113 protein-coding genes and 2 other RNA genes (1 of these 115 only partly in view) are annotated in these 112,026 nt (G+C 65.0%); 46 read left to right on the top strand and 69 right to left on the bottom strand.

Translation table 11 applies throughout. From position 1 onward, the window contains the following. The 8 genes from addA to FFS35_RS05180 all read right to left on the bottom strand — a co-directional run. Positions 1 to 3,316, bottom strand: the 5' portion of a protein-coding gene (addA, locus tag FFS35_RS05215; protein WP_249341464.1) for a double-strand break repair helicase AddA. The gene continues 110 nt to the left of window position 1, outside the view; only the first 3,316 of its 3,426 coding nucleotides appear in the window; its start codon is at positions 3,314 to 3,316; its stop codon lies off the left edge, out of view. Continuing rightward, positions 3,306 to 6,218 carry a double-strand break repair protein AddB gene (gene addB, locus FFS35_RS05210; protein ID WP_137786074.1) on the bottom strand — a complete coding sequence of 971 codons (2,913 nt, stop codon included), beginning with the start codon at positions 6,216 to 6,218 and terminating at the stop codon, positions 3,306 to 3,308. Before addB ends, addA begins: the two co-directional genes overlap by 11 nt. Beyond that, positions 6,211 to 6,966 carry a nucleotidyltransferase family protein gene (locus FFS35_RS05205; RefSeq protein ID WP_137786073.1) on the bottom strand — a complete coding sequence of 252 codons (756 nt, stop codon included), beginning with the start codon at positions 6,964 to 6,966 and terminating at the stop codon, positions 6,211 to 6,213. The genes addB and FFS35_RS05205 overlap by 8 nt, the downstream gene beginning before the upstream one ends. Next, positions 6,963 to 7,931: a phosphotransferase gene (locus tag FFS35_RS05200; RefSeq protein WP_171007531.1), complete on the bottom strand. Its 969-nt coding sequence runs from the start codon at positions 7,929 to 7,931 to the stop codon at positions 6,963 to 6,965. The genes FFS35_RS05205 and FFS35_RS05200 overlap by 4 nt, the downstream gene beginning before the upstream one ends. Next, a complete protein-coding gene (gene tsaE / locus FFS35_RS05195; protein WP_171007517.1) occupies positions 7,928 to 8,374 on the bottom strand; it encodes a tRNA (adenosine(37)-N6)-threonylcarbamoyltransferase complex ATPase subunit type 1 TsaE in 447 nt (148 codons plus the stop codon). Before tsaE ends, FFS35_RS05200 begins: the two co-directional genes overlap by 4 nt. Next, complete coding sequence (locus FFS35_RS05190; protein WP_137786071.1) at positions 8,371 to 10,710, bottom strand: PAS domain-containing sensor histidine kinase; 2,340 nt, start codon at positions 10,708 to 10,710, stop codon at positions 8,371 to 8,373. The genes tsaE and FFS35_RS05190 overlap by 4 nt, the downstream gene beginning before the upstream one ends. A 112-nt stretch (positions 10,711 to 10,822) precedes the next feature. Next, on the bottom strand, positions 10,823 to 12,244 hold the full coding sequence (gene ahcY / locus FFS35_RS05185; protein ID WP_137786070.1) for an adenosylhomocysteinase: 1,422 nt from the start codon (positions 12,242 to 12,244) through the stop codon (positions 10,823 to 10,825). 131 nt (positions 12,245 to 12,375) lie between these two features. Beyond that, entirely contained in the window at positions 12,376 to 12,939 is a 564-nt protein-coding gene (locus FFS35_RS05180; RefSeq protein ID WP_137786069.1) for a YqgE/AlgH family protein, read from the bottom strand. A 107-nt stretch (positions 12,940 to 13,046) separates the two neighbouring features. On the opposite strand from FFS35_RS05180, the gene FFS35_RS05175 reads away from it, so the two are divergent. Further along, complete coding sequence (locus FFS35_RS05175) at positions 13,047 to 13,526, top strand: peroxiredoxin (RefSeq protein WP_137786068.1); 480 nt, start codon at positions 13,047 to 13,049, stop codon at positions 13,524 to 13,526. A 22-nt stretch (positions 13,527 to 13,548) separates the two neighbouring features. Here the strand turns inward: FFS35_RS05175 and FFS35_RS05170 are convergent, their stop codons facing one another. The 4 genes from FFS35_RS05170 to FFS35_RS05155 form a co-directional block, all read right to left on the bottom strand. Further along, positions 13,549 to 14,841: a HAMP domain-containing sensor histidine kinase gene (locus FFS35_RS05170; protein WP_249341463.1), complete on the bottom strand. Its 1,293-nt coding sequence runs from the start codon at positions 14,839 to 14,841 to the stop codon at positions 13,549 to 13,551. A gap of 53 nt (positions 14,842 to 14,894) precedes the next feature. Beyond that, complete coding sequence (locus FFS35_RS05165; protein ID WP_137786066.1) at positions 14,895 to 15,584, bottom strand: response regulator transcription factor; 690 nt, start codon at positions 15,582 to 15,584, stop codon at positions 14,895 to 14,897. Then, positions 15,578 to 15,952 (bottom strand): hypothetical protein, encoded by a 375-nt coding sequence (locus FFS35_RS05160; RefSeq protein ID WP_137786065.1) that lies wholly within the window; start codon positions 15,950 to 15,952, stop codon positions 15,578 to 15,580. The genes FFS35_RS05165 and FFS35_RS05160 overlap by 7 nt, the downstream gene beginning before the upstream one ends. Before the next feature lie 172 nt (positions 15,953 to 16,124). Further along, positions 16,125 to 16,841, bottom strand: coding sequence for a UTRA domain-containing protein (locus FFS35_RS05155; RefSeq protein WP_249341462.1), 717 nt, complete (start codon positions 16,839 to 16,841; stop codon positions 16,125 to 16,127). 247 nt (positions 16,842 to 17,088) lie between these two features. Here FFS35_RS05155 and hutI point away from each other — a divergent pair, with 247 nt between their 5' ends. The 4 genes from hutI to hutU are packed head-to-tail and all read left to right on the top strand — an operon-like array spanning position 17,089 to position 22,295. After that, the gene (gene hutI, locus FFS35_RS05150; RefSeq protein ID WP_137786063.1) at positions 17,089 to 18,300 is read left to right on the top strand and encodes an imidazolonepropionase; all 1,212 of its coding nucleotides are present in this window, start codon (positions 17,089 to 17,091) and stop codon (positions 18,298 to 18,300) included. After that, a complete protein-coding gene (gene hutH, locus FFS35_RS05145; protein WP_137786062.1) occupies positions 18,297 to 19,829 on the top strand; it encodes a histidine ammonia-lyase in 1,533 nt (510 codons plus the stop codon). The genes hutI and hutH overlap by 4 nt, the downstream gene beginning before the upstream one ends. A 25-nt stretch (positions 19,830 to 19,854) precedes the next feature. Next, a complete protein-coding gene (hutG, locus tag FFS35_RS05140; RefSeq protein ID WP_137786061.1) occupies positions 19,855 to 20,640 on the top strand; it encodes an N-formylglutamate deformylase in 786 nt (261 codons plus the stop codon). Further along, complete coding sequence (gene hutU / locus FFS35_RS05135) at positions 20,637 to 22,295, top strand: urocanate hydratase (protein WP_137786060.1); 1,659 nt, start codon at positions 20,637 to 20,639, stop codon at positions 22,293 to 22,295. The genes hutG and hutU overlap by 4 nt, the downstream gene beginning before the upstream one ends. 104 nt (positions 22,296 to 22,399) lie before the next feature. Here hutU and FFS35_RS05130 read toward each other — a convergent pair whose 3' ends face one another. Continuing rightward, complete coding sequence (locus FFS35_RS05130; protein WP_137786233.1) at positions 22,400 to 22,849, bottom strand: DUF2721 domain-containing protein; 450 nt, start codon at positions 22,847 to 22,849, stop codon at positions 22,400 to 22,402. 83 nt (positions 22,850 to 22,932) lie between these two features. Here FFS35_RS05130 and FFS35_RS05125 point away from each other — a divergent pair, with 83 nt between their 5' ends. Further along, positions 22,933 to 24,012 carry a GNAT family N-acetyltransferase gene (locus FFS35_RS05125; RefSeq protein ID WP_137786059.1) on the top strand — a complete coding sequence of 360 codons (1,080 nt, stop codon included), beginning with the start codon at positions 22,933 to 22,935 and terminating at the stop codon, positions 24,010 to 24,012. Here FFS35_RS05125 and FFS35_RS05120 read toward each other — a convergent pair. Next, entirely contained in the window at positions 23,987 to 24,646 is a 660-nt protein-coding gene (locus tag FFS35_RS05120) for a TetR/AcrR family transcriptional regulator (protein WP_212742172.1), read from the bottom strand. The genes FFS35_RS05125 and FFS35_RS05120 overlap by 26 nt on opposite strands. A gap of 107 nt (positions 24,647 to 24,753) precedes the next feature. Here FFS35_RS05120 and FFS35_RS05115 point away from each other — a divergent pair, with 107 nt between their 5' ends. From FFS35_RS05115 to uvrB, 3 genes are all read left to right on the top strand, one after another. After that, positions 24,754 to 25,821, top strand: coding sequence for a phosphotransferase family protein (locus tag FFS35_RS05115; protein ID WP_249341461.1), 1,068 nt, complete (start codon positions 24,754 to 24,756; stop codon positions 25,819 to 25,821). Between the two features lie 29 nt (positions 25,822 to 25,850). Next, the gene (locus FFS35_RS05110) at positions 25,851 to 26,669 is read left to right on the top strand and encodes an arylamine N-acetyltransferase (protein WP_137786231.1); all 819 of its coding nucleotides are present in this window, start codon (positions 25,851 to 25,853) and stop codon (positions 26,667 to 26,669) included. 78 nt (positions 26,670 to 26,747) lie between these two features. After that, positions 26,748 to 28,940, top strand: coding sequence for an excinuclease ABC subunit UvrB (gene uvrB, locus FFS35_RS05105; protein ID WP_137786057.1), 2,193 nt, complete (start codon positions 26,748 to 26,750; stop codon positions 28,938 to 28,940). Positions 28,941 to 28,989: 49 nt separating this feature from the next. On the opposite strand, the gene FFS35_RS19905 is transcribed toward uvrB, so the two are convergent. Both FFS35_RS19905 and FFS35_RS05100 read right to left on the bottom strand, forming a co-directional pair. Then, complete coding sequence (locus FFS35_RS19905) at positions 28,990 to 29,127, bottom strand: hypothetical protein (protein ID WP_171007516.1); 138 nt, start codon at positions 29,125 to 29,127, stop codon at positions 28,990 to 28,992. Between the two features lie 4 nt (positions 29,128 to 29,131). Beyond that, positions 29,132 to 29,518 carry a PRC-barrel domain-containing protein gene (locus FFS35_RS05100; protein WP_137786056.1) on the bottom strand — a complete coding sequence of 129 codons (387 nt, stop codon included), beginning with the start codon at positions 29,516 to 29,518 and terminating at the stop codon, positions 29,132 to 29,134. A 91-nt stretch (positions 29,519 to 29,609) separates the two neighbouring features. Here FFS35_RS05100 and FFS35_RS05095 point away from each other — a divergent pair, with 91 nt between their 5' ends. The 7 genes from FFS35_RS05095 (at position 29,610) to FFS35_RS05065 (ending at position 39,387) form a co-directional block, all read left to right on the top strand. Further along, on the top strand, positions 29,610 to 30,140 hold the full coding sequence (locus tag FFS35_RS05095) for a hypothetical protein (protein WP_137786055.1): 531 nt from the start codon (positions 29,610 to 29,612) through the stop codon (positions 30,138 to 30,140). A gap of 448 nt (positions 30,141 to 30,588) precedes the next feature. Next, positions 30,589 to 31,977 carry a M20/M25/M40 family metallo-hydrolase gene (locus tag FFS35_RS05090; protein ID WP_137786054.1) on the top strand — a complete coding sequence of 463 codons (1,389 nt, stop codon included), beginning with the start codon at positions 30,589 to 30,591 and terminating at the stop codon, positions 31,975 to 31,977. 79 nt (positions 31,978 to 32,056) lie between these two features. Further along, positions 32,057 to 32,545, top strand: coding sequence for an asparaginase domain-containing protein (locus FFS35_RS05085; protein WP_137786053.1), 489 nt, complete (start codon positions 32,057 to 32,059; stop codon positions 32,543 to 32,545). An 89-nt stretch (positions 32,546 to 32,634) separates the two neighbouring features. After that, a complete protein-coding gene (locus FFS35_RS05080; protein ID WP_249341460.1) occupies positions 32,635 to 33,993 on the top strand; it encodes a glycosyltransferase family 39 protein in 1,359 nt (452 codons plus the stop codon). An 86-nt stretch (positions 33,994 to 34,079) separates the two neighbouring features. Next, positions 34,080 to 37,397, top strand: coding sequence for a glycosyltransferase (locus FFS35_RS05075; protein WP_137786052.1), 3,318 nt, complete (start codon positions 34,080 to 34,082; stop codon positions 37,395 to 37,397). A gap of 58 nt (positions 37,398 to 37,455) precedes the next feature. Beyond that, the gene (locus FFS35_RS05070) at positions 37,456 to 38,886 is read left to right on the top strand and encodes an AMP nucleosidase (RefSeq protein ID WP_171007515.1); all 1,431 of its coding nucleotides are present in this window, start codon (positions 37,456 to 37,458) and stop codon (positions 38,884 to 38,886) included. Between the two features lie 24 nt (positions 38,887 to 38,910). Further along, positions 38,911 to 39,387, top strand: a complete 477-nt coding sequence (locus tag FFS35_RS05065; RefSeq protein ID WP_171007514.1) for a hypothetical protein — start codon at positions 38,911 to 38,913, stop codon at positions 39,385 to 39,387. An 84-nt stretch (positions 39,388 to 39,471) separates the two neighbouring features. Here FFS35_RS05065 and FFS35_RS05060 read toward each other — a convergent pair whose 3' ends face one another. Continuing rightward, positions 39,472 to 40,233: an alpha/beta hydrolase gene (locus tag FFS35_RS05060; protein WP_137786049.1), complete on the bottom strand. Its 762-nt coding sequence runs from the start codon at positions 40,231 to 40,233 to the stop codon at positions 39,472 to 39,474. Between the two features lie 142 nt (positions 40,234 to 40,375). Here FFS35_RS05060 and FFS35_RS05055 point away from each other — a divergent pair, with 142 nt between their 5' ends. Genes FFS35_RS05055 through FFS35_RS05045 form a run of 3 tightly spaced genes read left to right on the top strand, consistent with a single transcriptional unit; the run spans position 40,376 to position 43,462 of the window. Continuing rightward, positions 40,376 to 40,825: a MarR family transcriptional regulator gene (locus FFS35_RS05055; protein WP_171007513.1), complete on the top strand. Its 450-nt coding sequence runs from the start codon at positions 40,376 to 40,378 to the stop codon at positions 40,823 to 40,825. Then, entirely contained in the window at positions 40,818 to 41,894 is a 1,077-nt protein-coding gene (locus FFS35_RS05050; protein ID WP_137786047.1) for an HlyD family secretion protein, read from the top strand. The genes FFS35_RS05055 and FFS35_RS05050 overlap by 8 nt, the downstream gene beginning before the upstream one ends. Further along, positions 41,894 to 43,462, top strand: coding sequence for a DHA2 family efflux MFS transporter permease subunit (locus FFS35_RS05045; RefSeq protein ID WP_137786046.1), 1,569 nt, complete (start codon positions 41,894 to 41,896; stop codon positions 43,460 to 43,462). The genes FFS35_RS05050 and FFS35_RS05045 overlap by 1 nt, the downstream gene beginning before the upstream one ends. A gap of 9 nt (positions 43,463 to 43,471) precedes the next feature. On the opposite strand, the gene FFS35_RS05040 is transcribed toward FFS35_RS05045, so the two are convergent. The 9 genes from FFS35_RS05040 to ffh form a co-directional block, all read right to left on the bottom strand. Then, entirely contained in the window at positions 43,472 to 43,906 is a 435-nt protein-coding gene (locus FFS35_RS05040) for a GFA family protein (protein ID WP_137786045.1), read from the bottom strand. Beyond that, positions 43,903 to 44,931: an aspartate-semialdehyde dehydrogenase gene (locus FFS35_RS05035; protein ID WP_137786044.1), complete on the bottom strand. Its 1,029-nt coding sequence runs from the start codon at positions 44,929 to 44,931 to the stop codon at positions 43,903 to 43,905. Before FFS35_RS05035 ends, FFS35_RS05040 begins: the two co-directional genes overlap by 4 nt. A gap of 165 nt (positions 44,932 to 45,096) precedes the next feature. Next, on the bottom strand, positions 45,097 to 47,322 hold the full coding sequence (locus FFS35_RS05025) for a S9 family peptidase (protein WP_137786043.1): 2,226 nt from the start codon (positions 47,320 to 47,322) through the stop codon (positions 45,097 to 45,099). A 122-nt stretch (positions 47,323 to 47,444) separates the two neighbouring features. Next, entirely contained in the window at positions 47,445 to 47,828 is a 384-nt protein-coding gene (gene rplS, locus FFS35_RS05020; protein ID WP_137786042.1) for a 50S ribosomal protein L19, read from the bottom strand. Between the two features lie 11 nt (positions 47,829 to 47,839). Further along, entirely contained in the window at positions 47,840 to 48,559 is a 720-nt protein-coding gene (gene trmD / locus FFS35_RS05015) for a tRNA (guanosine(37)-N1)-methyltransferase TrmD (protein ID WP_137786041.1), read from the bottom strand. Next, complete coding sequence (locus FFS35_RS05010; RefSeq protein WP_171007512.1) at positions 48,556 to 50,091, bottom strand: serine hydrolase domain-containing protein; 1,536 nt, start codon at positions 50,089 to 50,091, stop codon at positions 48,556 to 48,558. Before FFS35_RS05010 ends, trmD begins: the two co-directional genes overlap by 4 nt. Before the next feature lie 60 nt (positions 50,092 to 50,151). Continuing rightward, a complete protein-coding gene (gene rimM, locus FFS35_RS05005; RefSeq protein WP_137786039.1) occupies positions 50,152 to 50,649 on the bottom strand; it encodes a ribosome maturation factor RimM in 498 nt (165 codons plus the stop codon). A 50-nt stretch (positions 50,650 to 50,699) separates the two neighbouring features. After that, on the bottom strand, positions 50,700 to 51,191 hold the full coding sequence (gene rpsP / locus FFS35_RS05000) for a 30S ribosomal protein S16 (RefSeq protein ID WP_137786038.1): 492 nt from the start codon (positions 51,189 to 51,191) through the stop codon (positions 50,700 to 50,702). 34 nt (positions 51,192 to 51,225) lie between these two features. Next, positions 51,226 to 52,707, bottom strand: a complete 1,482-nt coding sequence (gene ffh, locus FFS35_RS04995; RefSeq protein WP_137786037.1) for a signal recognition particle protein — start codon at positions 52,705 to 52,707, stop codon at positions 51,226 to 51,228. A gap of 437 nt (positions 52,708 to 53,144) precedes the next feature. On the opposite strand from ffh, the gene FFS35_RS04990 reads away from it, so the two are divergent. The 4 genes from FFS35_RS04990 to FFS35_RS04975 all read left to right on the top strand — a co-directional run bounded on the left by FFS35_RS04990 (position 53,145) and on the right by FFS35_RS04975 (position 57,112). Next, a complete protein-coding gene (locus FFS35_RS04990) occupies positions 53,145 to 54,311 on the top strand; it encodes an EAL domain-containing protein (RefSeq protein ID WP_171007511.1) in 1,167 nt (388 codons plus the stop codon). A gap of 70 nt (positions 54,312 to 54,381) precedes the next feature. Beyond that, complete coding sequence (locus tag FFS35_RS04985) at positions 54,382 to 55,569, top strand: MiaB/RimO family radical SAM methylthiotransferase (RefSeq protein ID WP_137786035.1); 1,188 nt, start codon at positions 54,382 to 54,384, stop codon at positions 55,567 to 55,569. After that, positions 55,566 to 56,504: a signal recognition particle-docking protein FtsY gene (gene ftsY, locus FFS35_RS04980; RefSeq protein ID WP_137786034.1), complete on the top strand. Its 939-nt coding sequence runs from the start codon at positions 55,566 to 55,568 to the stop codon at positions 56,502 to 56,504. The genes FFS35_RS04985 and ftsY overlap by 4 nt, the downstream gene beginning before the upstream one ends. Next, entirely contained in the window at positions 56,501 to 57,112 is a 612-nt protein-coding gene (locus tag FFS35_RS04975) for a septation protein A (RefSeq protein ID WP_137786033.1), read from the top strand. The genes ftsY and FFS35_RS04975 overlap by 4 nt, the downstream gene beginning before the upstream one ends. A gap of 60 nt (positions 57,113 to 57,172) precedes the next feature. Here the strand turns inward: FFS35_RS04975 and FFS35_RS04970 are convergent, their stop codons facing one another. Together FFS35_RS04970 and pspF are read right to left on the bottom strand one after the other, a co-directional pair. Next, positions 57,173 to 57,784, bottom strand: a complete 612-nt coding sequence (locus FFS35_RS04970) for a superoxide dismutase (protein ID WP_137786032.1) — start codon at positions 57,782 to 57,784, stop codon at positions 57,173 to 57,175. 63 nt (positions 57,785 to 57,847) lie between these two features. Continuing rightward, positions 57,848 to 58,885, bottom strand: coding sequence for a phage shock protein operon transcriptional activator (gene pspF, locus FFS35_RS04965; RefSeq protein ID WP_137786031.1), 1,038 nt, complete (start codon positions 58,883 to 58,885; stop codon positions 57,848 to 57,850). Between pspF and FFS35_RS04960 the strand changes: the two genes are divergently transcribed. From FFS35_RS04960 to FFS35_RS04920, 9 genes are all read left to right on the top strand, one after another. Then, entirely contained in the window at positions 58,872 to 59,204 is a 333-nt protein-coding gene (locus FFS35_RS04960) for a hypothetical protein (RefSeq protein WP_137786030.1), read from the top strand. The genes pspF and FFS35_RS04960 overlap by 14 nt on opposite strands. Positions 59,205 to 59,290: 86 nt before the next feature. Continuing rightward, positions 59,291 to 59,959, top strand: coding sequence for a phage shock protein PspA (gene pspA, locus FFS35_RS04955; RefSeq protein WP_137786029.1), 669 nt, complete (start codon positions 59,291 to 59,293; stop codon positions 59,957 to 59,959). Position 59,960: 1 nt separating this feature from the next. Next, positions 59,961 to 60,248, top strand: a complete 288-nt coding sequence (gene pspB / locus FFS35_RS04950; protein WP_137786028.1) for an envelope stress response membrane protein PspB — start codon at positions 59,961 to 59,963, stop codon at positions 60,246 to 60,248. Beyond that, complete coding sequence (gene pspC, locus FFS35_RS04945) at positions 60,248 to 60,631, top strand: envelope stress response membrane protein PspC (RefSeq protein WP_137786027.1); 384 nt, start codon at positions 60,248 to 60,250, stop codon at positions 60,629 to 60,631. Before pspB ends, pspC begins: the two co-directional genes overlap by 1 nt. A 30-nt stretch (positions 60,632 to 60,661) precedes the next feature. Next, positions 60,662 to 60,964: a hypothetical protein gene (locus FFS35_RS04940; protein ID WP_137786026.1), complete on the top strand. Its 303-nt coding sequence runs from the start codon at positions 60,662 to 60,664 to the stop codon at positions 60,962 to 60,964. A 12-nt stretch (positions 60,965 to 60,976) separates the two neighbouring features. Beyond that, complete coding sequence (locus FFS35_RS04935; protein WP_137786025.1) at positions 60,977 to 61,252, top strand: hypothetical protein; 276 nt, start codon at positions 60,977 to 60,979, stop codon at positions 61,250 to 61,252. 50 nt (positions 61,253 to 61,302) lie between these two features. Beyond that, positions 61,303 to 61,551, top strand: a complete 249-nt coding sequence (locus tag FFS35_RS04930) for a hypothetical protein (RefSeq protein ID WP_137786024.1) — start codon at positions 61,303 to 61,305, stop codon at positions 61,549 to 61,551. Between the two features lie 15 nt (positions 61,552 to 61,566). Continuing rightward, a complete protein-coding gene (locus FFS35_RS04925; protein ID WP_137786023.1) occupies positions 61,567 to 61,806 on the top strand; it encodes a hypothetical protein in 240 nt (79 codons plus the stop codon). 73 nt (positions 61,807 to 61,879) lie between these two features. Beyond that, positions 61,880 to 62,293 carry a SufE family protein gene (locus tag FFS35_RS04920; protein WP_137786022.1) on the top strand — a complete coding sequence of 138 codons (414 nt, stop codon included), beginning with the start codon at positions 61,880 to 61,882 and terminating at the stop codon, positions 62,291 to 62,293. Positions 62,294 to 62,298: 5 nt separating this feature from the next. On the opposite strand, the gene FFS35_RS04915 is transcribed toward FFS35_RS04920, so the two are convergent. From FFS35_RS04915 to FFS35_RS04865, 11 genes are all read right to left on the bottom strand, one after another. Further along, positions 62,299 to 62,598, bottom strand: a complete 300-nt coding sequence (locus FFS35_RS04915; protein WP_171007510.1) for a (2Fe-2S) ferredoxin domain-containing protein — start codon at positions 62,596 to 62,598, stop codon at positions 62,299 to 62,301. Continuing rightward, positions 62,595 to 63,131: a J domain-containing protein gene (locus tag FFS35_RS04910; protein ID WP_137786020.1), complete on the bottom strand. Its 537-nt coding sequence runs from the start codon at positions 63,129 to 63,131 to the stop codon at positions 62,595 to 62,597. Before FFS35_RS04910 ends, FFS35_RS04915 begins: the two co-directional genes overlap by 4 nt. A gap of 89 nt (positions 63,132 to 63,220) precedes the next feature. Beyond that, positions 63,221 to 63,600: RNase P RNA component class A (rnpB, locus tag FFS35_RS04905), an RNA gene on the bottom strand. A gap of 10 nt (positions 63,601 to 63,610) precedes the next feature. Then, the gene (locus FFS35_RS04900; protein WP_137786019.1) at positions 63,611 to 64,300 is read right to left on the bottom strand and encodes an N-acetylmuramoyl-L-alanine amidase; all 690 of its coding nucleotides are present in this window, start codon (positions 64,298 to 64,300) and stop codon (positions 63,611 to 63,613) included. A gap of 48 nt (positions 64,301 to 64,348) precedes the next feature. Next, positions 64,349 to 65,212 carry a protein-glutamate O-methyltransferase CheR gene (locus FFS35_RS04895; protein ID WP_249341459.1) on the bottom strand — a complete coding sequence of 288 codons (864 nt, stop codon included), beginning with the start codon at positions 65,210 to 65,212 and terminating at the stop codon, positions 64,349 to 64,351. Beyond that, on the bottom strand, positions 65,209 to 66,267 hold the full coding sequence (locus tag FFS35_RS04890) for a chemotaxis protein CheB (RefSeq protein WP_137786018.1): 1,059 nt from the start codon (positions 66,265 to 66,267) through the stop codon (positions 65,209 to 65,211). Before FFS35_RS04890 ends, FFS35_RS04895 begins: the two co-directional genes overlap by 4 nt. A gap of 13 nt (positions 66,268 to 66,280) precedes the next feature. Beyond that, complete coding sequence (locus tag FFS35_RS04885; protein WP_137786017.1) at positions 66,281 to 66,646, bottom strand: response regulator; 366 nt, start codon at positions 66,644 to 66,646, stop codon at positions 66,281 to 66,283. Positions 66,647 to 66,710: 64 nt separating this feature from the next. Further along, the gene (locus FFS35_RS04880) at positions 66,711 to 67,136 is read right to left on the bottom strand and encodes a chemotaxis protein CheW (protein ID WP_137786016.1); all 426 of its coding nucleotides are present in this window, start codon (positions 67,134 to 67,136) and stop codon (positions 66,711 to 66,713) included. Continuing rightward, a complete protein-coding gene (locus tag FFS35_RS04875; RefSeq protein WP_137786015.1) occupies positions 67,133 to 69,433 on the bottom strand; it encodes a chemotaxis protein CheW in 2,301 nt (766 codons plus the stop codon). The genes FFS35_RS04880 and FFS35_RS04875 overlap by 4 nt, the downstream gene beginning before the upstream one ends. 39 nt (positions 69,434 to 69,472) lie before the next feature. Beyond that, positions 69,473 to 70,117, bottom strand: coding sequence for a histidine phosphotransferase family protein (locus tag FFS35_RS04870; protein WP_137786014.1), 645 nt, complete (start codon positions 70,115 to 70,117; stop codon positions 69,473 to 69,475). A gap of 70 nt (positions 70,118 to 70,187) precedes the next feature. Further along, positions 70,188 to 70,598 (bottom strand): M67 family metallopeptidase, encoded by a 411-nt coding sequence (locus FFS35_RS04865; protein WP_137786013.1) that lies wholly within the window; start codon positions 70,596 to 70,598, stop codon positions 70,188 to 70,190. A gap of 10 nt (positions 70,599 to 70,608) precedes the next feature. Here FFS35_RS04865 and FFS35_RS04860 point away from each other — a divergent pair, with 10 nt between their 5' ends. From FFS35_RS04860 to FFS35_RS04845, 4 genes are all read left to right on the top strand, one after another. Continuing rightward, positions 70,609 to 71,559, top strand: coding sequence for an RluA family pseudouridine synthase (locus FFS35_RS04860; RefSeq protein ID WP_137786012.1), 951 nt, complete (start codon positions 70,609 to 70,611; stop codon positions 71,557 to 71,559). Between the two features lie 65 nt (positions 71,560 to 71,624). Beyond that, positions 71,625 to 72,527 carry an RNA polymerase sigma factor RpoH gene (gene rpoH / locus FFS35_RS04855; protein ID WP_137786011.1) on the top strand — a complete coding sequence of 301 codons (903 nt, stop codon included), beginning with the start codon at positions 71,625 to 71,627 and terminating at the stop codon, positions 72,525 to 72,527. A gap of 57 nt (positions 72,528 to 72,584) precedes the next feature. Beyond that, entirely contained in the window at positions 72,585 to 73,262 is a 678-nt protein-coding gene (gene mtgA, locus FFS35_RS04850) for a monofunctional biosynthetic peptidoglycan transglycosylase (protein ID WP_137786010.1), read from the top strand. A gap of 97 nt (positions 73,263 to 73,359) precedes the next feature. Further along, positions 73,360 to 73,911, top strand: a complete 552-nt coding sequence (locus FFS35_RS04845; protein WP_171007509.1) for a DUF3617 domain-containing protein — start codon at positions 73,360 to 73,362, stop codon at positions 73,909 to 73,911. A gap of 53 nt (positions 73,912 to 73,964) precedes the next feature. On the opposite strand, the gene FFS35_RS04840 is transcribed toward FFS35_RS04845, so the two are convergent. From FFS35_RS04840 to FFS35_RS04810, 7 genes are all read right to left on the bottom strand, one after another. Continuing rightward, positions 73,965 to 74,288 (bottom strand): YbaB/EbfC family nucleoid-associated protein, encoded by a 324-nt coding sequence (locus tag FFS35_RS04840; RefSeq protein ID WP_137786008.1) that lies wholly within the window; start codon positions 74,286 to 74,288, stop codon positions 73,965 to 73,967. Next, the gene (locus tag FFS35_RS04835; protein ID WP_137786007.1) at positions 74,285 to 75,910 is read right to left on the bottom strand and encodes a DNA polymerase III subunit gamma/tau; all 1,626 of its coding nucleotides are present in this window, start codon (positions 75,908 to 75,910) and stop codon (positions 74,285 to 74,287) included. The genes FFS35_RS04840 and FFS35_RS04835 overlap by 4 nt, the downstream gene beginning before the upstream one ends. 85 nt (positions 75,911 to 75,995) lie before the next feature. Continuing rightward, an RNA gene (gene ffs / locus FFS35_RS04830) (signal recognition particle sRNA small type) lies at positions 75,996 to 76,093 on the bottom strand. 38 nt (positions 76,094 to 76,131) lie between these two features. After that, positions 76,132 to 76,377, bottom strand: coding sequence for a hypothetical protein (locus tag FFS35_RS04825; protein WP_137786006.1), 246 nt, complete (start codon positions 76,375 to 76,377; stop codon positions 76,132 to 76,134). Between the two features lie 33 nt (positions 76,378 to 76,410). Beyond that, a complete protein-coding gene (locus tag FFS35_RS04820) occupies positions 76,411 to 76,746 on the bottom strand; it encodes a 2Fe-2S iron-sulfur cluster-binding protein (RefSeq protein ID WP_137786005.1) in 336 nt (111 codons plus the stop codon). Continuing rightward, entirely contained in the window at positions 76,743 to 77,813 is a 1,071-nt protein-coding gene (locus FFS35_RS04815) for a cysteine desulfurase family protein (RefSeq protein WP_137786228.1), read from the bottom strand. The genes FFS35_RS04820 and FFS35_RS04815 overlap by 4 nt, the downstream gene beginning before the upstream one ends. Continuing rightward, positions 77,810 to 78,910, bottom strand: coding sequence for an aminotransferase class V-fold PLP-dependent enzyme (locus tag FFS35_RS04810; protein ID WP_137786004.1), 1,101 nt, complete (start codon positions 78,908 to 78,910; stop codon positions 77,810 to 77,812). Before FFS35_RS04810 ends, FFS35_RS04815 begins: the two co-directional genes overlap by 4 nt. 58 nt (positions 78,911 to 78,968) lie before the next feature. On the opposite strand from FFS35_RS04810, the gene FFS35_RS04805 reads away from it, so the two are divergent. Continuing rightward, positions 78,969 to 79,625, top strand: a complete 657-nt coding sequence (locus tag FFS35_RS04805; RefSeq protein WP_137786003.1) for an alpha/beta hydrolase — start codon at positions 78,969 to 78,971, stop codon at positions 79,623 to 79,625. Between the two features lie 33 nt (positions 79,626 to 79,658). Here the strand turns inward: FFS35_RS04805 and FFS35_RS04800 are convergent, their stop codons facing one another. From FFS35_RS04800 to FFS35_RS19900, 5 genes are read right to left on the bottom strand one after another with little or no spacing between them, the layout of a single operon-like run. Further along, entirely contained in the window at positions 79,659 to 79,838 is a 180-nt protein-coding gene (locus FFS35_RS04800; protein ID WP_137786002.1) for a hypothetical protein, read from the bottom strand. A gap of 5 nt (positions 79,839 to 79,843) precedes the next feature. Then, on the bottom strand, positions 79,844 to 80,791 hold the full coding sequence (locus FFS35_RS04795) for an acetyl-CoA carboxylase carboxyltransferase subunit alpha (RefSeq protein ID WP_137786001.1): 948 nt from the start codon (positions 80,789 to 80,791) through the stop codon (positions 79,844 to 79,846). Between the two features lie 9 nt (positions 80,792 to 80,800). Further along, positions 80,801 to 81,700 (bottom strand): tyrosine recombinase, encoded by a 900-nt coding sequence (locus tag FFS35_RS04790; protein WP_137786000.1) that lies wholly within the window; start codon positions 81,698 to 81,700, stop codon positions 80,801 to 80,803. Positions 81,701 to 81,711: 11 nt separating this feature from the next. Further along, on the bottom strand, positions 81,712 to 83,484 hold the full coding sequence (locus FFS35_RS04785) for a hypothetical protein (RefSeq protein ID WP_137785999.1): 1,773 nt from the start codon (positions 83,482 to 83,484) through the stop codon (positions 81,712 to 81,714). Next, the gene (locus FFS35_RS19900; RefSeq protein ID WP_171007508.1) at positions 83,465 to 83,602 is read right to left on the bottom strand and encodes a hypothetical protein; all 138 of its coding nucleotides are present in this window, start codon (positions 83,600 to 83,602) and stop codon (positions 83,465 to 83,467) included. Before FFS35_RS19900 ends, FFS35_RS04785 begins: the two co-directional genes overlap by 20 nt. An 80-nt stretch (positions 83,603 to 83,682) precedes the next feature. On the opposite strand from FFS35_RS19900, the gene FFS35_RS04780 reads away from it, so the two are divergent. Then, complete coding sequence (locus tag FFS35_RS04780) at positions 83,683 to 84,225, top strand: shikimate kinase (protein ID WP_137785998.1); 543 nt, start codon at positions 83,683 to 83,685, stop codon at positions 84,223 to 84,225. Continuing rightward, positions 84,222 to 85,319, top strand: a complete 1,098-nt coding sequence (gene aroB, locus FFS35_RS04775) for a 3-dehydroquinate synthase (protein WP_137785997.1) — start codon at positions 84,222 to 84,224, stop codon at positions 85,317 to 85,319. Before FFS35_RS04780 ends, aroB begins: the two co-directional genes overlap by 4 nt. A gap of 11 nt (positions 85,320 to 85,330) precedes the next feature. Here aroB and FFS35_RS04770 read toward each other — a convergent pair whose 3' ends face one another. The 5 genes from FFS35_RS04770 to radA are packed head-to-tail and all read right to left on the bottom strand — an operon-like array spanning position 85,331 to position 89,820. Beyond that, positions 85,331 to 85,663, bottom strand: a complete 333-nt coding sequence (locus tag FFS35_RS04770; protein ID WP_137785996.1) for a DUF423 domain-containing protein — start codon at positions 85,661 to 85,663, stop codon at positions 85,331 to 85,333. Then, positions 85,660 to 87,423 carry a cation:proton antiporter gene (locus FFS35_RS04765; protein WP_137785995.1) on the bottom strand — a complete coding sequence of 588 codons (1,764 nt, stop codon included), beginning with the start codon at positions 87,421 to 87,423 and terminating at the stop codon, positions 85,660 to 85,662. The genes FFS35_RS04770 and FFS35_RS04765 overlap by 4 nt, the downstream gene beginning before the upstream one ends. Then, positions 87,423 to 87,848, bottom strand: coding sequence for an iron-sulfur cluster assembly scaffold protein (locus FFS35_RS04760; RefSeq protein WP_137785994.1), 426 nt, complete (start codon positions 87,846 to 87,848; stop codon positions 87,423 to 87,425). Before FFS35_RS04760 ends, FFS35_RS04765 begins: the two co-directional genes overlap by 1 nt. Beyond that, positions 87,845 to 88,408 (bottom strand): CvpA family protein, encoded by a 564-nt coding sequence (locus FFS35_RS04755; protein ID WP_137785993.1) that lies wholly within the window; start codon positions 88,406 to 88,408, stop codon positions 87,845 to 87,847. The genes FFS35_RS04760 and FFS35_RS04755 overlap by 4 nt, the downstream gene beginning before the upstream one ends. A gap of 38 nt (positions 88,409 to 88,446) precedes the next feature. Next, a complete protein-coding gene (gene radA, locus FFS35_RS04750) occupies positions 88,447 to 89,820 on the bottom strand; it encodes a DNA repair protein RadA (protein ID WP_137785992.1) in 1,374 nt (457 codons plus the stop codon). Positions 89,821 to 89,901: 81 nt separating this feature from the next. Between radA and FFS35_RS04745 the strand changes: the two genes are divergently transcribed. Then, on the top strand, positions 89,902 to 90,309 hold the full coding sequence (locus FFS35_RS04745) for a hypothetical protein (protein WP_137785991.1): 408 nt from the start codon (positions 89,902 to 89,904) through the stop codon (positions 90,307 to 90,309). Between the two features lie 30 nt (positions 90,310 to 90,339). Here the strand turns inward: FFS35_RS04745 and FFS35_RS04740 are convergent, their stop codons facing one another. After that, positions 90,340 to 91,044 (bottom strand): glutathione S-transferase N-terminal domain-containing protein, encoded by a 705-nt coding sequence (locus tag FFS35_RS04740; protein WP_137785990.1) that lies wholly within the window; start codon positions 91,042 to 91,044, stop codon positions 90,340 to 90,342. Positions 91,045 to 91,213: 169 nt separating this feature from the next. Here FFS35_RS04740 and FFS35_RS04735 point away from each other — a divergent pair, with 169 nt between their 5' ends. Next, complete coding sequence (locus tag FFS35_RS04735) at positions 91,214 to 91,762, top strand: hypothetical protein (protein WP_137785989.1); 549 nt, start codon at positions 91,214 to 91,216, stop codon at positions 91,760 to 91,762. Between the two features lie 43 nt (positions 91,763 to 91,805). Here the strand turns inward: FFS35_RS04735 and alaS are convergent, their stop codons facing one another. The 3 genes from alaS to recR are packed head-to-tail and all read right to left on the bottom strand — an operon-like array spanning position 91,806 to position 95,672. After that, positions 91,806 to 94,466, bottom strand: coding sequence for an alanine--tRNA ligase (gene alaS / locus FFS35_RS04730; protein ID WP_137785988.1), 2,661 nt, complete (start codon positions 94,464 to 94,466; stop codon positions 91,806 to 91,808). A gap of 38 nt (positions 94,467 to 94,504) precedes the next feature. Continuing rightward, positions 94,505 to 95,044, bottom strand: a complete 540-nt coding sequence (gene def, locus FFS35_RS04725) for a peptide deformylase (protein ID WP_137785987.1) — start codon at positions 95,042 to 95,044, stop codon at positions 94,505 to 94,507. Positions 95,045 to 95,075: 31 nt separating this feature from the next. Further along, positions 95,076 to 95,672 carry a recombination mediator RecR gene (gene recR / locus FFS35_RS04720; RefSeq protein WP_137786227.1) on the bottom strand — a complete coding sequence of 199 codons (597 nt, stop codon included), beginning with the start codon at positions 95,670 to 95,672 and terminating at the stop codon, positions 95,076 to 95,078. Between the two features lie 55 nt (positions 95,673 to 95,727). Between recR and fmt the strand changes: the two genes are divergently transcribed. Next, entirely contained in the window at positions 95,728 to 96,633 is a 906-nt protein-coding gene (fmt, locus tag FFS35_RS04715) for a methionyl-tRNA formyltransferase (RefSeq protein ID WP_137785986.1), read from the top strand. Beyond that, positions 96,630 to 97,376: a tRNA pseudouridine(38-40) synthase TruA gene (truA, locus tag FFS35_RS04710; RefSeq protein WP_137785985.1), complete on the top strand. Its 747-nt coding sequence runs from the start codon at positions 96,630 to 96,632 to the stop codon at positions 97,374 to 97,376. The genes fmt and truA overlap by 4 nt, the downstream gene beginning before the upstream one ends. On the opposite strand, the gene FFS35_RS04705 is transcribed toward truA, so the two are convergent. The 9 genes from FFS35_RS04705 to dapA form a co-directional block, all read right to left on the bottom strand. Continuing rightward, positions 97,348 to 98,541 carry a class I SAM-dependent RNA methyltransferase gene (locus tag FFS35_RS04705; RefSeq protein WP_137785984.1) on the bottom strand — a complete coding sequence of 398 codons (1,194 nt, stop codon included), beginning with the start codon at positions 98,539 to 98,541 and terminating at the stop codon, positions 97,348 to 97,350. The two genes, truA and FFS35_RS04705, sit on opposite strands and share 29 nt — an antisense overlap. Then, positions 98,532 to 99,908, bottom strand: a complete 1,377-nt coding sequence (locus FFS35_RS04700; protein WP_349290317.1) for an NAD(P)H-hydrate dehydratase — start codon at positions 99,906 to 99,908, stop codon at positions 98,532 to 98,534. Before FFS35_RS04700 ends, FFS35_RS04705 begins: the two co-directional genes overlap by 10 nt. A gap of 396 nt (positions 99,909 to 100,304) precedes the next feature. Then, positions 100,305 to 102,026 (bottom strand): dihydroxy-acid dehydratase, encoded by a 1,722-nt coding sequence (gene ilvD, locus FFS35_RS04690; RefSeq protein WP_137785982.1) that lies wholly within the window; start codon positions 102,024 to 102,026, stop codon positions 100,305 to 100,307. Positions 102,027 to 102,071: 45 nt separating this feature from the next. Then, on the bottom strand, positions 102,072 to 102,422 hold the full coding sequence (locus FFS35_RS04685; RefSeq protein WP_137785981.1) for a response regulator: 351 nt from the start codon (positions 102,420 to 102,422) through the stop codon (positions 102,072 to 102,074). 39 nt (positions 102,423 to 102,461) lie between these two features. After that, positions 102,462 to 104,843 (bottom strand): response regulator, encoded by a 2,382-nt coding sequence (locus FFS35_RS04680; RefSeq protein WP_137785980.1) that lies wholly within the window; start codon positions 104,841 to 104,843, stop codon positions 102,462 to 102,464. Positions 104,844 to 104,903: 60 nt separating this feature from the next. Next, positions 104,904 to 106,937, bottom strand: coding sequence for a M13 family metallopeptidase (locus FFS35_RS04675; RefSeq protein ID WP_137785979.1), 2,034 nt, complete (start codon positions 106,935 to 106,937; stop codon positions 104,904 to 104,906). A gap of 68 nt (positions 106,938 to 107,005) precedes the next feature. Then, entirely contained in the window at positions 107,006 to 107,560 is a 555-nt protein-coding gene (locus FFS35_RS04670) for a DUF2062 domain-containing protein (protein ID WP_137785978.1), read from the bottom strand. After that, entirely contained in the window at positions 107,560 to 108,042 is a 483-nt protein-coding gene (smpB, locus tag FFS35_RS04665; RefSeq protein WP_137785977.1) for an SsrA-binding protein SmpB, read from the bottom strand. The genes FFS35_RS04670 and smpB overlap by 1 nt, the downstream gene beginning before the upstream one ends. Positions 108,043 to 108,060: 18 nt before the next feature. Then, the gene (gene dapA / locus FFS35_RS04660) at positions 108,061 to 108,942 is read right to left on the bottom strand and encodes a 4-hydroxy-tetrahydrodipicolinate synthase (RefSeq protein WP_137785976.1); all 882 of its coding nucleotides are present in this window, start codon (positions 108,940 to 108,942) and stop codon (positions 108,061 to 108,063) included. A gap of 100 nt (positions 108,943 to 109,042) precedes the next feature. On the opposite strand from dapA, the gene FFS35_RS04655 reads away from it, so the two are divergent. From FFS35_RS04655 to FFS35_RS04645, 3 genes are all read left to right on the top strand, one after another. After that, entirely contained in the window at positions 109,043 to 111,052 is a 2,010-nt protein-coding gene (locus tag FFS35_RS04655) for a lytic transglycosylase domain-containing protein (RefSeq protein ID WP_249341458.1), read from the top strand. A 3-nt stretch (positions 111,053 to 111,055) separates the two neighbouring features. Next, the gene (gene greB / locus FFS35_RS04650) at positions 111,056 to 111,538 is read left to right on the top strand and encodes a transcription elongation factor GreB (RefSeq protein ID WP_137785974.1); all 483 of its coding nucleotides are present in this window, start codon (positions 111,056 to 111,058) and stop codon (positions 111,536 to 111,538) included. A gap of 30 nt (positions 111,539 to 111,568) precedes the next feature. Next, on the top strand, positions 111,569 to 112,026 hold a 458-nt coding region (locus tag FFS35_RS04645), incomplete at its 3' end, for an NYN domain-containing protein (protein ID WP_137785973.1).

The raw sequence follows: 112,026 nt of genomic DNA, 5'->3' as shown, positions 1-112,026 counted from the left end.
GAAAGATCACGGCCAGGGCGGCGGCATAGGCCCCCATCTGCCGCAGGTGATACGTCGGCACATCGCCCAGATCGCGGGGAATCTGGCGGCCGGCCTTGAAATCGACGATGCGGACAAGATGGTCGTTGATTAGCAGCCGATCGACCGTTCCCGCCACCACGATCCCGTCCTCGAGCACTGCGCTGATCGGCGCTTCGGCCAAAGAATCCGGGCCGAACATCGCTGCATTGACCGGGTTCTCGATCACGCGCCGGGCCGCCTCGATGATCGATGCGCGTTCGTTGGCATCGGCCACCTGGCCTATTTGCTCAAGCCAGCGGCTCGCGGCGGCGGTGCGTTCGGCGGGCGCCACCGCTGGCAACCGCTCGAACAGCGCATGCATCAGCCGCCCGCGTTCCGCTGCCAGTCGCATCGCCGGTGTGGGCGGCGGATCGGCAACCTCGTCCTCGCCAAGCGATGAAGGCGCGAGCGGGCGCGGCGGCCGCTGCTCCTGCGGGGCGGGCTGGCGAGCCCAATCGGGCAATGCCGCAGGCTCTGGCTTTTCCGCCCGCGCGCCGACCCTGGGCCTGGCCACTGTTGGCGGGGTCGTGCCGGAGAAGCTGCGATAATCGCCTGTGGGCACACCCAGCGCGTCGAAGGTGCCGGCGGCAACGCCATACCAGCTCTCGGGCGGCGGCACGCCCTGCCATTTGGCGCTGAGCGAACCAGCGATCACCAACCGCTCTTCCGCGCGCGTCGCCGCGACATAGAACAGCCGCCAATGCTCCTGCCGTTCGCGTTCATCGGCGGCGATGACTTCGTGATCGATCGTGCCGGCGCGTTCCTCCTTGCGCGGACGGAATACTGGAAGCGGCTCCGCCAGCCCGGGCGGCTTCCACATCAGCGCCGATCGCAGCGCCGCGTCCGGGTCGGCGGTGGCATCCGCGAGGATCACTAGCGGCGCCTGAAGCCCCTTTGCGCCATGGGCCGTCATCACGCGGACGGCGTCACGCGGTTGAGCGGCATCGCGAACGATCTCCACCTCGCCGCGATCGAACCAGTCGAGAAAGCGTTGCAGCGAGGGCGTTGAACTGGTTTCGAAATCGAGCGCTGCCGAAAGCAGTTCCTCGATCGGGTCGCGCGCTTCCTCGCCGAGCCGCTCGAGCAGCCGGCGGCGCCCGTCGAGCGGGCCGGATAGGATTTCCTCGAGAAATTGATAGGGCGTGGTGAAATCCGCGCGCGCCAGCATCGCATCGAGCGGCGCCAGCCGATCTCGGTGATGCGCGGAAAGGTGCCGCCACAAGCTGCCCTTGCGCGGGATGGCGCGTTCGAGCAACTCCTCCTGGGTCCAGCCGATCAGCGGCGAGACCAGCAGGCTAGCCAGGCTCAGGTCGTCCTCCGGTTGCAGCACGAAGCGGATGGTGGCGAGCAGATCCTGGACAGCAAGCGGCGCGTTCAGCCGTAGCCGATCGACGCCGGCAACGGGCACTCCCTCGGTGTAAAGGCGCGCAACGAGCAGTTGCGCAAGTTCTCCCCGCCTTTTCACGAGGATCATGATATCCTCCGGCCGGATCGGGCGGCCCTTGCTCTCCAGCATCAGGCCGTCGTCGAGCCACGCCTTGACCTGACGGGCGATGCGCGCGGCATTTTCGCGCACGGCATCGTCGATCCATTGCTCTTCACCGTCGTCATTCTCGCCCGGCCCGGAGCAGATCGGCGGCCACAATTCGACGAAGCCCGGCCCGGGCACCTCACTTGAATGGGAAGGTATCTCCCCCGCCATGCCGAGCGCGCCGTGTCCGAGGAGCCCGATCGCCGCATCCACGAATTCCAGCACCGGCCGGGTCGAACGGAAAGACGCCACCAGCGACAGCTTCTCGAACGGCAACCCGCGCTCGTCAGCCGGCATGAAAGCATCGCCAGTCACCTCCGATGCGCGCTGGGCGAAATACTGTTCCGCGGCCATGAAGTTGATCGGATCGGTGCCCTGAAAGCCAAAGATCGCCTGTTTGTGATCCCCCACCGTGAAGAGCGTGCGCGTCGAGGGCGCATGCACCCCGCGCCCAACGAAATATTCGTCCACCAGCGCGCGCACGATCCGCCATTGGCTGGCGTTGGTATCCTGCGCCTCGTCGATCAGGACGTGCTCGGTGATCTGGTCCAGCTTGAACCGTACCCAATCGCCGATCCCTGGCTGATCGAGCAGATCGACCGTTGCTGCGATCAGATCATCAAAATCGACTGCTCCGGCCCGACGCTTCGCGGACGCATAGGCACGTGCATATTCGCGCCCCACCGCCAGTGCGTCCGCAAGAAGATCCGAAAAGGCCCCGCGCACGCGCAGCGAGAGCAACCCGGCGACATGCTCGTACAGCCCGATGGCGAGATCGGGATAGGCCGCCTGTTGTGGAGCCTGGCCTTTCCCGAATGAGCGTGGGTCGCCGTCCGACTTCGCCCAGACCGCGTGCAGGGTTTCAAGAGTAATGGCGCGATGCCCGGCGTCCGCCGCCAACCAGTTCGCGATCGCATCGGCCCGCGCGATGCCGTTCTTCGTCCCCCACTCCCGATTGAGCGTCGCAATCTCGGTGAGCGCGGGGCGATCGACGATGTGATCTGCACAGGCCTCGCGAATGGTTGCTTCGATATCGCCCTCGGGCAAATCCAGCGCCCGCCTTACATATGCGCCAATCCCGCTTGGCAGCGCTTCCAGCACGCGCCCGGCGCGCGCGCAATCGCGCAGGAACGCCTCGGCTTTCTCCTCGCCCAGTCGAACCGAAAGTGCGCCGATCACAGTCGCCGGCTTATTTCGCCCCTCACGTTCCGCATCGACCAGCAAATCGCCGAGCGCCTGCCGCATCAATAACGTTTCCTCGCGCGGCTCGATCGGGCGAAAACCCGGAATCAACCCGGCCTCCGCCGGAAAGGCTGCGAGCAGGCCCTGGCAGAAACCGTGGATGGTCTGGATTCGCAGGCCACCACCCGGCGCATCGAGCACCTTGGCAAACAAGGTGCGGGCGAGCGCGATGCGCTCCGGTGTCGGATCCTCGCCGAGCGCGATCAGATCCTTGGCTAGCGCGGTATCCGGCGCGCGCACCCAGGCGGCGAGCCGCTGGCTGACACGACCCGACATCTCCGCCGCTCCGGCTTTCGTGAAGGTCAGGCACAGGATTGCGCCCGGCGATACGCCCCGCAGCAGCAGACGAAATACCCGCGCGGCGAGCACCTGGGTCTTGCCGGTGCCGGCGGAGGCTGAGAGCCACACGTGGCTATCCGGGCGGCTCGCGGTGCGCTGCTCGCCCCGCAACGGGGGCAGCGGCGTAAGCACCTCAGCGGTCACGACCATACCATTCGTCGCGGCGCATCAACTGATCGTAATCTGCATAGGGCGCGTATTCGGGGTGCAGTTTGGCAATAAACGGCTCGTCCCCGGTCAGCCAGCGCGCCGCGGCTTCTGCAAAGGCCGCGCGGGCCTCCGCGACGAACTCGCCCGTCACGATCCGATTGTTCTTGCCCGCGGGATCGGCCGGTGAAGTGACCTGGCCGAATTCATCGCGATATTTGGCGAGCGACCAATATTCGAAGCCGCCCGCAGTCCCTGTGATGCCCGCGAACCCGTCCGCTTCCGCAATGGCGCCGAGCAGGCCTAGCTGCATCGAGAAGCCGGCCTTGACCGCCGCGGGCGACGGCGCTTTGCCGGTTTTGTAGTCGACGATCACCAGGCTGCCGTCGGCCGCACGATCGATCCGGTCGAATTTGCCCGACAGGGTCACGCCCGCGATCTCGGTTGCTCCCTTTTCCTCGACACGCAGCACCATGCGGCCCTCCGCCCGCTGCTGATTCAGGCGGTTTGCGATCCAGTCGATCGCAGCGATCAACCTGGGTTGCCACAAGGCGCGGAGCAGCGGATGCGCCGCCGGACTATCGAGCATCGCCAGCGCGCGCGGGCGCAGTTTCTCGATCGCACAATCATCCTCGCGCGCCCATTTCTCGAGAACGTCGTGCACGGCGGTGCCGCGCCACGCGGCGGTGGGATCGGCATCGACCGGATCGAGCGACGAGAGCCGCAGAATGCGCTGCGCGTAGAACGCGAAGGGATCGGCTTTCAGGCGATCGACCTGGGTGACCGATATCTGGCGCGGCCGCATGGCCTTTGCCGGCGAAGGCGCGGGACGGATCACCGGTCGATAGGCGGTCGGCCGATCCAGCGCCTCCGCCCAATGTTCGAGATCATGCGCGCGTGCAAAATCCTTGCCTGCCATCGCCTCAAGCCGGAGCCAGAAGCGCGAGGCGAGCGTCGGCGAGCGACTGTCCCGCCGCGCGCGCGTCAGCAACACCTCGGGTGCTCCCAGGCCCTGGCCGAAGTCATGCGCGGCAACGCCGATCCGCCGCTCCAGCCCCGGCAGGCCAAGCATCGCACGGATGCGCGGTGCAAGCCATGGATCGGGCGCGGGAATGCCTGGCCAGACGCCCTCGTTCAAACCGCCGAGGATCATCAGGTCGGCCGTCTGGAGCCGGGCCTCGATCAGGCCGTAGATCGCGACACGCGGGTGGCCGCCCTGAGCGGGACGCACGGCCACCTCGTCCATGAGCAGGCGGATGAGCGGCACAAAATCATCCCGTGAGACGCTGCGCGGTCCTGTATCCGCTTCCGTCTCCAGTGCTGCGAGCAAATCCGCCGCCGCCCGACCAGCCGGCCCGCGCCATGCCTCATCTCCCGCCAGCGCATTAGCCGCATCGCGAAGCCCTGCGACGCGCTGCGCCAGCGATTGCCCATCGTGCCCAAGCGCCGCCGCAATCGGCTCCAGCAGCCGCCGAGCGTTGCTCCACCATTGATCGTCGCTAATCTGCGCATCGATCCCGGCTAGCCCAGGTGCTGGCCTTGGGCCTCGCAGCGCGCGATCCAGCCTCCGCACTCCCTCAAGCCATTCGATCCGCTCCGCGCCCGCCCGTACCAGCGGATGCTTGAGCAGGGTCAGCAAGGCCAGCGGCGCGAAATCCTGCGCCGCCGCCTCGGCAATCGCACTCAGCAGGGTACCGGGCGGCAGAACCGACAGCGGCTGGCCGGCGGTGTCGAAAATATCGATTTTCCAGCGCCGGCAATGCGCTGCGACCCGCCGCGCCAGCGCGCGATCGGGGGTGACGAGAGCAGCCGTGCGCCCCGGCGTTTCCAATGCCCCCCGCAGCGCCAGAGCGATGGCCTGCGCCTCTCCCGATGGCGTCGCGAATTCGGCCGCGCGCACACCCGTCAACCGCCGCTCGGCCAACGTCAATTGCGTCCATTTCCCCGTAAAATCTGCCGGCGCCAGCGCATTCGCAATCGCTCGCGAGCGTGAGGAGGCGGCATCATATTCGCTGCCTTCACGCCAGATCGAAACCTCGGCACGGCCCACGCCGATCCGCTCGAGCAACAGCTTCAGATGGTATTGCGGATGAACCTCGATCGCGCGCCGCCCATCATCATCGCCATGCGGGCCGATCGCGTCCCACTCCTCATCGGGCATGGCGGTATCGACATTCGCAAGCACCACCATTCCGCGCGGCAAATCCGCGATATGACGCAGCAGTTGCGCGACGGAGGGAGCGGAATCGTTTACGCCGGCCGCACAGACGAAGCCGGGCGGCGGCACGGACCGCCACCGTGCCCCGAGACGATCCAGCAACCGCGCCCGTCGCTCCGCAAGATCGATGCGCCCCAGCTTTGCCAGCTCGCCCGGCCACCGATCCAGCACCACCCGGAACGCCGCCAACGCCCGTTGCCAATGCGCCGAAAGCTCCGGTCCAAGATCCAGTTCCGCAAGTCGGGAAGGCGGCACTTCTTCTATGATGAGTTGATCCAGCGTGCGCGCCAGATCCCCTGACAGCCGCACAGCTTCGGCCGCGCCGAGATCTGGTCGCTCCTCCTGCACCAGCCGCGCCAGTATCATGCGTCGTGCAAGCGGAGTGATCGCCGGCGGAACCGGCGCGGCATCGTCGCCCGGATCGAGCGCCGCGCCGATCGCTTCACCCAGATCGTCCGCCCCGATCGCCACAAGCCGGGGCAGCACAAGTCCGCCGCCCGCGGCCCGCACGAATGCCTCCGTAACCGCGACCTTCGCACGGTTGTTGGGCACCAGCACCAGCCCACGCGCCAGATCGAGCGGCTCTCGGCCGTGTCGACGCATCAGCCCGGCAACGAGCGCGTCCGAAAAGGCCCGGTGCGCCGGAATTGTATAGAGCGACGGCCTCCGCCCCTCAGCCATCCGCAAGCAATGCCTCGGTCCGCCCGATCGCGGTTGGCGTACCGACATCGAACCACATGCCCTGATGCACCATGCCATAGGCACGGCCCGCCGCAATCGCGCGATCCCAGAACAGGTTGGTCGAGAACGGCCCTTCCGGCCAATCGGCGATAAGGCGGGGATGCATGATCTGGACCCCGGTCCATACGAATGGCGCAACCGGCGCGCGCCCGCGCCGTCCGGTGATCCGGCCATCGGCGGCAAGGCGGAAATCCCCCTGCCCGCGATGATTGTGTGCGTTGGCATAGGGGATCATCAGCAACAGCGCATCCATCGCCGCATCGTCCCATCGCGCCGCGAGCAGGCGGATCGCATCGCTCGGCCCATCGACCCACAGATTATCGCTATTGACGTAAAGGAAGGGCTCGTCTCCCAGCAACGCACGCGCCTTCACCAGCCCGCCGCCGGTTTCCATGAGTTGATCCCGCTCGTCGGAAATGACGATCTCGATTCCCGACACGCGGTTGCGCAAATGCGCTTCCAGCGCGTCGGCGAGATAATGGGCATTGACGACTGCGCGCTCCACGCCAGCCGCCTTCAGACGATCGAAGACATGGTCGATGAGCGCCTTGCCCGCGACTTCGACCAGAGGCTTCGGGCGTGTCGCTGTCAGCGGGCGCATGCGCTTGCCGAGCCCGGCAGCCATTACCATCGCGGTCTTCGGCACGTTGCCGCCCGGGTCAGGCCGGATCGCTTTGGGTCGTGTCATCGCGCTGACAGCACCATCGGATCACCGCGCAGTTCCGGCGGTATGTTGGCATCGAACCACGCCGCGACAGGCGCGAGCGCAGGGTAGGAAAGGTCGCGCTCGAGATAGGCCCAGACGCGCGGACATAGCGAGGGATACCGGGGCTTCCCGTCTCGCTTCCATAGCCGAGTGAAAATGCCGATGATCTTGGCATTCCGCTGTGCACCGAGCACGTGATACGCATCCAGGAAAGCATCGCCCTCGCCCGCCGCCGTCCGATATCGCGCGAGCATGGCTTCTTCTATTGACGGCTCCACGTCGCGCCGAGCATCCTGAAGCAGGGAGACGAGATCGTAAGCCGGGTGCCCCGCCAGCGCGTCCTGAAAGTCGAGCAGCCCCAATCCTTCGGAGATCAGCATCAGATTCTCCACGTGGTAGTCACGCAATACCGTCACCGGGCGCTGCGCAAGCGCAAGTGGCAGCACCTCGTACCATGCTGCGCGATACGCGTCCTCATCGACGTCTAGCCCTATGGCGGGACAATACCATTCGACCAGCAGGGCAGCTTCGCGTTGCAGTTCGGCAAGGTCATATGGCCGCAGCCCTGCCATCGCCTCATGCCGTCTCAATGCGACGAGCACGTCGATTGCCGCGCTGTAAAGGCGCACCGCCGAACCCGGATCTGTCTCGATGGCCTCGCGCATCCGATCGTCGCCAAAATCCTCGATCAACACCAGCCCGGCGGCCTCGTCGGCTGCATGGATGGCAGGCGCGGCAAAGCCACGGTCCGCCAGCCATCTCGCGATCGAGATAAACGGGCGCGGATCTTCGTGCGGCGGCGGAGCATCCATCAACACCCCGCATCGATCGGCATTGCGCACCCGGAAATAGCGGCGAAAGGACGCGTCTCCCGCCAGCGGCGTGATTTCCGCCCCCGCCCAGCCGTTCGCGGCGAGGAAGGCAGCGGCGGCGGGAGGTGGAATCATATCGGTCGCCATCGTCCTTCCCAAGCCGGGGGCGCATGCCAAGTCAACCCGCGCGAACCGTCAGACAAAATCTCCAGGCGCAACCGTAAAGCATCGGGCCAAACCGCCGGCCCGGCGCGTTCGGGCCATTCGATCACCAGCGCCGAATCATGGCGCGCCTCGTCCAGCCCCAGTTCGTCCAGTTCGCGCGGATCGTCGATGCGATAAAGATCGACATGCAGCACCGGCACACGCACCTCCGGCGGCGCATAAGGCTGAACGATCGCAAAGCTCGGTGAAGGCGCCTCGCCCTTCAGGCCCAGCGCCGCGAGCAGTCCGCGCGCGATACTCGTCTTGCCGGCACCCAGCGGCCCGTCGAGCATGATGACATCGCCGGGCAAAAGCGTCGCCGCGAGCGAAGCGCCCAAGGCCTCCGTCTCCTGCGGATCGGCCAGCCGAATCATCGCCTCGGCAGCTCAACCGTTACAAGCGTGCCCTCACCCGGCTCGCTGACCAGCGAGATCGTCCCGCGATGCGCCTCGACGAACTGCTTGGCTAGCGGCAAGCCCAGGTCGAGTGCGCGCTCGCCACCTGTGGCGATGCCGGGGCGCGCAAATCGATCGAAAGCATGAGCGACAGTCTCCGCGTCCATACCAGCCCCGTCATCCGATATGACGATCCTCGCTGTCCTGGCATTGCCATCCGCATGGAGCAGGACGCGCCCGCCCTCGCCCGCCGCATCTATCGCGTGACGCAGCAGATGCTCCACGACCTCGCGGATCCGACGGGCATCGCCGGTGATGCGGCCGACGGAATGACTGATTTCGACTACATAATCGATCTTGACGCGCTTGGCCTGCGCCGCCACCCGATCGGCCGCCGCACGCGCGACCGCGGCGAGATCAACATCGTCGCGATCCAGCCCCTCGCCCTCGCCGACGGCCTGCGTCAGATCAAGAACATCGTCGATCATGATGCCCAGCCGCTCGACCGATTCGAGGATCGCCTCGACATAGGCGTCGGCCTGCTTGGTCAGCTTGCCGGCATATCCCCCGTGCAGCATCTCCGCGAAGCCGCTGATCGAGGTAAGCGGCGTGCGCAATTCGTAACTCATGCTGGCGACGAACGCCGTCTTGATCCGGTCCGCATTCTCCAGCGCTTCGGTGCGCTCGCGCAGCGCCTGCTCGATGCGGCGGCTGTCGGTGATGTCGAGCATGGTGAACAGCGCATTGCCATCCGGCAGCGGGACAGCGGCAAACTCGAAATGCCTGCCATCCGCGAGATCGACGCGCCCGCTGCGCATCTGCCGCTCGACCGTGGCAGCGCGAACCAGTTCGTTGATGAACTTCGCGCGCGACGGGTTGGCGAGCTTCGGTGCAACCTTTTCCGCCACCGCATCGACACGCGGATGACCGCTGAGAAATTCCTCCTCCAATCCCCAGAGCGCGCGAAAGCGATTGTTCCAAAGCTGCAATTTGCCATCAGAGGCAAACACGCCGAGCGCCTCGAACAGATTGTCGAACGTCGCGGTGCGAACGCGAAGCAGTGTATCGCGGGCGGAGGCCAGCTGCACCTGTTCCGTTCGATCCTCGAAGATCAACAACAGGCCACCGTCGGGCAGCGGCTGTGCCAGAACGCGGATATGCGCGCCATCGGGCAGCAGCCAGGTTTCCTCGAATGCGCTGTTCGCCTGGGTGAACCAGTCGCGCCGCTCGATCTTCCAGCCGGGAAAATCGCGCATCTCCGGTACGCGGTTCGCCTCGCGCATGCGTTCGAGCACCCGATCGAATTCGGGGCGATCCGCCAGCCATTCGCTGCGCATCGCGAACATGCGACGGAACGGCTGGTTGCAGAAGGTGAGCGCTCGGTCGCGGCCGAATTGCGCCACGCCGGCAGAGAGCCGATCGAGCAGCGCGCGCTGCGCCTCGGCGAAACGCCGCTCGCGCGCATGCGCCTGTTCGAGATCCTCGATATCGATCGCGTACCCGGCCACTCCGCCCGCCGGGAGCGGAATATCATGAAGCCTGAGTGAGCGGCGCTCGCCCGCGATGGTCGCAGGAAGCACCCGTTCCTGCGGGCGCCCCTGCTCTCGCGCCGCGACCGCTCCGCCAAGTGGACCGCCCTGCCCGGAACCCTCGACAAGTTCGACCCCGCGCGCCACCACATCGGCCGCGTCGCGTGCCTCGACCGCCGCCACATAGGCGGAATTTGCCATCGCCAGTTTCAGGTCCGGCCCACGATACCACATCGGCAACGGCGCCGTTTCGATTAGACCTGTCAGCGCCTCGAACGCGTTGAGCAATTCGCCCTTCTGCTCGGTAAGCCGGGCAATCTCCCGCTGGCTATCGCTAGCGTCGAACACCCAGATGACCACGGCGGCACCCAGCTGGCGCGGTCCGCGTTCGCCGCGCCACATCAGCGTGCGTGACGAACCCGCTGGCGTGACCGTACGCGCGAAACCGCGGCCGGATCGGTGCGCGGCGAGGATATCGTTCTTGAGCGCGTCGATTGTATCCGATGGGATGACGCCCGCCAGCTCGTCAATTCGCGTTGGCAAGCCCTCCGCGCCAAGCCAGCCGGCCACTGTCCGGTTCATTTCGATCCTGCCGTCGGCATAGGCAAGCATCGGCGAGGCCGGCGCGGCGGCCAGCAGCGCCTCATACCGGTCGTTAGCTCCAACCGAGGCGCGCGCGCGTGCTGCGGCGCTCAGCCCCGTGAACAGCAGCCAAATCCCTGCCATCAGCAACAGCGCGACGATCACCCCGCCGGCAAGCGCGGCGGCGGTCGAGATCTCGATCATGCCAGGCGCACCCGCCCGTGGTGGATCGTCATGCGAGCGGTGATAAGCAGAGTTGCTCCATGAAAAAAGGGGGCCGCGTCGCGACCCCCTTCGTTTCGTGCGTCATTATCGATCAATAGCGGTAGTGATCGGGCTTGAACGGCCCTTCGACCTTAACGCCGATATAGTCCGCCTGCTTCTGGCTAAGCTTGCTAAGCTTCACGCCAAGCTTTTCCAGATGAAGTGCCGCTACCTTCTCGTCGAGATGCTTCGGCAGGACATAGACCTGATTCTGGTAGTTTTCACCCTTGGTCCAGAGCTCGATCTGCGCCAGCGTCTGGTTGGTGAAAGACGAAGACATTACGAAAGACGGGTGGCCTGTGGCGCAACCGAGATTCACCAGACGCCCCTTGGCCAGCACGATGATCTGCTTGCCATCCGGGAACTTCACCAGATCGGTGCCCGGCTTCACTTCGGTCCACTCATAGTTGCTGAGCGCCGCAATCTGTATCTCGCTGTCGAAGTGGCCGATGTTGCAAACGATCGCCATCGGCTTCATCGCCTTCATGTGATCTGCAGTGATGACATCGGCGTTTCCGGTCGCGGTGCAGAAGATATCGGCGCGCGTCACCGCTTCCTCCATCGTCACCACTTCGAAGCCTTCCATGGCCGCCTGTAACGCACAGATCGGATCGACCTCTGTCACCAACACCCGAGCGCCGCCATTGCGCAGCGACTGCGCCGAGCCCTTGCCGACATCGCCAAAACCGGCGACGCAGGCGACCTTGCCCGCGAGCATCACATCAGTGGCGCGACGGATCGCATCGACGAGCGATTCCTTGCAGCCGTAAAGATTGTCGAACTTCGACTTGGTAACCGAATCGTTCACGTTGATCGCCGGAAACGGCAGTTCGCCCTTCTTGGCGATCTCGTAGAGCCGGTGGACGCCGGTGGTCGTTTCCTCGGAAACGCCCTTCAGGTTCTTGACGGTCTCGGTAAGGTAGCCCGGATATTTCGCCACGAAAGCCTTCAACGCGCGCTGGAACTCCACTTCCTCGTCATTCTCCGGGTCGCCCAGCGAATGACCGGCCTCGAGCTTCGCGCCCCAAAGGGCGAACATCGTCGCATCGCCGCCATCGTCGAGGATGATGTTGGCGGTCGTGCCATCGGTATCGGCGCCCCAGTTGAAGATCGAGCCGACATAGTCCCAATATTCGGCGAGGCTCTCACCCTTCACGGCGAATACCGGCACGCCGGTCGCCGCGATCGCGGCGGCGGCGTGATCCTGCGTTGAAAAGATATTGCAGGTGGCCCAGCGTACGTCAGCACCAAGCGCAGTCAGCGTCTCGATCAGCACGGCGGTCTGGATCGTCATGTGCAGCGAGCCGGTGATACGCGCGCCCTTGAGCGGTTGCGACGCGCCGAACTCCTCGCGCAGCGCCATCAGGCCCGGCATTTCGGTTTCGGCGATCTCGATTTCCTTGCGGCCGAAATCTGCGAGAGCAATGTCCTTAATGACATAATCGTTGGTCGGGCGATCGAGCACGGTGGCCACGGCGGAAGTCTCCGAAAAATTGGGTCGGCCAAGGCGCATTACGCCGGCCGGCATTGCGGCGCCATTACCCGCCGCGGCGCCCCGATGCAAATATAAAGATATCTTTATGTCCGCTCGCTGAGCTACTTTGACTAGGCGTGCCCACTGGCATTCGCGAGCAGCCGGGGATCGATCCCCGTCCGCTCGAAGCCGTCCGACCATCGCCGATCAAGCGGCATGTCAAACAGGATTGCCTCGTCAGGCGCGTCAACGTTAAGCCAGCCATGGCGCGTCATCTCGCCATCGAGCTGCCCGGGCCCCCAGCCTGTGTAACCCAGCGCCACCAACCAATGCGTCGGTCCGCATCCGTCAGCGATCGACCGCAAGGCGTCGAGCGTGCTCGACAGCGCCCAGCGACCCGCAACGTCAATAGTATCCGCACCGCTCCAATCGCGACTGTGAAGAACGAATCCGCGCCGCACTTCAACCGGACCGCCGCAATGCACGGCAACGTCGGGTGCTTCGCCCGGGTCGATTTCAAGCTGTCGCAGGACTTCGTGGAGCCTCAGCCCGTCTATTGCGGTGCCAATATCGATCCCCATCGCCCCATCGCCATCGTGTGCGCAGATCGCGATCACCGATTGGTGGAAGCGCGGATCGCCGATACCGGGCATCGCGAGCAAAAGCTGGCCCGAAAGAAAGGTCGCGGACTCCATTCAAAACAACATAGCGATCGCGTGTCGGACAGACCACGCTTGAAAATCACGCACGCCCTTGCGACGTAGCGCCCGACCGCATGCGCGCGGCGACAGGAGATTCCCAGATGACGATCAGCATCGGCGACAAGCTTCCCAAGACCACTTTGGTCAAGGCAACCGCGAATGGACCGGAAGCGGTAGATAGCGAGGAATATTTCAAAGGTCGGCGCGTAGCACTTTTCGCGGTGCCCGGCGCTTTCACGCCGACTTGCTCGGCCAAGCACCTTCCCGGCTTCGTCGACAACGAAGAGCAGATCAAGAGCAAGGGCATCGACGAAATCGTGTGCACGTCGGTCAACGATCCGTTTGTGCTGGGGGCCTGGGCAAAATCCAGCGACGCCGCCGACATAACCATGCTGGCGGATGGCAACGGCGATTTCGCGCAGGCGATCGGCCTCACCATGGACGGTTCCAAATTTGGCCTCGGCACCCGCAGCCAGCGTTATTCGATGGTCGTCAACGATGGCGTGGTCGAGCAGCTAAACGTCGAGGCACCCGGCGAATTCAAGGTGAGCAGCGCCGAGCATCTGCTCGAAAATCTCTGATCCGAAAAATATCACGCCCTGGCTAGATCGCGATCGTCATGCTCGCGAGAAGGCCAGGGTGATTGTCTCCCAGGGTCAGACTACCGCCGTGGAGATGGGCAACCGCCGCGACAAGCGACAAGCCCAACCCCGCGCCTCCCACCTGACGTGCCGCGTCCAGGCGACCGAATCGTTTCAGCGCATCCTCGCGCGCTTCCGCCGGAATACCTCTGCCGTCATCGGCGACCGCGATGGTTGCCTCGCGCGCACCCTTTACCGCAGTTAGCAAGATCGTACCTGCGCCATATTTCAGCGCGTTGTCGACAAGGTTCACGACCGCCTGCGCGAGCATCTCACGATTGGCATTGACCGTGATCGGCGCGAATGAATCGACCGTAATGCTCATTCCGCGATCTTCCGCCAGCGGGCCGAACATCTCGGCGACGTCCGCCAGCATCGCCCCAATCTCTACTTTCGCGAACGCCTCGCGACCTAACCCAGCTTCCGCGCGGGTGATGCGCAGCGCGGTATCAAGCATGGCGAGCAACCGATCCCCCTCTTCCATCGCACGCAGGATCGTGACTCGGCCAGCTTCATCCGGTGCCGCGGCGAGCGCGCGTTCAAGCGTGACACGCAACCGGGTGAGCGGCGCGCGCAGATCGTGCGCGAGTCCATCGGTCGCCACTTTTAGTTCGCCGACAAGCGCGGCGATCCGGTCAAGCATCGCGTTGATCGCTTCGGCCAGTGCTTCGAATGCATCGTTGCCGCCCCCGAGCGGCACACGCCGGGCGAGATCACCAGCCGCAACGGCATTCGCCGTCGCCACTGTGCGTCCGAGCCGACGCTCAATCATTCTCGCCGCAATCACCCCCGCCAGCCCCGCGAAGATCAACGCCACCGCCATCGCCAGCAGCATCGCCTCCTCCATTGCGCGAGCGAAGCGCAACTCGCTTTCGATGACGTGCCCCGCCAGCAACCTGCTGCCATCGGGCAGTCGCGTCGCGATCACGCGCATCCGTTCGGAAAGATCGCGGTCGATGCGGAATATCTCGATTGTCGTCGCGCTGCCATCGACTGCGACTGTCGGCGGCCAGTCAGCCACGTTGCCGGCCAGGAACTGCCCGTCTCGATCCACCAGCAGCAGCACGAGTTGCGGCCCCCGTGCACGGATCAGTCGAGCGACCTCCGCCCCGACCGCAGCGGAGCCGCCACGTCGGTAAACCGCCAGCAACCCGTGCCGTACCCGCTCCGCCCCCTGTTCCGCGACTGCCGTTATCTGTCCGCGCGTGATCTCCCGCACAGTGCCGACGGTGATTGCCGCGCCTGCCAGCTGCAATCCAAAAACGAGCGCAGCAAAGCGCAGCGTCGTCGAGCGAAGGAAACCCAGCGCTATCGCTCCACGCCGAGTTTGTAGCCGGCGCCCCTCACCGTGTGGAGCAACGGCCGGTTGTACCCTTCATCGATCTTCTTGCGCAGCCGGCTGATGTGCACGTCGGTTACGTTGGTGCCAGGGTCAAAGTGATAGTCCCACACCCCTTCAAGCAGCATTGTGCGCGTCACCACCTGATCAACGTGACGCAGTAGATATTCAAGCAGCCTGAATTCGCGCGGCTGCAGATCCACCGGCTGGCCGGCGCGTTTGACGCGATGCGCGAGCAGATCCATTTCCAGATCGTCGCAGACCAGCTTCGTCTCAGGCAAGTTTCCGCCCGATTGGCCACGTCGCACCAGAAGTCGCACGCGGGCGAGCAACTCCGCGAATACGAAAGGCTTGGTAAGATAGTCGTCCGACCCTGATGTAAGTCCTGCGACCCGATCCTCCGGCGTGCTCATCGCAGACAATATCAATACCGGCGTCGATACGCCGGCCGCGCGGACGGCTGCCAGCACGGCCATTCCATCCAACCCGGGCAGCATCCGATCCAGGATGATGCAGTCATACCCGCCGTCGGTCGCCTGAAACAGGCCGTCACGGCCATTGTTCACGCGATCTACAACGAAGCCCGCCTCACTCAGGCCATTGGAGATATAGTCTGCGGTCGAATCATCGTCTTCGACCAAAAGGATCTTGCTCAAGATGCGCCTCCCGGCGCCTCCCTTAGCAAGGTCAGCATGAACACGTCACCATTGCGCTGAACTTTCAGCGTCGCGGGAACGCGACGTGCTTCGGCCGCGCGCAGATTGACAAGCGTCACGTCGGGATAACCGTTGACCGCCTCCAGCGTATCGCCAACCTTCAGGCCCGCGACCGCCTCTGCCGCCCCGGTTCTTAAACTCGTGACTACGAGTGCCTGGTGTCTGGACTGCCGTATCGGGGAATAGGTCGCGCCGCCGACCGCCCCGCGTGTCGGCGCTGGAGGCACGCTATCAGCCAGAAGCCCGAACGCGCCCGCGCCGAGCGCCGCCGCCCCCACCGCTGCCCAGCCCGCGATTCGCAGCCCATTCATAGCCGGATGCCCGGACAACGGCCGATCGGAGGGAAGAGCAAATGGTGCGGCATGATGCATATCCACGCCCAACCATGCGACAACCACGGTTTAAACCGCGTGGGCGCGCCATGACAAATCCGTCATGGACCGGATAAATGGCCCGTTTCCTGTCGATCTGCACTGGCTCTGACTACCCGCCATTCGACGCGCCCGGCCCAAATCGCGCGACCAGATCGTATCCGTTCCCAATGAATACCTGTCGCACGGAAGTGACTCGCTCCTTTCCCCTCCAGGTCCGGCGATCGACGCAAAGGCAGGGATAACCGGTAACGACCCCCAGCCATTCAGCCTCAACACCGGCAGCACCGACGGCCGATATCCGCGTTTCCGCTTCCGTCCACGGAACATGTCGCAGCAGCCATGATCCCGGCGGATCGACATCGAAATCGGCATGGATGATCTTGGGGACGGCGACTGCGCTAACCAGACGGAATTCGGCGCAAAGCGGCGACCCGTCTGCCAGATGAACCCCATCGATTTGCAAAAGCGCGCCGGACGCGGCCAGCAGACGCTCATCCTCGTCCTCGCCGGCTTCTCGCACCAGCCTTCGCATTGGACGATATTCGTATGCTTGTCCGCGCTCCTTCAAGAGCATCGCAATGTCCGGCACGTCCAGCACCATTGAATGGACCTTGGGCTGGGCGACGAACGTGCCGGCTTTCTTGCGACGATCGATCAGACCGGCGGACAGCAGCGCAGATAACGCCTTGTTCACGGTCATCCGCGAACAGCCATAAGCCTGCATTAACGCCCGTTCGGTCGGCAGCCGTTCGCCGGGCGCGAGCAAACCGCTCAGGATGCGCGATTCATAATCCGATCGGATGAGTTCGTGGAGTGACATTCTCACGCGATCGTTTCTCCGGGTGCGGGGCGCAAACTCGAACCGTTTCCCCCGGTCGCGCCTCCGTGCCAATCGCCTATCAGCTTGTCCGCTCGGCTCCAAACGTCGTGACGACCTATTGAGCCCTCACCGGCCCCAACTCGTCACCGCCACCGTGCCCCGTAGGCTAAAGCATGCAAACCGACTTTTATGTCTATACATAATCTAAAAACGATGCAATGACGCTGAGGTGGAACCACGAGGGACTGAAACGATGTCCGGCGTCACAGAGTGCGATACCGTGTGGATGGGCGCTCGGCTCGCCACAATGATTGGCGCGGGTCTTGGCGCGATTGATGACGGTATGATCGCGGCGCGCGCCGGGCGCATCATTCACGTCGGCCCCTCGGAGGATGCGAGAGCGTTCGCGCCTGCCAAGCTTGTCCAATGCGAAGGCCGGTTGGTTACGCCGGGTCTGATCGATTGTCATACTCATCTGATTCATGCCGGCGATCGATCCGGCGAGTTCGAAGCCCGCCTGCGGGGAGCGAGTTACGAGGAGATCGCCCGGGCGGGCGGCGGGATCGTTGCGACGATGCGTGCCACTCGCGCAGCGAGCCAGGACGAATTGGTTCGGACTGCACTGCCCCGGCTGGACGCACTGATCGCCGAAGGGGTTACGACGATCGAGATTAAGTCTGGCTACGGTCTGAACCTTGAAAGTGAGCGGCAAATGCTCCGCGCGGCGCAAATGCTGGCGGCGCAGCGCCCCGTGCAGATCATCTCCACTTTCCTCGGCGCCCACGCCGTGCCGCCGGAATATGCTGGCGATCCTGACGGCTATGTCGCGCTGGTCGCGGATACCATGCTTCCAACGCTTGCGGCCGAGGGACTGGTCGATGCAGTAGATGCGTTTTGCGAGGGCATCGGGTTCAGCGCGTCGCAGGCCGCGCGCGTATTAGAAGCGGCCCGCGCATTGCGCCTGCCGGTAAAGCTTCACGCCGAGCAGCTGTCCAACCTGCATGGCGCCGCACTCGCCGCAAAATATGACGCGCTATCCGCCGATCACCTGGAATATCTCGACAATGCGGGCGTAGCGGCGATGGCGGCATCCGGCACGGTCGCAACATTGTTGCCGGGCGCTTTTTACTTCACGCGTGAGACGAAGCTTCCACCGATTGCGGCGTTGCGCAATGCTGGTGTGCCGATTGCGCTCGCGACGGATTGCAACCCCGGCACCTCACCACTCACCTCGATCCTGCTGGTGCTCAATATGGCCGCCACGTGCTTTGGCCTGACGGTGGAGGAGGCGTTGCGCGGTGTCACAGTCAATGCCGCCCGCGCTTTGGGCCGCCTCGATGTGATCGGTACTCTCGAAGCGGGCAAGCGCTGCGATTTGGCAATCTGGGATGTCGGACGTCCCGCCGAACTGGTTTACCGCATGGGGCTGAACCCGCTCCATGCCCGCATCTGGAGTGGACGATGAACACCGTGATCCTCAATCCGGGCCAGGTCGCTCTGGCGGACTGGCGCGCCGTCTACCATGGGGCAGCGGTCCGCCTGGATCCGATCTGCGCGCCGGCCATCGCCGATAGTGCGACGGCGGTTGAGCGGATCCTGGCGAAGGGTGCCCCGATCTACGGCATCAATACGGGCTTTGGAAAGCTCGCCAGCGTGCGGATCGGTGACAATGATCTCGCGAAGCTTCAGCGCAATATCGTCCTCAGTCACGCCGCCGGCATTGGTGCCTCCTCCCCGGTTGCCGTGATCCGGCTGATGCTGGCGCTGAAGCTCGCCAGCCTCGCGCAAGGCGCTTCGGGCGTGCGCACGGGCACCGTTGCATTGCTCGCGGGGATGCTTGAGCACGGCCTCACGCCACTCGTGCCGTCTCAGGGGTCGGTGGGCGCAAGCGGTGATCTGGCCCCGCTGGCGCATATGGCGGCAGCGATGATCGGCGTCGGGCAGGTCATGATCGGTGAGGCCGTTCTGCCAGCTATCGAGGCATTCGAGCGCGTTGGGCTGGCGCCGATCGAACTTGGGCCGAAAGAGGGTCTGGCGCTGCTCAACGGCACCCAGTTCAGCACCGCCAATGCATTGGCAGGGCTTTTCGAGGCGGAGTTGTTGTTCCGGTCCGCGCTCGTCACCGGCGCCATGTCCACCGAGGCGGCAAAAGGATCCGACACGCCTTTCGACGCGCGCATTCACGCCCTGCGTCGGCACCGGGGCCAGATCGAGGTCGCCGATACGCTTCGCATGCTTATGAGCGGCAGCGAAATCCGGGCGAGCCACCTGGAAAATGATGCCCGCGTACAGGACCCTTATTGTCTGCGCTGCCAGCCTCAGGTGATGGGTGCCGCGCTTGACGTGCTGCGTCAGGCCGCGAGCACACTCACGATCGAAGCGAACGGCGTATCGGACAATCCGCTGATATTTCCGGAAACCAACGAGGCTCTTTCGGGTGGCAATTTCCATGCCGAACCGGTTGCCTTCGCCGCCGACATGATCGCGCTTGCTATCTGCGAGATCGGCAGCATAGCGGAACGCCGCGTGGCGATGCTGGTAGATCCGGCACTGTCGGGCCTTCCCGCCTTCCTGACCCCCCGCCCCGGCCTCAACTCAGGTTTCATGATCCCGCAGGTGACCGCGGCGGCGCTGGTGAGCGAGAACAAGCAACGGGCCTATCCCGCATCGGTGGACTCTATTCCCACCTCCGCCAATCAGGAGGACCATGTCTCGATGGCCGCGCACGGCGCGCGCCGCCTGCTGGAAATGGCCGCGAACGCCGCCAACGTCATTGGGATCGAGGCGCTCGCGGCCGCGCAGGGTTGTGATTTCCACGCCCCGCTCGCCTCGTCGAAAGAGCTGGAAGGCGCCCGCGCCACGATCCGCGCCAAGGTGCCGACACTCACCGAGGATCGCTATTTCGCGCCGGATATGGAAACTGCGACGGCGCTGGTTTCAAGCGGCGCACTCGTCGCGGCGATCGGTTCCGCGTTGCCGGGAGTAGTCGCATGAATCATTTCCTTCGGAGGTGGAGGCAATGATTCATGTCCATCACGGCACGGCTCCGCTGATCGTGGCCATGCCTCATACAGGTGTCGATCTTGCGGAACTGGACAACCATTTTGCCTCTCCATGGCTGGCCCGGCGCGACGCTGACTGGCACATCGAAACACTCTACAGCTTCGCCCGGGATCTAGGCGCCGCGGTCGTCCGCACGACCATCTCGCGCAGCGTAATCGACGTGAACCGCGATCCCAGTGGCGCGTCGCTCTATCCGGGGCAGGCGACGACCGAGCTTTGCCCCACGACCACGTTCGACGGCGAACGGCTCTATCGCGCCGGCACGCCTGACGCCACCGAGATCGCCCGACGACGCGTCGCCTATTTCGATCCCTATCACTTCGCACTTGCCGCCGAGGTCGAACGCCTGCGCGCCGCCCATCCCCGCATCGTTCTCTATGACGCGCATTCGATCCGCAGCCGCATCCCACGCCTGTTCGACGGCGAATTGCCGCAGTTTAACATTGGCACCAATAATGACGCGACGTGTGCTCCCGAGCTGACCGCCGCAGTCTCCGCCGCATGCACTGCCGATCACATCGTCAACGGCCGTTTCAAGGGCGGCTGGACGACGCGACATTACGGGCGACCGGCGCAAGGCGTTCACGCGATCCAGATGGAACTGGCGATACGTGGTTATGCCGCCGAGCCGTCCGTGCCAGATGCGACCAACTGGCCGCCCCGATACGACCCCGCCTATGCCGCGCCGCTCGTCGCGACGCTGCGCAACGTACTGAACACCTGTCTGGATTTCGCGCAATGACCCGTCTTGATCCCTCTCGCGTCATCAAGCCTGCTACCGGCACCACGCTTTCCGCCAGAAGCTGGTTGACCGAAGCCGCGTTGCGGATGCTGATGAACAACCTCCACCCAGATGTCGCGGAGCGGCCCGAGGAACTGGTGGTCTATGGCGGCATCGGCCGCGCCGCGCGCGACTGGGAGAGTTACGACAGGATCGTCGAAACGCTACGGAGGCTGGACGGCGACGAGACGCTGTTGATCCAGTCCGGCAAACCGGTTGGCGTGTTCCGCACGCATGCTGACGCCCCGCGCGTGCTGATCGCTAACAGCAATCTTGTGCCGAAATGGGCGAATTGGGAGCATTTCGACGAGCTCGATCGCAAGGGCCTTGCGATGTATGGCCAGATGACAGCCGGCTCGTGGATCTACATCGGCACGCAAGGCATTGTGCAGGGCACCTATGAGACCTTCGTCGAGATGGGCCGCCAGCACTATGATGGCGACCTGTCCGGCAAATGGCTGTTAACTGCCGGCCTCGGCGGCATGGGTGGCGCGCAGCCGCTCGCGGCAGTCATGGCCGGGGCATCATGCCTGGCGATAGAATGCCAGCAAAGCCGCATCGATATGCGGCTGCGCACCGGCTATCTCGATCAAGCCGCGTCCACGCTCGATGAGGCGCTTGAGATAGTGACCAGCGCAAAGAAACCCATTTCGGTCGGTCTGCTGGGAAACGCCGCCGAACTGCTGCCGGCGATATACGCGCGCGGCATCCTCCCCGATCTGCTGACCGACCAGACGAGCGCGCACGATCCAGTCAATGGGTATCTCCCCGCCGGCTGGACCGTGGAGCGCTGGATAGCCGTGCGCGAGCAGGATCCTGCGACGGTCGCCGCAGCCGCCAGGGCGTCAATGGCCCGGCATGTCGAGGCGATGCTGGCGTTCCAGCGCGCGGGCGTGCCCACGGTCGATTACGGCAATAACATCCGTCAGGTGGCAAAGGATGAGGGGGTGGCTGACGCTTTTGCCTTCCCCGGCTTCGTCCCGGCCTATATTCGACCGCTCTTCTGTCGCGGCATCGGCCCGTTCCGCTGGGTGGCCCTGTCGGGGGACGCTGAGGATATCTACAAGACCGACGCAAAGGTGAAGGAGCTGCTGCCCAACAACAAGCCGCTCCACCGCTGGCTGGACATGGCGCGCGAGCGGATCAGGTTTCAGGGGCTGCCTGCGCGCATCTGCTGGGTCGGGCTGGGTGATCGCCACCGGCTCGGCCTCGCCTTCAACGAGATGGTGGCGAGCGGCGAATTGAAGGCTCCGGTGGTGATCGGCCGCGATCATCTAGATTCAGGTTCGGTCGCCTCCCCGAATCGCGAAACGGAGGCAATGCGCGACGGATCCGACGCGGTATCGGACTGGCCACTGCTAAACGCGCTGCTCAACACCGCGTCCGGAGCGACCTGGGTTTCGCTGCACCACGGCGGCGGCGTCGGCATGGGCTATTCGCAGCACGCTGGAATGGTAATAGTCGCGGACGGCACGCCGGAAGCGGCGCGACGGCTCGAACGCGTGTTGTGGAATGATCCCGCGACCGGGGTGATGCGACACGCTGACGCGGGTTACGATATCGCCATCGATTGCGCGCGCGACAAAGGTCTGCACCTGCCCGGCATTCTAGCGTAAATGCCGTTGCGCGATAGCAACACCCCGTCCGCTCGATTTTCACAATACGGATCAGGCCACCCGAAATCTCACGCAGAGATAGGGCTGCCTTCCACGAACGCCTGTTACCGCAGAAGTTCCTCGCGCACTTCGACCGCGCGCAGCGACATCCGCACCTCGATCAGAAAATAGACGAGCGCCGCAATTAACAGCAACATAGCCAACACAAAGGCGACCGCGACGAACTGTCCGATATGAAGCCCCGCGAGTTCCGCGATGAACAGCAGCGCAACTACCGTGCAGGTCATCACCGCCGACGAGACGGCAAGAAACAGCGCCCGGTTGATGATCATGATGCGCCGGCCGAGCAGCCGCAACTCCCAGACGTGGCGATCATGCTCCGGCCCACGCGAGCCGGGATGCAATTCCTCCAGTACGCGCGCTCGATCGATCACTCGCGCAAGGCGTCCGGTCAGCACGTTGAGCAACGCGCCGATGCCGGCAAGCATGAACACCGGACTGAGGGAAAGCTGGATCGTCTGCGCGATCGTCGAAACAGCGGGGGAATATTGCAGCACCGGAAAAAGGATGCCCGCGGCGACAATAGGAGGCAAGCGGCAACGCGCTGGTAACTGTGATGCCGTAGGTCGTTTCCGCGATGACCATGCCGATGCCGCTCGATCAGTTTGTCCGCCTGCCCCGCCTCCTGCGCGCCGAGATCGTCGATGGGCTGGCGAGCGCGCTGGACGTAGTCGCCGGTGTGGCGGCGCCCTCCCACCGCTTCCTGCGGCATCAGTGGTTCGCCGCTGCACTTAAAGCTTATGGCGGACAGGCGCAGACGCTACTGGTCAATGCGGAGCAGTTGCCTGCGCTGGCGCTACCTATAGTCTCCGCCGGACCGGCGTGGCTGCGTCTCGCGATGGTGCCCGGCAGCTATTGGCCGTTCAGGAGCTTTCCGCTCGCAGAAACCGCTGGCGCCGAGGTTCTGGAGGCCGCACTGGCGATGCTGGCTAACCAGGTCAACGCGCTGCGCATCGGACCGGTCTATGACGATGACCCGGCAGCTGGCCCCCTTATCGAGGCGGCGCGCGCGCAGGGCTGGGTCGCGCTGGAACGGACCATCGCGCAGACTTTCCTGCTGGACATGGCGGCCCTGAGCGCTGAGCGCACGTGGCCGCGGGCCTCGACGCTGCGCAAGAACCGTTATCACGAGAAGCAGCTCGCCGCGCTGGGCAGGCTCGACTGGAAGTTTCTGTCGGCATCCGATTGGCCCTATGCCTGCGAGACGCTGGAGATCATCGAGCGCGCGAGCTGGATAAGCGAGCGGACCAGCGGCGCGGACGCGAAGTTCACGGCGAGCGGGCATGGCATTTTCTGGCGCGCACTGGCCGAGGACCCAGCGCTCGCGGAGATGATGCGCGGCGCGTTACTGTCGATCGGGGGAAAGCCGGCTGCCTTCTCCTTCGATCTCGAAGTGGGCGCGCTGCGCTACGCTATCGCCAACAGCTATGATCCCGCATTCGCGAAGCATTCGCCCGGTAAATCGTTATATTACCGCAATTTGGCGAATGCGATGAAAAACGGCACGCACGTCATCGATTGGGGCGCCGGTGACAGCGGCTACAAAAGCGTGATCGGCGCGGCGCCAGGCCCCATGATCCGAGACTGGCTGTTGCTGCGCCCCGGCCTGCCATCGCGGCTGGCGCCAGTGATCAAGCTGATGTGGCGGGGCCGGTAAGGATCGCTTCAACCGCATCGACCATCCCGTCGACCGCGGATTGCCCGCTCCAGTAGGGGTGAAAGCCGCCGTCACTGGCATCCACCGCCGCCTCGCGAGCGGCGATCATAGCGCGCAGCGACAAACCGGCATAATGGATGCGCTGCCGCACCAGCGGCTCGGGCACATCCGCAAGCAGACGCCGAATATGCGAAAGGCACCGTGCATAGGCTTCCGAATGCTCCGGCACCGTATCCACGAACAATTGCCGTCGCTCGTTCTGCACGTTCATCATGAAACGGAAATAGGTTTCGTTCTCTCCGGTATCACCCGGAATATCGACATTCGACACAACCATCGCGCGCACGACCGAACGAAGATTCGGCGTGCCGCCGCGTTCCGCCTCTTCTAGCAGCGCCTGCCGCTCCGCATCGATCAAATCCGCGCCGTCGATGAGCAATTCGCGCAGCAGATCGTCTTTGCCGCCGAAGTAATAATGCACTGCCGCCGCATTCCGCTGGCCCGCCGCCTCGACGATTTCGCGCATCCCGACGGCCGCAATGCCGCGTTCGGCGAACAAGCGGCGCGCGGCGCGCTTCAGTTCATTGCGGGTCACGCCGCCACGGCCGGCGGTGATTGGTCGACTGGCGTTCATCACGCGCACCATCGGATATACCGCACCCTTCGGCAAGCGCCGCCGCACGATTGACCGACCAGGCAAGGCCTTTTACTAACTCGATCGACTTAAACGAGGAGAGGCCCGTGGCGCTGGCGCACGATCGCGAGGCATGGCGTGAGCTGATCGATCTGGACTCGCTCACCTGCTGGATGGATCGCAAGGGCCTTGGCGAAGGCGCGGCGATCGAGCGCGCTGAGCCGCTCGGTGGCGGCACGCAGAACGTGCTGCTACGCTTCGATCGCGATGGACGAAGCTATGTCCTGCGTCGCCCGCCGCGTCGCCCGCGACCGGAAAGCGACGAGGTGATGCGTCGCGAAATGAGGGTTCTCTCCGCTCTTGCCAGCTCAGCGGTTCCTCACCCCCGGTTCATCGCCGGAGAGGGTGATCCCGGGGTGCTAGGCACCGCATTCTATCTGATGGAGCCGATCGACGGCTTTAACCCGACCGTCGGCCTGCCGCCGCTTCACGCCAGCCATCCAGCGATGCGCAGACTGATGGGCGAAGCGATGGTCGATGCGGCGGTTGCGCTGTCGCGGATCGATCCCGAGCGTGTCGGCCTGTCCGGTCTCGGCAAGCTGGATGGCTGGGTGGAGCGGCAGACGCCGCGCTGGCGCGCGCAACTCGATGGCTATGCGGAATTCGAGGGATGGAGCGGGCTGGCTGTGCTGCCGGATGTGGAGCGGATTTGCGCGTGGCTCGATGCAAACCGGCCCAGCACAGTGCAGCCGGGGCTAATCCATGGCGATTTTCACCTCGCAAACGTGATGTTTCGCCCCGATGCACCTGAACTTGCTGCGATCGTCGATTGGGAGCTTGCGACACTCGGCGATCCGCTGCTCGATCTCGGCTGGCTGACGGCGACATGGCGCGATCCGGCAGAGGGCGAACAGCGCGTGGCGGTGACGCCGTGGGAGGGTTTTCCTTCGCTGGAGGAAATCGTTGAACGCTATCTCGCCGCCACCGGCCGGAGCGCGACGGACGCGCGCTGGTATGCCGTGCTCGCCTGCTTCAAGCTTGGTGCGATCCTGGAGGGGAGCCATGCCCGCGCCTGTGCCGGGCTAACGCCGAAGCCGATCGGCGATCAGCTTCACGCGCACACGATAGCGCTATTCGAGCGTGCACATCGGCGGATCGCAACGCCGATCGTGTGATTTCGACGGACGCTACCTATATTCGCGCGATGTTCAATCTAGCTGCTTATCTCGCCCGCGTTGATCTGCCCGAAACGCCGGGTGCCGATGTCGATGGTCTCGCCGCCGTGCAGCGCGCTCAGCGCCTTGCTATCCCGTTCGAGAATCTCGACGTGATGCTTGGGCGCGGCATCGCGATCGACTCCGGTTCGGTGTTCGACAAGCTCGTCACGCGGGGGCGCGGCGGCTATTGTTTCGAGCAGAACCGTCTGCTCGGCGACGCACTAACCGCTCTGGGCTTCGCCTCCCGTCCGCTTCTCGCGCGGGTCTGGCTGGGTGTCAGCGAACCGCAGCCGCTCACTCATACGCTGACGCTGGTGTCGGTCGAGGGCGAGGAGTGGATCGCGGACGCCGGGTTCGGCGGAAGTTTCGCGCCGGTGATGCCGCTCGTCGATGGTGTCGAGACGGCCTCTCCGGATGGCGCACTGCATCGGCTGGAGCGCGACGGGGAGTTCGGGTGGATGCTGCTGCGACAGGGCATACCAGTCGGCGCGGACGGGCGCGCTGGTGGCGAGGGCTGGCAGCGGCAATATAGCTTTGATCTGCGTACGGTGTACGAGAATGACCTCGCGATCGGCAACCTCTGGGCCTCAACCGCGCCAGATAGCCGCTTCACCCAATCCGCAATTGTATCGCTTGTATTGCCGCGCGGTTTCGCCGCGCTGGCGGATCGCAACTATCGCCGATATTCGAGCGAGGGCGAGACCAGTGCCGAGATTATCGATCCGCGCGTCTATCGCATGCGCCTGAGCCTGATGTTCGGCCTTGACCTCAGTGTTGAGGAAATTGCCGCGCTCGGCTTGTTCTGACGCCTTATTTTAGGGTTCGTCCACGGCTTCTAGCGCCGCACCCTTTCGCCGGGCGCCTTGCCGGTCCATATAGTGAACATGGCGATCCAGATACGCACCAGCCTGGCCGAACCCGAAACCGGCGAGACATTCATCCCCCATCGCCCGCAGCGACCTGAAAAGGCGGAGGGCGGCCGGCCGTTCAAGCTGGTGAGCGATTATTCTCCGGCAGGCGATCAGCCCGTTGCAATCGCGGAACTGGTGGCGGCGGCATCGGCAGGAGAGCGCGATCAGGTGCTGCTCGGCGTTACCGGATCGGGCAAAACATTTACGATGGCGAAGGTGATCGAGGCGTTGCAGCGCCCCGCACTGATACTCGCGCCGAACAAGATCCTGGCCGCGCAGCTTTACGGTGAGTTCAAGAGCTTCTTCCCTGAAAACGCGGTCGAATATTTCGTCAGCTATTACGATTATTATCAACCAGAAGCTTATGTCCCGCGCTCCGACACTTATATCGAGAAGGAGTCGAGCGTGAACGAGGCGATCGATCGGATGCGCCATTCGGCCACGCGGTCGCTGCTGGAGCGGGATGATGTAATAATAGTTGCGTCTGTGTCCTGCCTTTACGGAATCGGATCGGTAGAGACCTATTCTGCGATGATCTTTGATCTGAAGAAGGGTCAGACGGTCGATCAGCGCGAGATCGTGCGCAAGCTTGTCGCGCTGCAATACAAGCGGAACGATGTCGCCTTCGCGCGCGGAAACTTCCGTGTGAAGGGCGACAATCTCGAAATTTTCCCTTCACACTACGAAGACAGCGCCTGGCGCATCTCTTTCTTTGGCGACGACATTGAGGAAATCGTCGAATTCGACCCGCTGACGGGAAGGAAGGTGGCAAGTCTCGATTACGTCCGCATCTACGCCAACTCCCACTATGTGACGCCCGGACCGACACTCAAGCAGGCGACCGCGGCGATAAAGCATGAACTGAGCGAACGGCTTAAGGAGCTTGTTGGCGAGGGCCATTTGCTGGAGGCGCAGCGGCTGGAGCAGCGCACCAACTTTGACCTGGAGATGATCGCCGCGACCGGGAGCTGCGCGGGAATCGAGAATTATTCGCGCTTCCTCACCGGCCGTCTGCCGGGCGAGCCGCCCCCCACCTTGTTCGAATATCTGCCCGAGAACGCCCTGCTGTTCGTCGACGAAAGCCATCAGACAGTGCCGCAGATCGGCGCAATGGCGCGCGGGGACCATCGGCGGAAGATCACGCTTGCCGAGTATGGCTTTCGCCTTCCCTCCTGTATCGATAATCGACCGCTCCGCTTCAACGAGTGGGATGCGATGCGGCCGCAGACGGTCAGCGTCTCTGCAACTCCCGGCCATTGGGAAATGGAGCAGACTGGTGGCGTTTTCTCGGAACAGGTCATCAGACCAACGGGACTGATCGATCCACCGGTGGAAATCCGCCCGGTCGAAGAGCAGGTGCAGGATTGCATCGTCGAATGCCGAAAGGCTGCCGAGAGCGGATATCGAACGCTGGTCACGACGCTGACCAAGCGTATGGCCGAAGACCTGACGGAATATATGCACGAGGCGGGCGTAAAGGTCCGCTATATGCATTCTGACGTGGAGACATTGGAACGCATCGAATTGATCCGCGATCTACGGCTCGGCGTGTATGACGTGCTGGTCGGCATCAATCTGTTGCGCGAAGGGCTCGACATCCCGGAATGCGGCCTTGTCTGCATAATGGACGCCGACAAGGAAGGTTTCTTGCGCTCGGAAACCTCACTGATCCAGACGATCGGCCGCGCCGCCCGCAACGTGGATGGCCGCGTGATACTCTACGCCGACCGGATCACAGGCAGCATGGAGCGTGCGATGAACGAAACCGCGCGCCGCCGCGAGAAGCAGGAAGCGTATAACCTCGAGCACGGAATAACCCCTGCGACGGTGCGCAAGAGCATTGGCGATATAATCGCGCACGTAGCCTCGAAGGATCAGGTCACCGTCGATATCGACGATGAAAGGCCTCACATGGTTGGCCACAATCTGCGGTCTTATATTGAGGAGCTCGAGAATAAGATGCGCAAGGCCGCATCCGATTTGGAATTCGAGGAAGCTGGGCGCTTGCGCGACGAAATCCGCGCACTCGAACAGGAAGAGCTCGGATTGCCAGTCGGCGAACACAAAGCACCGGTCATGGGCCGGGCAAACGAAGGAAAGCCAGGCACGCGGAAGACGCGCTTCGGCCGGACTCAGCGAAAATTCGGAGGCGGCCGGGGCCGCTGATAGCCAATGGCGTCATCCCGGGGCGATTGCCGGAATGACGCCAAGGCGATTACTCTTCCTCGTCCGTGTCTCCGTTCTCTATCGTCTGCGGCGATTTTTTGGACGGATGATTTTCTGGAGAGTCGGGATCGACGATCAGCCCGTCCATCGCTTCCTCAAGCGCGGTTTTCTTTTTGAGATCGGTCATCGCGTCACATCACTCCACCAAGACCGAGATCCTCCCGGTCGACCCCATAATAGCCCGCAACCCGATCCGCATATGCCTGATCGAATGCCGGCGCGTTGTTCGCCCAACTTGGCCCGCCTTCCAGCATCCGCCGGTCGATCGTCACGACATACAGATCGCGCACGGGATCGAACTGGAGCAATGCGAACGGCAGTGCATAAAAGCTCTTGCCCATCCCCAGGAAGCCACCCAGGCTCAACACCGCATGAGTGACCCGGCCGCTGCGCTTGTGAACCATGAAGGCCGAAACGCTGCCGAGCTTGTCACCATCGCGACTTTCCAGTTTCAGCGACCCTGAAATATCCGCCTGCGCCAGTGCGAGCGTTGCCGCCTCCCCATGTGCCGTCTGCATTCGAGAAACTCCTGTTGGTCTGCGCTAAACCGTTACGCCCCTGCGTCGGTTCCAGTTGAGTAGCGCGGCCGCCTTGGCCATACCCGGCGCCATGCGATCACAGCCACTTGTCGCCGTTTCCGCCCTGGCGGTTCTTGCGCTCGCCTCTTGCGTCAGCGCGCCGCCAAAGCAGCCGCCGCTGGTGAATGCCCCGCCCCCGGCCTTGCCGCCGCTCAAGGCCCCGCCTCCACTGGCGAGCGACTGGAGCGACTGGCCGGTGACGCCTGGAACGTGGCGCTACGCAGCCGACAGTCGAGGTACGCGTGCCATGTTTGGTGACGATGGCGATGCGATGGTCGTGCTGCGCTGTGACCGAACGGAAAGACGGGTTTATCTGTCGCGCGCCGGGGCGATAACCGCGCCGCTGACGATTCGAACCAGCAGCGCCACTCGCGCGTTGGCCGTGCAGCCAACAGGTGGCGCGTTGCCATATGTCGCAGCGACCCTTGCGCCCAACGATTCGCTACTCGATGCGATTGCGTTCAGCCGCGGCCGCATCGCGATCGAACAGCAGAACGCACCCGTGCTCGTCGTGCCACCATATGCCGAGATCGATCGCGTTATAGAGGATTGCCGGGGCTGAGCGAGCCTTTGTGGCACCGGATAACGGCGAAGGATGATCGTCTAAAGAGGCCTGAAAAACAAGACTTGTTTATACCGCGAACAAGGCCAAGATAGCGTTCGTGGCTTGAACCACAAACGTCTTTAACCAGCGAAAGGAGGTGATCCGATGTCTCATGGTTCAGCAATGGGGTCGGTTCAGTTCGTTCGGGGGACGCGCTTCTAACACCGCCGGATCGCGCCGGAAGGTATTCTCCTTCAGTCAACGGCGTGATCCATAGGTGGAGGAGGCCCGCATGGTCTCCCGGGCTGGAACGTTCCGGCCGCTGACCATGTTTAGGGGTTGTCGGATGTCTCTTGAGGGACATTCGACAACCTCTTCTCATATCCGCTAAATTAGTAAGCTTGCAGCTTTCCCCCGGCGCAAAGCGACGTTAGCCTCCCGCCAGACAATTCATAAAGGGTGGGGCATGAACAAGTACGGATTCGCGGCAGCGCTTTCTCTCCTGCTGGCAAGCACCGCACAGGCGGCGTCGCCAACCGAAAGCGCGGCCGACAACGCGCTGGAGATCGCGAAACGCGCGATCGCCTTCCGCAGCGTTCAGGGCCCTGGCAATCAGACGCCACAGCTTGCCGCCTATTTGAAGCGATTGTTCGTCGAGGCCGGCTTCCCTGCGGCCGACGTGACGGTCGAGCCGGTCGGTGACACCGCTTATCTGCTGCTGCGCTGGCACGGCACCGATCCGAAGGCGAAGGCGCTTGCCATCTCCGGCCACATGGACGTGGTGGAGGCCAAGCCCAGTGACTGGCAACGTGATCCGTTCACCCCTGTGGTGGAGAACGGTTATCTCTTCGGGCGCGGCGCGACCGATATGAAGCTCGATCTCGCGCTGGTCACCGCCACCGTGATCGATATGAAGCGCGCCGGATACAAGCCGAGGCGCGATATCGTCCTGGCGTTCTCGGGCGATGAGGAAACGGCGATGAAAACGTCCGCGATCCTCGCGAGCAAGGCTAAGGGCAGCACGGAGATGGTGCTGAACATCGATGGCGGTGGCGGGATGCTGAGCGAAAGCGGCAAGGCAGAATATCTGTCGGTGAGCGCGGCCGAGAAAACCTATGCCGATTTCAAGCTGGAGGTGACCAATCCCGGCGGCCATTCTTCCGCCCCGCGCAAGGTAAACGCGATCAATGAACTTTCGGCAGCGCTGGTCCGGATCGGTGATTATCGCTTCACCCCACAGCTTTCGCCGATCACCAAAGGCTATTTTGAAGGCGTCGCGCCGCTGCAAACTTCCGAGATCGGCGCCGCTATGAAAGCTTTCGCCGCCAACCCTCAGGACAAGCGGGCGATCGAGACACTCGCCGGAAACCCCGCTTATGTCGGCCAGATCGGCACCACCTGCGTTTCGACGATGGTGTCGGGTGGTCATGCGCTCAATGCGCTGCCGCAGCGGGCGACGGCCAACATAAACTGCCGCATCTTCCCTGGGGTGAAGCCTGCGGCAGTGATGGCGGAACTGGAAAGGGTCGCTGCCGATCCAAGCGTCAAATTCAGCGACGTGACCGAAGGATCCAATCCTACCGATGCATCTCCGTTGCGGCCAGATCTTATGAACGCCGTCAAGAAGGCGCTCAGCCTCGCGCGACCCGGGGTGCCGGTGTTTCCCGCGATGTCTGCGGGCGCGAGCGATTCGATGCATTTTCGCGCAGCCGGTATTCCCAGCTACGGAATCAGCCCGGTTTTCATCAAGGAAAGCGATGATTTCAGCCACGGGCTGAACGAGCGCACGCCAATCGATAATGTCCCGCTTGCAATCACTTATTATCGATCGTTGCTGACCGACCTCAGCAAGTAGCGCCGGGATTGCGTCCGGCCGCTTCGCACTCGCGCTTCCGATGCGCGGGCGCTAGAGGCGACCGGAAGCGAAGGGTTATATGATGGCGGATATCTTGGTGCTCACCACCGGTGGCACGATCGACAAGCTCTATTTCGACGCGCTGAGCGAATATAAGATCGGCGACAGCGTCGTCGATCGCCTGCTCGCCATCGCGCGTGTGAAGAAGCCTTTTCGCGTGCAGGGCTTGATACGAAAAGACAGTCTCGAGCTTGACGATGCGGACCGTGCGAGCATCGTCAAGGCGACCGCCGAGGCGCCGGAGAATCATATCATCATCACCCACGGCACCGACACGATGACCGAGACGGCGAAGGCACTGGCCGGCATCAAGGACAAAACGATCGTCCTCTTCGGCGCGCTCGCGCCGGCGCGTTTCGCGGAAAGCGACGCGACCTTCAACCTCGGCATGGCGTTCGCCACCGCGCAGATCGCGCCAGCCGGCGTGTGGATCGCGATGAACGGCACGATCTTCCCGGCCGATCGGGTGCGCAAGGATCGCGCTGCCAACGCCTTCGTCCCGGTGTGACCCCTATGCGTGACGCACGTTTGCGTCCGATCAGGATCGTTCTGTTTCTGCTTATCTGGGCAAGCTGCAGTTGGTTTGGCTCTTGGGAGATGAACACCAACAACGCGATCCGGCTTTATGCGACGCTGGCGATCGTCGAGCATGGCGAGGCGACCATCGATCAGTTCGATGCGGCAACAAGCGACAAAGCGAGGTTCGGCAGGCATCTGTATCTGGACAAGGCGCCGGGCACGTCGCTGATGGCACTTCCCGCCGTCGCGGCGATGCACGTGCTCTCGCCCGCGCGGAGCAGCGATTATCAGCTAGTCACCGGCAGTGGCGATTTCGCGCGCTTCATTCGCGTGCGCACTCGGCTGGCGGTCGCGACCGGGCCAGCGGTGCTGACCGCAATGGCTGCGGTCCTGCTATTCGATATCGCGCTTGGCATGACCGGCAGTCCCGCCGCCGCGCTGGCTGCAGCCGTCGCTTACGGCCTGGGAACGCCGGCCTGGGGATGGTCGACATCGATCCTCGGCCACGCTCCGCTCGCGGCGCTCTACATCGTCGCATTGTGGGCGGCGTTGCGCGCCACCACTGACGAGCCTACGCGGCGCTGGGCCGCATTCCTGCTCGGTCTCGCGCTTGGCTGGGCGGTGGTGATCGAATATCCTGCCGTGATCGCGGGAAGCGTCATTGCGCTATGGGCGGCATGGCGCGCGTGGCGCCGCCCGGATCGCAACACTATTCTCGGGCTCGCGGTTCTTGGTGGGCTGATCGGCATCTTGCCGCTATTCGCCTATAATCTTTTTGCGTTCGGCAACCCTTTTCAGCTCGGGTACGAGGGTGTCGTCGGGTTCGATGGCATGAGCCAGGGAGTGTTCGGTATCGGCTTTCCCGATCTCGGCGTCCTATGGCGCATCACGCTGGGTCAGCAGCGCGGGCTGTTCTGGTTCGCACCGGTTCTTCTGCTTGGGCTATGGGGCATCGCGCTTATGATGCGCGAACGGCGGACACGTGATCTCGGACTGGTGATACTGGCGGTGACGGCGATCACCCTGCTCGTGAACGCGGGCTATTTCTACTGGGACGGCGGCTATTCCACCGGCCCGCGCCATTCGGTGCCGATCGTTGGCGTGCTTTCGCTTGGTGTCGCGATGGCATGGACGAAGCGAGGTCACGGAGTCGGCCGTTATCTACCCGCGGAAATCATCATACTTTCGATCGGGATCAATGCGTGCCTCGCGGCGACTGACATCTACGGCAATCCAAGCGCGGCGTTCCAGTTGCGCGAGGTGGTCATTGTTCCGTTCATAAACGGGCAGTTGCGGAGCGTTGCGAGCGATTGGTGGGGCTGGTCGCCGGGCACGGGATTTATCCTCTGGCAAGTGATGGCGATCCCTGCCTTGTGCTGGCTCGTCATGGCATCGAGTCGCGCGGAAACCGCCGAAAATGACGTGACAAAAGCGTAATAACGCGCACACTGCACTCTTGCGGCACCGTGCTATATGGGCGCGACCCCGCCAGCATCGCAGCGGCGTGATCCGGGAAATGTGACGTGAATACTCCGATCTTCTATGATCCCAGCGGCCGACGCGGAACGCGCGCACGGCGATCGGTTGCCGCGCTGATCGCGCTGACTGTGCTGGTGGCGATCGCTTTTGCGTCAACGCTCGTTGTTGTTCCCTCAGGGCCCGAACTCCCGCTGCCGTTCGCACACCGGCAGGCAGAGCGCTTCAACCCCCACGCCATACCGGCGAAAACATCGACGCGATGGCTGCCGCGCCTCGTACGTACGCCAAAGTCGACGAAAGGCACCGGCGGGAAGCCGGTCACAATCGGCTTTTACGTTTCCGGCAACGACGGCAGCATCGCCTCACTCCAGCGCAACATCAACGCGCTGGACTGGGTCGTGCCGGCAGTGCTCACCACCGATGGCTCCGGCAAGCTTATACAAACGCGGGCGCCTCGGCTTGCTCAGGTAATAGCCGCCGCGCAGCGACCGCCGAAGCTGCTGCCGATGGTGCAGAACATCGTCAACGCGCAATGGGACGGAAAAGGCGTCGCGGCGATGCTGCAGAGCCGGGCGAAGCGCAAGGCGCTGATCCAGCAGCTCGTTACCTATGTTTCCGATCAGCACGCCGCCGGGCTGGTGATGGATTACGAGAACATGCCGGTCGAGGTGCTGCCCGCGTATGTTTCGTTCCTGGCGCAGTTGAACGCGGCGCTTCCGGAGGCGACGACGCTCGCCGTCACGGTGCCGGCAGGCGAGCCGGAATGGCGCCTCGCCAACTTCGCCCGCGTCGTCGATAACGTCATCCTGATGGCCTATGACGAACATTGGCAGAGCGGCAAGGCCGGGCCGATCGCGTCCCAGCCGTGGTTCGTACAAGTGGTCGAGGATGCGCTGCACCAGGTTGGTCATGACAAGCTGATCGTGGCGCTCGGCAGCTATGGTTACGACTGGCATGACAATGATGCCGACGCGACTTCCGTAGGCGAGGCGTGGCTCGCGGCGCGCAACGCGGGCACCAATGTCACCTTCGATCCGGCCAGTGGCAACGCCGGCTATGCATATATGCAGGACGGGACACAGCATCAGATCTGGATGCTGGATGCCGCAACAAGCTGGAACCAGCTCGTAGCGCTTCGCCAGCTCGGCATCGCGAACGTCGCGATGTGGCGCATCGGCAGCGAGGACCCGGGATTCTGGAACGCGCTGGCCGCGTTCCGGACCAAGCTGCCGAACAAGGTGCCGGTGCTCGACAAGCTTCAGGCAAACCTCGACGTCGATGTCGAGGGATCGGGCGAGATATTGCGCATTACCGCCTCCCCTACCGACGGCCAGCGCAAGGTGGGCTATGACAAACACGGCATGATCCGGCGGGAGGAATATATCTCGCTCCCGACGCCCTATGTCGTGCAGCGTGCGGGCGCGATGCCGAAGAAAATCGCCCTGACCTTCGACGACGGGCCGGACGCGGACTGGACGCCGAAGATACTCGATATCCTGGAACGCGAGCATGTTCCCGCTACCTTTTTCGTGATTGGCGAGAATGCGCTGCAACATCCGCAGATATTGCGCCGGATCGTGGCGGGCGGATCGGAGATCGGAAACCATACCTATACCCACCCCAATCTCGCGCTGAGCGGCGAGCGCACGGTCGATCTCGAACTCAATACGACGCAGCGCCTCGTACAAGCCTATACCGGCCGATCGATGACGCTCTTCCGCGCGCCCTATTTCGGGGACGCAGAGCCTACCACCGCCGATGAGATCGGGCCGGCGCTGATCGCGCAAGAGCATGGCTATACGGTCGTCGGCCTCCACGTCGATCCAAACGACTGGCAGCGGCCGGGAACGCAGGCGATCGTCCAGCAGGTGCTCGAACAGGCCGATGCGGCGAGCCCGGATCGCTCGGCCAATGTCGTGCTGCTCCACGACGGCGGCGGCAACCGCGAGCAGACGATCGAGGCCCTGCCGCAGATCATCGACGGGCTGCGCGCCAGAGGATTCAGCTTCGTCACCGCCTCGCAACTGGTCGGCATTCCGCAATCGGTCGCGATGCCGGAGGTCAAGGGACGCGATCTGCTCGCCGTGCGAACCGATGTCGGCATCTTCATCGCGCTGGCGCTGGCGTCAGTGGCGCTGGCGTGGCTGTTCTACGTCGCGATCTTCCTCGGGATCGCGCGCGCGGTGATAATGGCGGGGCTGGCCTGGCTCCAGACGCGCCGCCGCCGCGCCGTGCCGCCCGATTTCCACCCCAGCGTCTCCGTTATCATCCCGGCGTATAACGAGGAGCGCGTGATCGTATCCTCCGTCAGACGCGTGCTTGCCAGCGATTATCCGGGAATCGAAGTGATCGTCGTCGATGACGGTTCGAAGGATCGTACCAGCGCGCTGGTGGCGGAATCGTTCGCCGATGATCCGCGCGTGACGCTGATGACGCTCGTGAACGGCGGCAAGGCGGCGGCGCTCAACCGCGCGCTCGCGCAGGCGAACAGCGAAGTGGTGATCGCGCTCGACGCCGATACGCAGTTCGAGCCTGAGACGATCGCCCGGCTCACCCGCTGGTTCGCCGATCCGGCGATCGGCGCGGTCGCGGGCGACGCGCGCGTGGGCAATCGCGTGAACCTCGTCACCCGCTGGCAGGCGATCGAATATATCACCGCGCAGAACCTGGAGCGCCGCGCGCTCGCCGGTTTCGATGCCATGACGGTGGTGCCGGGCGCAGTCGGCGCGTGGCGGCGCGCGGCGCTGGAATCGGTCGGCGGCTATCCCGAGAATACACTCGCCGAGGATCAGGATCTGACCATTGCTATCCAGCGCGCGGGCTGGCGCGTCTCCTATGATCCGCGCGCGGTGGCGTGGACCGAGGCGCCCGAGACCTTCCGCTCCCTCGCCAAGCAGCGTTATCGTTGGGCATTCGGCACGCTGCAATGCCTGTGGAAGCACCGCGGTGTCATTGCCAGCGGCAGGCCGAAGGGGTTGGCCCATGTCGGCCTGCCGCAGGCGTGGCTTTTCCAGATCGCGTTCGCCGCGATCTCGCCGCTGATCGACCTTGCGCTGATCGTCTCGATCCTCGGCACGATCATGCGCGTCGCACAGCACGGCTGGGCGCAGACGAGCGGTGATGTCGGCAAGATGGCTCTTTACTGGCTGTGCTTCACCACGATCGACGTGATCTGCGGCTGGATCGCCTACCGGCTCGACGGGCGAAAGGCGCGCTACCCGGCATTCCTGCTGGTGGCGCAGCGCCTCGTGTATCGCCAGATCATGTATTGGGTGGTGCTCCGCGCGATCAGTTCGGCGATTGGCGGCTGGGTGGTCGGCTGGGGCAAGCTGGAGCGATCCGGGCGCGTACAGGCGGCTTGAGCAACCCGCCAGCTGGCGTCGTCTTGCCACGGTAACGTCCACGCTTTATCCGCTCGTGATGATCGCATCAGAAATCGTCTCCGAGCTCGACCGGCTCTACACTGCTTCCGTCAGCCGGCTGCAGCAGGCCCTGACCCGGTATCTCACCGACGGCACGCCCCCCGCGCCGGAAGCGCGGCGGGACGGATCGTTCGCCTATCCCGAAATCCACCTGCGCTATCGCGGGCAGGACGACCGGCCTACCCCGCTGCGCTCGTTCGGCCGGCTGGTGACGCCGGGCGAATATCGCATCAGCGTGACCAAGCCCGCGATCTTCGCCGACTATCTCACCGAGCAGCTTACCTTGTTGCTCGAGGATTACGACGTCGATGTGCAGGCGGTCGCGGGGCGGACGGAAATCCCGTTCCCATATGTGCTCGATCCCGGCCACGCGCTGGGGCTGGACGAGGTTTCCGCCGCCGAGCTCGCGCGCTTCTTCCCGGCGACCGAACTGGCGCACATCGGCGACGAGATCGCGGACGGCCTGTGGACGGCATCGGACGAAACGCGCCCGCTGGCCCTGTTCGACGGGCTGCGCACCGATTTCAGCCTCGCGCGGCTGCGCCATTACACCGGCACCCCGCCGGAACATGTGCAGCGTTATGTGCTGTTCACCAACTACCACCGCTATGTCGACGAATTCGTCCGCTGGTCGGTAGCGCAGGTCGATGGCGATTCGCGCTTTACCGCGCTCTCCGGGCCGGGCGGCGTGATGTTCCGTCCCGGGGATGACCCCGCGATGCTTGACGACAGCGCGTGGCGGCGGCTCCAGATGCCGGCCTATCACCTGATCGCGCCGGATCGCAGCGGAATCACGCTTGTCAACATCGGCGTCGGCCCGTCGAACGCCAAGACGATCACTGATCACCTCGCGGTATTGCGCCCCGATGCGTGGCTGATGATCGGACATTGCGGAGGCCTGCGCCCGTCGCAGCGGATCGGCGATTACGTGCTCGCCCACGCATATCTGCGTGACGATCACGTGCTGGACGATGTGCTCCCGCCCGAAATCCCGGTGCCGGCGATCGCGGAGGTCCAGCTTGCGCTCGCCCATGCCGCCGCATCGGTTTCGGGGCAATCCGGCGAGGAGCTGAAGCGGCGGCTGCGGACCGGCACGATCGTCACCACCGACGACCGCAACTGGGAATTGCGCTACAGCCGCTCGGCCCTGCGCTTCTCGCTCAGCCGGGCAGTCGGGATCGATATGGAATCCGCCACGATCGCGGCGCAAGGTTATCGCTTCCGCGTGCCCTATGGCACGTTGCTGTGCGTATCCGACAAGCCCCTGCACGGCGAGCTGAAGCTGCCGGGGCAGGCCAACCGCTTCTACGAGCGCGCGATCAGCGAGCATATGCGGATCGGGATCGAAACCTGCGAAGAATTGCATCGCGAAGGCGCGCGGTTGCACAGCCGCAAGCTGCGGGCGTTCAACGAGCCGCCCTTCCGCTGACGCAACGAGCGGGGCGGCCGTGCGTTGATCGATCCACGAATTGATTTCAGGGAGAATGCGCATGGCCGACACGCCGGAAACAACCAAACCCGCCGCCGCTCCTCGTGCTGCGACGCCGCGGCGCGCGCCGCGCAAAACGAGCGCGCCGAAGCCGGCCGCCACGCCGACGTCGACGAAAGCGAAGCAAGCGCCGGCAACTGCTGCAAAACCGGCGGCCAAATCGATTACGAGATCGCGCGGCGAGGCAACGGGCGCTGGCGCAGCCAAAGCCGCCAGACCCGCCGCCAAGCCAAAGCCGAACGGCAAGACGGCGACGCCGAAAGCCCGCAAATCGAGTGGCGCCGGCCGCGACTCCAAGGGCGGCGAGAAGGCTGGCGGCAAATGGGGCACCGCCGCGATCGCCGGCAGCCTCGCCATGGTCGGTGCGGCGGCAACCGCGGCGCTCCTTTCCCTGCGCGGCTCAACCTCGAAGAAAGCGAATTCGAGCGGCGGCGCGCATAGCCCGGACGGGACCGACAGCTCAGCCTCGTTCCGCGCGGGGATCGCGGATGAGAATTCGATCCCTGACAAGGGCTGAGCGGAAAATCAGGCGGCGAGAAACCCGGCGATCGCGCGGCCAAGCTCCGGTTTGGTGACGGCGCTCATGTGGTTGCCGGGAATCTCGACGTACTTGGCGTCGGGCAAGGCATTGGCCAATGCTGCGGCGGACCCGTTATCATGATCGTCCACCCCGTTCACGCACAGCGCGGGCCAGGCGAACCCACTTACCACCTCGACTGGGGTGCTGACAAAAGTGTCAATGACATTGAGCAGCGCTATCGGATCGCCGCCGGTGGTTTTGAGAAACGCCTCCGCCATCCACTCGGCGCTTCCGCGCTGATGCTTGCCGAGGTTATTGAGAATGTTTCGGAAATGGTCTGCGCGCCGCTCGGCAGACGTAAGACCATCCAGCCCCATTCCAGCAAAGACGATCCGGCGCGGTGTGGCCCCCGTAGCAAGCATCCGTGAGGTGGTGCGCGCGCCGAGCGAATAGCCCCCGAGGTCGTAATCGGTAAGACCCAGGTGCGCGATCAGCGCATGCCCGTCTTTCGTCAACGCATCAGGCGGATAGGCGCCGATTTCGTGCGGCTTCGCGCTTTCGCCATGCGCCCTCAGATCCGGCATGATGACGCGAAAACCGCTCGCGGCGATCGCTGCCGCCTGGCCGTACCGGATCCAGTTGGTCTGGGCGTCGGAAAAATAGCCGTGGATCAGAACAACCGGCCGCCCCTCGCCCATCTCTCGCCATGCCAGGCGGACGCCATCGAAACTGTCGAAAAAGCGTGTCTCACTCGGGGGCATTTTCACCTGCTGATGGCCATCGATACATCGTCGCTTGATATTCGTCGCGGCGGCTGCAACGCAAGCCGGGCAAACAACGGCAGAAATATTGCCACTTTGTCATGATCCCGCGCTTCCATTATATAAGCATGCTTATTATATGCGAGGCATGACAGAGACATTCGGTTTCCTGCTCAGCGACACCTCTCGCCTGTTGCGCCGCCGTTTCGACGAGCGCGCGCGGACGCTCGGCGCAACCCGGACACAGTGGAAGGCGTTGCTGGGCATCAGTCGGCAGGAGGGCATCAATCAGGGCGGCCTTGCCGATATCCTTGAGGTGGAGCCAATAACATTGTGCCGGCTGATCGACCGGTTGGAGGAATCCGGCCTGGTCGAACGCCGCCGAGATCCAAACGATCGACGTGCCTGGCAATTGTTCCTGACGGACAAGGCCCATCCTGTTCTCGATGAGCTGCGCGGGCGCGGTGCGGAGCTTACCGCGCAGGCGCTGCGCGGCATCCCGGAAGAAACTATCGCGCAGCTTTCCGAGGTGCTGAACCGGATTCGCGAGAACCTTGCCGACGCACCGCAACCACAGAAAGGCGTCGCTCATGGCTGACGCAGACCCCAAACGCGCATTCGCGGCCGACAGCGAAATGTCGGTTCTTGCAAACCAGGATGTTCCGGCGAAGCGTCGCGGGTTGCCTCGGCTGGTGCTGATGCTCGGCATACCGCTGCTGATCGTCGCGATCGGCGGATATTTCTATCTCACGTCCGGCCGGTATATTTCCACCGACAATGCCTATGTTCGGCAGGACATGATATCGATCAGCCCGGACGTATCCGGCCGTATCGTCGAGGTCGACGTGCGCGAGAACCAGCCGGTGAAGGCCGGCGATATCCTGTTCCGCATCGATCCCGAGCCCTATCGTATCGCGCTGGCGCAAGCGGATGCCGATCTGGCTACCGCGCGGGTGCAGGTTTCCACGATGGCGACCGATACCGGCAGCGCAGCCGCCGATATCCAGAATGCCCGTGCCGAACTGACGCTGGCGCAGGCGACGTACGGACGGCAGGCGGCGTTGATGAAGCAGGGCTTCACCACACGCGCGGCATTCGACGCCGCTACACAGGGCGTGGCGGCGGCGAAGGCGAAACTGGCGACGGCCGATGCGGCGGCGGCGCGCGCGCGCCAGCAACTCGGCTCCGGCGGGGGATCGGGTCAGCCGGCCGCGATCCAGGTCGCGCTCGCGAAACGCGAGAAGGCGGCATATGATCTCGAGCGGAGCGTTGTTCGCGCGCCGAAGAGCGGCGTCGTGAGCCAGACGGGGCGTTTGCAGGTCGGCAATATCACCCCCTCCGGTGTTCCGGCGCTGAGCCTGGTCGTCAGTCAGCAGGCATGGGTCGAGGCGAATTTCAAGGAAACCGATCTGAACCATATGCGCGTCGGCCAGCCGGCCGAGCTGTCGTTCGATGCCTATCCCGGCCTCAAGGTGAAGGGCCGGGTGCAGTCGATCGGCGCCGGCACCGGGAGCGAGTTTTCGGTGCTGCCGGCGCAGAATGCGACCGGCAACTGGGTGAAGGTGACACAGCGCGTACCGGTACGGATCGCGATCGATGGAAAACCGCCGCGCGCGATGATCGCCGGGCTTTCCACTGACGTGAAGATCGACACGAAGGATCGCTGATGGCGTCCGCCGCCGCTCCGGCCGGAAACCCGCCGATCGCCACCCCGCCCGGTCAGCCGCTGTTGCCCGTCAGGCATCGCGGTATCCTGACCATCGGCGTGATGGGGGCGATGATCATGCAGATCCTCGACACTACCATCGCCAATGTCGCGCTGCCGCATATGGAAACCAGCCTCGGCGCGACTGCCGATACGGTCACCTGGGTATTGACGAGCTACATCGTCGCCACCGCGATCGCGCTGCCAGCGACCGGCTGGCTTTCCGACCGATTGGGCAGCCGCAATCTGTTCCTGATCGCGGTCGGCGGGTTCATCCTCGCCTCGATGGCATGCGGCACCGCCGTGAGCCTGGAGGAAATGGTGGTATTCCGCATCCTGCAGGGGATCTTCGCCGCCTTCATCAACCCGCTGTCGCAAACGTCCATGCTTGATATCAATTCGCCGGAAAATGCGGCGAAGGCGATGAGCGTCTGGGGAATGGGCGTGATGGTAGGGCCGATCATGGGCCCGGTGATCGGCGGTTGGCTAACCGAAAGCTACAACTGGCGCTGGGTATTTTACGTCAACGTGCCGGTTGGCGCGGTGACGTTCGGAATATTGTGGTTCCTGCTGCCGTCGCGCCCGCGCGCGCATCGCTCGTTCGACTGGCTCGGGTTTCTCTTTATCGGTATCGCCGTCGCCTCGTTCCAGCTCATGCTCGATCGCGGCCAGGACCGGGACTGGTTTTCGAGCTGGGAAATCGTGGCCGAAGGCATGATCGCCGCTGCGTTCGCGTGGATGGGTATCGTTCATCTCGCCACTGCGAAGAAGCCGCTGTTCGACCGGCATCTCTTCGGCAATCGCAATCTGGTCACCGGCATGTTCTTCATGGTGGTGATCGGCGTTTCGACAATGGCGCCGATGGCGCTGCTGCCGCCGATGCTCCAGCAGCTTTTCGGCTATCCCGTGATCGACACGGGGCTGATGATGGCGCCGCGCGGCGTGGGCGTGCTCTTCACCATGTGGCTCGCGGGGCGGCTGATGGGTCGGGTCGATACCCGCCTGGTAATCATGTTCGGGCTGGGGATATTCGCGCTCTCGCTGCGCCAGATGGCCGGCTATTCCCTGCAGATGGATTTTTGGCCTGTCGTCATTTCGGGATTTATCCAGGGCCTTGGCATGGGGCTGGTGTTCATGCCGATGAACGCGCTGGCATTCGCCACGCTCGACAATCGTTACCGTACCGATGGCGCAAGTCTGCTGAACCTGATGCGCTCGATCGGCCAGTCCGCCGGCATTTCGATGGTGACGGTTATGCTCGCCCGCAATATCCAGGTGAGCCACGCCGATCTCGTCCAGCATGTGACGCAGGACAAGATGCCCGCAATCAACCTGAGCGAGATCGACCAGTTGGGCAGCCTTGGCGACAGTGTGTTCGCGTTCGCAGATGCGATGATAAACAAGCAGGCAGCGATGATCGCCTATATCGACGATTTCTATCTCATGAGCTGGATCAGCATTGCCGCCATTCCGCTCGTGCTGCTGCTCAAGAAGCCCAAGGGCCGGCTTGAGGTGATCCATTCCGAATAAGGTGTCGCCTCAGCCGGTGAGCGCGGCCATGAACTCGGCGGGCGGCGCCATCTCCGGCCATTGCGGAACGTCGCCGGGCAACGTCACCCAGGCCTGTCGATAATGCGTGAAGATGTGCGCGCGACACTCCAGCTCCTCGGAGCGATCGAGTGTGCCGGCGCGAACCACCGCGACACCGGGCCGGCGCGTGTTGGTATTATAAATCCGCGAATGGCAGGTGCCGCAAAAGCGCTGGATCGAGGTCCGGTCCTCGGTCGTGATCTCGTGAACAACGATCGGCCCAGCGACGTGCAAACCGGATTCGGGAACGAGCGCCTGCAGGCTGAAAGCGCTGCCTGACGCACGCTGACAGATATGACAATGGCAGGCATAGACCGGCGGCAGCGCATCGAGCGCGAGCTCGTAGCGGCAGGCGCCGCAGCGACAGCCGCCAGTGATCGTCATCCCGCCTTCTTCAGATGCCGACGGCCGAGCAATTCGGCGATCTGCACCGCGTTCAACGCCGCGCCCTTGCGCAGGTTATCGCTGACGCACCAAAGCGACAGTCCGTTATCCACGGTGGAATCCTCACGTACGCGGCTGATGAAAGTCGCGTAGTCACCAACGCACTCGATCGGCGTAACGTACCCGCCATCCTCGCGCTTGTCGATCAGCATCACTCCCGGCGCCTCACGCAGGATATTCTGTGCCTCGACAGCGGAAATCTCGTTCGCGAACTCGATGTTGATCGCCTCCGAATGGCCGACGAACACCGGCACGCGTACGCACGTCGCCGTCACCTTGATCTTCGGATCCAAAATCTTCTTTGTCTCCGCGACCATCTTCCACTCTTCCTTGGTCGAGCCATCGTCGAGGAAGCTGTCGATGTGTGGAATCACGTTGAACGCGATCTGCTTGGTGAATTTCTTCGGCTCGGCCGGATCGCCCACGAAGATGTTGCGGCTCTGCTCGAACAGCTCGTCCATCCCCGCCTTGCCCGCGCCGGACACCGACTGATAAGTCGCGACCACGACGCGCTTGATCGTCGCGGCATCATGCAGCGGCTTCAGCGCGACGACCATCTGCGCAGTCGAGCAGTTGGGATTGGCGATGATGTTCTTGCGGGTGTAGCCGTCGATCGCCTGCGGATTTACCTCAGGCACGATCAGCGGCACGTCCGGGTCCATGCGGTAGAGCGACGAATTGTCGATCACCGTGCACCCTGCCGCGGCGAACTTCGGCGCATATATCCTGGTGGCGTCGCTGCCGATAGCGAACAGCGCCATATCCCAGCCAGCGGGATCGAAATGCTCGATATTCTGGACTTTCAGCTTGCGGCCGGTCTCGCCGAAATCGACCTGATCGCCGGTGGAGCGTGCACTGGCGACGACCGCGATCTCGTCCGCCGGGAATTCGCGCTCGGCGAGGATGTTCAGCATCTCGCGCCCGACATTGCCCGTCGCACCCGCAACCACCACCCGATAACCCATGACTCACTCCTTGTTGCAGCGCGGCACTACAGTGATTGCGCGCGCGCCAGCAACCTTATTCTAATCGTGCGTGCTGGCCTGCCAGGTGGCGTGTGCGCAGCAATGAACGCGCGCGAGATGATCGACGATCGCGTCCGATTCCTGCGATATCGCATCGCGCCGCCGTTATCGCGCCGGCTTGTTCTTCACCTCGCGGTCGAGGAATTCGAGCAGCGTCGTCCACGGATGGATGTCCCGGACCGCGCCGTGCGTCTTTCCCGGATAGAGCATCATCTCGAACTTCATGTCCGCCGCCTGCAGCTTCGCGGCCAGTGCGGTGGTGTTATCCAGGAACACGTTGTCGTCCGCCATGCCATGCATGATCAGCAATGGATCGCGGATCTTCGTCGCATCCGGCAGCGCGCTCGACGCGGCATAGGCGGCGGCGTCCTTCGTTGGATCGCCCATGTATCGCTCGGTGTAATGCGTATCGTAGAGCGCCCAGTCTGTAACCGGAGCGCCAGCCACGGCCGCAGCATAGACGCCCGGATTCTTCTCCAGCATCTTCAAAGACATATAGCCGCCATAAGACCAGCCATAAGTGGCGATCTTCTGAGCATCGACGAACGGCAAAGTTTTGAGATAGCGCGCCCCGGCCAGCTGGTCCGCAACCTCCACGCTGCCCATCGCGTGCCAGATCGCATCCTCGAACTTCTTGCCGCGATTGGGCGAGCCGCGATTATCGAGCTGGAAGACGATCCAGCCCTGTTGCGCGAGATATTGCAGCAGTGGCGGGCTCCAGGCGCGCGAGACGGTCTGGCTGTGCGGCCCGCCATAATGCTGGAAAAACACAGGATATTTTTTGCCTGGTTCGAGCGTCGGCGCGATCATCTTCCAGTAGAGTGTCGTTCCGTCATCGGCCTTCAGCGTGCCGAATTCGGTCGGTCGCTGCGCCGCAAGATAAGGGGCATAGGGGTGCGCGCCGCCGACCGCATTCTCGTTGATCCATGACAACCGCTTGCCCGTCGCGTCGGCAAGATAGGTTTGCGGCGGCTGGCCCGCGTTGGAGCGCGTGATGATGAAGCGCGAGGCGGCCCCGTCGGCACTGGCGCTGTTCCACCAGCCGGCCTGCGTGAGGCGTGTGATCGCATGCGTCCGGGTATCGAGCGCGTAGAGGTGCTGTTCCAGCACGCCATCGCGATTGCCGGTGAAGAAGATCCGCCCGGAAGCGTCGTCCACCCCGACCAGCCCGGTCACCACCCAGTCGCCGCTGGTGAGCCGCGTCCATTTGCCCGCTTTCCAAAGATAGAGATGCGCAAAGCCGCTGCGTTCGGACAGCCAGATCAGGCCGCCGTCCGGCATCGCGCGATAGGCGCTGGACAAGTTGACCCAGCTCTTTGCGCCAGCCTTTTCGCTGAACATCACTGTCGCCTTGCCTGTCGCCGGATCGACGCGAAGCATATCGAGCGTGCGCTGATCGCGGCTCTGGCGCTGTACGAGCAGTGCCGAGCCGTCCGGCGTCCAGTCCACGCGCGCGAGATAGATGTCGGGATCGCGCCCGAGATCAACTTTCACCCGCCCCGATCCGTCGGCGCGCATTATCCACAGTTCGACGAGCACATTCGGCGTGCCGGCGGCGGGATAGCGTTGCTGGACGATGCTGGTGCCAGCCGCTCCGATCGCGGCGCGGGTAAAGATCCTCACCGGCTGCTCGTCAAAGCGTTCGACCGCGATGTGGCGTTCGTCGGGCGACCACCAATAGCCGGCGCGCCGGTTCATCTCCTCCTGCGCGACAAACTCCGCCTCGCCGAAATGGACGGTACCCCCGCCCCGGCTGGTCAGCGCACGCGCCGCGCCGCCGGCGAGCGGCTGCACCCACAGGTTCTGATCGCGCACGAAGCTCAGGAAAGCGCCGCGTGGCGAGATCAGCGGATTGAGCGCTCCCGCCGTTCCCTCGATCCGGCGAGCGCTGCCATCCAGGCCAGCCAGGAACAACTCGCCATCGATCGGCACGAGCAGCGAGCGCCCGTCCGGCGCCCAGTCATAATCGAGAATGCCGGTCTTGCCGGTCTTGCTGCGATCACGCTCGCGCTGCATCTTCTCCGCCTCGGAGAGCGCCGCGCCGCTGCCCACCTTGCGGGAATCCACCAGCATCCGTTCCGTGCCCGTGCGCGTGTCGATCGCCCACAGGTCATAACGGGTTCGCTCGTCCGGGCGGTTGCGGACCATTGTGAGCAGGTCGCCTTGAGGGGAGAGCCGCAGCGCCTGGGGCTGAGCGCCGGCCAGATCGGGGCTGCCGAAAACGCGCTCCAGCGTGAGCGGCCCGCCTGAGGCAATCGTCTCAGCCACGGCCGAGGACGCCAGCGCGGCAGCGGAACAGGCAAGGGCAATCGCAAGCGGCCATGCGCGCATATCTTTCTCCGTTGAAGAAACGGCGAAAGCGCGATGCAGGCGAAAACACAAGGCCGGAAAACGAGAAAGAGGCGCGGACGGCATCCCGTCCGCGCCCCTGACGCATCAGCGATAAGTGGAAATCACTCCGCCGCAGCGGCCTGACGGTTGTCGCGACGCTCGGCGATACGCGCCGCCTTACCGGTGCGACCACGCAGGTAATACAGCTTGGCACGACGGACCGCGCCCTTGCGTACCACCTCGATCGAATCGATGTTCGGCGAATACAGCGGGAAAACGCGCTCCACGCCCTCACCGAACGAAAGCTTGCGCACGGTGAAGCTGGAACCCATGCCCTTGTTCGAGCGCGCGATGCACACGCCCTCGTAATTCTGGACACGGGCGCGATCGCCCTCGATCACCTTCACACCGACCTTCAGCGTATCGCCAGGGCGGAATTCGGGGATCGCGCGCTTCGCGGTCAGCTTTTCGATCTGCTCGGCTTCGAGCTGCTGGATCAGATTCATCTGAAACGTCCTCAATCGTCGCCGCGCGCCAGAGGGCGGCCGACCCGAACGCCAGTGTGACGTTCCCAAAGGTCCGGCCGCCTTAGCCGTGTGTCATCCTCCGCCCGTCGTTTCCGCCAGGCGGCGATCTTCGCATGATCCCCCGATCGCAGCACTTCGGGGATCCTGCGCCCTTCCCATTCATAAGGTCGGGTATAATGCGGATATTCGAGTAGGCCGCTTTCGAAGCTTTCCTCGTCCCCGCTTGAAGCGGCGCCCATTACGCCGGGAAGCAGCCGAACGCAAGCATCGAGAAGAACGAGCGCCCCCATCTCCCCGCCGGACAGCACGTAATCGCCGATCGCGACCTGCTCGATCGGCCGCGCCTCGAACAAGCGCTCGTCAAATCCCTCGAATCGGCCGCAGAGGATCACCGCGCCCGGCCCGGCGGCGAGCGCGCGTACGCGTGCCTGGGTTAGCGGCGCGCCGCGCGGCGTCATCGCCAGAACGGGGCGCTCGTCCGCGACATGATCGAGCGCGCGCGCCACCACGTCCGCGCGGAGCACCATGCCCGCGCCGCCCCCGGCCGGTGTGTCGTCCACCGACTTGTGCCGGTCGGTCGCGAAATCACGGATGTTGACCGCATTCAGCGACCAGCGCCCCTCGCCCAGCGCGCGCCCGGCCAGCGATTGGCCCAGCGGCCCGGGAAACATCTCCGGATAGAGCGTCAGGACGGTTGCATCGAAGGTCATGGCGCGGGCTTGAACTCCAGCACCTGAAGGCTCAGCGCCGGGGTCGGCGCGCGCTGGACGCGGCCCGCCACCGCGCCATTCGCGCAGGCCCACACGAATGTACCCTCCATCGCGGAGAGCGGCGCGATCGGCTCGTTCATCGCGCAGGCGCCGACTGTGGCTTTCAACGCCGCGATATCGGCGCGGCGACGCGCGAGATCGCGATCGAGCGGCACGTTCACGGCAAGCGGTGCACTGGCCGGATCGCCGCTGCGCCAGCTCGCCTTGGCCGCATCGTAGGCACGGGCGAGACCGGCGGAAACCTGCAACGGTCGATCGCTCGCCAGCCCGGCCGCGCGTAGCGTCATCAGCGCCTGAAACGCCGGTTGGACGGGCGAAGCGTAGGTGCGGTTGGCGAAGGCGAACACGCCCACCCCCGCTTCCGGCAAAAGCGCAACCACGGATCCATATCCCGGATACCCGCCGGTGTGAGTCAGAACCTTTCCGAGATCGCAGTCGGCGACATTGAACCAGCCTTTGCCATAAGCCCAGGATTGCCGGCACGGCGCGCCGAGAAAAGGCGGGCGCTCACGCGTCTCGACGAAATTCGCGCCCTCGACAATCTGCCGCACCGTGCCGCGCTTTACCGGGCCGGTATCCGTATCGTCCCGCGCCGGCCACGCGGACAGCAGAAACGCAACCCAGCGCCAATAGTCTCGCGCGCTGGTCTGCACCCCGCCCATCGCGCCGAACGCGCCGTCTGCCATGTCGGGCTCGCGCACCCAGCCCCCTTGTCCCGCTGCGTCCTGTTGCCAACGATAGCCAAGCGCCCGTCCCCGCTGCGGCATGTTGATGACGTCATAGCCGGTGGATTTCATCTCCAGCGGCGCCATAATCTCGCGCTGGATGTAGCGCTCGTAAGGCATACCCGAGACGTTCGAGACGATCCGGCCAAGCGTGGCATAGCCGAAATTGGAATATTCCATCTTCAGGCCGGGCGCGCGCGCGAACGGCACACCGGCTTTCAGCATTGAGGTGAACGCCTGAGCGGAAAGCGGCTGTTGGCGGTCGCCCCAGGGATTATCCTCGACGAAGCCGGCGGTGTGGTGGAGCAGATCTGCGACGGTGATGCGCGGCGAATCCTTGGTCGGATAGCGCCAGCCGGCCATCTGCGGCACGTAACGCTCCGCCGGCGCGTCCAGCGACAGCTTGCCTGCATCGCGCAGCTTGAGGATCGCGAGCGCGGTGAACGCCTTTGACATCGAGGCAATACGGAAGCTGCTGTCCGCCGTCACCGGCACACCGCTGGCCACATCCTGTACGCCGAGGCCGCGAACCACGACGAGGCGGCCATCCCTGACAACCCCGAACACCAGCCCCGGCACATGCGCGTTCTTCATCCACGTGTCGAAATAAGCGGTCAGTTGCGGCCCGATCGCATCGATCGCGCCGGGAGTCGCTACTTTCGCCGCCTGGTTTGCGGGCCGTTCCTGCGCGGTCACTACGGCAGCGCTGGTCACAAGAGCGAGCGCAGCTATCGAACGGCGAATCATCAGCAGGAACTCCGTTGGGCGGCGCATCTGATCGCGCGCCGCCGCGACGGCGGCAATGGCCTAGCTTTCGACGAAGGCCGGGGCGATGATCAGGCGTTCATGATCCCATTCGGGCACCGCGTCCACACGCATCGGCACCATGAAGCGCTTGCCGTTGTCGCGCTCGATCTCGATAACGTCGCCGGCACCGAAATTCTCGATCGCGATCACATGGCCTAGAGCCTCGCCGCCAGCGGAAACCGCCGCAAGGCCGATCAGGTCGCAGTGATAATATTCGCCCTCGCCGAGCGGCGGGAGCGCCGAACGCGGCACGGACAATTCCGTGCCGCGGAGCGCCTCCGCGCGGTTGCGGTCATTCACCTCGGCGAAGCGGGCGATCGCCCCATTCGAGCCGTGCCGCAGGGATTTCAGCGTCAGCGTGCCGCCGTTGAATGCCCGGTGCGCATCCAGATCGTCGGCGAATACCTTTAGCCGCACTTCTCCCGAAATTCCGTGCGCGCCGATGATGACGGCGAGCACGACATCAGGCTCCGATACGGTTTTCGGTTTCTCGCTCATCTTGCTGGCCGGACGGATCGCGACGAGACCGCCGCGATCCGTTGCAGGGCTTACTGCTCGGACGTCGCGTCGGCGACCTGCGCGGCCTCTGCGGTCGGCTCCTCGGTGGCAGCCTCGACCTCTGCCGCGACCACGCCCTCGGCCTCAGCCGCCGTCTCTTCCTGAGCGGGTGCCGCGGCCGCCTCGGCCGCCGCTTCTTCCGCCGCCTTCAGCTTCTCGGCACGCTCCTCGGCGCGCTCCTTGGCCTTCTCGCCCGGCTCGGCCTTGTTCGGGTTGTTGCGCGCCGCGCGCTCACGCACGCCAGCCGCATCGAGGAACCGCGCCACCCGGTCGGTCGGCTGCGCGCCGACGCCCAGCCAATGCTTCGCGCGCTCGGCGTCGAGCACGACGCGCTTCTCGTCTTCCTTCCCGAGCAGCGGGTTATAATTACCGATCTTCTCGATGAACTTGCCGTCACGCGGGCTGCGCGCATCGGCAACAACGATGCGGTAATACGGACGCTTCTTGGAGCCGCCACGCGACAGGCGAATGCTGAGAGCCATTGGTACTTCTTCCTTCCAACTATCTTGGTTATGCTTACTTCTTGAATTTTCCGAAACCTGGCGGAAGGCCTCCGGCACCGCCGGGAAGTCCCGGCAGGCCGGCACCGGCCTTGCCCAGCATGTCCCCCAGTTCCGCGCCGCCGAGCGCGTTGCCCAGGCCGCCCATGCCACCCTTGCCGAGCATCGCCATCATGCCCTTGAGGCCGCCCATCTTCTTGATCCGCTTCATCGCGGTGGACATTTCCTGATGCATCTTGAGCAGCTTGTTCACGTCCTGCACGGTCGTCCCGCTGCCCTTGGCGATGCGGATCTTGCGCTTGGCGTTGATAAGCTCGGGCTTGCCGCGCTCTTTTGGCGTCATCGAGGTTATCATCGCGTCCATGCGCAGCAGGATCTTCTCGTCGACCGCGCCAGAGGCCATCGCCTGCTGCGCTTTCTTCATGCCCGGAATCATGCCCGCCAGCGCGCCAAGACCGCCCATCCGGCGCATCTGGGCGAGCTGACCACGCAGATCGTCCATGTCGAACTGGCCCTTGGAAAGCCGCGCCGCCATGCGCTCGGCGTCTTCCTGCTGGATCGCCTCCGCCGCGCGTTCAACCAGCGAAACCACGTCGCCCATGCCAAGGATGCGGCCGGCCACACGCTCGGGATGAAAAGGCTCGATCGCATCCAGCTTTTCGCCGGTGCCTGCAAACTTGATCGGCTTGCCGGTAACGGCCCGCATCGACAGTGCTGCGCCGCCACGCGCATCGCCGTCCATGCGGGTCAGCACCACGCCCGTCAGCGGCACCTGCTGGGAGAAGTTCTGCGCGACGTTGACCGCATCCTGCCCGGTCAGCGAATCGACGACGAGCAGGATTTCCTGCGGCCGCGCGATTTCCGCGACGGCCTGCATCTCGTCCATCAGCGCCTGATCGACATGAAGGCGCCCGGCGGTGTCGAGCATCAGCACGTCGAAACCCTGGAGCTTCGCCGCCTGCAACGACCGCCGCGCTATATCGACCGGCTGCTGCCCGGCGACGATTGGCAGCGTCTGCACCTCGATCTGCTTGCCGAGCGTGGCCAGCTGCTCCTGCGCGGCCGGGCGATTGACGTCCAGCGACGCCATCAGCACCTTCTTGCGCTCCTTCCCCGCAAGCAACCTGGCGATCTTAGCGGTGGTGGTCGTCTTGCCGGAGCCCTGCAGACCCACCATCATGATGACAGCCGGCGGCGCCGCATTGAGATCGAGCGCGGCATCCTGCGGGTTGGCGCCGCCGAGCATCTCGACCAGCGCGTCGTTGACGATCTTGACGACCTGCTGCCCCGGCGTGATCGAGCGCAGCACATTCTGCCCGACCGCCTTTTCCGTCGCATCCTCGACGAACTTGCGCGCGACCGGCAGCGCCACATCCGCCTCGAGCAGCGCGATGCGCACCTCCCGCATCGCCTGGCGCACGTCGGCCTCGGTCAGCGCGCCACGGCCGCGCAGCCGATCGAACACACCACCAAGACGATCACTGAGGCTGTCGAACATCCAAAACCCTTCTCATCCGGCCCAAACGAAAAAGCGCCGGCGGGCGAAACCTCGCCGGCCAGCGTGCACCACATGGGCGCTTTTCCTTATCGTTCAACGTCGGAACGCGGCGCGGCCTCTAACGCAAAGCACAGATAGAGGCAAGCCGTTCACGCTTAACGGCTTCTATACCCCGTTGTGCGAGATCGATTCCATACCGGCTCGGGAGGACAAGGTCGCCAATGGAAACGCTCGCCATAATTTCTCTGTTGAGCGTGGCCGCGCTGGTTGTAGCCTTCCTTATACTGTCGCGCCTGCCCGGCCGGCGCCTGTCCGCACCGCGCTCACGCATCAATCGCGCAATCCCGCGAGACCCGGCAACGGGACTATGCAATCGTCAGGGATTGCTCGAAGCCGGCGGTAGGGTGTTGGCTCGCGCGGGCACGCGCCCGATCGCTGTGATACTTATCGAGATCGGGCCGGATGCGCCTGTCGGTGCCATTGGCGATCTCGCGCCCGTCATTGCCGCCATCCTTCCCACCGACGCACTGATCGGCGTCGTCCACCCGACCCAGCTCGCGTGCGCCATCACCATCGATCCCTATGCGGCCGACGGGCCAGATCAGGTGGCGAGCCATCTCGGATCATTGCTGTCGCAGCGAGGTGAGTTCGGGGCGCGAGGCGCGACCATCGGCCTTGCCAGATCGGATCGCGACGCCACCTCGATGGAAAGATTGATTGAAGCGGCGGAGACAGCCGCGCTGGCCGCCAGATCGGAGGGCGTCCGCAGCCTGTGGTTCGACGAGGGCATGGCCACCCGGCGGCGCGCGCGCGATACGGTAGCGCACAGCCTGCCGGATGCGATCGAAAGCGGCGCGATCATCCCGTATTTCGAACCGGTGATGGATCTTCAGAGCGGCGATCTTCTCGGGTTCGAGGTGCTCGCCAGATGGGAGCATCCCGTCCATGGCGTTATCGCGCCAGCGCATTTCATCGACATCGCCAGCGAGACGAGCGCGATCGCGGATCTCACCCTTTCCGTTATGCGGCAGGCCCTGTTCGCGGCGCGGGACTGGGATGAGCGACTGATAATGTCCGTCAATTTCGCGGTGCCGCAGATGCGCGATCCGTGGCTCGCCCAGAAAGTGATCCGGTTGCTGACCGAACTGGGCTATCCTCCCGCGCGGCTGGAGATCGAGCTTACCGAAGGCGCGTTGATGGACCCGCACGGGGTCGCGCCGTCGATCGTCGAGAGCCTCAAGGCGCAGGGCGTACGCGTCGCGCTCGACGATTTCGGCACCGGCGTTTCCAGCCTCACGCATCTGCGGGCACTGCCTTTCGATCGAATCAAGATCGATCACTCGATCGTGACCCGGATGGTGGACGATCCCGCCCGCGCCTCGATCGCCGACGCCATCCTGCGACTGGGCGAAAGCCTGCATCTGCCTGTTGTCGCCGAGGGAGTGGAAAGCGCACGAATCGCTGATCGTCTGCGCGCCATGGGCTGTACGATCGGCCAGGGCTATGTGTTCGGCCAGCCGATGAATCTGATGCAGACCCGCCGGATGCTGGCCGAGCAGCGACTGATACCCATGGCCGTAGTTCCCGACCGACTGGCAAGCTGAGGCGCGCAGACAACCGCCGCGCGCGGCGTTTTCGTGGACTTCCGCGCCGCTCCTCCCTAGATCGCCCCGCATGACCGCCCTGCCCCGACCCGACGTCGTGACCCTGGGATGTCGCCTGAATCTTTCCGAAAGCGAAACGATCCGCGGCCTGATCGGCCCGCGCGACGCCGTCGTGGTCAATACCTGCGGCGTCACCAACGAAGCGGTCAAACAGAGCCGTGCCGCGATTCGCCGCGCGCACCGCGCTCGTCCGACGGCGGAGATCGTCGCTACCGGCTGCGCGGCACAGATGGATCCCGAGAGCTTCGCCGCGCTTCCAGGCGTAACGCGGGTGGTGAGCAATACGGCGAAGTTGCTTCCCGCCACCTGGAGCGGATTCCCCAATCGCGCCCCGCCGCGTCGCCATGCCCGCGCTTTCGTCGGCGTGCAGAACGGCTGTGACCACGCGTGCACCTTCTGCGCCATCCCCGCGGGCCGCGGGCCGAGCAGAAGCGACCGGGCCGGTGAGATCGTGGCGCGTATCGCGGCACTGGTGGAGGCCGGCGCGCGCGAAGTGGTGCTGACCGGGGTCGATCTCACCAGTTATGCCGACGGGGATGTGACGCTTGGCGGGCTGGTGGAGCGCATTCTTGTCGGCGTTCCAGCTCTGCCCCGGCTCCGGCTCTCGTCGCTCGACACGATCGAGATCGACGATCGCCTGTTCGAACTCATCACTGGCGAAGCGCGGCTCATGCCGCATCTCCATCTGTCATTGCAGGCGGGTGACGACCTCATCCTGAAGCGCATGAAGCGGCGCCATCTTCGCGGCGATGCAGTGCGCATGATCGAACGGATCAAGGCAAAGCGGGACGTCGCGATCGGAGCAGACCTGATCGCCGGCTTCCCGACGGAAAGTGAGACGATGTTCGCCAATACGCTGGCGCTGATCGAGGAATGCGCAATCGTCCATGCGCATGTATTCCCCTATTCGCCGCGCGAAAACACGCCCGCCGCGCGGATGCCGCAGGTGCCGACCGATATCGCCCGCGCACGCGCCACACGGTTGCGTGACGCGGCGGCGCGGCTGAAACGCATCTGGCTTGCGGGGCAAATCGGCTCCGAGCAGGCCATTGTGCTGGAAAAACCCGGCGATCGCGGCCACACCGGCGGCTTCGCGGACGCGCGGCTGACAGCTACGCCCACTGCCGCGGTCGGCGAACTCCTGTCGGTGCGCTTCATCTGCGCGACTGACGATTACCTCATCGGAACACCCATATGAGCACCACTCCATCCTGGCACGAAAAGCTGCTCGGCGGCTTTCGCCGTACGTCCGATCGGCTGATCGGCAATCTCACCGGGCTCGGCACCGCCCCGCTTGACGATACGACGCTGGACGAGATCGAGGAGGCGCTGATCGCGTCCGATCTCGGGCCTGAAACCGCCGGCAAAATCCGCGCGCGGCTTGCCGAAGGCAGCTTCGAGCGCAACATGGAAGATCTGGGTATCCGCCTGGTCGTCGCCGAGGAAGTGGAGAAGGTGCTGGCGCAGGTCGCAAGGCCGATCGAGGTGGATGCTTTTCCCCGCCCGCAGGTGATCCTCGTCATCGGCGTCAACGGTTCGGGCAAGACCACCACGATCGCCAAACTCGCGCACCTGTTCCTCGAACAGGATTATGGCGTGATGCTCGCGGCGGGCGATACGTTCCGTGCCGCCGCAATCGGGCAACTTGCGACCTGGGCCGAGCGCGTTGGCGTACCGATCGTAACCGGGCCGGAGGGCGGCGATGCGGCTGGCGTAGTATGGGACGCGGTGAAGCAGGCGACCGCGACCGGCATCGACGTCCTGATCGTCGACACTGCCGGCCGGCTCCAGAACAAGCGCGAGTTGATGGACGAGCTGGCGAAAATTCGCCGCGTGTTGGGCCGCATCAACCCGGCGTCGCCGCATGACGTGGTACTGGTTCTGGATGCAACCACCGGGCAGAACGCGCTGTCGCAGATCGAGGTGTTCAAGGAAGTGGCGGGCGTCACCGGGCTGGTGATGACCAAATTGGACGGCACGGCGCGGGGCGGCGTGCTGGTCGCTGCCGCGGAGCGCTACGGCCTGCCGATTCACGCCATCGGCATGGGCGAGGGGATGACCGATTTGAGACCTTTCGATGCCAACGAAGTCAGCCGGATCATCGCCGGGGTGGACGAAGGAGCACGCAAGTGAGCGAGCAGCGCAACGCATCCGCAGGCTTCCGCCTCGCGCTGGATTATGGGCCGCTGATCGTGTTTTTCGCGGTAAATTTCCTGGCGCCCGGCGCAGCGATCTTCCGTATCATCGCGGCGACCGCCGCGTTCATGATCGCGATGGTCGTGGCGCTGGCGATGTCATGGTTCAGAACCGGGCGCGTCTCGCCGATGCTGCTGATATCCGCGGCGCTGGTGCTGGTGTTCGGCGGGCTGACAATCTATTTTCACGACGAGCGCTTCATCAAGATGAAGCCGACGTTCGTCTATGCGATCTTCGCCGCCGTGCTTGGCTTCGGCCTTGCGACCGGGCGGCCCCTGCTCCAGAGCCTGCTGGAAACCGCGTATCCCGGCCTGGATCAGCAGGGGTGGCGCAAGCTTACCCGCAATTGGGCGATCTTCTTCGTATTCATGGCTGTGCTCAACGAGGCCGTGTGGCGCAACAGCACCACCGATTTCTGGGTAGGGTTCAAGCTGTGGGGCGCGATTCCACTGACGCTGGTGTTCGCTTTCGCCAATGTGCCGATGCTGATGAAGCACGGCCTGCAGGCTGGCAGCGCGCCCGAAACGATCCCGCCGGAAGGGTGATACGAAAAGGGCGGCGCCAAAGCGGCACCGCCCTTCCCTTCCGGTTTTGCGGAAACGCGCTCAGCCTACCGCGGCGTCATAACGGCGGCCGGCCTCGTCCCAGTTCACGACGTCCCACCAGGACTTCAGATAGCCGGGGCGATCGTTCTTGTAGGTGAGGTAATAGGCGTGCTCCCACACGTCGTTGCCAAGGATCGGGGTGCCCGGTTCCTTCGCATCGTCCATCAGCGGATTATCCTGATTGGGCGTCGACGTGACCTTCAGCTTGCCCGACGAATCAGCGATCACCCAGGCCCAGCCGGAGCCGAACTGCCCGGCGCCCTTGCCGTTGAAATCTTCCTTCAGCTTGTCGAGCCCGCCATAGGCATCGATCGCTTCCTTGAGCTTGCCCGACGGCTGGGTCGAACCAGCCGGCCCCATGATCTTCCAGAAGAAATCGTGGTTCCAATAACCGCCGCCGTTATTGCGCACGAGCGGCGGGAGTTGCGAGATCATGCCAAGGATCTGTTCGATCGATTTGCCGGCCAGTTTGGGATCGGCATCGACGCCCTCGTTCAGCTTGGCGGTATAGGCAGCATGATGCTTGTCATGGTGAAAGGTCATCGTCTCCTTCGAGATGACCGGCTCCAGCGCGTCATAGGCATAGGGAAGCGGGGGGAGTTCGAAAGCCATTAGATCCTCCTTAGGTCTCGCGCAGGCAAACGCGACGCGGCCCAAATGGCTCCCGAAACGTCGTTACGCAACCGCTCCGACCAGATCGTGCCGACGGAGTGCATGGCGAAGCTGGTCATAGCTGAGGCCGAGCGCATCGGCGGTGGAGCGCTGGTTGAAGCGATTCTCCGCCAGCGCGCGCGTCAGCAGTTCCTTCTCGAACCGCGCCACCCGGCTCTTGAAATCCGATGGCCCCATGTCGCACGCGGCGACCTCGTCGCCATCGCTCGAACCGGCAGACTGCGCGGCAGCCGGGTTGACCGGCGATGGCGATCCGCTGCTGCCGGGACGGTACGGCGAGGCGAAGGGATCGAATTCGATCACGTCGATCGGATCGGTCAGATTCCAGCGATAAACGGCGCGCTCCACCACGTTGCGCAACTCGCGCACATTGCCCGGCCAGCGATATTCCAGCATCGCATCCAGTGCCGCAGGGCCAAAGCCGGACCAGCTTTCCCAGCCAAGTTCCGCCGCCATCCGGCGCCCGAAGAATTCCGCCAGCACGGGGATATCACCGCGCCGCGCTCGAAGCGGGGGCAGGGTCACGACCTCGAACGAAAGCCGGTCAAGCAGGTCGGCGCGAAATTCGTGGCGATCCACCTTGTCCGGCAAATGCTCGTTGGTGGCCGCGACGATGCGGACATCCACCCGAACCGGGCGCGAAGAGCCGATCCGCGTCACCTCGCCATATTCTACCGCGCGCAGCAGCCGTTCCTGCGCGCCCATAGACAAGGTGCCGAGTTCGTCGAGAAACAAGGTGCCGCGATCCGCCTCCTCGAATCGGCCGACTCGCGCCTTGGTCGCGCCGGTGAAAGCGCCGGCCTCGTGCCCGAACAACTCTGCCTCGATCAGCGTTTCGGGCAGCGCCGCGCAGTTCATGACGACCAGCGGCTGATCCCAGCGCGGGCTGAGCCGGTGGAGCCTTTCAGCGACCAATTCCTTGCCCGTGCCGCGTTCCCCGATCACCAGCACCGGGCGATCAAGCGCCGCCGCGCGGCTCGCACGCTCCAGCACGTCGAGAAATACGCCGGACTGCCCGATAACCTGCGTGCTGCGCTCCATCACCAATAACTGGCGAATTTTCCCAACGCTTGGCAAGTGGGTGATCGCAACTTTTCGGCAGCGCTGGGCAAAAGTGACGGAAATCAGCCAAAAACAGAATTGGCACGCCTCCTGCAAAGCTATTGGCAACCGTCAAACGACGGAGCAACAGATCAAAATCTCGGAGGAAGACATGACCAAGCTGGACATCATCGGCCGCAACGCTGCCGCCCTCGCCCTCACCATCCTCGCCAGCGCGACGATGCTGATCGCCGCGGTCGGCCCGGCCAATCAGGGGAATGCAGTTCAGGCGACCGCGATCGATCGTTCGATCGCTTAAGTCGCCGCCGCCGGGGCATGCGTCGCCCCCTCGCCCCACCCCGGCGGAACGTTTATATCGGCGGGGGCAAATTTGGAGTTTCGTGAATGGGCATCTTTTCCCGCACCCGCGACATCGTCGCCGCGAATATGGCAGAGCTGCTCGAAAAGGCGGAAGATCCCGCGAAGATGATCCGCATGATCATCCTCGAGATGGAGGAAACGCTGGTGGAGGTCCGGGCGTCAGCCGCACGGACGATCGCCGACAGCAAGGAAATGCGCCGCCACATCGCGAAACTGGAAGCGCTTGAGGCGAACTGGACGGAGAAAGCGGAGCTGGCGCTTTCCAAGGATCGCGAGGATCTGGCGAAGGCCGCCCTGATGGAGCGGCAGCGCGCCAGTGACATGATGGAACAGCTCCGCGCCGAGGTGAAGGTCTTGGACGATTCGCTGCGGTCTTCGGAGGACGACATCGCGAAGCTGCAGAGCAAGCTGCGCGAGGCGCGTGCCAAGCAGAACAATATCGCGACCCGCCTGGAAAGCGCCAACAACCGCACCCGGCTTCGCGAGATGTGGAACGGCCCTCGCACGCACGAGGCGTTCAGCCGGTTCGATATGCTGGAGCGCCGCGTGGACGAGGCCGAAGGGCGCGCAGACGCAATGGGCCTGGGCGCACAACCCAAGACGCTCGACGAAGAGATAGCAGAGCTGAAATCCGCTGACCGGATCGACGCCGAACTGGCTGCGCTGAAGGCGCGGCTGAGCAAGGGGAATTGAAATGGAGGACGTTCTCGTCCCGGTGTTCGTCTGCGGCATCCTGTTCATCGGATTGCCCTGGCTGATCATGCACTATGTCACGAAATGGAAGCAGGCCCCCGGCGCGATGACGACCGAGGACGAGCAGTTGCTCGACGAGCTTCACTCGCTCGCCCGCCGGCTTGAGGACCGCGTGACAACCGTCGAGCGGCTGGTCGCCGCCGACAATCCCGATTTCCGACCGGGTCTCACCGATTACAGCCGCGATCGCGACTATCGGCTGGAAGACCAGCATCAGAGGAGGAACTGATGGCCGAGGACAGCCCGACAAGGTTCTATCTCGACAAGCAGAATGCCAAGTGGAAAGGCGTCTGCGCCGGGATCGCCGATTATACCGGGATCGATCCGCTCTGGGTGCGTCTGGGCACCGCAGCGATGGTCTTCATCGCGCAGCAATGGTGGATCATCATCGCGTACATGGTGATCGCCTGGGTCACGCCGAAGAAGCCGATCGGCCTCTACAACAGCCGCGACGAAGAGAAATTCTGGCAGGGCGTGCGCTCCAATCCGAAACGCACCACCGGCGAGGTCCGCTCCAAGTTCCGCGAACTGGATCGCCGGCTGGCCGATATCGAGCTGCACTACACCAGCCGCAACACGCAACTCGCCAACGAGATCGACAGCCTGCGCTAAGGGCATAAGCGGGCAACGGAGAGAATTGTCATGCACGACTTCGGTTTCCTGGTGCCGATCGCCATCGTCGGGATCGTTTTTGGCAGCCGCGCCTTCCGCACCTGGGTTCAGGCGAAGCACGGATACCCGCTGGACGACATTCGCCGGGGGCGTCGCGGAGCTTCGAGCCTCGACGATCAGCGGCAGATCATGCTGCTGTCGAACGAAAACGAAAAGCTGACCGGACAGATCAGTCGCCTCGAAGATCGCCTCGCCGTGCTGGAACGGATCGCAACGGATCCCGCGACCCGCACCGCCGCCGAAATCGAAGCGCTGCGCGATCGGGCGAATTGAGGAGCACTCAACATGCAGGAGTGGTTCATTCTGGCCTTCTTCATGATCGTGATCGGCCTGCCGGTGACACTCGGCATCGGGGGCGAGACGTTCAAGCGCTGGCTGCGTCACAAGGAGACGATGGCTGCCACGCTCAACGCGCAGGCCGCGGAGAAAGCGGCGCAATATGCGGCGCATACCGATCGGCTCGAACAACGCGTGCGGGTGCTCGAGAGGATCGTGACTGACAAAGGCATCGCAGTTGCACATGAAATCGAGCGACTGCGCGACGATCATCAGTTGAACTGACGTCGTTCAAACGACGCTGACAAACAAACTAGGGCAAGGGAGCCTGGACGATGGGTCCGTTTTCAATGGTGGTTGCGATCGTGCTGATCGCGACGCTGGGCAAGATTTTCTCCGAACGCTACAAGGCGCTCGGCCGCGAGCAGGATGGGCAACAGCTCCTTCCCCCGGCCGACCTCATCGCCGCGCGGGACGAGATCCGCCAGCTCAAGGATCGTGTCGCCGTCCTTGAACGTGTCATCACCGACAATCATGGCAGCCACGATCTGAGCCGTCAGATCGACGAGCTGCGCGATCGCTGACGAGGGAGTCGAACAATGTCCGACCCGAGCTTCTATCTCACCATGGCGTCCGCCGCGCTTGCCGGTCTTGCAATGCTGATCGGCGCCGGGCTTTCGGGATGGCGCGGCTGGCTGCAACTCAAGCAGAACCAGATCGCCATGGAAAATGACCTGCGCGCACCCGGCGCGCCAAGCACGACCGCGCGAATCGAGATCGCCGATCTCAAGGAGCGCATCCGCAAGCTGGAGGCGATCGCCGCCGGCGTCGATCTGTAATCGTGAAACCGGGCACCGTCGCCTCGCGCGTCGAGGTTGCGACCGTGCCCGGGAAACTCTAGGCGGTGCGACAATGGCCGACCGCACCGATATCGCCGAGCTCCACGCCGAATATGAATTTCTCGATGCCGACGATCGCTACCGGCTGCTGATCGATCTTGGCCGGGGGCTGGAGCCGATGCCGGACGCGCTCAAGACGGATGCGACCCTGGTTCGCGGCTGTTCGGCCGCGGTCTGGGTCTATCCCCAGCAGCGCGAGGACGGGACGCTGCATTTCCTGGCGGACAGCAATGCGGCGATCACCAAGGGAATTATCGCATTGGTGCTCGCGACCGTGCAGGATCACACACCGGCGGAGGTGCGCGCCACCGATATCGACGCCGCGCTGGCGCCGTTCGAATTGAAAGCGCAACTCAGCTCGAACCGGACCCAGGGCATCCCGAACATGATCGCGTTGATCCGCGATACCGCCGCGCGGCTCGCCTGATCGGATCAGAAACGCGCCAGCAGTCGGGCGGCCAGCAGGGCAACATCGTCATGGCGATCGATCACCAGCCACTCACCCGGACGACGCGTATCCACGACGGTCACGGCATTCTTGGGGCAGAGGCCAAGGCACTTCGTCTCGATCACCCCAACCTCGGCCTTGCGCCCCTTCCCCAGCCCGGGAAATTTGCGCAGCGCCTTCGCGAGCGCCCCGCGCCCGCTCTTCCCGAAACCGCCACCGATCTTGCGGGTGCATTTGCCACACACCAGCGCCGCACCATGCCACTGCGCCCGCGCGTGCTTCATGCCGGGCGCCAGGTTCTGGCTTCCTCGGCGACACGCAGCACATCATACGCAGCCTGAATCGCCTGAAAACGTGTCGCGGCATCCGTATCGCCGGGCCGCACATCGGGATGATTGGCCTTCGCAAGCCGCCGCCAGGCCGCGCGCACCGCGTCGAAATCGGCGTCGGACTCGAGCTCCAGCACCTCCAGCGCGCGCATCTCGTCGCGGGATCGGGTTCCATCGCCCGGGCCGCCCCAGCCATAATGCCTGGCCTGTTCGAAACCGGAGGCATCCCGCCGCTCCGCCGCCTCGCGCTCCGCGGCTTCCTCGGCGCTCAATCCCTCGAAATAGTTCCAGCCACGATTGTATTCGGCGGCATGGCGCTCGCAGAAATACCAGCGATCCGGGCTGTTGGGTGATTTGGGCGCCGGGCAATCGCCCGGCTCATCGCAGCCATGGCGATCGCAGATGCGCACCTGCTGCGCCTCCCGCCCGGCGCCATAGCCCCGCCAGCGTGGAAAACCCCAATCATTGGTCCTGCTCGATCGCGCCATCGCGAAGCGACATAAGGCGATTGCGCGGCGACGCAACCGTCGGCGCGCACTCAGTCGCCCCGAACCCGGCAGCCGGTGCCCGGATGAAAATAGCCAGAGGGCCTGTAAGCCGGGTTCTGTCCATCCCGGCGAGCCGGGATTGGGCGACCATTCCTCTAGGCCCGCCGTTGCCGACAGGCTCAAGCAACCAACCCGGGCGACCGGCGGGAACACGCCGATATGCCGCCCCTATTCGGTTTTGCTCCCGGTGGGGTTTGCCATGCCGCCGCTGTTGCCAGCCGCGCGGTGCGCTCTTGCCGCACCCTTTCACCCTTGCCGCGCCCGTTGCCGGGCGTTTGGCGGTCTGCTCTCTGTGGCACTTTCCCTGGGGTCACCCCCGGCGGGCGTTACCCGCCACCGTTGTTCCGTGGAGCCCGGACTTTCCTCGCCCCCCGCTGAAAGCGGGGGCCGCGGCCGCCCGGCCCTCTGGCGGCACCGCTCTAGTCGTCTCCCTGCGGTTTGGGAAGCAGCAGCGCGAGCAGGATCATGCGGCATTCTGCATCAACCTCGCCATCGACCAGTTCCGGCCGAAACCGCCGCTGGAATGCCATGATCGCCGCCATCGCGTCGCTCACGTCATAGCCGAATCGCTCCAGCGCCAGCAGGAAGCCGGGCTGGCTCCACATCGGATCCACCAGATTCTTGGTCGGGCGCGGCAGCGCCAGCCGGAGCCGTGCGAGCTTTCCCCACGGGAACAGCTCCCCCGGGTCGCGCTTGCGCGCGGGCGCGATATCGGAATGGCCGACGATGTTGCCGCGCGTGATCTGGTGGCGATCCTTGATATCGTGGACCAGGCGGATCACCGCCTCGACCTGCTCGTCCGGGAACGGGCGGTAGCCGAATTCATGCCCCGGATTGACGATCTCGATCCCCACGGAGGCCGAGTTCACATCCTCGATATCGCGCCAGTGCGACGCTCCGGCATGCCAGGCTCGCCTTTCCTCGTCGACGAGCCGCAAGACCGTGCCATCCTCGGCAACCACATAATGCGACGAGACCTTGGCCTCCGGGTCACGCAGACGGGCAATAGCGGATTCGCCGTCCTGCATGCCCGTATAGTGCAGCACGATCATCGTGACCGGCAGCGATCGCTCGTCAAAATTGGGCGACGGCGCCTCGATGATCTTCATTGCATAGTCCCATGCCGGCGCGCGTGCTTCGCTGCCTGTCGTCCATGGCTAGCCCGATGTTGCGGCGGAACCAAGGGCTTGCGGGAACGGTCGTCTAACCTTCGCGTCGGGAGCCCGCTCGTAAAAGCCGCGGAAGCGCTGGCTGGGTATGAAACGGTCGGAAAGCCCGATCACCGTCTCGCCCGCACCAAGCATCAGCAGACCACCGGGGCGCATCGCGTCCGCCAGTCGCCCCAGGATGCGCGTGCGCAGAACGGGAGCAAGGTAAAACAGCACGTTGCGACACAATATTCCGTCGAACCGGCCAGCCGGGGGAGGATCGTCGACAAGGTTGTTGCGGCGATACGTGATGAGCGAGCGCAGCTCGGGCGCGGCGACCCAGTCATTCCCCACCTGCCCGAACCAACGCAACATGCGCGTGACCGCGAGCCCGCGTTGTATCTCGAACTGGCTGTATCGCGCGGCGCGGGCGCGGAGCAGCGCATTCTGTGAGACATCAGTCGCGACGATTTCCGGCACCGCGCCGCGCTCCGCGAAAGACATCGCCAGCGACAGCGGCTCCTGACCGAAGGCGCAGCCCGCGGACCACAAGCGCGGACGATCCCCGCCCCCCGCCAGCACCGCCTCCGCAAATGCGTCAAGGACACCGGGGTCACGGAAGAATGAGGTTTCCTGATTCAGCAACGCATCGACGATCCGTTCGCCCATCGCCGCATCCCTGCCGACGCGCCAGCGCTGGACGAGCTGGTCGATCGTTGCGAAACCGCATTCCGCGACGAGCGGCTTCAGGGCGACATCGATCCGCCAGGTTCGCGACGAGGAAAGCCGTTGCCCGGTGCGCTCCTCAAGGAGCGCTGCAAGTACGCCGATCGAGACGCCGCTGGCGCTGGCGGTTTCCGCAAACGCGCTCACCGGGGACTGGCCTGGGCGGCAATCATCGCGCCGATTTCCTCGGGCGTCATCATCGCGTCGGCATAACCGGCCGCCGCAACCGCGCCAGGCATTCCCCAGATGACCGACGACGCTTCATCCTGCACCACCACCGTGCCGCCGGCACGCCGAACCTCGCCCGCTCCCTCAAGGCCGTCTCGCCCCATACCGCTCAGCACGATCGCGAGGAGCCGTGGGCCGTAAATATCGGCGAGCGAGGCGAACATCGGGTCCACCGAAGGCATGTTGCCATTGGCGACCGGCTCTCGGGAAAGCCGAAGTGCGCCCACCCCTTCGGCAATCGAAACCCCGATCATGTGAGCATCCCCCGGCGCCACGACGATCCTTCCCGGCTGGAGCCGCATCCGGTCGCCGGCGACATCGCACGGTCGGTTGCCAAGCACCGCCATCTGCGCGGCGAAATACGGCGAAAACGCCGCCGGCAGGTGCTGGGTGATAAGAATCGGCCGATCGAACGCCGCCGGAATAGCTCGCAACAGCGCGGACAAAGCGTGTATCCCGCCGGTCGACGCGCCGATCGCCACTACGTCGAATTGCCTCGCGGCCGCGCCGGGGCCGTGCGAGCGCCATGCCGGTGCCACCTCGCGCTCGGTAAGACGCGTCATGCGCTCGCGCAGGCTGTCGGCGAAACGACCCGCGAACCCTGTACCACCCGGTTTTACCAGCGTGTCGGCAGCGCCAAGCGCCAGCGCCTGAACGGTTGCCGATGCTCCCTGATCGCAGCTTGACGATACGACGAGCACTTTGGCGGTGCCGCAAATGGCCAGCAGGTCTGGAAGCCCGGTGAGCCCGTCAACGCCCGGCATCTCCAGATCGAGCAGGATGATATCCACCGGCTCGCCCGCCAGAAAGGCGAGTGCACCGGAAATATCGGCCACCGCGCCGGCGACGACGAACTGCCCGTCTTCCTCCGTCATTCGCGCGAGTACGGCCCGCGCGACAACCGAATCGTCGACGATCAATACCCGCGGAACAGGCCGTGATCGTTCCAGTGAATGGCTGGCCGTTGCCTGCATCGTCAGCCCCGGATCAGGCGAGGCCGACGATCTGGAACTTGCTTTCGAGCGTCTCGCGATCAAACGGCTTCATGACATATTCGTCGGCCCCCGCCTCGATCGCGGCGCGGATATGCGCGGTGCCGTTTTCGGTGGTGCAGAACACCACCTTCGGCCGGGACGTGAGCGCCGTCTCGCGCAGCGCGCGCAGAAACTCCATCCCGCTCATCACGGGCATGTTCCAGTCCAGCAGCACAACATCAGGCGCTGCCGCGACGCAATGGTCGAGCGCCTCACGCCCGTCCGCCGCTTCCGTCACCGAAAAATCCATTCCCTCCAGGATGTGCCGCGCAACTTTGCGGATAACCTTGGAATCATCGACGACGAGGCACGATTTCATGAGGTAATCCTGTTGGAACGCAAAGATATTTGTTCATGACAGAGAGCGGTAACGGCAAGGTTAATCACACGACGCGTGAAACCAGGCGGGGCAAGTCCACCACCAGCATCGGTTCGCCGTCACGCACGGCCGATCCGGCAGCCACCTGAGCCCAGTGATCGCCGACCGCGACGCCGGACGCGAGCGGCGCGATCTCCACCGGCGCGACGTCCTCCATGCCATCGAGCAGCACCGCGTAAAGCTGCCCGTCTACCGAGGTCGTCACCGCGCGATTGCGCGGTTCGACCGGCGCGGGCAGCCCGAGCACCTGCCAGGTATCGATCACCGTCACCACCCGGCTGCGCAGTGCAGTCAATCCGCGCACCGCAGGCGCCGCGCCGGGCGCCGGGACGATCTCACCCACATCGACCACGGCCTCGACCTGCGCCGCGTTGAACAATACTCCACGGCCGCCGAGATAGCCGATCAGGTGGAGGTCGCTGTCGGTCATGCGGCTTTCTCCAGCGCGGTGAGCAGAGCGGCACGATCATAACGGTAAAGCGGGTCGGCCGGCGTGCGGCCCAGTCGAAGCACGCGGGCAGCGTCACCGCCAGCCGCCTCGTCACCGTCCATGGCGACTATGACGTCGGGTGTTTCTCCCTCCACCAGACGGCGCACGACCCGATAACCGGCCGCCTCGATCGAGGGCTTGAGGAATATTTCCATCCAGCCCGCTTCGGGCCCGCGCAGCAGGCAGATCGGCGCGCGTCGCGCGTTAAGGGCGCTCTCGGTCAGTACCAGCGGGTCGATCAGTTCGACCGGCTGGCCATCCAGCATCACGACACCCGCGATCACGCCGGGAACCGACGCCGGCGAAATCTCCGCCGGCAGCGTGACGATATCGAGCGCCTCGCGCACGGGATAGGCGAGCGCACCCAGTTCCTCGTTCAGTCGCAGCGCCGACCATCCCGGTTCGGCCGCGCGGGGCGGAACCGCGCAGACCAGCCCGATCGCCTGGCCGCCGGCGGTCATCCACCACTGGCCTGCCGCCTCGTGGATCGCCTCGCGCGGCAGCGCCTCGATCCGGTTGACCGCCGCCAGGGCGATCGCGCGGCGCCGTCCGTCGATATCGTGAAACAGCAAGGCCTGGATACCTTCCTCGCCGAGAGGAGCGGCGGCGAGCGCTTCTTCGCGCTCGATCGCGGAGAACTGCAGCCCGGCAACCGTCGCGATGCCGGCAGCGTCGAGCAGCAGCATCGGACGTCCACTGTCCGGCAGGCTCTGTCCGGCATAGACGCCTGCGCGCATCACCGCGGGCGCTGCGGGCTTGATGACGAGCTCCTCGGTATCGATTACCGTATCGACGGCAAGCGCGTAGGCGCCGCCAGGCACATCCACCACGATCAACAGCGCGGGCGGGCGATGCGGCAGGCCGAGCAGCCGATCGAGCGCGACCAGCGGCAACTGACGCTCGCGGATCGTGGCGACCCGCCCCTCGCCGATCGCATCGATCCGCACCACGTTCGCGCGCGCGGACACGATCTCGTCGACGGCCTGACGCGGCAGCGCGAACGCCTGGCCGCCTGCCTCGACAATCACCGCCGACAGGATCGCCAGCGTCAGCGGCACTTCAAGCGTGATACTCAGCCCGCGACCGGGATTGTTGGCAATCGCGATCCGCCCGCCGATCTGCTCCACGTTGGTCCGCACGACATCCATGCCGACGCCGCGCCCGGAGGTTTCGGTCACGACATCGCGGCTCGACAAACCCGGCTCGAAGATCAGATCAAGCCGCCCGCGCTCGCCCAGCGCGCGAAGTTCCGCATCGCGCGAGGGGTTCTTCGCCAGCGCGCGCGCCAGCAACAGGTTCGTATCGATCCCGCGCCCATCGTCCGCAATCTCCACCAGGATGCGATTACCCGATTGCCGCGCCGAGACGGTGAGCCGCCCGGTCTCGCGCTTTCCTGCCCTGCGGCGCTCGGCGGGGGTTTCGAGGCCGTGATCCAGGGCGTTGCGGACCATGTGAACCAGTGGATCGCGCAGCAGCTCGATCATCTCGCGATCCAGCTCCACATCGCCGCCATCGATCGACAGCGACACCTGCTTGCCAAGTGCGGCGGCCGTATCCCGCACGACGCGGGGGAGCGCCGAGAACAGCGCATCGACGGTCTGCATCCGCGTGCGCGTCACCGTGTCGCGCAGATCGGCCACCGTCTGTGACAGGCGATCGAGCGTGGAACCGACCAGTTCCTCCCCGCTGTCCCGCAATCGGCGCGCCAGTTCGTTGCGCGCCAACACCATCTCCGACACACCGTTCATCATGCGGTCGAGCAGATCGACCGACAGGCGGATGCTGCGGGTCTGCCCGCGAGCGGCGAGCATCGTGGGTTGGGCGATCAGCGCGACACCGTCCGCGTCGAAATCGTCCACACCATTCCCGTCCCCCCCATCAAGCGCAGCGATCAGCGCGTCCTCGCCGCTGTCATCAAGCGCGACGCCTGCATCGATCGCCTCCACGATCTCGCCGATGCGATCGACGATGGAGAGCACGGCGTTGACCAGCCCGCGATCCGGCAACCGCTCGCCCGAGCGGACCGCCGCCAGCACATCCTCCGCCGCATGGCTGAGGCGGCCGACCCGGGGCAGATCCAGGAAACCGCAACTGCCCTTTACGGTGTGCACAAAGCGAAAGATCGAATCGAGCCGGGCGCTATCGGCCGGATCGGCTTCCCACGCGACGATCTCGCCCGCGATCGCTTCCAGCGATTCGCGGGTTTCGGCGATGAATTCCGGCAGCAGGTCTTCCATGTCGCGGTAGCTGTGCACCGCTGACAGTTAAATCAGCGTTTACCGGCCGTTGAGCGCCGCGCCGAACAGGAGCACATTCTCCGACGGCGCACTCACCTGCACCGACCCGCCGGTTTCGGTGACGAGCGAATGGACAAGATAGGCCGCCGCGCCGCGCGGCGTGATCTCGCGCCCGTCGGCGCCGTCGAGCAATGTCAGCCGCAGCTCGTCGTCAAGGATGACGCGCGGCCCCTCCGCCTTCAGCACGATCTCGATTACCCCGGCGTTATTCTCTCCGCCGATCGCCAGCGTGCCGCCGCGCACCAATGCGTCGCCGGCGATCATCGCAAGGTTCAGCAGCACCTTGATCGCGGTTTTGGGTAGTTCGGCTTCCTCGACCAGCCATTGCAGCTCCAGCCGCTTGTTGTCCCCCAGCAGCCCCTCGATCGCGACCTTCGCCTCGCGCGTGTCGACCATATCCCCGAAACCGCCGGCGGCGCCGAACGCCAGCCGGAAGAATTTGAGCTTGTTCGCAGAAGCCCGCGCGCTGTCGTTCAGCAGCTCCAGACAGCGCTCGCGCATCGCCGGATCTGTTTCGTCCGCCAGCAATTCCAGGCCGTTGTTGAGCGCCCCTACCGGCGACAGCAGGTCGTGGCACAGCCGCGAGCAGAGCAGGCTGGCGAAATCGACCGGGCTGATCGTCATATAGGTCCCCTCCAGGCACGCATAAGTGCCGCCGCCCGCGTATTGGCGAAGCGCGGACTCGCGCGCAAGTCTAGTCCGCAACGATCACCAGCGGATCGAAGCGACCATGCACCGCTCCATCGTGCACGGCACGCCACGCCCGCGCCTCGCCACCTCGCCCCACGATCAGCCAGACCGCCCCGTCAGGCGCCGCGCTCGCCGCGTCGGTAAGCGATGGCATGGCGTCACCCGACGGGTGCGAATGATAGTGGCCGATCACTGCATCGCCGCTCGCCCGCGCCGCGCGATGCGCCGCCAGCAACGCTACAGGATCGAGTTCGAACCGGGCGGCCGGTTGTGGATGCACGTTCGCGCATCGCAGCAGGCTGATTCCGCCATTCCGCGGTTGCAGGATAAGCCCGCATATTTCCTCGCCGCTCGCCCCCGCTTCCGCGGCGAGTTGTGCGAGCAGCGATCTTGAAATCATGAGCGTACTATCCATCTAAGACACAATGCACCGGGGGACTTCCGTTATTCAAGCGACGATCACGGCGGCGGCAGCCGGCTGGCGCCTGGATCGTGCACTCGCGGAGGCTGTTCCCACCCTGTCGCGTGAGCGGCTGAAGGTGCTGATCGCGGGCGGCAAGGTTTCTCGCGACGGTCAACTGGTCCGCGAGCCGGCGCGAAAGGCCGCGGCTGGCGAGATGTTCGCCATCACCATTCCCGATCCCGTGCCGGCGCATAATGAAGCGCAGGATATCCCGCTCGTCGTCACGTTCGAAGATGAACACCTAATCGTCATCGACAAGCCGGCCGGGCTGGTCGTCCATCCCGCCGCCGGCAATCTCGACGGCACGTTGGTCAACGCATTGCTGCATCACTGCAAGGGATCGCTCTCGGGGATCGGCGGGGTAGCGCGGCCGGGCATTGTCCACCGGATCGACAAGGACACCTCCGGCCTGATGGTCGCCGCGAAGACGGATCGGACGCACGAGGGGCTGGCGAAGCAGTTCGCCGACCATTCGATCGATCGCCGCTATCTCGCGATCGTCTCGGGCCAACCCATGCCGCCCGCCGGAACCGTCGATGCGCCGCTGGCGCGCAGCCCGCAGAACCGCAAGAAGATCGCGATCGTCAGCGGCGGCAAACGTGCGGTGACGCATTACAGAACGGTCGAGCGCCTCAACCGCGATGCCGCGCTGGTGGAATGCCGCCTCGAAACCGGGCGAACGCATCAGGTCCGCGTGCATATGGCGTCGCTGGGCCATGCGCTGCTCGGCGATCCCGTCTATGGCCGGACGAAACAGGCGCATCGCGCGATCCTGGAAACGCTCGGTTTCCGCCGCCAGGCCTTGCACGCGGCCCGCCTGGGGTTCATTCATCCTATAACAAGAAACGCTTTGTCGTTCGAAAGTGCAATGCCTGCTGACATGCAGGAACTGTTCATTCAGCTCAACGTATAGTTCGGGAAACGACGCGACACCCGTTTGGGGCCGCGACTTTCCGGGAAAGGGAAAGGGTAACGATCATGGCAAACCGCAGCAACGTCCCAGCGACGATCCCTGCGCTCGGTGGGGAGCAGAGCCTCAACCGCTATCTGGCCGAGATCAAGAAATTCCCCATTCTGGCCCCCGAGCAGGAATATATGCTCGCCAAGCGTTTTCAGGAGCATGGCGATACCGAGGCTGCTGCCCAGCTCGTCACGTCGCATCTGCGCCTCGTCGCTAAGATCGCGATGGGCTATCGCGGCTATGGCCTCCCCGTCAGCGAGCTGATCTCGGAGGGCAATATCGGCCTGATGCAGGGCGTGAAGAAGTTCGAGCCCGATCGCGGGTTCCGCCTCGCCACCTATGCGATGTGGTGGATCAGGGCCTCGATCCAGGAATTCATCTTGCGCTCGTGGAGCCTGGTGAAGATGGGCACGACGGCCGCGCAGAAGAAGCTGTTCTTCAACCTGCGCCGGATGAAGGCCCGCCTCGATGCATTCGAGGATGGCGATCTTCGCCCTGAGGATCTGACCAAGATCGCGACTGATCTGGGCGTGTCCGAAGCGGACGTGGTCAGCATGAACCGTCGCATGGCGATGGGCGGCGACACCAGCCTCAACGTGCCGATGCGCGAAGATGGCGAGGGCCAGTGGCAGGATTGGCTTGCCGACGATTCGCCGCTTCAGGACACGGTGGTGGCTGACGCCCAGGAAGCGGATGTGCGGCACGATATGCTGGTTTCGGCGATGGATGACCTCAACGACCGCGAAAAGTACATCCTCACCGAGCGCCGCCTTACGGACGATCCCAAGACGCTGGAAGAACTCTCGCAGGTCTATGGCGTCAGCCGCGAGCGCGTGCGCCAGATCGAGGTACGCGCCTTCGAAAAGCTGCAGAAAGCGATGATGCGGCTGGCCGGCGAGAAGCGTCTGCTCCCCGCCTGAGACCGGTCGGCGACGGGGCATTGCTGGCGATCATGTTGCTCGGCTAACGACGGGAATATGATCGCTCGCATCCTTCGCATCGGCGGCAAGATCGCTATCTGGTTCGTCGGCATATCCGTGCTCTGGGTGGTCATCCTGCGCTTCGTACCGGCGCCGATCACGTTCACGATGCTGGGTGATCTGCTGTCCGGCCACTCGATCAGCAAGCAATGGCGTTCGCTTGACCGGATCGATCCCAACATGGCGCGCGCCGCGATCGCGGGCGAGGATGCGCGTTTCTGTTCCCACCACGGTTTCGATTTCCGGGCGATCGCCGGCGCCGCTTATCGCAACGCGGAGGGCGGTCGCATCCGCGGCGGATCGACGATCAGCCAGCAGACCGCGAAGAATGTTTTCCTGATTCAAGGCGGCGGCTATGTCCGCAAGGCGTTCGAGGCCTGGTTCACCGCGCTGATCGAGGCGATCTGGGGCAAGCGGCGGATCATGGAAATGTATCTCAACGTCGCTGAAACGGGCATCGGCACCTATGGTGCGGAGGCCGGGGCGATGCGTTACTTCAACCATTCCGCCAGCCATCTCACCCCGCTGGAGGCCGCCCGGATCGCGGCCGTACTGCCGCTGCCGAAGAAGCGGGAGGCGGTCGATCCCGGCGGCTTCGTCCGGCGCCATGGCAATGCGCTCGCCCGCTACGTCGGAGTCGTGCGGCGCAATGGCCTAGATAGCTGTCTGAGATAATTGAAATCAGCCGAACGGATACCCGGCCGATCGCGCGCGTTGAGGGCTGACTGGCGAGCAAACGAGCCACGTCGGGAACACGCGGGAGATGGATACGATGAAACTGTTCTATGCGGCGGCGCTAATTCCGCTCATCCTCGCCGGGTGCGACAAGAAGCCGGAGTTCAAAGCCGAAAATGCATCCGTGGCCGAGGTCGCGAGCGCGGCAAACAGCATGATCCGCATGGAGCCCGGCAAATGGCGGACCGAGGTGTCGGTCGATTCGGTCGAGATCGCCAACGCCCCCGCGCAAGTCGCCGACGCGATGAAGCGGCAACTGTCGGCAACGGGCAAGCAGACGGCGGAAAGTTGCGTCACGAAGGAGCAGGCCGAACGTCCGCCGGAAGATTTGCTTGGCGGCAAGGGCATGAAATCCTGCCGCTACGACAGTTTCGCGATCAAGGGCGGCAAGCTCGACGCGCAGATGACCTGCCAGGGCGGCCCGGCAGGCCCGGCCAGCAAGATCCAGAGCAAGATCACGGGCGATTTCGGCAGCAAGAGCTACGATCTGGTGAGCGAGACCAGCGCGCACATTCAGGATCAGTCGATCACCACCAAGACCAAGATAAAAGGCGCGCGCATCGGCGATTGCACGCCCGCGGCAAGCTGATCGTCATCGACCGGCGCGGGCGATGTCACACGCCGCGCCGGTCATGAGCCATATCAGAACGGCAGCTTGAAGCCCGGGGGCAGCGGCAGGCCGCTCGTCATCTTCGACATTTCAGCCGACGACGCCGCATCGGCCTTCGCACGCGCGTCGTTGAGCGCGGCCGCGACGAGATCTTCCACCATCTGCTTTTCGGATGGCTGGAGCAGCGATTCATCGATCGTCACGGCGATGATACGGCCCTTGGCCGATGCCTTCACCTTGACGAGCCCGCCACCGGCAGCCCCCTCGACCTCGATCGTGTCGAGGCTCTCCTGTGCCTTGGTCAGCTCGTTCTGCACGTTCTGCGCCATGGCAAGAATGTCGTTCAAGTCTTTCACATCATGCTCCGTTTGGGCCATTCGATAAGTTCGGCGTCGGGAAAGGCGATGCGCGCCGCCGCGACGATCGGCGTGTCGAGAATCGCCTGTCGCGCGGCTTCTTCGGCGGCATCATCCGCCTCCTTCATCGTCGGCGCGCCCGGCTCGTCCACCAGGGCGACCTTCCACGCGCGCCCGGTTTCCGCCTTCAGCACCTGCGCGAACTCGCTCAGCGTGTCGGCGGATAGCGGACGTGAACCGCTGAAGGCGATCTCGCCATGCGCGATGCGCACCAGCCGCCCGCCGCTGCGCAGCCGGTGATAAAGCGCGTGATGCCCGCGATCCTCGAGCAGCGCCATCAAGCCGGCAAACTCGTTCGGCGCGGGCTGCACCGGCGCGGGTGCAGCCGCTGCGGGGCCATTGACCTGGATCGATCCGCCCGCGATCTGCCGCGCCAGTTCGCCGGGATCGGGCAAGGTGGAGGCGTGGACGACACGCAGCAACGCCATCTCGGCCGTCTCGATCGGCATCGCCGCACGGGCAACCTCGTCATGCCCCTTGAGCAGCAACTGCCAGAGCCGGTGGAGCATCGCGAACGAGAGCTTCGTCGCCCATTCGCGATAGGCGGCGCGCTCGACTTCGGGCTGGGCCGGATCGTCAGGCGCACCCACTTTCGCCAGCGTTACGCCGTGCACCGCCTCCAGCAGCGCGCGGAAAACCGATTGCGGATCGACCCCTAGATCATATTGCCGCCGCAGCGCCGCCAGCGCGGCCGGCGCATCGCCCGCCAGCAGCAATCCGAGCAGATCGCGAACCGCGCCGCGATCCGACAGGCCCAGCATCTCGCGCACCGCCGCGGCGCTCACCCCACCGCCTTCGAGATCGGCGTGCGCGATCGCCTGATCGAGGATCGACAGCCCATCGCGCGCCGATCCTTCCGCCGCACGCGCGATCAGCGCCAGCGCCTCGGGCTCGGCTTGCGCGCCCTCGCGTTCGCACACGCGGGTGAAATGATTTGCCAGCATCTCCGCCGGTATCCGCCGAAGGTCGAACCGCTGGCAACGCGACAGCACCGTGACGGGCACCTTGTTCACCTCCGTCGTGGCAAACAGGAATTTCACATGCGCGGGCGGCTCCTCAAGCGTCTTGAGCAGCCCGTTGAAGGCCGCCTTGGACAGCATGTGAACCTCGTCGATGATATATATCTTGTAGCGCGCGGAAACCGCGGCGTATCGCGATGCCTCGATGATCTCGCGGATGTCGTCGATGCCGGTGTGGCTGGCGGCGTCCATCTCGATCACGTCGATGTGCCGCCCCTCGGCAATCGCGCGACACGGCTCGCACACGCCGCACGGGTCGATCGTCGCCCCGCCCTGCCCGTCCTCGCCGATGCAGTTGAGCGCCTTGGCGATAAGCCGCGCGGTGGAAGTCTTGCCAACGCCGCGTACGCCCGTCAGCAGAAAGGCGTGGGCGATCCGGTCACGCTTGATCGCGTTCTCCAGCGTTCGCACCATTGCCTCCTGCCCGATCAACTCGGAAAAGGTCTGCGGCCGGTATTTGCGGGCCAGGACGCGATAGGCGTCCGCACCGCGCTGTGGCTGGGGCGGTTCGTCTAGGCCGAGCGAGGTCGAGAGTTCATTCACCCGCCCTAGATAGGCGCTGCCAGAGGATTCGTCAGCGGGGAAATGATGGTGCGGCTTGCGAAGATGTGCGCATCGCCACGCGCCGACGGGTGGGAGCCGGAACGACCCGAGGCGAAATCGTTGTGGCTGCTTCCGTCAGGATCTGACCAGGTTGGCGACGACCACGTCCGCCCGACTCCCGCGCGCCATATGGCGAAGCCGGGCGGCGTGTTCAAGCTATCTTACCAGGCGCGGACGCGATAGCATACGCGATTGCGTTTATAGCGCCCGCGCCATTCGCAGACCCGCCGCCACTGCGGCCCGCGATGCCAGCCGCGCCCACGGTCCCAGCCGCGATGGTGGCCCCGATCGCCGCGCCACTCGCGATGGTCGCGGTTGCCGTCGTTCCAGCGCTGCGCGTCGGCCGCGCTCGGCGCCATCGCGCTGACCGCCATCACGCCGGCCAGGCCCAGGATCATCTTCTTCATATGCCTTCTCCTGCTTGTGGGAAGGACATTGCTTCAGCGCCCCTGCATGTTCCGTGAACCCGATGGTAATCGTACAGTCAGGCCATCGAGCGCCTCACTCAGCACGATCTGGCAGGAGAGGCGGCTGGTTCGCGTCGCGCCGAAAGCCAGATCGAGCATATCCTCCTCGTCCGCGCTCGCGGGCGGGATGCGATCGAAATCCGCGTCATCCACGATGACATGGCAGGTCGCGCACGCCATCTGGCCCTCGCAGGTTCCCTCGAGCGGCTGCCCGGCGCGCTGCCCGATATCGAGCAGGCTCTCGCCGGCGCTGGCTGGCGCCTCCGCGATCGTGCCATCGACGGCGATGAAACGCACTTTCAGGCTCATGCCGCTATCCTCTGCGCATCGGCCGCCGCGAGGATGCGGGCCAGCGCCGCCTCCAGTTCGCCCTCGCTGGTGTAGCGCCCGAACCCGAGGCGGATGGAACTGCGCGCTTCCGCGTCGGTAAGGCCGATCGCCTTCAACACGTGGCTCGGCCGGCCCGACCCGCTCGCGCAGGCCGAGCCTGCCGAAAAGGCAATGTCGCGGCAGTCGGACACCAGCCGGTTCACGTCCAGGCCTGCGCGCCGGACGTTGAGGTTGCCGTGATAGCGTCGATCGGTCGCGCCGTTGACCGTCCAGCCGCCAAACATATCGGCGGCGATCGACCACAATCGCTCGACATGCGCGTGATCCTGCTCGACTCGCTCCGCCATCAGGCGCGCCGCGACGCCGAATCCGACGCAAAGCGCCGGGCTCAGCGTGCCCGAACGCCCGCCCTCCTGATCGCCGCCATGAAGCAGCGGCCGGAGCGTCACACCGTCGCGTATCCACAGCGCGCCCACGCCCTTGGGCCCGTGGATCTTGTGTGCGGACAGCGCGATCAGGTCGCACCCGTCGGGAATGGCGACGCGGCCGTAGCCCTGCACCGCGTCACACAGGAACAGCGCCCCCGCAGCGCGCGCGTCCCGCGCGATGTCAGCGACCGGATGGATCACCCCGATCTCGTTGTTGACGAGCATCGCCGCGACCAGCCCCGCACCGCAGAGAGCGGGGGCCAGCGCCGCGCGATCGACCATGCCATCGCGATCTACCGCAACGATCCGCGCACCGCTCGACGCGCCGGCGGTATCAAGCACCGCGGCATGCTCGGTAGCGATCGTCACGACTGGGCCGTCGACGCCCTTGATCGCCCAGTTCAGCGCCTCCGTCGCGCCCGAGGTGAAGACGACCCGCCCGCCATCCGGCAGCAACGCCGCGATCCGGGCACGCGCCACCTCGATCGCCGCCCTGCCCTTTCGGCCGGCGGAGTGGGCGGAATGCGGGTTCGCAAAATCGTCGCGCAGCCACGGCACCATCGCCTCGAACACCTCTGGCGCCAGCGGTGTCGTCGCCTGATAATCGAGATAGCTCATGCCGCCAGCCGCCGCGCCTGTCGCGCCATGTCCCGCCACGCGATGACGAAGCGATCGACGTCGGCCTCGCTCGTCGTGCGGCCGAAGCTGACCCGCACCACCTCGCGCGTGTCATCCTCGTTCCACCCCATCGCGCGCAGGACGTGGCTTGGCTTCATGCTGCCGCTCGCGCAGGCGCTTCCGGCCGAAACGGCGATGCCGGCCAGGTCCAGCCGGATCAGTTGCGCGGTCGCCGCCAGCCCCGGCAGGCGATAGCTGCCGATCGCGGGGTGACGCGGTGCGCCCTCCGCGACGACGAGCCCCCCGGAGCGTCGGATCGCATCGTCGAGCTTGTCGCGCAGCACCCCGTGATCCGGCTCCGGCTCCGCCAGCGCGGCGGCATAGCCCAGCACGGCGGGCAAATTCTCCGTCCCCGGCCGATAGCCGCGTTCCTGCCCACCGCTTGGTCGCAGCGTCGCGAGATCGCGTACCAGCAGCGCGCCGATGCCCGGCGGACCGCCGCGCTTGTGCGCCGAGAGCGCGACGAAATCGGCGTGACCGGCCAGGTCGCGAGCCGCAGGCATCTGCGCCGCATCGACCAGCAACAGCCCCCCGGCGGCATGCACCATTTCCGCGACGGCGGCGATCGGCTGCCGCACCCCCGTCTCGCTGTTGCACCATTGCAGGCACACGAGTGCGGGGCCGGCCGCCAGCAGGTCCGCCAGCGCGACGGGATCGATCACCCCTTCCCGGTCCACCGGAGCCGTTTCCGCCACCCCCGCCGCGCGGATCGCGGCATCATGCTCAACCGCCGAAATGATGCGCCGCCCGATCAGCGATCGCCCCAGCGCCAGGGCCAATGATTCGCTCGCGCCGCTGGTGAACAGCGTTTCATGCCTCCAGCCATAGGCCGCCGCGATCGTCGCCCGCGCTTCCTCCAGCGCGGCGCGCGCGGCGCGCCCCTCGCGATGCGGCGACGAGGGGTTCGCCCACATTCGCTGCCCGCGCGCGACCGCAGCGATCGCGTCCGCCGTCATCGGGGTGGTGGCGGCGTGATCGAGGTAGAGACGCGGTGGCGCTGCTTGTTCGGGCAAAACTCGTTCCAAATCCGGTGACATTTCCTATATAGCGCGCAACGCCCGGCGCTACACCCGCGCCGCCAATGAACGGGAAACAATGCCTGAAGTTATCTTCCCCGGCCCCGAGGGCCGTCTCGAGGGGCGTTTCGCCCCCGCTCCCAAGCCGCGCGCGCCCGTCGCGATGATCCTGCATCCGCATCCGAATGCGGGCGGCACGATGAACAATCATATCGTGCAATCGCTGTACAAGACGTTCCAGCGGCGCGGATTCGCCACGTTGCGCTTCAATTTCCGCGGCGTCGGAAAAAGCCAGGGCACGTTCGACAACGGCATCGGCGAGCTTTCCGATGCGGCGAGCGCGCTTGACTGGGTGCAGAGCTTCCATCCGGAAGCATCCACCACCTGGATCGCCGGCTTCTCGTTCGGCGCGTGGATCGGCATGCAGTTGCTGATGCGCCGCCCTGAGATTCGCGGCTTCATCTCGGTCGCGCCGCCTGCGAACCTCTATGATTTCACCTTCCTGGCGCCGTGCCCCTCTTCGGGCATCATCATCCAGGGCGAGCAGGACGAGGTGGCCACGCCGGGCGCGACCCAGAAGCTGGTCGATAAGCTGCGCACCCAGCGGCACATCACGATCCACCACGACGTGATCCCGCGCGCCAATCATTTCTTCGAGCATGAGATGGACGACCTGATGAGGTCGGTCGACAATTATCTCGACATGCGTCTCGCGCCGGATTCGCCGATCCGCTGATCTACGGGAAGGGGCGCTGCCGGCGCCCCTTTCTCACGCCGTCGGCAAGGTCCAGATCAGCACGTTGGCCACCAGCACCGCCGCCATGACGAGCAACAGCGCGCCCTTTCGGCGATCCCGGCCCTTGCTCACCAGATAGAGTCCGCCGATCAGACAGGCGAAGGCGCCGATCATCGCGATCGCCGGCGCCGCCTGAGCGATGCCGGTCAGCATGCTGTTCACACGCGGCCCATGGCGAGGAATTTCGCCCGGCGATCCTTGCGCAGCGCCTCTGGCGACATGCCCGCAAGCTCACCCAGCGACCGCTCGATCGCATCGCCCAGCGCACTGATCGCCACGGCCGGTTCGCGATGCGCGCCGCCCACCGGCTCCGGAACGATCGCATCGATCACGCCCAGCGCCTTCAGATCCTGCGCCGTCACCTTCATCGCCTCCGCCGCCTCGGCTGCCTTGTCGGCGGTGCGCCAGAGGATCGAGGCGCAGCCTTCGGGCGAGATCACGGAATAGACGGCATGCTCGAACATCAGCACGCGGTTGCCGCTCGCCAGCGCGATCGCGCCGCCCGAGCCGCCCTCGCCCACCACCGCCGCGACCATCGGCACGCCCAGCGCGAGACTCGCCTCGGTCGAGCGCGCGATCGCTTCGGCCTGCCCGCGCTCTTCCGCCTGCAGGCCGGGGAACGCGCCCGACGTGTCAACCAGCGTGACGACCGGCAATCCAAACCGGTCGGCAAGGTCGAGCAGGCGCACCGCCTTGCGATAGCCCTCCGGCTTGCCCATCCCGAAATTGTGCTTCAGCCGCGAGGCGGTGTCATCGCCCTTCTCGTGCCCCAGCACGAGCACGCGCTGCCCGCGAAACGTCGCGAACCCGCCCAGGATCGCCTGATCGTCGGCAAAGCCGCGATCGCCCGCGAGCGGCACGAATTCGTCGAACAGTCCCGCGACATAATCCTTGAAATGGGGGCGTTCCGGATGGCGCGCGATCTGCGTTTTCTGCCACGGCGTGAGCTTCGCGAAAGTGTCGCGCAACAGCTTGTCGGACTTGGCCTGAAGTTTGGCGATCTCGGCACGGAGATCGACCCCGCCATCGGCGCCCGTCTCACGCAGGTCGTCGATACGCGCCTGAAGCTCGGCGATCGGCTTCTCGAAATCGAGGAAAGTCGGCATCGTGGTGCGCTAGGGCGAGCGCTTGCCCGCGTCAACGAGTGGATGACGTTCGTTGACCAGTTCAACGAGGCGGCGGCTGTCCACGTGCGTATATATCTCGGTCGTCGCGATATCGGCATGGCCGAGCATCGATTGCAGCGCGCGCAGATCCGCGCCGCCTTCCAGCAGATGCGTCGCGAAGGCATGGCGCAACACGTGCGGGCTGATCCGGTCTGGCGGTATGCCCGCGGCCGCCGCCAGCGCGCGCACGAGCTGATAGAGGCGGACGCGCGAAAGATGCCCCTTCCCCGACGGAAACAGAAAGGCGCGGTCGGCCGCCACATGCTCGCGCCACCTCGCGACAGCCGCGCGTGCGCGATCCGATACCGGCACCAGCCGCTCGCGCCCGCCCTTGCCGCGCAGAATCAGAAACGGGCGATCCGGCTGGATCGCATTGCGCGGCAGCGAGACCAGTTCGGTCGCGCGCAGGCCGGAGCCGTAGAGCAGTTCGAGCAGCGCCTCCATCCGCCGGTCGCCCGGATCGACAGGGTCGCGTGCAAGCCGCGCGGTGATCGTGGCGAACAGACGATCGATATCGGCATGCGACAGGGTTTTGGGCAGCGCGCGCCGCGCGCCCGGCCGGGGGAGCGCATGGCCCGGATCGTCGCGTCGCAGCCCCTCGTCCATCAGGAACGCGTAGAAGCGCCGGAGCGCCGCCGCCTTGCGCGCCACGCTGGAGCGCGACAGGTCCAGCCAGCTTTCGCCCAGCCTGGCGAGCGCAGCCTCGTCGGCGTTCGCCAACGCGCCCCCGAGGGCGTCGGAAGCGAGCGCCAGATCGCTGCGATAGGCGGCGATAGTGTTGCGCGCCGCGCCCACCTGCGCCGCCATCATCTCCAGAAAGCGGTCGATCAGGGCGCGATCATTGCTCATCGCGATCCCGCTCAGGTGCGCGTGAGCGCCTCTACCGCGATCATCCGCGCGTCGCCGCCCAGCCCGACGAAACGCAGGGCCGTGATGATGCGATAGAGCATGTCGGGCGGCACCCCGCGCCAATCGCCGGTCTGCATCCCCGCGGCGGCCAGCAGCAGCACGGTCGCAGGCTGGCGCTCGCGCGTGGCGCGGTCCAGCGCGCGGGTCCAGGCGTTCTCGGTGCCGATCCTGACATCCAGTTCCTGCGCACCGCGCTCGATATCGTTCGGCGCAAGTCGGCCCAGCCCCGCGAGGCCGGCAAAAAAGAGCTGCCGCTTTCTGGCGGCGGCGTAGCCGGAAACCTGGCTGTAGCCGAGCCGGCCCGTCGCATCGGGATCGGCCAGCGCCAGCAGCGCCCAGCCATCGCTGCCCGCCGGCGCCGTATCGCGCCAGCGCATCGCGGTGCGATCCATCCCGGCGGAAAGCATCGCGGCGATGAGGCGATCGGCCTCGTCCTTGCCATCTCCGGGGCGCACCCGGCCCGCGGCACGCGCGGTAAGGATCAGCCGGGCGTATTTCGCCTGCGGCGCGGTGCCCGCCTGCCACAATTGTCGCAGCGCGCCGATCCGGGTCGCGACATCCGCGCCGGCATAGGCGCTGCGCAGATCGGAGGCGGTCGCCGAAAGCACCGCCGGCGCATCCTCCATCGCGTCGAGCGCGCCATAAAAATCGACCAGCGCGAGATTGGAGATCACCCCCATCGCCGCTGCCCGCTCCGCCGGCTCGATCCGATCGGCCAGCGGGATCGCCGGGGCCAGCGCGCGCCAGCCCGTCACCTGGGGGCCGACCGTTTGATACAGCGAATCCGGCACCGCGATTCCGGTCGCGGTGGCAAGGCCGAAGCGCCACGCATTCAGCTGGACGACCGGCGTCCACTCGATCGTGATCGCCTGGCGGCTGTCCGCGCCCGCGCCGATCACCTTCTGCGCCAGTTGCAGATCAACGCCGCTGGCCACGCGCGCCCGGCGTGCTTCGGCGATCAGCGGCTGCGCCTCTCCCGGCGTGCCGACCAGCGCCGCGCACATCGCCTGTGCCAGCACCCAGCCCGGTTCGCTGTCGTCGCGCAGCGCCGCATCGGTCAGCGGGCAAAGCGCCGCGGGATCGGCCGTCGCCAGCGCCGTCTGCATCCACACATCACGCAGCTTCGGCGTGACGTTGCCGATATCGACCGACTGCGCGAGCGCACGCGCCGAAACCGATTCGCCCATGCGCAGCAGCAGCCAGGCGCGCTCGGCGGCGAAATCCGCGCCGTTCAGCCCGCGCGGCGTGTTGACTTGCGATACAAGTGCGCGGCGCAGCGCGATCGACAGCCAGCGTGATGGCAGCGGCGCGGAGAGCCGCCGCATCAGCGTTTCGAGGAAGCGACCGTCGGCACTGCCCCACGCATCGGGCGCAAGCCCGCCCTCGCTGGCGCCGGTCGGCCCGACGAAATCGAGCGAGCGCCGCGCGAACGGGGGCATTTCATATTGCGCCAGCGTCGCCGCATCGGGTGTGGGCGTCGCGCTCGGCTCCGGCGCGGGCAGAAGCGCGTTATCCGCAACGTTCGACGGCAGCTGCTGGACAGTGCCGGTGGGTACGGCGGCCGGCGCGCCAGATGGCGCAGCCCCGCCAGGCTGCGCTACCGGCTCGCCAAAGCCGGGTGGCAGGAGCGATTCGGGGTTCTTGCTGTTCTGCGCGATCGCGGCGGCGGCAAGCGAAGCGGCCGTCAGCGCGGCCGCCGCGATCTTAACCCGCGAGATTGCCAAGCTCGACCGCCTTTTCGATCCGCGTCGTCGGCTTTTCACCCGCTCGCCCGGCGAAGAAAAACAGCGCGCCGATCACGATCAGCAGCAGCACCACGAGCGAGACGACCAACCGAGACATACACCTATCCTGTCCGACGCGGGAACCCGACCATGTGAACTATGGTCACCGCGTCGCTGCGCTGTATAGCCGCACGAACGATGTTGCAAAGCCCCGCCTCCCTTCAGGCCACCTGGAACGGTCAGCCGATCGTGCTGGTCGGGCTGATGGGCGCGGGAAAGTCCACGGTCGGACGGCGGCTGGCGATCCGGTTGGGCCTGCCGTTCGTCGATGCCGACAATGAGATCGAGCGTGCCGCCGGCATGAACATCGCGGAGATATTCGCCCAATATGGCGAGCAATATTTCCGCGATGGCGAGCGCCGGGTGATCGCCAGGCTTATGGACGGCGCGCCGAAGGTGATCGCGACCGGCGGCGGCGCATTCGTCAACGATGAGACGCGCGCGCTGATCCTTTCCGACGCGCTTGCCGTCTGGCTCGATGCCGCGATCGAGGTGCTGGTGGAACGGGTGCGCAAGCGCAGCCACCGGCCGCTGCTTGTCGGCAAGGATCCGGAAGTCGTGCTGCGGGAACTGGCTGCGGCGCGCAACCCGCTTTACGCGCAGGCCCCCGTCCGGGTGCCGAGCAACAACGTGCCCCATGAGATGACGGTGCGCGCGATAATGGAGGCGATCGGCAAGTGAGCGTGGTAAAGGTCGAACTGGGCGCACGGAGCTATCCCGTGGTCATCGAATCCGGGCTGCTGGCGCGCGCAGGCGCGCATATCGGCGAGATCGCGCGCGGCCGCCCGATCGTGATCGTATCCGACGAAAACGTCTCGACACACCTTGCCACGCTGCGCGCCTCACTGGACGCGGCGGGTTTGCGGAGCGAGTCGATCGTGCTGCCCGCGGGCGAGGGATCGAAGAGCTGGCCGACGCTGGAGGCGCTGTGCGACCGGCTGCTCGATCTAGGTGTGGAACGCGGCGATCATGTGCTGGCGCTCGGCGGCGGGGTGATCGGCGATCTGGTCGGCTTCGCCACCGCGATCCTGAAGCGCGGCTGCGGCTTCGTTCAGGTGCCGACGACGCTGCTTGCGCAGGTTGATTCGTCGGTTGGCGGCAAGACGGGGATCAACACCCGCGCGGGCAAGAACCTGATCGGCGCATTTCATCAGCCGAAGATGGTGCTGATCGACCCGGATGTGCTCGATACGCTCCCCGCGAGGCAGCTGCGCGCCGGTTATGCGGAGGTGGTGAAATACGGGTTGATCGACGATGCCGGCTTCTTCGCCTGGTGCGAGGCCAATGGCGCGCGGTTGCTGGCCGGCGATGCGGATGCCCGGGTGCAGGCGATCACCCATTCGGTCGCGGCGAAGGCGCGGATCGTCGGCGATGACGAGTTCGAGACGTCGGGCCGCCGCGCGTTGCTCAATCTTGGCCACACGTTCGGCCACGCGCTCGAGGCGGAAGCGGGCTTCTCGGATCGCCTCCTCCACGGCGAGGCCGTCGCCGCGGGCTGTGCGCTGGCATTCGGTTTCTCCTCGCAACAGGGCCTGTGCCCCACGATCGACGCCGATCGCGTCGCGACCCACTGGCGCGCGAACGGCTTGCCGGATGGCCTCGCCGCCGCCGGGATCGACGCCCCCGCTGCGCGGCTGATCGAGCATATGCGCCATGACAAGAAGGCAAGCGCCGGCCGCATCCCCTTCCTGCTCGCGCGCGGGATCGGCGCGACCTATCTTGATCGTGACGTGGATCTCGGCGCGGTGGAGGCGTTTCTCGCCACCGCGCGGTAATTGGCGTCGTCTCAGCGGCGCGCCGCGCTCCACGCGAGCCACAGCCACCCCGCGATCAGAAGCGTGCCGCCGATCGGCGTGATCGCACCGAGCCAGCGCGGCGCGCCCAGCGCCATCAGGTAAAGCGTGGCAGCAAACAGCGCGCCACCCGCGATGAACAGCCATGCCGGTCCGCGCGCCTCCAGCCCGAGCGCGACGAGCGCGGCGACGGCATGGACAAGCTGGTAATGCGCGCCGGTCTTCAGCCACTCCGCCGCCGCGCCGCTCGCACCATGCGCCCCGAAGGCGCCGGCGGCGACCGCCATCGCGCCGGAAAGCGCTGCGAGAATTATCAGCACGTTCATTTCCCGTCTCCCCACGGCACCTGTTGCGCGGTCAGCGCACGCGCCGCCCGGATATCGCCGGCTTCGATCTGGATGCGCAGCCGCTCCTTGTCGCGCGCGCGATACATTTCCTCGGCGCGATTGATTTCCGCCTTGTCGATGCCGAGCCCGTCAAGGGCGGCGCGCGCCATCTTCACTGCCGATTCCATCACTTCGCGCACAACCAGCGTCGCCGCCCCGTTCTTCAGCTTCACGAGCGCACGGCGGTCATAAGCGCGAACATAGATCGCCGCGCCGGGGAATGCCTCGTGCACGCCTTCCACGATGTCCGGCGTGATCTGATCGCCGTCGATACAGAACAGGATCAGTTCCGCCTCCGCCGCGCCGGCCTGCCGCAGCACGTCGATCCGCGTGCCGTCGCCATAATAGACTTTCGCGCCGAATTCGGCGGCGATGTCGATCATCTCGATATCGGTATCGATCAGCGTGACCGGGATGTCGCTCGCCAGCATGATCTGGCCAACCGTCTGCCCGAACCGGCCATAGCCGACGACCAGCGCGTTCGCCCCGTCGGCATTGGGGCCTTCGCGCTCTTCGCCCACCACCGCCGGCTGTTCGCGCAGCTTCCGCGTCGCCATCATCAGGAACGGCGTGGTGGCCATCGACAAGGTGATGATCGCCCCGAACAACGAGGCGGCATCCGGCGCGATCAGATAGGCGTTCTGCGCCTGTGCGAACAGCACGAAGCCGAACTCGCCCCCCTGGCTCAGCAATACGCCGAGCGCCAGCGCCCCCCGCCAGCTCATGCGAAAGGCAACGCCGATCAGGAAGATCACCAGCGCCTTGGTCGCGATCAGCGCCAGCGCCATCGCCAGGACGAACAGCGGCCGCTCCGCGATGGCGTGGAGGTTGAGCATCATGCCGATGGTGAGGAAGAACAACCCGAGCAGGATCGAGCGGAACGGCTCCACATCGGTTTCCAGCTCGTGCCGATACGGGCTGTCAGCCAGCATCACGCCCGCGACGAATGCGCCGAGCGCGGTCGACAGGCCGAGCGCCTCCATCAGCGCGGCGCTCGCGATCACGGTGAACAGGGCGGCGAAAACGAACATCTCGCGCTCGCCCAGATTGCCGATGCCGCGAAACAGCGGGCGCAGCACGAAACGGCCCGCAAGGATCAGTCCGACGATCGCCGCGACCGTGTAGATCACGAGCAGCCATCCGGGCGGCCCTCCGGTATCGGCCGGATTGCGGCTCATCGCGGCGATGATGGTGATGAGCGGGATGATCGACAGATCCTGGAACAGCAGGATCGAGAAGGCGCGCTCGCCGAACGGAGTCCGCAGCCGCCCCGCCGATTGAAGCATCGGCAGCACCTGCGCGGTGGAGGAAAGCGCCAGCGGCAGGCCGAGCGCGAACGCGGCGGGAAGGGAGAAATGCGCGAATATCGCGATGATCGCGCTGATCGCCACGCCGCACGCGACAACCTGGATCAGCCCGAGCCCGAAGATATCCTCTTTCATCCGCCACAGGCGAGACGGGTTCAGCTCCAGTCCGACGACGAACAACAATAGCGTGATGCCGAGTTCCGCTACACCAAGCTTGGATTCGGCATCGCCGACCAGCCCCAGGATCTGCGGCCCCACGACAGCGCCCGCAATCAGATAGCCGAGCGTGGCCCCCAACCCGAGGCGGCGGAACAGCAGAACGAAGGCGAGGCCCGCACCAAGCAGGATAAATCCGTCGCGCAACATCGAGGTGGTGGCACCGGCCTCGTGCATCAGCCGGCTCCCCGCGCCTGCTCGGCAGCTTCGGCCGCTGCCTCGAACGCCAGCCGGATCGACGGATGCCGCGCGCTATGCGTCAACGCGGGCACGAACACGTCGATGCCGGGCCAGTCGGGCAGCGGGCCGGTGCCGGCCAGCCAAGCGGTCAGGGCATCGCGAGCCGCCGCGAGTTCCTCGGGAGACCGTCCCAGCGCATCGGCTGCGAACAGCGCCGACGATGCCTGCCCGAGCGCGCAGGCGCGGACCAGCATGCCGATCTCGCTCACCCGCCCTTCGGCATCGAGATTCACTTCCACCGTCACGCGGCTGCCGCAGATCGGCGATCGCTTCTCGCTCGACGCCATCGGCGTTTCGATCCTGCGATCGGGCACCTCGGTCGCCAGGCGCAGGATGCGTTCGTTATAGAGCGAGGCGCTCATTGGCCGGTGCCTGCGCTGGAGTTGGCCGGGATGGTCGTGTGCGGGCCGAACACCGGCTCGCCCCTTCGGCGGCGGTCGACGAAATCGGCGATTCCGGCGCTGGTGGCGTTGAGCAGGCGATAGGTGCGCGCCTCGGCCAGCCACGCCGGGCGATGCGTGGGGCCGCCACCGATCGTATCGAGCACCAGCACCACCAGCAGAAACGCCAGGCTTGAAAGGATCAGTCCCTTCAGCGCGCCGAAACCGAAACCGAGCGCCCGGTCGATCGGGCCGATCACCGAGGTGCGCACCCGCGCGCCGATTGCGTTCGCGACAAGCCGGCCGAGAAAATACGTGATGCCCGCCAGCACCGCGAACGCCAGCACTGCCGCGCCCGATTGCGTGCCGATCACGCCTGTCAGCACCTTCGCCAACGGCAGGTGGAAGAATTTCAGCGCGAAGATCATCGCGACCCAGGCGAACAGCGCCAGCACCTCGGTCACGAAACCGCGCTTGATCCCCAGCAGGGCGCCTCCCCCTACCGCAAGCAGAACAAGGATATCGACGGCGTTGAGGTTCATCGGGTCCGTTTCGAGAAAGGGCGATCGCGGCTCAAGCGCTACCCGCGCCCCAGCATATGGTCAACGAATTGCCCCAGCGTGCGGAAGCCGGAAAGCCGCAGGTCGCTTTTGTCGCGTGCGATCGCGGATGGCACCATCGCGCGCTCGAACCCCAGTTTGCCCGCTTCCTTCAGCCGCAAGGCCCCATGCGCCACGGGGCGTAGTTCACCCGAAAGCGCGATCTCCCCGAACGCCACCGCATCGGCCGGCACGGGCCGCTCGCTGAGCGCCGACACGAGCGCCGCCGCCACGGCAAGGTCAGCCGCCGGATCCTGTACGCGATAGCCGCCGGCGATGTTGAGATACACTTCCGCGGAGGAGAAGCTGAGGCCGCACCGCGCTTCCAGCACGGCGAGGATCATCGCCAGCCGCCCCGAATCCCAGCCAACTACCGCGCGGCGCGGCGTGGCGCCGCTCGCCAGCCGCACGACCAGCGCCTGTATCTCCACCAGCACCGGGCGTGTCCCCTCGAGCGCCGGGAAGACGGTGGTGCCCGTCACGCCCTCCTCACGCTGGGTGAGGAACAGGGCGGAAGGGTTTGAAACTTCGGCCAGTCCCTCCGCCTGCATGGCGAACACGCCGATTTCGTCGGTGCCGCCGAAGCGGTTCTTGATCGCGCGCAGGATGCGATACTGGTGGCTGCGCTCGCCCTCGAACGAGAGCACGGTATCGACCATATGCTCCAGCACGCGCGGACCGGCGATCGTTCCGTCCTTGGTCACATGGCCGACCAGCACCAGCGCGGTGCCGCGGTCCTTGGCGAAGCGGATCAGTTCCTGCGCGGATGCGCGCACCTGGCTGACGGTGCCGGGCGCTCCCTCGATCAGGTCCGAATGCATCGTCTGGATCGAATCGATCACGAGCAACGCCGGCGGCTGCCCCTGGCTCAGCGTCGTCAGGATATCGCGAACGGAGGTCGCGGCGGCAAGTTGCACTGGCGCCGCCCCCAGCCCCAGCCGCCGCGCCCGCAGCCGCACCTGATCGGCCGCTTCCTCGCCGGAGACATAGGCGACACGCACGCCCGCCAGCGCCATCCTGGCCGCTGCCTGCAACAGCAAGGTCGATTTGCCGATCCCCGGATCGCCGCCGATCAAGGTGGCCGACCCCTCCACGAAGCCGCCACCCAGCGCACGGTTGAGTTCGGCGATCCCGCTCTCCAGCCGATCCGGCAACGCGACATCCGCATCCAGACCGATCAACGTGATCGCCCGACCGCCGCCCTGCAGGTTATGCTTGGCATGAAACGGGGTGACGATCGCCGGCGCTTCCTCGACCAGCGTGTTCCATTCCGAACAATCGAGGCATTGTCCCTGCCATCTGGACGTGACCGAGCCGCACGACTGGCAGACAAAGCGCTTCTGGATTCTGGCCATGCGCGATCACTAGCATCGGCGGAACGATAGGGGAACGGTGGTGGCATAAAGTTAACTACTGCAATGCGAAAAGCGCCGGCGATGATCTTCCCCGAACCCCTCCCGCTTGCCTCGAGCTGGGCGCTGTCCGAGCGCCGCGAGCGAATCGATTCGTGGATGCCTTCTGCGGACACTGTCGGCGGCCGCTGGTCGTTCGACCTTTCCACCGGGGAGATGGCCTGGGATCGCGCCATATACGAATTGTTCGGCTTCCCGCCCCACGAACAGCTCTCACGTCGCAGCGCCGTGGACTGTTACGTCGGCGAATCCCGTTGCGCGATGGAGCAGTTGCGCGCGCATGCGATCGCGCATCGTCGCGGCTTCACGCTCGATGTCGATATCGCCCCCGCGAATGGCGAGCCGGTGCGCCGGATCCGTCTGTCAGCCGCGCCGGTCTGCGTCGGGCATCGCGCGGTCGCGCTGGAGGGCGTGAAGCAGCTCTTGCGCTAGGCGGCCGGTGACGCGTCCGCCCGGCCGTATTCACCCCGCGCCGGGTATCGTCAGCCCGCGCTGCACCGCCGGTCGCGCAAGGCCGCGTTCCAGCCATGCCGCCACATTGGCATAGCGATCGAACTCCACCAGCTCGCGCGCCTCGTAGAAAGTGATGAGATTGCGCACCCAGCCGAGCATCGAGATGTCGGCGATCGAATAATCCTCGCCGGCAAACCACGGCTTTTCCGCGAGCGCACCGTTCATCACGCCAAGCAAACGCTTCGCCTCATCGACGTACCGCTGTAGCGGCCGCTTGTCCTCCCACTCCCGGCCGGCGAACTTGTTGAAGAAGCCAAGCTGGCCAAACATCGGCCCGACGCCCCCCATCTGGAACATCAGCCAGCCCATCGCCTGCCACCGCGCGGCAGGGTCTGAAGGCATGAACTTGCCGGTTTTCTCGGCCAGATAAAGCAGGATCGCGCCGCTCTCGAACAGGCCGATCGCTCGGCCGCCCGGGCCATCCGGATCGATAATCGCGGGGATCTTTCCATTGGGATTAAGGGACGTGAATTCCGCGGTTTTCTGATCGTTCTCTGCGAACCTTACCAGATGCGGCTCATAGGCGAGGCCGGTTTCCTCAAGCATGATCGATACCTTCACGCCATTCGGCGTCGGCAGCGAATAAAGCTGTATCCGGTCAGGATGCGTCGCAGGCCAGCGGCGGGTGATCGGAAACGCGGTCAGATCGCTCATCGAGATCACTCCTGATACGGCTTGGGATTGCCCGTGAGTAACCATCTGCGTGCCGCGATCAACCGCCGATTCATCCGCCGCCCGTCTCCGCCCGCCGCGCAACGGTTGCGGAGCCAGTTCGCAAAATGATCGTTATTACCTCGAAATTATCCGAGGAGTAGAAAGCAACATGTATCGTAAAGCGTTCATCTTGGCCGCCACTGGCGCGATGCTTGCCACCCCGGCTTTTGCCCAGACCACACCGGCGGCACCCGCCGGCACTGCCGCTCCCGCCTCAACGGGCGTTACCGCGGGCGCGACCGTTTATGACGCGCAGGGCGCGGTCGTCGGCACGATCGCCGCGATAAACGGCACCAATGCGGTGGTCGATACCGGCACGGTAAAGGCGGCACTTGCCATCAGTTCCTTCGGCACCAGCCCGAAAGGCCCGACGCTTGGCCTGACTAAGGCCCAGCTTGAGGCGGCCGCGGCGCAAGCGGGGCCGGGCTCGGCGGAGTTCAAGGCAAAGCTTGTTCCGGGCGCGATTGTCTATGGCGCGGGCGGCACGCAGGTCGGCACGATCAAGGATGCCGATGCGCAGTTCGTAACCGTCACCACCGCGAAGGGCGACGCACGCTTGCCGATCACGGGCTTCGCGCCCGGCACCAACGGGATAACGATCGGCCTCACCGCCGAACAACTTGCTGCGGCGATCAGCAACGCTGCACCGAAGAAGTAACAACGATCGCTCGCCCCGGTATCATCCCGGGGCGAGCATTCGTTCAGACAGCGGCGCGGGCCTCGTCGAGCGCGGCGCGAACCGCCGCGACGGCCTCGTCGGCCTTATCCGCATCGGGGCCACCGCCCTGCGCCATATCGGGCCGGCCACCGCCACCCTGCCCGCCCAGCGCCGCGACGGCGCGCTTCACCAGTTCGACCGCGCTGAACCGCGCCACAAGATCATCGCTTACCCCGACGGCGACCGATGCCCGCCCGTCGTTGATCGCGACCAGCACCGCGATACCGGAGCCTAGCCGCTGCTTCGCCTCGTCGACTGCGCCACGTAATCCCTTGGCCTCGAACCCGTCGAGCACCTGCCCGATGAAGGCGACACCGCCGATTTCCTGCGCCTGCGCGGCCGGGCCCGAACCGCCACCGATCGCGAGCGCCTTTTTCGCCTCCGCCAGTTCGCGTTCGAGTCGCTTGCGGTCCTCCAGCAGCGATGCGACGCGCGCGGGCACCTCGTCCGGCGTGGTCTTCAGCGCGGACGCCGTCTCGCGCAGCTTCTCGTCGCGCTGCACGAACCAGGCGCGCGCGGCCTCGCCGGTCAGCGCCTCGACACGGCGAACGCCGGACGAAACCGCGCCTTCGCTGATCACCTTGAGCAAGCCGATATCGCCCAGCGCGTTGACATGCGTGCCGCCGCACAGCTCGAGCGAATAGATCTTGTCGCCTTCATCGGTGCCCATCGACACGACCCGCACCTCGTCGCCGTATTTCTCGCCGAACAGCGCCATCGCTCCCATCGCGATCGCGTCGTCCGGCGTCATCAGCCGGGTGGTGACGCTGCCGTTCTGGCGGATCATCGCGTTCACCTGCGCCTCGGCATCGGCGATTTCGGCCGCGGTCATCGCCACCGGGTGCGACACGTCGAAACGGAGCCGGTCGGGCGCGACGAGCGATCCTTTCTGGGCCACATGCGTGCCGAGCCGCTGGCGCAGCGCCTCGTGCAGCAGATGCGTCGCGGAGTGGTTGGCGCGGATGGCCGCGCGGCGGCGCACGTCGATCGCCAGCTTCACCGGATCGCCGATCTTGACCTCACCCGCGTCGACCGTCGCATGATGGACGAACAGCTTGCCGAGCTGCTTCGAGGTATCTGAAACGCGCGCGCCGAAGCCGCGCTCGCCCGCTATCGTTCCTGTATCGCCGACCTGGCCGCCACTCTCGCCGTAGAAAGGCGTCTGGTTGACGATGATATCCACCGCATCGCCCGCGCGCGCACGATCGACACGCGCCCCATCCTTTATCAGTGCCAGAACAACGCCTTCGCCGGTGTCGTTCGCATAGCCGGTGAACTCCGTCGCGCCCAGTTCCTCGGCGAGATCGAACCACAGCTCATCCGATGCCTTGGCGCCGGACCCCTTCCACGCGGCGCGCGCGGCGCGTTTCTGCTCGGCCATCGCACTGTCGAACCCGGCACGATCCACCGCCAGATCCTGCGCACGAAGCGCGTCTTCCGTCAGGTCATAGGGGAAGCCGTAGGTGTCATAGAGGCGGAACGCCGTCTCGCCCGCCAGCACGTCGCCCGGTTTCATCCCCGCCGTCGCTTCGTCGAGCAGTTTCAGCCCCTTGTCGAGCGTCTGGCGGAAACGTGTTTCCTCCTGCTGCAAGGTCGCCTCGATCAGCGGCTGCGCGCGCACCAGTTCGGGATAGGCCGCGCCCATTTCGGCCACCAGCGCCGGCACCAGCCGATGCATCAGCGGGTCTTTCGCACCGAGCAGGTGCGCGTGCCGCATCGCGCGCCGCATGATCCGGCGCAGCACGTAACCGCGCCCCTCGTTCGCGGGGAGCACGCCATCCGCCACCAGGAAGCCCGAACAGCGGAGGTGGTCCGCGATCACCCGATGGCTCGCGGTCGCGTCTCCGTCGGTGGCGGTATGGGTCAGCGCGCCGGACGCTGCGATCAGCGCCTTGAACGTATCGGTGTCGTAATTGTCGTGGACGCCCTGCATCACGGCCGCGATGCGCTCCAGCCCCATGCCGGTGTCGATCGAGGGCTTCGGCAGATCCCCGATGATCTGGTCCGCCTCCTGCACGAACTGCATGAAGACGAGGTTCCAGATCTCGACGAAGCGGTCACCGTCCTCGTCCGGCGAACCGGGCGGGCCGCCGGGAATGTGATCGCCATGATCGTAGAAGATCTCGGAACACGGGCCGCACGGGCCGTCGGAGCCCATCGCCCAGAAATTGTCCTTCGTGGGGATGCGGATGATCTTGTGATCGGGCAGCCCGGCGATCTTCCTCCACAGCTCGAAAGCCTGATCGTCGGTATGATAGACGGTCACCAGCAGGCGCTCGGCCGGCAGGCCGAAATCCCTGGTCAGCAACGTCCAGGCGTGGGTGATCGCCTGTTCCTTGAAATAATCGCCGAAGGAGAAATTCCCCAGCATCTCGAAGAACGTGTGGTGCCGCGCGGTATAGCCGACGTTGTCGAGATCGTTGTGCTTGCCCCCTGCGCGCACGCATTTCTGCGAAGAGGTCGCGGTGGAATAGGGGCGCGTCTCCAGCCCGGTGAACACGTTCTTGAACGGCACCATGCCCGCGTTAACGAACATCAGCGTCGGGTCGTTCTGCGGCACCAGCGGCGCGGATGGCACGATCTGGTGGCCGTTGCTGCCGAAATAGTCCAGGAACGCGCGGCGGATGTCGTTGGTCGATGTCATCCCCGCGACTTAGGCGAGCATGACGCGCCGCTCAAGTATCACGCGGCGGTCTTGCGCGCCTTGTCGAGCTTCTTGAGCAGCATCTGGCGCTTCAGGCGCGAGATATGATCGATGAAGAGCACGCCGTTCAGGTGATCGATCTCGTGCTGGACGCACGTCGCCATCAGGCCGTGGAACTCGTCCTCATGCGCGGCGCCGTTCTCGTCCAGCCACTTCACGCGGCAGCGCGCGGGCCGCTCGACCTCGGCATATTGCTCCGGGATCGAAAGGCACCCCTCGCTGTAGGTGGAGATTTCTTCGCTCACCCACAGGATCTCGGGATTGATGAACGCGCGCGGTTCGCGCTTCGCCTCGGGCTTGGCGTCCTCCTCCTCGGTCTCCCGCTCCTGCAGGTCCACCACCATGACACGGCGGATCACGCCGACCTGGCTTGCGGCAAGGCCGATGCCGTGCGCGGCATACATCGTCTCGAACATATCGGAAACGAGCGCGCGCACCTCATCGTCCACCGCCTCCACGGGCTCGCAGACGAGACGCAGGCGGGGATCGGGGATTTCGACGATGGACAGCACAGACATGAGCGTGAGCTAGGAGCGCGAACCGCGAGCGTCAAGCGACCGGGCGTCGCGCGCGCAGCGCCTGCGCCAGCGTTCCTTCGTCCAGATAGTCCAGCTCGCCCCCCACCGGCAGGCCATGCGCAAGCTGCGTGACGCGGACGGGCATCCGCTCGATCCGCTCGGCAAGATAATGCGCGGTCGTCTGCCCCTCCAGCGTGGCGTTCATCGCCAGCACCACCTCGTCAACGCCGCCCGCCTCGATCCGGCGGAGCAACGATTCGATCGACAGATCCTCCGGGCGCACCCCTTCCAGCGCGGATAGCCGCCCGCCCAGCACGTGGAAACGCCCCGGGAACAGCCGCGATCGTTCCAGCGCCCACAGATCGGCCACCTCCTCCACCACGCACAGCGAACGCGCATCGCGGCGCGGATCGGCGCAGATCGCGCACGGGTCGGTCGTATCGACATTGCCGCATATCGCGCAGGTCGCGAGCCGCTCCTCAACCTGCGTCAACGCCGCGAGCAGCGGGATCAGCGCCGTCTCGCGCTTTTTCACCAGATGCAGCACGGCGCGGCGCGCGGAACGCGGCCCCAGGCCGGGAAGCCGCGCCAGCGCGCTCGTCAGCGCCTCGATCTCCTGCGATGCCATAAGCGGAACAGATAGGGGGTTGCGTCGCGCGCCGCCAGCGTGTCGAGAGCGCGGGATGCGGATCATCTTCATGGGAACGCCCGCCTTCGCGGTGCCGACGCTCGATGCGCTCGTGGACGCCGGGCATGATATCGTTGCGGCATACAGCCAGCCGCCGCGCCCGGGCGGGCGGCGCGGACGCGAACTGGTGCCATCGCCGGTGCAGCGGCGTGCGGAGGGATATGGAATTCCCGTGCGAACGCCCGTCAGCCTCAAGTTGCCCGGGGAACAGTCGGCGTTCACCGCGCTGGATGCGGACGTCGCCGTGGTCGCGGCTTATGGCCTTATCCTGCCGCGCGCCGTGCTGGAGGCGCCGCGACTCGGCTGCCTGAACGTGCACGGCTCGCTGCTGCCGCGCTGGCGCGGGGCAGCGCCGATCCAGCGCGCGATCCTTGCCGGAGACACTGAAACCGGCGTCGGGATCATGCAGATGGAGGCCGGGCTGGATACCGGCCCGGTGCGGCTGGAAGGCCGCACGTCGATTGCCGGCAAGACGGCGGGCGAACTGGCCGAGGAGCTGGCGGCGCTGGGCGCGCGCCTGATGGTGCGGGTGCTGGCCGATCCGATCGCCCATCCTCCGGTCCCGCAGCCGGAAGACGGCGTCACCTATGCCGCCAAGATCGCCAAGGAGGAAACACGGCTCGATTTCGCCCTCGATGCGGCGGCGGTCGAGCGACAGGTCCGTGCGTTCAATCCGCCCGGCGCGTGGTTCGAGGCGAATGGCGAGCGCGTTCGCGTGCTGGCCGCCGCCGTCGAGGCGGAAGCGAGCGGGGCGCCGGGCGTGGTGCTGGACGGGCGCCCGACCATCGCCTGCCTGTCCGGCGCGATCCGGCCGACCGTCGTGCAGCGCGCCGGGCGCGGGGTGATGGCCGCGGAGGAGTTGATGCGCGGCTTCCCGATGGCGCCGGGCACCCGGCTATGACCCGCTTTGCGCTGACGATCGAATTCGACGGTCGCCCCTTCATGGGCTGGCAACGCCAGGCGCACGGCCCCAGTGTGCAGCAGGTGCTCGAAGAGGCTGTCTTCGCGATCACCGGCGAGGAAGCGGTGGTGCATGCCGCCGGGCGCACCGATGCCGGGGTACATGCCACCGCGATGCGCGCGCATGTCGATATCGCGAAGCCGCTCACCGCGTTCCGGCTGATGGAGGCGCTGAACTCGCGCGTGCGTCCCGCGCCGGTCGCGGTGCTGGCCGCGCAGGAGGTGCCGGACGATTGGCACGCCCGTTTCTCCTGCATCCGCCGCTATTATCGCTACGTGATAATCCAGCGCCGCCCCCCGCTCACCTTCGAACGCGGGCTCGCTTGGCGGGTGGCTACCCAACTCGACGCGGAAGCGATGCGTGCGGCCGCGGTACGTCTCACCGGGCGCCATGACTTCACCACCTTCCGCTCCGCACATTGCCAAGCAGACAGCCCTGTTCGCACGCTAGACCGACTGGAAGTGATCGCGAAGGGCGAGCGTATTGCGGTGCTCGCCTCGGCCCGCTCTTTCCTCCACCATCAGGTGCGCTCGATGGTCGGTTGCCTAGCGCTTGTCGGCCAGCGAAAATGGACGCCGGAGGACGTAACCGCCGCGCTGGAGGCGCGCGACCGAACGGCGCTCGGCTACAATGCGCCGCCCGACGGCCTTTACTTCATCGGGGCGGACTATTCCTGCGACTGAAGTTCGCCGCCAGTTCGACATGCGTGGACCAGCGGAATTGCCCTACCGGCTGCACCCATTCGAGCTTGTAACCCCCGCCAATCAGCACTTTCGCATCGCGGGCGAAACTGCTGGGATTACATGAAACATAGCCGATTACGGGCACATCGCTGCCGGCCAGCGCCTCGGCCTGTTCGCGGGCGCCGGCACGCGGCGGATCGATCACCACTGCAGAGAAGCGATTTAGTTCGGCGGTCGTAACCGGACGGCGATAAAGATCGCGGTGCTCGACGAATACTGGCCGTCCCGCTCGCGCCGCAGCCGCTTTCAGCGACAGAATTGCCTCACGCGCGCCTTCGGCCGCATATACCTTCGCCGGCAGCGCCAGCGCGAACGTTCCAAGCCCCGCGAATAGATCCGCTATGGTCGGCGAATCCTTCACTGTTTCGTTTACCGCGGCCACCAGCGCCGCTTCGCCCTCGCGCGTCGCCTGGAGGAAGGCGGCACACGGCAGTGGTACGGGAGCACCGCCAAGGGTGATGGTGACGCCGACCGGCTCCCACCGCACCTCAGGGCCAAAGCCCTCGTCGAATGCAAATCGGGCAAGTGAGTGCTGCTCAGCGAAAGCCGTAATAGCTTCGGCGGCTTCCAGCCCTTCGGGAAGCATCCCGGAAATCAATATGTCTACGCCCTGATCGGCGAGCGTCAGATGCACATCAAGCCTTCGTTTTATCCGCAATCTTCCCAGCAGGCGCTTGAGCGGCGCGATGATCGTGAACAGTTCGGGCACAAGGACGTGGCATTCGGCGAGATCGATGATTGCGTGACTCTTCTCGCCGGTGAAACCGATTCGCCCCGCTGGCTCCCAATGCAGCGTCGCCCGCCGGCGGGTACGTGGCGGGGAAAGCGCTGGCGGACGGATTTCTGTTGCGAGTCCTTGCGCGGCAAGTGCAGATTCCACTCTATCCGTAATATACGCTGCCCAGCTGACATCATCGAGATGCTGGAGTTGGCATCCCCCGCAAGCCGGAAAATGGCGGCATGGCGGCGTAGCGCGATGGCTTCCTGGTGTGATCGTCCCGTCAGGGTTGAGCGTATCGCCCGGCGCTGCGAAAGCCGCATGTCTGCCGTCCGCTGTCACACCGTCGCCACGGGCAGCGATACGGACGATTTCGTTTAAAGACATGTTGATACGGCTTCCGACAAATACCGCGCCAGATCATCAGCAACAAAAGCCGCGCCCGCGCGCCGCGCCGCCTCTGCCTGGAGCCACACCGCTTCTCCAGCTCCGAGGAAGGCGTCGCCACTAACTGCTATTCGCGCAGTGACAAGCCCCGCAAGCACATCACCTGTTCCTGCGGTCGAAAGCCACGAAGGGGCGGCGGCAGCCACGCGCACTGTACCATCTGGCCTAGCGATCACTGTGTCCGCGCCCTTGAAGACGACCACTGCGCCGGTCGCCCTCGCAGCATCACGAGCGCGTTCAATCTTGCCGGCATCGCTTCTACCGAACAGCGCGTCGAACTCGCCCTGATGCGGCGTCAAGATCGTCGGTGCAACACGCGCGAAAAGCTCTGCGGCCGATACCAGGTGCAATGCATCGCCATCGATAACGAGCGGCCGATCGGAGGCGAGTGCGCTGGCAAGTTTTTCCCTCGCGCGGTCGTCCCGCCCGAGACCTGGGCCAATCAGCAGCGCACCGATCCGCCCGTCGTTGATCAGATGAGTATCGAACCGGCGCCTTACGACGGCATGCGGCATACGATCGGTCCCACCACCCAGCAGCATCACATAACCGGCGCCCCCACTCGCCGCTGCCGTCGCTGCAAGTGCCGCCGCACCGGGCATCGTGCCCGCGACAATTGCGACCATACCTCGGCTATATTTGTGCGCCTCCGCCGATGGCACGGATAATTTCGGGCGAGCTAGCACGGCCACGTCGCTTGCTACCGGCACGCCGATATCGAGCACTGTCACATTGCGCGATGTGGCACTCGCCGGGATCAACAGATGGGCGGGTTTTAGCGCACCAAGTGCCAACGTCAGATCATAATCGGGCACATGCGACAGCAACCGCCCGTCGTCGGCGGAGGCGCCGCTAGGTAAATCGACGGCGATCACCAGTCGTGCCGCCCCGGCAAGCCGCGATAGCGCCGCAGTTGCGCTTTGATCCAGGCCCCGCGTCAGACCTGTGCCGAACAGAGCGTCCAGGAGCACCGGAGCGGCATGCGCCTCGTCTGCCGTCTCGATCGCGCCGGCCCAACCACGCCGAGCAGCCATGGCCGCCTTACCGCGCGGTTCATGTGTTGCCGCGACGCGCACCGGATGACCGACCTCCGCCAACGCGCGCGCGGCCACATAGCCATCCCCGCCGTTATTGCCGGGCCCGCACAGAACCAGCACTTCCTGATCGCCCGCAAGCCGGCGGATTTGCTCTGCCACTGCCTTGCCGGCCCGGTCCATCAGGACCTCCACACTCGTTCCGCTCGCGATCACGCTTTGCTCGGCCGCACTCATCGCGGACGCAGTGAGAATTGGTTCGTTGTCGAGCATAATCATTAGCGAGTACCGACAACTGCGGGCAACCGATATCGATCACCATCTATCGCCACTTCGATCTCGTTCGTGCCGATAATCGATACATGCGCACCTGCCGCGCCGTCGGCCGGCACTACCCCTCGGCCGTCCTTCGTCACCAGCAAACGGCGAAAACCGCCATCTCCGTGGTGTACCGTTAGCACCAGCCCGCGAGCCGTTTCGGTTTGATCAAGCGAGCAGGATCGCGAAAAGGTTGCCGCATCGCCGGTTGCGCATTCAACGTTGCCCCCGCGCCCGCCAAACTTACGTTGTCCCACCTTCGCGGCAGCACCCGGATCGCGCTCACGCGCCTCACATCCGGCAAGCGCCCCGGCCGCTACCATTGCGCACACGACAACGGCTAAGACGGGTTCAGATATCCGCGTAAACATGCCGCTCGGCGGCCGCACCAGGATGTGTCACCGCACCGTTACGGGCGGGGCCTACATTTTGCGCATAGCGCCACAAGGCGCCGGATCCGTAATCGTTGACAGGCGGCGTCCATTTAGCGCGACGCGCCTCAAGCACTGCCTCGTCCACCAGCAGATCGATCGTGCCCGCCTCGGCATCGATGCGGATCGTATCGCCGTCCTCGACCAGCGCGATCGGCCCGCATTCAGCCGCTTCCGGCCCGACATGACCAATGCAGAAGCCACGCGTCGCGCCAGAGAAGCGGCCGTCTGTGATGAGGGCCACCTTCTCCCCCATGCCAAGGCCATAGAGCGCTGCGGTGGTGGAAAGCATCTCCCGCATTCCCGGGCCGCCCTTCGGCCCCTCGTAACGGATCACCACAACTTCACCCTCGTGGATCGCACGATTTTCGACCGCGCGGAACGCATCCTCCTCGCAATCGAAGCAGCGCGCCGGCCCTTCAAATTGCAGTCGGTGCATCCCTGCGACTTTCACGATCGCGCCCTCGGGGGCAAGGCTGCCCTTCAGCCCCACTACGCCGCCGGTCGGCGTGATTGGCGATCTGGCCTCGTAGATCACTTTCTGCGCTGGGTTCCACGTTACCTTGTCAATGTTCTCACCAAGCGTGCTCCCCGTGACGGTGAGGCAGTCGCCATGAAGCAGCCCTTCTGCCAACAGCGTCTTCATAAGCATGTAAACGCCTCCGGCCTCATACATGTCCTTGGCGACATACCTACCACCGGGCTTCAGATCTGCGCAGTAAGGTGTTGTCTTGAATATCTCGGCCACATCGAACAGGTCGAACTTGATCCCCGCCTCATGCGCCATCGCAGGCAAGTGAAGCGCGCCATTAGTCGAGCCACCTGTCGCCGCGACGATGCGCGCCGCATTTTCGAAAGCCTGACGTGTGCAAATGTCTCGCGGCCGGATGTTTCGCGCCAACAGTTCCATCACTTGCGCGCCAGCGGCCACCGCGATCTGCTCTCGCGAGGTGTAGGGCGCCGGAACCATATTGCTGTTGGGCAACGAGAGACCGATCGCTTCGCCCACGCAGGCCATAGTGTTGGCAGTATACTGGCCGCCGCAGGCGCCATGACCGGGGCAGGCAACTTTCTCGAGCGCGTGAACTTCCTCTATCGGGCAGGCGTGCGCGGCGTATTTTCCGACCACCTCGAACACGTCTACTACCGTGACGTCCCGCCCTTGATAGCGGCCGGGCAGTATTGACCCGCCATAAACGAAGATCGACGGCACATTGAGCCGTAGCATCGCCATCATCATGCCCGGCAGGGACTTGTCGCATCCCGCGAAGCCGACCAGCGCGTCATAGCAATGGCCGCGCACTGAGAGCTCGACTGAATCAGCAATTACCTCACGGCTGACGAGGCTGGACTTCATGCCCTGGTGCCCCATCGCGATCCCATCGGTAACGGTGATGGTGTTGAAGCGGCGCGGCATCCCGCCCCCCTGCTCAACCCCTCGACGCGCAGCATCCGCCTGAGCATCGAGCGTGGTGTTGCACGGCGCGCTATCGTTGCCGGCAGATGCGAGCGCGACGAACGGGCGCGCGATTTCCTCTTCGCTCAGACCCATCGCATAATAATAACTGCGATGTGGAGCACGCTCGGGACCAACCGAAACGTGCCGGCTTGGCAAGCGAGACTTGTCGAACTGTTGCGTCATGTGCGTTGCGCTAGGCCGCGCCGACCACCTGCGCAACCCTTCCCGTCAGCCACAAAGCTTGTCGAGCGCCCGCTCCACACCGTCCATCGTGAACGGCTTCATCAATTGCGGGCGATTGCGATGCCGATCGATGATCGAATCATTACCGCCCCCGGTTGCGAACACGAATGGAATGTCGGCGGCTTCCAAAGCATCGGCGATCGCCCAGCTCTTCTCTCCGCCCCGCAAGTTCACGTCGAGGATAGCGCAGTCGACAGCGCCGGCCGCAAGCAGAGATAGCGCGTCTGACCCACAATCCGCCGTTCCGGCACAGACCCGGCCAAGCGCATCGACGAAATCCTCCAGCATCATCGCGATCAGCGGTTCATCTTCTACGATCAGGACTCGGTCGGCCATCCTACCGCCATATCAAGCCAGGACAGCGACGCAACCCCGTCACCCTTGCGTCAACGCCTCCCGAGCGGCTTCAGCGAGTTGCTGCACCGAAAAAGGTTTGGGCAGGAAGGAGACATTTCCGATGTCGATCGACTTGCGCAACTGTTCCTCAGCATAGCCCGACATGAAGAGAATCGGAAGGGTGGGGAAACGATCCCGCACTTTGCGCGCCATCGTCGGCCCGTCCATCGTCGGCATCACCACGTCTGAAATCAACAGGTCCGGCGCCTGGCAGGTTTCGAGCAGTTCGAGTGCGGCCTCGCCATTCTCGGCGCTCATGACAGTGTAGCCCTGACGCGAAAGGGCCCGTTCAGCAACAGCGCGCACCATCGCCTCGTCCTCAACAAGCAGCACGGTACCCGTGCCCCACAGGTCGGTCTGCTTTGGCCGGGTCGGAATGCGTGTCGGTGCAACCGTCGCGGCGTTATGGACCGGCAGGTAAATAGTGAACGTCGCTCCCTGCCCCGGCCGTGAGTCCGCGAAGATATAGCCGCCAGACTGTTTGACGATCCCGTAAACGGTAGAGAGCCCCAGCCCGGTGCCCTTGCCGATTTCCTTGGTAGTGAAAAATGGCTCGAATATCTTGGGCAGAACCTCCGGCGGGATGCCGGTGCCGGTGTCCGAGATCTCAAGCGTAGTATAATCGGCCGCAGGCATGATGTCGCCGCGGTCGCGCACCTCGGCGATTGTCGCGGCGCGGGTTCGAATCGTCAGCGTCCCCCCACCATGCGGATTGCGGGAGAGCATTGCATCGCGAGCGTTTACTGCGAGATTTACCACCACCTGCTCAAGCTGCCCCGGGTCGGCGCGCACCGGCCCCAGATCACGACCATGGCTTACGTTTAGCGTGACAGTCTCGCCGAGCAGTCGTTTCAAAAGATTTGACACTTCCGAAACAACGTCCGGCAACTGCAATATCTGTGGGCGCAACGTCTGCTGGCGCGAAAAGGCAAGCAACTGCCGCGTCAAGCCAGCTGCGCGGTTTGAATTACTGCGTACCTGCTGGATATCGTCATAATCGCTGTCGCCGGGCGAATGGCGCATCAACATCAGGTCGCAATGACCCAGGATCGCGGTCAGGATGTTGTTGAAATCGTGCGCGACACCGCCGGCCAGCTGGCCCACCGCCTGCATCTTCGTTGCCTGCGCGACCTCGCGCTTCAGTCGTGATTCCTCGCTATTGTCCTTTAGGCTGAGCACCACCGCCGCCGGGCCAAGGCCACGCGCGCCGGCGATCGTCAACGCGATCGGCTCGTCCGGATGATCCCGCAGCCGTACTGCCATGTCACTCGATTGGGCGGCGCCGTTGGCGAAACGGCGGACCGCATCGGCCACTGCCGCTTTGTCCTCGCGCACGACTAGGTCACCAGGATAGAGCGGCGGCGCAGCCGGATCGATCCCTGCGGCCCGGGTAAAGGCGGCGTTCATCTGAAGGAACCGCCCTTCTCGATCGACCAGCGCTATTCCCACCGGCATCAAAGAAACCAGCGTGCTAATATAACTCGACGCGGTTGGGCCATCGGCCACCGGCAGTTCCTCGTCATCGAGCATCGCGATCAGGATTGGTCCGCCGTCATTCTCTGCAAACGGCACCTGAACAAGCCGAAGAGGGTTTCCGTCCAGGCCCTCGCGCTCAAACCGCACCAGCCCGCGGCTGTCGGTAATCAGGAAGCTCGCGAAATCCAGGCCGTCAACGCCGCCTTCGCCATTGCCCAGTGCGCGATGCCGGAATACGGGGTTAGCCGAAAGGATCCGCCCGTCTGCGGCGATCATCGCGGCCATTATCCCGGCAGCGCCGAGGCGATTACCGAGATCGCCGGCGAGTGCGCCCGTCAGCCGATCTATTCGATCCGAGTGCGCGGCGCGGACGAAGCGCCAGATCAGCATATCCTGCTGATCGCCCGCGCGGGCGATTTCTGCGCTTACCGGTTGCTCGTCTAGCCTCAGCTGACCCACCTGCGCCTGCCCGTCGCGCCAAGCAATGCGGCCTGCAGCGATCAACGTTGACGTTCCGGAATCACCTAGCGACAATTCGGGCGGCGTCGGAAAACCGCCGAACATCGCCTCGTAGCGATCGTTGGCGCATACCAGCCGCCCGGTGCGATCAGTAATTGCGATCGCGTCCTGTGCCGTCTGAACAACGGCTCGAACGAGGCTCAAATCCAGTTCGCTCACGCGATCCTCACGCGGCCGACTCAGCGAACGCCACGCGATCGCAGCGCCGCCGAACACGATCGCTGTGCCGCCGAAACCGGCCGCAAAAACCTTGTTTCCCACCAGCCAGAGCACCAGCAATGCGGCGGACAAGCCCGCCCCCACCGCTATCAAAAATGAAGCGCCCGGGGTAAATCCGGCAGAAAAGGTAAGCGGTTTAGGAGCCATGACTGCGGGTGATCCTTTGCCACCCGCCAGACGTCAAGCACGGGGGGACAGCGAGTACGATCACCAGATACGAACGCGCGCTTCGGGAGCAAGGTAAAGTCGGTCGCCCGCCTTCGCACCGTAGGCGGCATACCAAGGATCGAGGTTGCGGACCGTGAGCACCCGATAATGCCCTGGCGAGTGCGGATCCGAAAGAAGCGCCTGCCGCAACGCCGGCTCGCGTTGTTTGATCCGCCACACCTGAGCCCAGCCCAGATAGAATCGCTGATCGCCGCTCGTGCCGTCGATCACCGATGCTGCTTTACCACCAAGCGTTGCGTGATAAGCGTCTATCGCAATCGTCAGCCCGGCAAGGTCAGCGATATTCTCGCCTAGCGTCAAACCGCCCTGAATATGCTGACCCGGTAGCGGTTCGTAGGCGTCATATTGCGCGACAAGCTTGTCCGTGAAGCTATTGAAGCGCGTGGCGTCCTGGGCGGTCCACCAGTCGGTCAGCTTTCCGCTGGCATCGTATTTGCGACCTTGATCGTCAAAACCATGGCTGATCTCATGACCGATCACTGCGCCGATCGCGCCGTAGTTCACTGCAGGATCTGCCTTCGGATCGAAGAATGGCGGCTGGAGAATTGCCGCCGGGAAGACAATCTCGTTCATCGGCGGATTGTAATAGGCGTTGATCTCCATCGGCGTCATAAACCATTCGTCGCGGTCAACCCGATTGCCGATCTTGTTAAGGTCTCGCTGGAAATCGAATTCATTCGCCCGCGCCACGTTCCCAAACAAATCGCCACGCTTGACGACCAGTTTTGAATAATCACGCCACTTTTCAGGATAACCGATCTTGGGACGGAAGGTGGCGAGCTTGGCGAGCGCTTTCTGCTTTGTTTCCGGCGCCATCCATTCGAGCTTACGGAGCCGCTCACCCATTGCGCCGATCAAATTCTTCACCAGTTCGTCGGCCGCCGCCTTCGCCTCGGGCGGAAAGTACTTTGCGACATAGGCGCGACCGATATCCTCGCCCAACTCATCCTTGATGAGATCGCTAGCGCGCTTCCACCGTGCGGGCTGCTCCGGCGTGCCCGATAAGGTGGTACCGTAGAACTCAAAACGCGTCTTATCGAAATCGATCGACAGGAAACGGGCATAGCTACTCAGAGTGCGGAGCATCAAATGGTCCTTCAGCACCGCGATCGGCGTCGCCGCCCAAACTTTAGCTTCCTTGGTGAGGGCGGTTGGTTGGGCTATGAGATAATAGCCGCCGAGGGGCATGCCGGCCGCCCTGGCGAACGCCGCCCAATCGAACCCAGGTGCGCGCGCCGCCAGATCGGTGAAGGCGATTTTGTTGTAGGTCTTGTCCGCATCGCGGCTCTCGATCCGGGTCCAGTGCGCGGCCGCCAGCTCCTTCTCGAACGCGAACACCGCCGCCGCCCGCTGTTCCGCGTCCGGTTCGCCAGCCAGCGTCAGCATCCGCGCGAGATACGCCTGATACGCGGCGCGCGTCTCGGCCAGCTTGGGATCGTCCTTCAGATAATAATCGCGGTCCGGCAGCCCCAGCCCGCCCTGCGACAGATTGACGATATAGGTGTCAGGGGCCTTGTCATCCTGACCAACGCCGACGTTGAACAGATCCGCCACGCCATACCGCTGCATCCGCCCAGCCTCGACCGCCAGCGCGCGCTTGTCCGTCGTCGCCCTGATCGCGGCGAGCCACGGCTTCACCGGCGCCGCGCCCTTCGCGTTCACCGCCGCCTCGTCCATGAAGCTGGCATAGAAATCGCCAGACTTGTTGCCCGGCTGCTTCGACACCTCCTCAAGCAGATCGTGCATGCGCCGCTGCGAGAGATCCTGCAGCTTGTGGAACATGCCGAAGGAGGCGCGGTCCGCCGGGATCTGCGTTACCTTCTGCCAATCGCCATTGGCATAATCATAGAAATCCCGGCCGGGCGGCACGGCGGTGTCGCGCCCCGCCATGTCGACCCCGAAATCGCCGATCGCGGGGCGATCCTGATCCACCGGCGCCGATCGCGGGGCAGTCTGCGCCAGCGCGGCAGCGCCAGCCGAAAGGAGCAGGGAGGCAATGATTAACGAACGCATCGACGGGTAATCCTATGACACCAAAGCGGGATGACCGTGATGTACGCCGATGACACGCCTCGTCAATCTTAGTTGCGAATGCGACGATTTCGCCACTTGCGCGCGATCCACACCCGCCAGCCGACCATCGACAGGAAATAGCCCCCGATCGCGAACGACGCGCTCACGATCAGCAGCCCGATCGCGGTGGCGGGGGCTGCATCCGACATCAGCCACTGCATCCAGCCCGATTCCACCGCATCGCGCACCGGATCACCGGGCAGCGCCGTATCGATGTGCAGCGCCCACTTCCCGATCCAGTAAGCGCCGACCCACAGCGGCGGGGTGGTCAGCGGATTGGTGATGAAGGTGGTGAGCGCTGCCGCCGGGATGTTCGCGCGCAACGGCAGCGCCAGCAGCGCGGAAAACGGGATTTGCGCGACCGGGAAGAGGATGCCCGTCACCATCCCCAGCGCCACGCCGCGCGGCACCGACCGGCGCGTGAACCGCCACAGATGCGGCGCCAGCACGCGATGCGCCACCGGGCGCAGCAGGCGGCTTTGCTCCATCGATTCGCGCGTGGGCAGGTTACGACCGCACCACGCGGCGAACCGCTGCCACAACCCACGCCTTTCTGATGCCATCAGCCGCGCTCGCGCAGCACGCGCCCCGCCTCGCGCTTCCACTCGCGCTCCTTGATGGCGGCGCGCTTGTCGTGATCCTTTCGCCCCTTGGCGAGCGCCAGTTCGACCTTCGCCCGGCCCTGCCCGTTGAAATAGACCGACAGCGGCACGAGCGTCATGCCCTGACGCGCGACGGCGCCGTGAAGCTTGTTGATCTCGCGCTCGTGCAGCAACAGCTTGCGCGGGCGGCGCGGCGAATGATTGAAGCGGTTGCCGTGGCTGAATTCGGGCACGTTCGAATTAATCAGCCAGACGCCGCCTTCGTTCACCTCGGCATAGCTTTCCGCGATCGAGCCTTCGCCGAAACGCAGCGACTTCACCTCGGTGCCGGTGAGGACGATCCCCGCCTCGAACTTGTCCTCGATCGAATATTCGAACCGGGCGCGCCGGTTTTCGGCGACGATCTTCTTCTTGTCGAAGGTGGCGGGCTTGGGACGCGACATATTGGGTGCGATGTAAGGTTACAGTGCCGCGCGCGCCAGCCCCGCGTCCACCGCCGCCCGCGAGGCCTCCCCCGGCCAGGTCATCGGCAGGCGCAGGCCAGCGGGGAACTCGGGGCGCACCTTCGTCATGGCATATTTCACCGGGCCGGGCGACGCATCGGTGAACAGCGCGAGATGCAGCGCGAAAAGCCGGTCGTGCAGCGCAAGCGCGGCGGCGTAATCGCCCGCTGCGCACGCCTTCTGCATATCCGCGCACAGGCGCGGCGCGACATTGGCGGTGACCGAGATGCACCCCACACCGCCCATCGCGTTGAAGGCAAGCGCGAGATCGTCATTGCCCGACAGCTGGCAGAAACCATCGCCCAGCGCGGCGCGATGCTGCGACACCCGCTGGAGCACCCCGGACGCATCCTTCACCGCCACGAACACCGACGGGAAATCGGAAACGATGCGGATAAGCGTTTCCGGCTGGATATCGGTAACGGTGCGTGCCGGCACGTTATAGAGCACGATCGGCAGCGCGGCATTCGCCGCCAGCGCCGCGAAATGCTGGTAGATGCCGTCCTGCGACGGGCGATTGTAATAAGGCGGCACCATCAGCGCCGCATCCGCCCCCGCCTCCTTCGCAGCGATCAGGTTCGCGGCGGCGACGCGGGTATCGTTCGATCCCGCGCCCGCGATCACCGGCACGCGGCCTTTCGCCTGATCGACGCAGGTGCGCACGATCGCGAACTGCTCCTCCTTGGTCAGCGTGGCCGCCTCCCCGGTAGTCCCGCATGGCACCAGTGCGGCGGAGCCTTCGGCGATCTGCCACTCGACGAGATCGCGATACGCCGATTCGATAAAGGCGCCATGCGCGTCGAATGGCGTCACAAGCGCCGGAATAGAGCCGGAAAACATGATTTTGCGTTCCTGAATGCGCGAAGATGGTAGGTTCGTTCAGGACAGATACGGGTAGAGCCGCTACTCTGTCCACATGGTGACTGGATTGAAGGCAGGTGTGTTGATCGGATTGCTCGCAGGGGCCGGCGCGGCTTTGGCGCTCGCGCAGGACAGGGACGATTCATACGTGACGCGCATGGCGAATGCGCGTGCCGAACAGACGGAGACGCAGGCGGCCGCTCCGGTTCGCGTCGTGCCCGCCGCGAATGTGAACGGGTTGGCGCAATCGTTCGCGCAGTGGAAGACGCTGCAGCAGACCGATGCGTTGCCGTTCGACAGCTACGCCACGTTCCTGCTCGCGCATCCCGGCTGGCCCGGGGAAAGCGCCAATCGCCGGGCGGCGGAGAGGCAGGCCGCGACGGGCACCGCCTCGCCATCCGCGCTGATCGCCTATTTCCGCCGCTTCCCGCCGCAATCGGCGGCCGGCGGCCTGGCTTATGCACGCGCGCTGGCGGCGACCGGGGCGATCGCGCAGGCCAATGACGAGGCGCGCGCGGCGTGGCGGCGCGGCACGCTTTCGGCCAGCGACGAGGCGGCGTTGCTCCAGCAATTCGGCGGCGCGCTGCGCACCGAGGATCACGACGCCCGCATGGATACGCTGCTGTGGCAGGGCGCCACCAGCGTCGCGGCGCGCCAGATCACGCTGGTCTCCGCATCGCAACGCCCGCTGCTCGAGGCGCGGCTGGCGTTCCGCAGCGGGGCGGCGAACGCCGCGGACCTCGCCGCGCAATATGACGCGATCGGCGAGCGCGACGCGGGATATATCGCCGACAAGGCCACCTGGCTCGGCCGCACCAACCCGCTCGCCGCCCGCGCCTGGCTTGCGCGCACGCGGGCGCCGGGGATCAACCGCCCCGGCAATCCCGAGAAATTCTATCTCGTGCTCTATGCCACCGCGAAAGGCGCCGCGGCGGACGGGCAGTGGCAGACCGCCTATGACATCGCGCGGCAGGTCGACGACGCCTATCCCGCCGGGACCGATGTCTCGACCAAATCCTATGGCGAGCGCGATCAATATACCAATCTCGTCTGGCTGGCCGGGCAGGCCGCGCTCAACAGGCTCAATCGCCCGGCCGACGCGATGCCGCTGTTCGATCGCTACGGTCGCGGCACGATCGCGCCGCAAACGCGCGCGAAAGGCTTCTACTGGGCAGCGCGCGCCGCCGAGGCCGCCGGCCGCACCACCGAGGCGAGCGGCTTTTTCGAGCGCGCCGCGGGCTTCCGCGATCAATATTACGGCCTGCTCGCCAACGAGCATCTGGCGCGCACGCTCGTGCCGCCGCCGGCGGTGAGCGCAAGCCCGGCCAGCCCGGCCGCGCGCGCCGCATTCTACGGCCGCGAGGTGGTTCGCGTCGCGCAGTTCCTCGGCTCGATCAACGACTGGCAGGATCAGACGGCGTTCGTGAAACAGATCGCCGCCGATGCCACCAGCGATACCGATCACCTGCTCGCCGATGAGCTGTCGCGCGCGCTCGGCCGCCCCGATCTGGGGGTGCTCGTCGGGCGCAAGGCGATGATCAACGGCCTGACCGAATATGTCGCGACCGGCTTTCCCACCGTCCCGGTCCCCGGCGGCTATGAGGACGAATGGACAATGATCCATGCGATCTCGCGGCAGGAGAGCAATTTCGACCGGATGGCCGTTTCCGGCGCGGGCGCGCGCGGGCTGATGCAGCTGATGCCGGGAACCGCGCGCGAACAGGCCGCCAAAATGGGCCTTGCCTACAACGTCGGCGCGCTCACCAGCGACACGGGCTATAACGTCCAGCTCGGATCGACCTATTTCCAGCGGATCTTCAAGCAGTTCGGCAGCTATCCGCTGGCGATCGCGGCCTATAACGCCGGGCCGGGCAACGTGAACAAATGGCTCGCCGCGAATGGCGATCCGCGCACCGGCACGGTGGACTGGGTCGATTGGGTCGAGGCGATCCCGTTCAGCGAAACGCGCAGCTATGTGCAGCGCGTGCTGGAGAATGCGGTGGTCTATGACCTGATGAACCCGCAACGCGCGCGCAGCCGCGGCCCGGCGAACCTGAGCTGGTATCTCGGACGCTCGAAACGGGGCTGATCGGTGGACCGCCCCAATTACATCACGCCCGCCGGCTATGCGGCGTTGCGCGCCGAATATGAAACGCTGTTCGGCAAGGAGCGCCCCGCGCTGCTCGATACGATCGCGTGGGCCGCGGGAAACGGCGATCGTTCCGAAAACGGCGACTATATCTACGGCCGCAAGCGCCTGCGCGAGATCGACCGGCGGCTCGGCTGGCTGTCGAAACGGATGAAGGCGGCCAAGGTGGTCGATCCCGCGCAGTCCCCCGATCGCAGCCGCGTGTTCTTCGGGGCGACCGTGACGGTGGCGGACGAGGACGACAATCATCGCACGCTCACGCTGGTCGGCGACGACGAGGCGGACGCCGGGAACGGGCGGATCGGCTGGAACGCCCCGATCGCGCGCGCGCTGCGCGGCGCGACCGTCGGCGATCTGCGCCGCGTATCGCTTCCCGCCGGCGAACGCGAATATGAAGTGATGACGATAACTTATCCGCACGGTTGACGGCCGACGCGCCGGGGGCGATCAGGCGGCATGACCGACGACAATCGCAATCTCAACGTCGCGCTGCTGATCGATGCGGACAATGCATCGTGGCATGCGATCGACCCCGTGCTCACCGTGCTCGCCGAGCTGGGCAGCGTCAACGTCCGCCGGGTCTATGGCAACTGGACCAAGCCGGAGCTGAAGGGATGGCACGACATGACCGTGAAATACGGCATCGAGCCACAACAGCAGTTCGACCTGACCAAAGGCAAGAACGCCACCGACATGAAGATGACGATCGACGCGATGGACCTGCTCTATCGCGGGCGCGTGCGCGCCTTCGGCATCATGTCATCCGACAGCGATTTCATGCCGCTGGCGATGCGCATCCGGCAGGACGGTCATGACGTCTATGGCTTCGGCGCGAGCCGCACGCCGCAGGCATTCCAGAACGCCTGCACCCGCTTCATCGACGTCGACAAGCTGATAGAGACGCCCGCCCCGTC

This window comes from Sphingomonas sp. 3P27F8, assembly GCF_005502745.1.
Taxonomy (GTDB): domain Bacteria; phylum Pseudomonadota; class Alphaproteobacteria; order Sphingomonadales; family Sphingomonadaceae; genus Sphingomonas.
The sequence above is the reverse complement of the archived record's forward strand: the minus strand, read 5'-3'. Positions and strand labels throughout refer to the sequence as shown.

Coding starts and splice junctions, on each gene's coding strand:
- pspB (WP_137786028.1), top strand. CDS start 59,961: ATGGAGGACGTTCTCGTCCCGGTGTTCGTCTGCGGCATCCTGTTCATC.
- FFS35_RS04760 (WP_137785994.1), bottom strand. CDS start 87,848: ATGAGCGCCTCGCTCTATAACGAACGCATCCTGCGCCTGGCGACCGAG.
- FFS35_RS04890 (WP_137786018.1), bottom strand. CDS start 66,267: ATGCAGGCAACGGCCAGCCATTCACTGGAACGATCACGGCCTGTTCCG.
- rplS (WP_137786042.1), bottom strand. CDS start 47,828: ATGAATCTGATCCAGCAGCTCGAAGCCGAGCAGATCGAAAAGCTGACC.
- FFS35_RS04860 (WP_137786012.1), top strand. CDS start 70,609: ATGCACCGGGGGACTTCCGTTATTCAAGCGACGATCACGGCGGCGGCA.
- FFS35_RS05120 (WP_212742172.1), bottom strand. CDS start 24,646: ATGAACGCCAGTCGACCAATCACCGCCGGCCGTGGCGGCGTGACCCGC.
- FFS35_RS05200 (WP_171007531.1), bottom strand. CDS start 7,931: ATGATTCCACCTCCCGCCGCCGCTGCCTTCCTCGCCGCGAACGGCTGG.
- FFS35_RS04740 (WP_137785990.1), bottom strand. CDS start 91,044: ATGAGCGATCTGACCGCGTTTCCGATCACCCGCCGCTGGCCTGCGACG.
- FFS35_RS04700 (WP_349290317.1), bottom strand. CDS start 99,908: ATGCTCGACAACGAACCAATTCTCACTGCGTCCGCGATGAGTGCGGCC.
- FFS35_RS05035 (WP_137786044.1), bottom strand. CDS start 44,931: ATGGGTTATCGGGTGGTGGTTGCGGGTGCGACGGGCAATGTCGGGCGC.
- FFS35_RS05110 (WP_137786231.1), top strand. CDS start 25,851: ATGTTCAATCTAGCTGCTTATCTCGCCCGCGTTGATCTGCCCGAAACG.
- ftsY (WP_137786034.1), top strand. CDS start 55,566: ATGAGCACCACTCCATCCTGGCACGAAAAGCTGCTCGGCGGCTTTCGC.
- FFS35_RS04770 (WP_137785996.1), bottom strand. CDS start 85,663: ATGAACGTGCTGATAATTCTCGCAGCGCTTTCCGGCGCGATGGCGGTC.
- FFS35_RS05090 (WP_137786054.1), top strand. CDS start 30,589: ATGAACAAGTACGGATTCGCGGCAGCGCTTTCTCTCCTGCTGGCAAGC.
- FFS35_RS04685 (WP_137785981.1), bottom strand. CDS start 102,422: ATGGCCGACCGAGTCCTGATCGTAGAAGATGAACCGCTGATCGCGATG.
- recR (WP_137786227.1), bottom strand. CDS start 95,672: ATGGCATCGCAGGAGATCGAGGCGCTGACGAGCGCGCTGGCGCGGCTT.
- FFS35_RS05160 (WP_137786065.1), bottom strand. CDS start 15,952: ATGAATGGGCTGCGAATCGCGGGCTGGGCAGCGGTGGGGGCGGCGGCG.
- ilvD (WP_137785982.1), bottom strand. CDS start 102,026: ATGACGCAACAGTTCGACAAGTCTCGCTTGCCAAGCCGGCACGTTTCG.
- FFS35_RS04780 (WP_137785998.1), top strand. CDS start 83,683: ATGTTGCAAAGCCCCGCCTCCCTTCAGGCCACCTGGAACGGTCAGCCG.
- FFS35_RS05095 (WP_137786055.1), top strand. CDS start 29,610: ATGCGATCACAGCCACTTGTCGCCGTTTCCGCCCTGGCGGTTCTTGCG.
- FFS35_RS05010 (WP_171007512.1), bottom strand. CDS start 50,091: ATGATTCGCCGTTCGATAGCTGCGCTCGCTCTTGTGACCAGCGCTGCC.
- def (WP_137785987.1), bottom strand. CDS start 95,044: ATGTCTGTGCTGTCCATCGTCGAAATCCCCGATCCCCGCCTGCGTCTC.
- FFS35_RS04900 (WP_137786019.1), bottom strand. CDS start 64,300: ATGAAGATCATCGAGGCGCCGTCGCCCAATTTTGACGAGCGATCGCTG.
- FFS35_RS04940 (WP_137786026.1), top strand. CDS start 60,662: ATGCACGACTTCGGTTTCCTGGTGCCGATCGCCATCGTCGGGATCGTT.
- FFS35_RS05080 (WP_249341460.1), top strand. CDS start 32,635: ATGAACACCAACAACGCGATCCGGCTTTATGCGACGCTGGCGATCGTC.
- FFS35_RS04755 (WP_137785993.1), bottom strand. CDS start 88,408: ATGAACCTCAACGCCGTCGATATCCTTGTTCTGCTTGCGGTAGGGGGA.
- FFS35_RS04925 (WP_137786023.1), top strand. CDS start 61,567: ATGTCCGACCCGAGCTTCTATCTCACCATGGCGTCCGCCGCGCTTGCC.
- FFS35_RS04805 (WP_137786003.1), top strand. CDS start 78,969: ATGCCTGAAGTTATCTTCCCCGGCCCCGAGGGCCGTCTCGAGGGGCGT.
- uvrB (WP_137786057.1), top strand. CDS start 26,748: ATGGCGATCCAGATACGCACCAGCCTGGCCGAACCCGAAACCGGCGAG.
- FFS35_RS05070 (WP_171007515.1), top strand. CDS start 37,456: ATGATCGCATCAGAAATCGTCTCCGAGCTCGACCGGCTCTACACTGCT.
- pspF (WP_137786031.1), bottom strand. CDS start 58,885: ATGGAGCGCAGCACGCAGGTTATCGGGCAGTCCGGCGTATTTCTCGAC.
- alaS (WP_137785988.1), bottom strand. CDS start 94,466: ATGACATCGACCAACGACATCCGCCGCGCGTTCCTGGACTATTTCGGC.
- FFS35_RS05045 (WP_137786046.1), top strand. CDS start 41,894: ATGGCGTCCGCCGCCGCTCCGGCCGGAAACCCGCCGATCGCCACCCCG.
- FFS35_RS05100 (WP_137786056.1), bottom strand. CDS start 29,518: ATGCAGACGGCACATGGGGAGGCGGCAACGCTCGCACTGGCGCAGGCG.
- rpsP (WP_137786038.1), bottom strand. CDS start 51,191: ATGGCTCTCAGCATTCGCCTGTCGCGTGGCGGCTCCAAGAAGCGTCCG.
- FFS35_RS04880 (WP_137786016.1), bottom strand. CDS start 67,136: ATGACCGACAGCGACCTCCACCTGATCGGCTATCTCGGCGGCCGTGGA.
- FFS35_RS04870 (WP_137786014.1), bottom strand. CDS start 70,117: ATGACGATCAGCCCGGTCGATTTCGCCAGCCTGCTCTGCTCGCGGCTG.
- FFS35_RS04765 (WP_137785995.1), bottom strand. CDS start 87,423: ATGCACGAGGCCGGTGCCACCACCTCGATGTTGCGCGACGGATTTATC.
- FFS35_RS04735 (WP_137785989.1), top strand. CDS start 91,214: ATGTATCGTAAAGCGTTCATCTTGGCCGCCACTGGCGCGATGCTTGCC.
- rpoH (WP_137786011.1), top strand. CDS start 71,625: ATGGCAAACCGCAGCAACGTCCCAGCGACGATCCCTGCGCTCGGTGGG.
- hutG (WP_137786061.1), top strand. CDS start 19,855: ATGATTCATGTCCATCACGGCACGGCTCCGCTGATCGTGGCCATGCCT.
- dapA (WP_137785976.1), bottom strand. CDS start 108,942: ATGTTTTCCGGCTCTATTCCGGCGCTTGTGACGCCATTCGACGCGCAT.
- FFS35_RS05190 (WP_137786071.1), bottom strand. CDS start 10,710: ATGATCGAGATCTCGACCGCCGCCGCGCTTGCCGGCGGGGTGATCGTC.
- tsaE (WP_171007517.1), bottom strand. CDS start 8,374: ATGATTCGGCTGGCCGATCCGCAGGAGACGGAGGCCTTGGGCGCTTCG.
- FFS35_RS19905 (WP_171007516.1), bottom strand. CDS start 29,127: ATGACCGATCTCAAAAAGAAAACCGCGCTTGAGGAAGCGATGGACGGG.
- FFS35_RS04745 (WP_137785991.1), top strand. CDS start 89,902: ATGATCTTCCCCGAACCCCTCCCGCTTGCCTCGAGCTGGGCGCTGTCC.
- FFS35_RS04920 (WP_137786022.1), top strand. CDS start 61,880: ATGGCCGACCGCACCGATATCGCCGAGCTCCACGCCGAATATGAATTT.
- hutI (WP_137786063.1), top strand. CDS start 17,089: ATGTCCGGCGTCACAGAGTGCGATACCGTGTGGATGGGCGCTCGGCTC.
- radA (WP_137785992.1), bottom strand. CDS start 89,820: ATGGCCAGAATCCAGAAGCGCTTTGTCTGCCAGTCGTGCGGCTCGGTC.
- FFS35_RS05125 (WP_137786059.1), top strand. CDS start 22,933: ATGACCATGCCGATGCCGCTCGATCAGTTTGTCCGCCTGCCCCGCCTC.
- FFS35_RS04800 (WP_137786002.1), bottom strand. CDS start 79,838: ATGCTGACCGGCATCGCTCAGGCGGCGCCGGCGATCGCGATGATCGGC.
- FFS35_RS04930 (WP_137786024.1), top strand. CDS start 61,303: ATGGGTCCGTTTTCAATGGTGGTTGCGATCGTGCTGATCGCGACGCTG.
- addB (WP_137786074.1), bottom strand. CDS start 6,218: ATGGCTGAGGGGCGGAGGCCGTCGCTCTATACAATTCCGGCGCACCGG.
- FFS35_RS04865 (WP_137786013.1), bottom strand. CDS start 70,598: ATGGATAGTACGCTCATGATTTCAAGATCGCTGCTCGCACAACTCGCC.
- FFS35_RS04910 (WP_137786020.1), bottom strand. CDS start 63,131: ATGGCGCGATCGAGCAGGACCAATGATTGGGGTTTTCCACGCTGGCGG.
- FFS35_RS05205 (WP_137786073.1), bottom strand. CDS start 6,966: ATGACACGACCCAAAGCGATCCGGCCTGACCCGGGCGGCAACGTGCCG.
- FFS35_RS04875 (WP_137786015.1), bottom strand. CDS start 69,433: ATGGAAGACCTGCTGCCGGAATTCATCGCCGAAACCCGCGAATCGCTG.
- FFS35_RS04825 (WP_137786006.1), bottom strand. CDS start 76,377: ATGAAGAAGATGATCCTGGGCCTGGCCGGCGTGATGGCGGTCAGCGCG.
- FFS35_RS04820 (WP_137786005.1), bottom strand. CDS start 76,746: ATGAGCCTGAAAGTGCGTTTCATCGCCGTCGATGGCACGATCGCGGAG.
- FFS35_RS04675 (WP_137785979.1), bottom strand. CDS start 106,937: ATGCGTTCGTTAATCATTGCCTCCCTGCTCCTTTCGGCTGGCGCTGCC.
- rimM (WP_137786039.1), bottom strand. CDS start 50,649: ATGAGCGAGAAACCGAAAACCGTATCGGAGCCTGATGTCGTGCTCGCC.
- FFS35_RS04985 (WP_137786035.1), top strand. CDS start 54,382: ATGACCGCCCTGCCCCGACCCGACGTCGTGACCCTGGGATGTCGCCTG.
- pspA (WP_137786029.1), top strand. CDS start 59,291: ATGGGCATCTTTTCCCGCACCCGCGACATCGTCGCCGCGAATATGGCA.
- FFS35_RS04815 (WP_137786228.1), bottom strand. CDS start 77,813: ATGAGCTATCTCGATTATCAGGCGACGACACCGCTGGCGCCAGAGGTG.
- FFS35_RS05055 (WP_171007513.1), top strand. CDS start 40,376: ATGACAGAGACATTCGGTTTCCTGCTCAGCGACACCTCTCGCCTGTTG.
- FFS35_RS04935 (WP_137786025.1), top strand. CDS start 60,977: ATGCAGGAGTGGTTCATTCTGGCCTTCTTCATGATCGTGATCGGCCTG.
- FFS35_RS05085 (WP_137786053.1), top strand. CDS start 32,057: ATGATGGCGGATATCTTGGTGCTCACCACCGGTGGCACGATCGACAAG.
- FFS35_RS19900 (WP_171007508.1), bottom strand. CDS start 83,602: ATGTCTCGGTTGGTCGTCTCGCTCGTGGTGCTGCTGCTGATCGTGATC.
- FFS35_RS04705 (WP_137785984.1), bottom strand. CDS start 98,541: ATGTCTTTAAACGAAATCGTCCGTATCGCTGCCCGTGGCGACGGTGTG.
- FFS35_RS05175 (WP_137786068.1), top strand. CDS start 13,047: ATGACGATCAGCATCGGCGACAAGCTTCCCAAGACCACTTTGGTCAAG.
- ffh (WP_137786037.1), bottom strand. CDS start 52,707: ATGTTCGACAGCCTCAGTGATCGTCTTGGTGGTGTGTTCGATCGGCTG.
- FFS35_RS05040 (WP_137786045.1), bottom strand. CDS start 43,906: ATGACGATCACTGGCGGCTGTCGCTGCGGCGCCTGCCGCTACGAGCTC.
- fmt (WP_137785986.1), top strand. CDS start 95,728: ATGCGGATCATCTTCATGGGAACGCCCGCCTTCGCGGTGCCGACGCTC.
- FFS35_RS04970 (WP_137786032.1), bottom strand. CDS start 57,784: ATGGCTTTCGAACTCCCCCCGCTTCCCTATGCCTATGACGCGCTGGAG.
- FFS35_RS04670 (WP_137785978.1), bottom strand. CDS start 107,560: ATGGCATCAGAAAGGCGTGGGTTGTGGCAGCGGTTCGCCGCGTGGTGC.
- FFS35_RS04915 (WP_171007510.1), bottom strand. CDS start 62,598: ATGAAGCACGCGCGGGCGCAGTGGCATGGTGCGGCGCTGGTGTGTGGC.
- FFS35_RS04845 (WP_171007509.1), top strand. CDS start 73,360: ATGAAACTGTTCTATGCGGCGGCGCTAATTCCGCTCATCCTCGCCGGG.
- hutH (WP_137786062.1), top strand. CDS start 18,297: ATGAACACCGTGATCCTCAATCCGGGCCAGGTCGCTCTGGCGGACTGG.
- FFS35_RS05050 (WP_137786047.1), top strand. CDS start 40,818: ATGGCTGACGCAGACCCCAAACGCGCATTCGCGGCCGACAGCGAAATG.
- FFS35_RS04885 (WP_137786017.1), bottom strand. CDS start 66,646: ATGAAATCGTGCCTCGTCGTCGATGATTCCAAGGTTATCCGCAAAGTT.
- truA (WP_137785985.1), top strand. CDS start 96,630: ATGACCCGCTTTGCGCTGACGATCGAATTCGACGGTCGCCCCTTCATG.
- smpB (WP_137785977.1), bottom strand. CDS start 108,042: ATGTCGCGTCCCAAGCCCGCCACCTTCGACAAGAAGAAGATCGTCGCC.
- FFS35_RS05180 (WP_137786069.1), bottom strand. CDS start 12,939: ATGGAGTCCGCGACCTTTCTTTCGGGCCAGCTTTTGCTCGCGATGCCC.
- trmD (WP_137786041.1), bottom strand. CDS start 48,559: ATGACCTTCGATGCAACCGTCCTGACGCTCTATCCGGAGATGTTTCCC.
- mtgA (WP_137786010.1), top strand. CDS start 72,585: ATGATCGCTCGCATCCTTCGCATCGGCGGCAAGATCGCTATCTGGTTC.
- pspC (WP_137786027.1), top strand. CDS start 60,248: ATGGCCGAGGACAGCCCGACAAGGTTCTATCTCGACAAGCAGAATGCC.
- FFS35_RS04680 (WP_137785980.1), bottom strand. CDS start 104,843: ATGGCTCCTAAACCGCTTACCTTTTCTGCCGGATTTACCCCGGGCGCT.
- FFS35_RS04790 (WP_137786000.1), bottom strand. CDS start 81,700: ATGAGCAATGATCGCGCCCTGATCGACCGCTTTCTGGAGATGATGGCG.
- FFS35_RS05025 (WP_137786043.1), bottom strand. CDS start 47,322: ATGCGCGCATGGCCGCTTGCGATTGCCCTTGCCTGTTCCGCTGCCGCG.
- FFS35_RS04795 (WP_137786001.1), bottom strand. CDS start 80,791: ATGCCGACTTTCCTCGATTTCGAGAAGCCGATCGCCGAGCTTCAGGCG.
- FFS35_RS04810 (WP_137786004.1), bottom strand. CDS start 78,910: ATGTCACCGGATTTGGAACGAGTTTTGCCCGAACAAGCAGCGCCACCG.
- hutU (WP_137786060.1), top strand. CDS start 20,637: ATGACCCGTCTTGATCCCTCTCGCGTCATCAAGCCTGCTACCGGCACC.